General features: G+C 65.8%; 109 protein-coding genes and 1 pseudogene (1 of these 110 running past the window's edge). 55 read left to right on the top strand and 55 right to left on the bottom strand.

Annotated elements, in window-relative coordinates:
- A protein-coding gene (locus tag AB4Y36_RS06035) for an acyl-CoA dehydrogenase family protein (RefSeq protein ID WP_368616663.1) crosses the window boundary here: on the bottom strand, positions 1-832 show its 5' portion. 302 nt of this gene lie to the left of the window's left edge; the window shows 832 of its 1,134 coding nt (coding positions 1-832); its start codon is at positions 830-832; the stop codon falls past the left edge of the window.
- 178 nt (positions 833-1,010) lie between these two features.
- Between AB4Y36_RS06035 and AB4Y36_RS06030 the strand changes: the two genes are divergently transcribed.
- From AB4Y36_RS06030 to AB4Y36_RS06020, 3 genes are all read left to right on the top strand, one after another.
- A complete protein-coding gene (locus AB4Y36_RS06030; RefSeq protein ID WP_368682534.1) occupies positions 1,011-2,069 on the top strand; it encodes an AraC family transcriptional regulator in 1,059 nt (352 codons plus the stop codon).
- 74 nt (positions 2,070-2,143) lie between these two features.
- A complete protein-coding gene (locus AB4Y36_RS06025; RefSeq protein WP_069261736.1) occupies positions 2,144-2,419 on the top strand; it encodes a DUF4148 domain-containing protein in 276 nt (91 codons plus the stop codon).
- A gap of 335 nt (positions 2,420-2,754) precedes the next feature.
- A complete protein-coding gene (locus tag AB4Y36_RS06020) occupies positions 2,755-4,056 on the top strand; it encodes an NCS2 family permease (protein WP_069261735.1) in 1,302 nt (433 codons plus the stop codon).
- A 314-nt stretch (positions 4,057-4,370) separates the two neighbouring features.
- Here the strand turns inward: AB4Y36_RS06020 and AB4Y36_RS06015 are convergent, their stop codons facing one another.
- Together AB4Y36_RS06015 and AB4Y36_RS06010 are read right to left on the bottom strand one after the other, a co-directional pair.
- A complete protein-coding gene (locus AB4Y36_RS06015; RefSeq protein ID WP_069261734.1) occupies positions 4,371-4,661 on the bottom strand; it encodes a DUF1488 domain-containing protein in 291 nt (96 codons plus the stop codon).
- Between the two features lie 343 nt (positions 4,662-5,004).
- A complete protein-coding gene (locus tag AB4Y36_RS06010) occupies positions 5,005-5,226 on the bottom strand; it encodes a DUF2964 family protein (RefSeq protein ID WP_069261733.1) in 222 nt (73 codons plus the stop codon).
- 245 nt (positions 5,227-5,471) lie between these two features.
- Here AB4Y36_RS06010 and AB4Y36_RS06005 point away from each other — a divergent pair, with 245 nt between their 5' ends.
- From AB4Y36_RS06005 to AB4Y36_RS05995, 3 genes are all read left to right on the top strand, one after another.
- Positions 5,472-7,442, top strand: coding sequence for a sigma-54-dependent Fis family transcriptional regulator (locus tag AB4Y36_RS06005; protein ID WP_368682533.1), 1,971 nt, complete (start codon positions 5,472-5,474; stop codon positions 7,440-7,442).
- A 100-nt stretch (positions 7,443-7,542) separates the two neighbouring features.
- On the top strand, positions 7,543-8,673 hold the full coding sequence (locus AB4Y36_RS06000; protein ID WP_069261731.1) for a VIT1/CCC1 transporter family protein: 1,131 nt from the start codon (positions 7,543-7,545) through the stop codon (positions 8,671-8,673).
- Complete coding sequence (locus AB4Y36_RS05995; protein ID WP_069261730.1) at positions 8,670-8,996, top strand: 2Fe-2S iron-sulfur cluster-binding protein; 327 nt, start codon at positions 8,670-8,672, stop codon at positions 8,994-8,996. Before AB4Y36_RS06000 ends, AB4Y36_RS05995 begins: the two co-directional genes overlap by 4 nt.
- Before the next feature lie 84 nt (positions 8,997-9,080).
- On the opposite strand, the gene AB4Y36_RS05990 is transcribed toward AB4Y36_RS05995, so the two are convergent.
- Entirely contained in the window at positions 9,081-9,371 is a 291-nt protein-coding gene (locus tag AB4Y36_RS05990) for a DUF4148 domain-containing protein (protein ID WP_069261729.1), read from the bottom strand.
- A 389-nt stretch (positions 9,372-9,760) separates the two neighbouring features.
- Here AB4Y36_RS05990 and AB4Y36_RS05985 point away from each other — a divergent pair, with 389 nt between their 5' ends.
- The gene (locus AB4Y36_RS05985) at positions 9,761-10,024 is read left to right on the top strand and encodes a DUF4148 domain-containing protein (protein ID WP_069261728.1); all 264 of its coding nucleotides are present in this window, start codon (positions 9,761-9,763) and stop codon (positions 10,022-10,024) included.
- A gap of 113 nt (positions 10,025-10,137) precedes the next feature.
- On the opposite strand, the gene AB4Y36_RS05980 is transcribed toward AB4Y36_RS05985, so the two are convergent.
- From AB4Y36_RS05980 to AB4Y36_RS05965, 4 genes are all read right to left on the bottom strand, one after another.
- A complete protein-coding gene (locus AB4Y36_RS05980; RefSeq protein WP_368682532.1) occupies positions 10,138-10,521 on the bottom strand; it encodes a hypothetical protein in 384 nt (127 codons plus the stop codon).
- 127 nt (positions 10,522-10,648) lie between these two features.
- Positions 10,649-10,843 (bottom strand): YqaE/Pmp3 family membrane protein, encoded by a 195-nt coding sequence (locus AB4Y36_RS05975; RefSeq protein WP_069261726.1) that lies wholly within the window; start codon positions 10,841-10,843, stop codon positions 10,649-10,651.
- A gap of 45 nt (positions 10,844-10,888) precedes the next feature.
- Entirely contained in the window at positions 10,889-11,083 is a 195-nt protein-coding gene (locus AB4Y36_RS05970; protein WP_069261725.1) for a DUF1653 domain-containing protein, read from the bottom strand.
- 111 nt (positions 11,084-11,194) lie between these two features.
- Positions 11,195-11,863, bottom strand: coding sequence for a TetR/AcrR family transcriptional regulator (locus AB4Y36_RS05965; protein ID WP_342946725.1), 669 nt, complete (start codon positions 11,861-11,863; stop codon positions 11,195-11,197).
- Positions 11,864-11,942: 79 nt separating this feature from the next.
- Here AB4Y36_RS05965 and AB4Y36_RS05960 point away from each other — a divergent pair, with 79 nt between their 5' ends.
- Together AB4Y36_RS05960 and AB4Y36_RS05955 are read left to right on the top strand one after the other, a co-directional pair.
- The gene (locus AB4Y36_RS05960) at positions 11,943-12,566 is read left to right on the top strand and encodes a glutathione binding-like protein (RefSeq protein WP_368682531.1); all 624 of its coding nucleotides are present in this window, start codon (positions 11,943-11,945) and stop codon (positions 12,564-12,566) included.
- Between the two features lie 91 nt (positions 12,567-12,657).
- Complete coding sequence (locus AB4Y36_RS05955; protein WP_069261722.1) at positions 12,658-12,870, top strand: hypothetical protein; 213 nt, start codon at positions 12,658-12,660, stop codon at positions 12,868-12,870.
- A 16-nt stretch (positions 12,871-12,886) separates the two neighbouring features.
- Here AB4Y36_RS05955 and AB4Y36_RS05950 read toward each other — a convergent pair whose 3' ends face one another.
- A complete protein-coding gene (locus tag AB4Y36_RS05950; protein ID WP_342946727.1) occupies positions 12,887-13,612 on the bottom strand; it encodes a GntR family transcriptional regulator in 726 nt (241 codons plus the stop codon).
- A gap of 217 nt (positions 13,613-13,829) precedes the next feature.
- Between AB4Y36_RS05950 and AB4Y36_RS05945 the strand changes: the two genes are divergently transcribed.
- The 10 genes from AB4Y36_RS05945 to AB4Y36_RS05900 all read left to right on the top strand — a co-directional run bounded on the left by AB4Y36_RS05945 (position 13,830) and on the right by AB4Y36_RS05900 (position 23,300).
- Positions 13,830-15,101: a cyanate transporter gene (locus AB4Y36_RS05945; RefSeq protein WP_368682530.1), complete on the top strand. Its 1,272-nt coding sequence runs from the start codon at positions 13,830-13,832 to the stop codon at positions 15,099-15,101.
- Positions 15,102-15,336: 235 nt separating this feature from the next.
- The gene (locus AB4Y36_RS05940) at positions 15,337-15,669 is read left to right on the top strand and encodes a hypothetical protein (protein WP_141710545.1); all 333 of its coding nucleotides are present in this window, start codon (positions 15,337-15,339) and stop codon (positions 15,667-15,669) included.
- A 411-nt stretch (positions 15,670-16,080) separates the two neighbouring features.
- Positions 16,081-16,767: an NAD(P)H-dependent oxidoreductase gene (locus tag AB4Y36_RS05935; RefSeq protein ID WP_342946729.1), complete on the top strand. Its 687-nt coding sequence runs from the start codon at positions 16,081-16,083 to the stop codon at positions 16,765-16,767.
- A 357-nt stretch (positions 16,768-17,124) separates the two neighbouring features.
- Entirely contained in the window at positions 17,125-17,340 is a 216-nt protein-coding gene (locus AB4Y36_RS05930; RefSeq protein WP_069261717.1) for a transcriptional regulator, read from the top strand.
- A gap of 63 nt (positions 17,341-17,403) precedes the next feature.
- Positions 17,404-18,354, top strand: coding sequence for a ferritin-like domain-containing protein (locus tag AB4Y36_RS05925; RefSeq protein ID WP_368682529.1), 951 nt, complete (start codon positions 17,404-17,406; stop codon positions 18,352-18,354).
- 33 nt (positions 18,355-18,387) lie between these two features.
- Positions 18,388-19,842, top strand: coding sequence for an indoleacetamide hydrolase (gene iaaH / locus AB4Y36_RS05920; protein ID WP_368682528.1), 1,455 nt, complete (start codon positions 18,388-18,390; stop codon positions 19,840-19,842).
- A 140-nt stretch (positions 19,843-19,982) separates the two neighbouring features.
- On the top strand, positions 19,983-20,234 hold the full coding sequence (locus tag AB4Y36_RS05915) for a FeoA family protein (RefSeq protein WP_342946732.1): 252 nt from the start codon (positions 19,983-19,985) through the stop codon (positions 20,232-20,234).
- Positions 20,231-22,078 (top strand): ferrous iron transporter B, encoded by a 1,848-nt coding sequence (locus AB4Y36_RS05910; RefSeq protein ID WP_368682527.1) that lies wholly within the window; start codon positions 20,231-20,233, stop codon positions 22,076-22,078. Before AB4Y36_RS05915 ends, AB4Y36_RS05910 begins: the two co-directional genes overlap by 4 nt.
- Positions 22,075-22,377 (top strand): DUF6587 family protein, encoded by a 303-nt coding sequence (locus AB4Y36_RS05905; RefSeq protein WP_368682526.1) that lies wholly within the window; start codon positions 22,075-22,077, stop codon positions 22,375-22,377. Before AB4Y36_RS05910 ends, AB4Y36_RS05905 begins: the two co-directional genes overlap by 4 nt.
- A 128-nt stretch (positions 22,378-22,505) precedes the next feature.
- On the top strand, positions 22,506-23,300 hold the full coding sequence (locus tag AB4Y36_RS05900; RefSeq protein WP_368616733.1) for a CDP-diacylglycerol diphosphatase: 795 nt from the start codon (positions 22,506-22,508) through the stop codon (positions 23,298-23,300).
- Between the two features lie 23 nt (positions 23,301-23,323).
- On the opposite strand, the gene AB4Y36_RS05895 is transcribed toward AB4Y36_RS05900, so the two are convergent.
- A complete protein-coding gene (locus AB4Y36_RS05895; protein WP_368682525.1) occupies positions 23,324-23,830 on the bottom strand; it encodes a MarR family winged helix-turn-helix transcriptional regulator in 507 nt (168 codons plus the stop codon).
- Between the two features lie 66 nt (positions 23,831-23,896).
- Between AB4Y36_RS05895 and AB4Y36_RS05890 the strand changes: the two genes are divergently transcribed.
- Complete coding sequence (locus tag AB4Y36_RS05890; protein WP_368605485.1) at positions 23,897-24,373, top strand: carboxymuconolactone decarboxylase family protein; 477 nt, start codon at positions 23,897-23,899, stop codon at positions 24,371-24,373.
- 220 nt (positions 24,374-24,593) lie between these two features.
- Here the strand turns inward: AB4Y36_RS05890 and AB4Y36_RS05885 are convergent, their stop codons facing one another.
- Both AB4Y36_RS05885 and AB4Y36_RS05880 read right to left on the bottom strand, forming a co-directional pair.
- A complete protein-coding gene (locus AB4Y36_RS05885) occupies positions 24,594-24,821 on the bottom strand; it encodes a hypothetical protein (protein WP_368616650.1) in 228 nt (75 codons plus the stop codon).
- A gap of 51 nt (positions 24,822-24,872) precedes the next feature.
- Positions 24,873-25,019: a hypothetical protein gene (locus AB4Y36_RS05880; RefSeq protein WP_342946738.1), complete on the bottom strand. Its 147-nt coding sequence runs from the start codon at positions 25,017-25,019 to the stop codon at positions 24,873-24,875.
- 19 nt (positions 25,020-25,038) lie between these two features.
- Between AB4Y36_RS05880 and AB4Y36_RS05875 the strand changes: the two genes are divergently transcribed.
- The gene (locus AB4Y36_RS05875) at positions 25,039-25,377 is read left to right on the top strand and encodes a hypothetical protein (RefSeq protein WP_368605483.1); all 339 of its coding nucleotides are present in this window, start codon (positions 25,039-25,041) and stop codon (positions 25,375-25,377) included.
- Between the two features lie 90 nt (positions 25,378-25,467).
- Here the strand turns inward: AB4Y36_RS05875 and AB4Y36_RS05870 are convergent, their stop codons facing one another.
- From AB4Y36_RS05870 to galU, 3 genes are all read right to left on the bottom strand, one after another.
- Positions 25,468-26,796: an ATP-binding protein gene (locus tag AB4Y36_RS05870; RefSeq protein ID WP_368682524.1), complete on the bottom strand. Its 1,329-nt coding sequence runs from the start codon at positions 26,794-26,796 to the stop codon at positions 25,468-25,470.
- Complete coding sequence (locus tag AB4Y36_RS05865; RefSeq protein ID WP_028202613.1) at positions 26,793-27,530, bottom strand: response regulator; 738 nt, start codon at positions 27,528-27,530, stop codon at positions 26,793-26,795. Before AB4Y36_RS05865 ends, AB4Y36_RS05870 begins: the two co-directional genes overlap by 4 nt.
- A 178-nt stretch (positions 27,531-27,708) precedes the next feature.
- Complete coding sequence (gene galU / locus AB4Y36_RS05860; protein ID WP_368605481.1) at positions 27,709-28,653, bottom strand: UTP--glucose-1-phosphate uridylyltransferase GalU; 945 nt, start codon at positions 28,651-28,653, stop codon at positions 27,709-27,711.
- Positions 28,654-28,968: 315 nt separating this feature from the next.
- Here galU and AB4Y36_RS05855 point away from each other — a divergent pair, with 315 nt between their 5' ends.
- Positions 28,969-29,814, top strand: coding sequence for a helix-turn-helix domain-containing protein (locus tag AB4Y36_RS05855; protein ID WP_368682596.1), 846 nt, complete (start codon positions 28,969-28,971; stop codon positions 29,812-29,814).
- A 154-nt stretch (positions 29,815-29,968) separates the two neighbouring features.
- On the opposite strand, the gene AB4Y36_RS05850 is transcribed toward AB4Y36_RS05855, so the two are convergent.
- The 4 genes from AB4Y36_RS05850 to AB4Y36_RS05835 are packed head-to-tail and all read right to left on the bottom strand — an operon-like array spanning position 29,969 to position 35,643.
- On the bottom strand, positions 29,969-31,978 hold the full coding sequence (locus AB4Y36_RS05850) for an acetyl-CoA carboxylase biotin carboxylase subunit (RefSeq protein WP_368682523.1): 2,010 nt from the start codon (positions 31,976-31,978) through the stop codon (positions 29,969-29,971).
- Between the two features lie 33 nt (positions 31,979-32,011).
- Positions 32,012-32,800 carry an enoyl-CoA hydratase/isomerase family protein gene (locus AB4Y36_RS05845; protein WP_368682522.1) on the bottom strand — a complete coding sequence of 263 codons (789 nt, stop codon included), beginning with the start codon at positions 32,798-32,800 and terminating at the stop codon, positions 32,012-32,014.
- 18 nt (positions 32,801-32,818) lie between these two features.
- Positions 32,819-34,426 carry a carboxyl transferase domain-containing protein gene (locus tag AB4Y36_RS05840; RefSeq protein WP_368682521.1) on the bottom strand — a complete coding sequence of 536 codons (1,608 nt, stop codon included), beginning with the start codon at positions 34,424-34,426 and terminating at the stop codon, positions 32,819-32,821.
- A 35-nt stretch (positions 34,427-34,461) separates the two neighbouring features.
- Complete coding sequence (locus AB4Y36_RS05835) at positions 34,462-35,643, bottom strand: isovaleryl-CoA dehydrogenase (RefSeq protein ID WP_342946745.1); 1,182 nt, start codon at positions 35,641-35,643, stop codon at positions 34,462-34,464.
- A 194-nt stretch (positions 35,644-35,837) separates the two neighbouring features.
- Here AB4Y36_RS05835 and AB4Y36_RS05830 point away from each other — a divergent pair, with 194 nt between their 5' ends.
- The 3 genes from AB4Y36_RS05830 to AB4Y36_RS05820 all read left to right on the top strand — a co-directional run bounded on the left by AB4Y36_RS05830 (position 35,838) and on the right by AB4Y36_RS05820 (position 38,035).
- On the top strand, positions 35,838-36,563 hold the full coding sequence (locus tag AB4Y36_RS05830; protein ID WP_368682520.1) for a TetR/AcrR family transcriptional regulator: 726 nt from the start codon (positions 35,838-35,840) through the stop codon (positions 36,561-36,563).
- Between the two features lie 508 nt (positions 36,564-37,071).
- A complete protein-coding gene (locus AB4Y36_RS05825; protein WP_069261701.1) occupies positions 37,072-37,461 on the top strand; it encodes a hypothetical protein in 390 nt (129 codons plus the stop codon).
- A gap of 25 nt (positions 37,462-37,486) precedes the next feature.
- Positions 37,487-38,035, top strand: coding sequence for a glycine zipper family protein (locus tag AB4Y36_RS05820; protein WP_069261700.1), 549 nt, complete (start codon positions 37,487-37,489; stop codon positions 38,033-38,035).
- 87 nt (positions 38,036-38,122) lie between these two features.
- Here the strand turns inward: AB4Y36_RS05820 and AB4Y36_RS05815 are convergent, their stop codons facing one another.
- A complete protein-coding gene (locus tag AB4Y36_RS05815) occupies positions 38,123-41,296 on the bottom strand; it encodes a transglycosylase domain-containing protein (protein WP_368605477.1) in 3,174 nt (1,057 codons plus the stop codon).
- Between the two features lie 225 nt (positions 41,297-41,521).
- Between AB4Y36_RS05815 and AB4Y36_RS05810 the strand changes: the two genes are divergently transcribed.
- Positions 41,522-41,854 carry a hypothetical protein gene (locus AB4Y36_RS05810; protein WP_069261699.1) on the top strand — a complete coding sequence of 111 codons (333 nt, stop codon included), beginning with the start codon at positions 41,522-41,524 and terminating at the stop codon, positions 41,852-41,854.
- 218 nt (positions 41,855-42,072) lie between these two features.
- A complete protein-coding gene (locus tag AB4Y36_RS05805) occupies positions 42,073-42,342 on the top strand; it encodes a hypothetical protein (RefSeq protein ID WP_069261885.1) in 270 nt (89 codons plus the stop codon).
- Between the two features lie 107 nt (positions 42,343-42,449).
- Here the strand turns inward: AB4Y36_RS05805 and AB4Y36_RS05800 are convergent, their stop codons facing one another.
- The gene (locus AB4Y36_RS05800; protein WP_368682519.1) at positions 42,450-43,184 is read right to left on the bottom strand and encodes a response regulator transcription factor; all 735 of its coding nucleotides are present in this window, start codon (positions 43,182-43,184) and stop codon (positions 42,450-42,452) included.
- A gap of 373 nt (positions 43,185-43,557) precedes the next feature.
- Between AB4Y36_RS05800 and AB4Y36_RS05795 the strand changes: the two genes are divergently transcribed.
- Together AB4Y36_RS05795 and AB4Y36_RS05790 are read left to right on the top strand one after the other, a co-directional pair.
- Positions 43,558-44,859 carry an MFS transporter gene (locus AB4Y36_RS05795; protein ID WP_368682518.1) on the top strand — a complete coding sequence of 434 codons (1,302 nt, stop codon included), beginning with the start codon at positions 43,558-43,560 and terminating at the stop codon, positions 44,857-44,859.
- Positions 44,860-44,985: 126 nt separating this feature from the next.
- Entirely contained in the window at positions 44,986-46,455 is a 1,470-nt protein-coding gene (locus AB4Y36_RS05790) for an MFS transporter (protein WP_368682517.1), read from the top strand.
- A 25-nt stretch (positions 46,456-46,480) separates the two neighbouring features.
- On the opposite strand, the gene AB4Y36_RS05785 is transcribed toward AB4Y36_RS05790, so the two are convergent.
- The 3 genes from AB4Y36_RS05785 to AB4Y36_RS05775 form a co-directional block, all read right to left on the bottom strand.
- Entirely contained in the window at positions 46,481-46,750 is a 270-nt protein-coding gene (locus AB4Y36_RS05785) for a hypothetical protein (RefSeq protein ID WP_069261695.1), read from the bottom strand.
- Positions 46,751-46,820: 70 nt separating this feature from the next.
- Positions 46,821-47,255 carry a DoxX family protein gene (locus tag AB4Y36_RS05780; protein WP_342946751.1) on the bottom strand — a complete coding sequence of 145 codons (435 nt, stop codon included), beginning with the start codon at positions 47,253-47,255 and terminating at the stop codon, positions 46,821-46,823.
- Between the two features lie 246 nt (positions 47,256-47,501).
- Positions 47,502-47,663, bottom strand: a complete 162-nt coding sequence (locus AB4Y36_RS05775) for a hypothetical protein (protein WP_368682516.1) — start codon at positions 47,661-47,663, stop codon at positions 47,502-47,504.
- A gap of 188 nt (positions 47,664-47,851) precedes the next feature.
- On the opposite strand from AB4Y36_RS05775, the gene AB4Y36_RS05770 reads away from it, so the two are divergent.
- On the top strand, positions 47,852-48,682 hold the full coding sequence (locus tag AB4Y36_RS05770; RefSeq protein WP_342946752.1) for a helix-turn-helix transcriptional regulator: 831 nt from the start codon (positions 47,852-47,854) through the stop codon (positions 48,680-48,682).
- Between the two features lie 72 nt (positions 48,683-48,754).
- Here AB4Y36_RS05770 and AB4Y36_RS05765 read toward each other — a convergent pair whose 3' ends face one another.
- A complete protein-coding gene (locus AB4Y36_RS05765; protein WP_368605472.1) occupies positions 48,755-49,216 on the bottom strand; it encodes a universal stress protein in 462 nt (153 codons plus the stop codon).
- A gap of 912 nt (positions 49,217-50,128) precedes the next feature.
- Here AB4Y36_RS05765 and flhD point away from each other — a divergent pair.
- Entirely contained in the window at positions 50,129-50,449 is a 321-nt protein-coding gene (gene flhD, locus AB4Y36_RS05760) for a flagellar transcriptional regulator FlhD (protein ID WP_028202636.1), read from the top strand.
- A gap of 11 nt (positions 50,450-50,460) precedes the next feature.
- Complete coding sequence (flhC, locus tag AB4Y36_RS05755) at positions 50,461-51,063, top strand: flagellar transcriptional regulator FlhC (protein WP_069261691.1); 603 nt, start codon at positions 50,461-50,463, stop codon at positions 51,061-51,063.
- Between the two features lie 162 nt (positions 51,064-51,225).
- Here flhC and AB4Y36_RS05750 read toward each other — a convergent pair whose 3' ends face one another.
- The 9 genes from AB4Y36_RS05750 to AB4Y36_RS05710 form a co-directional block, all read right to left on the bottom strand.
- The gene (locus tag AB4Y36_RS05750) at positions 51,226-52,551 is read right to left on the bottom strand and encodes an Nramp family divalent metal transporter (protein ID WP_342946753.1); all 1,326 of its coding nucleotides are present in this window, start codon (positions 52,549-52,551) and stop codon (positions 51,226-51,228) included.
- Between the two features lie 52 nt (positions 52,552-52,603).
- Positions 52,604-53,794 carry an acyl-CoA dehydrogenase family protein gene (locus AB4Y36_RS05745; RefSeq protein ID WP_368682515.1) on the bottom strand — a complete coding sequence of 397 codons (1,191 nt, stop codon included), beginning with the start codon at positions 53,792-53,794 and terminating at the stop codon, positions 52,604-52,606.
- An 84-nt stretch (positions 53,795-53,878) separates the two neighbouring features.
- Positions 53,879-54,535 (bottom strand): methionine ABC transporter permease, encoded by a 657-nt coding sequence (locus AB4Y36_RS05740; RefSeq protein ID WP_368682514.1) that lies wholly within the window; start codon positions 54,533-54,535, stop codon positions 53,879-53,881.
- Positions 54,528-55,643, bottom strand: coding sequence for a methionine ABC transporter ATP-binding protein (locus AB4Y36_RS05735; protein ID WP_368682513.1), 1,116 nt, complete (start codon positions 55,641-55,643; stop codon positions 54,528-54,530). Before AB4Y36_RS05735 ends, AB4Y36_RS05740 begins: the two co-directional genes overlap by 8 nt.
- 33 nt (positions 55,644-55,676) lie before the next feature.
- On the bottom strand, positions 55,677-56,513 hold the full coding sequence (locus AB4Y36_RS05730) for a MetQ/NlpA family ABC transporter substrate-binding protein (protein WP_368682512.1): 837 nt from the start codon (positions 56,511-56,513) through the stop codon (positions 55,677-55,679).
- A 202-nt stretch (positions 56,514-56,715) separates the two neighbouring features.
- Positions 56,716-58,290 carry an efflux transporter outer membrane subunit gene (locus tag AB4Y36_RS05725; protein ID WP_368682511.1) on the bottom strand — a complete coding sequence of 525 codons (1,575 nt, stop codon included), beginning with the start codon at positions 58,288-58,290 and terminating at the stop codon, positions 56,716-56,718.
- A 23-nt stretch (positions 58,291-58,313) separates the two neighbouring features.
- Entirely contained in the window at positions 58,314-61,499 is a 3,186-nt protein-coding gene (locus AB4Y36_RS05720; RefSeq protein ID WP_342946757.1) for an efflux RND transporter permease subunit, read from the bottom strand.
- A gap of 103 nt (positions 61,500-61,602) precedes the next feature.
- Positions 61,603-62,820, bottom strand: coding sequence for an efflux RND transporter periplasmic adaptor subunit (locus AB4Y36_RS05715; protein WP_069261684.1), 1,218 nt, complete (start codon positions 62,818-62,820; stop codon positions 61,603-61,605).
- Between the two features lie 69 nt (positions 62,821-62,889).
- Positions 62,890-63,783, bottom strand: coding sequence for an alpha/beta hydrolase (locus tag AB4Y36_RS05710; RefSeq protein WP_083245001.1), 894 nt, complete (start codon positions 63,781-63,783; stop codon positions 62,890-62,892).
- Positions 63,784-63,971: 188 nt separating this feature from the next.
- Here AB4Y36_RS05710 and AB4Y36_RS05705 point away from each other — a divergent pair, with 188 nt between their 5' ends.
- Positions 63,972-64,976, top strand: coding sequence for a LysR family transcriptional regulator (locus AB4Y36_RS05705; RefSeq protein ID WP_069261683.1), 1,005 nt, complete (start codon positions 63,972-63,974; stop codon positions 64,974-64,976).
- A gap of 198 nt (positions 64,977-65,174) precedes the next feature.
- Positions 65,175-65,447 carry a DUF4148 domain-containing protein gene (locus tag AB4Y36_RS05700; RefSeq protein ID WP_083245000.1) on the top strand — a complete coding sequence of 91 codons (273 nt, stop codon included), beginning with the start codon at positions 65,175-65,177 and terminating at the stop codon, positions 65,445-65,447.
- A 202-nt stretch (positions 65,448-65,649) separates the two neighbouring features.
- Here the strand turns inward: AB4Y36_RS05700 and AB4Y36_RS05695 are convergent, their stop codons facing one another.
- From AB4Y36_RS05695 to AB4Y36_RS05680, 4 genes are all read right to left on the bottom strand, one after another.
- Positions 65,650-66,555, bottom strand: coding sequence for a cation diffusion facilitator family transporter (locus AB4Y36_RS05695; RefSeq protein ID WP_368682510.1), 906 nt, complete (start codon positions 66,553-66,555; stop codon positions 65,650-65,652).
- Positions 66,556-66,562: 7 nt separating this feature from the next.
- The gene (gene selD / locus AB4Y36_RS05690; protein ID WP_368682509.1) at positions 66,563-67,630 is read right to left on the bottom strand and encodes a selenide, water dikinase SelD; all 1,068 of its coding nucleotides are present in this window, start codon (positions 67,628-67,630) and stop codon (positions 66,563-66,565) included.
- Between the two features lie 97 nt (positions 67,631-67,727).
- A complete protein-coding gene (locus AB4Y36_RS05685; RefSeq protein WP_368682508.1) occupies positions 67,728-68,510 on the bottom strand; it encodes an alpha/beta fold hydrolase in 783 nt (260 codons plus the stop codon).
- Positions 68,507-69,541: a M14 family zinc carboxypeptidase gene (locus tag AB4Y36_RS05680; RefSeq protein WP_069261679.1), complete on the bottom strand. Its 1,035-nt coding sequence runs from the start codon at positions 69,539-69,541 to the stop codon at positions 68,507-68,509. Before AB4Y36_RS05680 ends, AB4Y36_RS05685 begins: the two co-directional genes overlap by 4 nt.
- 415 nt (positions 69,542-69,956) lie before the next feature.
- Between AB4Y36_RS05680 and phnC the strand changes: the two genes are divergently transcribed.
- The 4 genes and pseudogenes from phnC to AB4Y36_RS05660 form a co-directional block, all read left to right on the top strand.
- Complete coding sequence (phnC, locus tag AB4Y36_RS05675; RefSeq protein WP_069261678.1) at positions 69,957-70,784, top strand: phosphonate ABC transporter ATP-binding protein; 828 nt, start codon at positions 69,957-69,959, stop codon at positions 70,782-70,784.
- A gap of 58 nt (positions 70,785-70,842) precedes the next feature.
- The gene (phnD, locus tag AB4Y36_RS05670; protein ID WP_368605461.1) at positions 70,843-71,829 is read left to right on the top strand and encodes a phosphonate ABC transporter substrate-binding protein; all 987 of its coding nucleotides are present in this window, start codon (positions 70,843-70,845) and stop codon (positions 71,827-71,829) included.
- A gap of 113 nt (positions 71,830-71,942) precedes the next feature.
- Complete coding sequence (gene phnE, locus AB4Y36_RS05665; protein WP_368616730.1) at positions 71,943-72,719, top strand: phosphonate ABC transporter, permease protein PhnE; 777 nt, start codon at positions 71,943-71,945, stop codon at positions 72,717-72,719.
- A 128-nt stretch (positions 72,720-72,847) separates the two neighbouring features.
- Positions 72,848-72,952, top strand: a pseudogene (locus AB4Y36_RS05660) (EamA family transporter); the annotation flags it as partial.
- 28 nt (positions 72,953-72,980) lie between these two features.
- Here the strand turns inward: AB4Y36_RS05660 and AB4Y36_RS05655 are convergent.
- Positions 72,981-74,618, bottom strand: coding sequence for a PLP-dependent aminotransferase family protein (locus AB4Y36_RS05655; RefSeq protein ID WP_368682507.1), 1,638 nt, complete (start codon positions 74,616-74,618; stop codon positions 72,981-72,983).
- 127 nt (positions 74,619-74,745) lie between these two features.
- Between AB4Y36_RS05655 and gabT the strand changes: the two genes are divergently transcribed.
- Together gabT and gabD are read left to right on the top strand one after the other, a co-directional pair.
- Positions 74,746-76,038 carry a 4-aminobutyrate--2-oxoglutarate transaminase gene (gabT, locus tag AB4Y36_RS05650; protein ID WP_069261675.1) on the top strand — a complete coding sequence of 431 codons (1,293 nt, stop codon included), beginning with the start codon at positions 74,746-74,748 and terminating at the stop codon, positions 76,036-76,038.
- Positions 76,039-76,153: 115 nt separating this feature from the next.
- Positions 76,154-77,605: an NADP-dependent succinate-semialdehyde dehydrogenase gene (gabD, locus tag AB4Y36_RS05645; protein ID WP_368682506.1), complete on the top strand. Its 1,452-nt coding sequence runs from the start codon at positions 76,154-76,156 to the stop codon at positions 77,603-77,605.
- Between the two features lie 87 nt (positions 77,606-77,692).
- Here the strand turns inward: gabD and AB4Y36_RS05640 are convergent, their stop codons facing one another.
- From AB4Y36_RS05640 to cyoA, 6 genes are all read right to left on the bottom strand, one after another.
- A complete protein-coding gene (locus AB4Y36_RS05640; RefSeq protein ID WP_141710543.1) occupies positions 77,693-78,310 on the bottom strand; it encodes a hypothetical protein in 618 nt (205 codons plus the stop codon).
- A 294-nt stretch (positions 78,311-78,604) separates the two neighbouring features.
- Complete coding sequence (gene pcaF, locus AB4Y36_RS05635) at positions 78,605-79,807, bottom strand: 3-oxoadipyl-CoA thiolase (RefSeq protein ID WP_069261673.1); 1,203 nt, start codon at positions 79,805-79,807, stop codon at positions 78,605-78,607.
- A gap of 296 nt (positions 79,808-80,103) precedes the next feature.
- A complete protein-coding gene (cyoD, locus tag AB4Y36_RS05630; RefSeq protein WP_069261672.1) occupies positions 80,104-80,424 on the bottom strand; it encodes a cytochrome o ubiquinol oxidase subunit IV in 321 nt (106 codons plus the stop codon).
- A complete protein-coding gene (gene cyoC / locus AB4Y36_RS05625) occupies positions 80,425-81,036 on the bottom strand; it encodes a cytochrome o ubiquinol oxidase subunit III (protein WP_069261671.1) in 612 nt (203 codons plus the stop codon). It lies immediately after the preceding gene.
- Positions 81,036-83,045: a cytochrome o ubiquinol oxidase subunit I gene (gene cyoB, locus AB4Y36_RS05620; RefSeq protein ID WP_368682505.1), complete on the bottom strand. Its 2,010-nt coding sequence runs from the start codon at positions 83,043-83,045 to the stop codon at positions 81,036-81,038. The genes cyoC and cyoB overlap by 1 nt, the downstream gene beginning before the upstream one ends.
- A gap of 5 nt (positions 83,046-83,050) precedes the next feature.
- The gene (gene cyoA / locus AB4Y36_RS05615; protein WP_069261669.1) at positions 83,051-83,944 is read right to left on the bottom strand and encodes a ubiquinol oxidase subunit II; all 894 of its coding nucleotides are present in this window, start codon (positions 83,942-83,944) and stop codon (positions 83,051-83,053) included.
- A 644-nt stretch (positions 83,945-84,588) separates the two neighbouring features.
- On the opposite strand from cyoA, the gene AB4Y36_RS05610 reads away from it, so the two are divergent.
- Positions 84,589-85,413: an IclR family transcriptional regulator gene (locus AB4Y36_RS05610; protein ID WP_368605454.1), complete on the top strand. Its 825-nt coding sequence runs from the start codon at positions 84,589-84,591 to the stop codon at positions 85,411-85,413.
- Positions 85,414-85,473: 60 nt separating this feature from the next.
- Here AB4Y36_RS05610 and AB4Y36_RS05605 read toward each other — a convergent pair whose 3' ends face one another.
- The 4 genes from AB4Y36_RS05605 to phnF form a co-directional block, all read right to left on the bottom strand.
- Positions 85,474-86,394 carry a LysR substrate-binding domain-containing protein gene (locus AB4Y36_RS05605; protein ID WP_368682504.1) on the bottom strand — a complete coding sequence of 307 codons (921 nt, stop codon included), beginning with the start codon at positions 86,392-86,394 and terminating at the stop codon, positions 85,474-85,476.
- 125 nt (positions 86,395-86,519) lie between these two features.
- Positions 86,520-87,071: a phosphonate metabolism protein/1,5-bisphosphokinase (PRPP-forming) PhnN gene (gene phnN / locus AB4Y36_RS05600; protein WP_069261879.1), complete on the bottom strand. Its 552-nt coding sequence runs from the start codon at positions 87,069-87,071 to the stop codon at positions 86,520-86,522.
- The gene (locus AB4Y36_RS05595; RefSeq protein ID WP_368682503.1) at positions 87,068-87,796 is read right to left on the bottom strand and encodes a DUF1045 domain-containing protein; all 729 of its coding nucleotides are present in this window, start codon (positions 87,794-87,796) and stop codon (positions 87,068-87,070) included. Before AB4Y36_RS05595 ends, phnN begins: the two co-directional genes overlap by 4 nt.
- The gene (gene phnF, locus AB4Y36_RS05590) at positions 87,793-88,548 is read right to left on the bottom strand and encodes a phosphonate metabolism transcriptional regulator PhnF (protein WP_368682502.1); all 756 of its coding nucleotides are present in this window, start codon (positions 88,546-88,548) and stop codon (positions 87,793-87,795) included. The genes AB4Y36_RS05595 and phnF overlap by 4 nt, the downstream gene beginning before the upstream one ends.
- Before the next feature lie 220 nt (positions 88,549-88,768).
- Here phnF and phnG point away from each other — a divergent pair, with 220 nt between their 5' ends.
- The 10 genes from phnG (at position 88,769) to AB4Y36_RS05540 (ending at position 98,987) form a co-directional block, all read left to right on the top strand.
- The gene (gene phnG / locus AB4Y36_RS05585; RefSeq protein WP_368682501.1) at positions 88,769-89,287 is read left to right on the top strand and encodes a phosphonate C-P lyase system protein PhnG; all 519 of its coding nucleotides are present in this window, start codon (positions 88,769-88,771) and stop codon (positions 89,285-89,287) included.
- Positions 89,284-89,925 carry a phosphonate C-P lyase system protein PhnH gene (phnH, locus tag AB4Y36_RS05580; RefSeq protein ID WP_069261663.1) on the top strand — a complete coding sequence of 214 codons (642 nt, stop codon included), beginning with the start codon at positions 89,284-89,286 and terminating at the stop codon, positions 89,923-89,925. Before phnG ends, phnH begins: the two co-directional genes overlap by 4 nt.
- The gene (locus AB4Y36_RS05575; RefSeq protein WP_342946774.1) at positions 89,925-91,049 is read left to right on the top strand and encodes a carbon-phosphorus lyase complex subunit PhnI; all 1,125 of its coding nucleotides are present in this window, start codon (positions 89,925-89,927) and stop codon (positions 91,047-91,049) included. Before phnH ends, AB4Y36_RS05575 begins: the two co-directional genes overlap by 1 nt.
- Positions 91,046-91,975 (top strand): alpha-D-ribose 1-methylphosphonate 5-phosphate C-P-lyase PhnJ, encoded by a 930-nt coding sequence (locus AB4Y36_RS05570; protein ID WP_302057694.1) that lies wholly within the window; start codon positions 91,046-91,048, stop codon positions 91,973-91,975. The genes AB4Y36_RS05575 and AB4Y36_RS05570 overlap by 4 nt, the downstream gene beginning before the upstream one ends.
- On the top strand, positions 91,972-92,742 hold the full coding sequence (gene phnK, locus AB4Y36_RS05565) for a phosphonate C-P lyase system protein PhnK (RefSeq protein ID WP_069261660.1): 771 nt from the start codon (positions 91,972-91,974) through the stop codon (positions 92,740-92,742). The genes AB4Y36_RS05570 and phnK overlap by 4 nt, the downstream gene beginning before the upstream one ends.
- 10 nt (positions 92,743-92,752) lie before the next feature.
- Positions 92,753-93,523, top strand: a complete 771-nt coding sequence (phnL, locus tag AB4Y36_RS05560; protein WP_368682500.1) for a phosphonate C-P lyase system protein PhnL — start codon at positions 92,753-92,755, stop codon at positions 93,521-93,523.
- Between the two features lie 46 nt (positions 93,524-93,569).
- Positions 93,570-94,703 (top strand): alpha-D-ribose 1-methylphosphonate 5-triphosphate diphosphatase, encoded by a 1,134-nt coding sequence (locus AB4Y36_RS05555; RefSeq protein ID WP_069261658.1) that lies wholly within the window; start codon positions 93,570-93,572, stop codon positions 94,701-94,703.
- Between the two features lie 477 nt (positions 94,704-95,180).
- Positions 95,181-95,948, top strand: coding sequence for an ABC transporter substrate-binding protein (locus AB4Y36_RS05550; protein ID WP_069261657.1), 768 nt, complete (start codon positions 95,181-95,183; stop codon positions 95,946-95,948).
- A gap of 244 nt (positions 95,949-96,192) precedes the next feature.
- A complete protein-coding gene (locus tag AB4Y36_RS05545) occupies positions 96,193-97,308 on the top strand; it encodes a succinylglutamate desuccinylase/aspartoacylase family protein (protein ID WP_368682499.1) in 1,116 nt (371 codons plus the stop codon).
- A 503-nt stretch (positions 97,309-97,811) separates the two neighbouring features.
- On the top strand, positions 97,812-98,987 hold the full coding sequence (locus AB4Y36_RS05540) for a porin (RefSeq protein WP_069261655.1): 1,176 nt from the start codon (positions 97,812-97,814) through the stop codon (positions 98,985-98,987).
- 164 nt (positions 98,988-99,151) lie between these two features.
- Here AB4Y36_RS05540 and AB4Y36_RS05535 read toward each other — a convergent pair whose 3' ends face one another.
- Positions 99,152-99,493, bottom strand: a complete 342-nt coding sequence (locus tag AB4Y36_RS05535) for a zinc ribbon domain-containing protein YjdM (protein WP_069261654.1) — start codon at positions 99,491-99,493, stop codon at positions 99,152-99,154.
- A gap of 167 nt (positions 99,494-99,660) precedes the next feature.
- On the opposite strand from AB4Y36_RS05535, the gene AB4Y36_RS05530 reads away from it, so the two are divergent.
- Positions 99,661-100,077, top strand: coding sequence for a DUF6232 family protein (locus tag AB4Y36_RS05530; protein ID WP_069261653.1), 417 nt, complete (start codon positions 99,661-99,663; stop codon positions 100,075-100,077).
- A 55-nt stretch (positions 100,078-100,132) separates the two neighbouring features.
- Here AB4Y36_RS05530 and AB4Y36_RS05525 read toward each other — a convergent pair whose 3' ends face one another.
- Positions 100,133-102,586 carry a glycogen/starch/alpha-glucan phosphorylase gene (locus tag AB4Y36_RS05525; protein ID WP_368616620.1) on the bottom strand — a complete coding sequence of 818 codons (2,454 nt, stop codon included), beginning with the start codon at positions 102,584-102,586 and terminating at the stop codon, positions 100,133-100,135.
- Positions 102,587-103,189: 603 nt separating this feature from the next.
- On the opposite strand from AB4Y36_RS05525, the gene AB4Y36_RS05520 reads away from it, so the two are divergent.
- Positions 103,190-104,542 (top strand): MFS transporter, encoded by a 1,353-nt coding sequence (locus tag AB4Y36_RS05520; protein WP_083245022.1) that lies wholly within the window; start codon positions 103,190-103,192, stop codon positions 104,540-104,542.
- Positions 104,543-104,628: 86 nt separating this feature from the next.
- Here AB4Y36_RS05520 and ltaE read toward each other — a convergent pair whose 3' ends face one another.
- Positions 104,629-105,633 (bottom strand): low-specificity L-threonine aldolase, encoded by a 1,005-nt coding sequence (gene ltaE, locus AB4Y36_RS05515; protein WP_069261650.1) that lies wholly within the window; start codon positions 105,631-105,633, stop codon positions 104,629-104,631.
- Between the two features lie 153 nt (positions 105,634-105,786).
- Positions 105,787-106,509, bottom strand: coding sequence for a peptidoglycan DD-metalloendopeptidase family protein (locus AB4Y36_RS05510; protein WP_342946779.1), 723 nt, complete (start codon positions 106,507-106,509; stop codon positions 105,787-105,789).
- A gap of 290 nt (positions 106,510-106,799) precedes the next feature.
- Here AB4Y36_RS05510 and AB4Y36_RS05505 point away from each other — a divergent pair, with 290 nt between their 5' ends.
- Together AB4Y36_RS05505 and AB4Y36_RS05500 are read left to right on the top strand one after the other, a co-directional pair.
- Entirely contained in the window at positions 106,800-107,120 is a 321-nt protein-coding gene (locus tag AB4Y36_RS05505) for a hypothetical protein (RefSeq protein ID WP_069261648.1), read from the top strand.
- A 130-nt stretch (positions 107,121-107,250) separates the two neighbouring features.
- Positions 107,251-108,063: a DUF2968 domain-containing protein gene (locus AB4Y36_RS05500; RefSeq protein ID WP_069261647.1), complete on the top strand. Its 813-nt coding sequence runs from the start codon at positions 107,251-107,253 to the stop codon at positions 108,061-108,063.
- Here the strand turns inward: AB4Y36_RS05500 and AB4Y36_RS05495 are convergent, their stop codons facing one another.
- On the bottom strand, positions 108,064-108,987 hold the full coding sequence (locus AB4Y36_RS05495; protein WP_368682498.1) for a dihydrodipicolinate synthase family protein: 924 nt from the start codon (positions 108,985-108,987) through the stop codon (positions 108,064-108,066).
- 17 nt (positions 108,988-109,004) lie between these two features.
- Complete coding sequence (locus tag AB4Y36_RS05490; protein ID WP_069261646.1) at positions 109,005-110,732, bottom strand: IlvD/Edd family dehydratase; 1,728 nt, start codon at positions 110,730-110,732, stop codon at positions 109,005-109,007.
- Positions 110,733-110,791: the final 59 nt, after the last annotated feature.

The following is a 110,791-nucleotide window of genomic DNA, read 5'->3' as shown; positions in this document are numbered from 1 at the left end:
GCTTGATGATGGGCTCGCCGAACTGCACGCGTTCGTGCGCATAGGCACGCGCCGCATCGAAGGCCGCGCGCGCGATCCCCAGCGCCTGCGCCGCAATGCCAATGCGTCCGCCTTCGAGGTTCGCAAGCGCGATCTTCAGCCCTTCGCCGCGCTGGCCAAGCAGGTTCGCTTCGGGAATCGCACAGTCGACGAGCGAGATCGGGCAGGTGTCCGACGCGCGGATGCCCATCTTCTTCTCATGGGGCCCGACGTTGAAGCCCGGCGTTTCGGTCGGCACGATGAACGCGGAAATGCCGCGCTTGCCGGCGTCGGGATCGGTCACGGCGAACACGATGGCAATGTTCGCGCGCGAGCCGTTGGTCACGAACTGCTTGTTGCCGTTGAGCACCCACTTGCCGTCGCGCAGCTCGGCGCGCGTGCGCAGGTTGCTCGCCTCGGAGCCCGCCTGCGGCTCTGTGAGGCAAAACGCGCCGATCAGCTCGCCGCTCGCGAGCTTGCCGAGCCAGCGGTCCTTCTGCGCGTCGGTGCCGAACTGCAGGATCGGCCCGCAGCCCACCGAGTTGTGCACGCTCACGAGCGTCGCGCACGAGGCGCAGCCGGCCGCGATCTCTTCCATGGCGAGCGCGTAGGCCACGTAATCGGTGTACGAGCCGCCCTGCTCCTGCGGCACGATCATGCCGAGAAAGCCCAGTTCACCCAGTTGCTTGACGACCTCGTCGGGCAGCTTGCCGTCGCGATCCCATTGCGCCGCATTCGGCGCCAGTTGCCCGCTCGCAAAGTCGCGCGCGGCGTCGCGAATCATGCGCTGATCGTCGGTATAGAACTCGTCCATGTGTGTCCCCTTCCTGTGTCTCTTGCGCTTGCCTTCCACTTTGGCGCGATGCGGCCCCGGCGGCAAGGCTTACGAAAAGTGTAGGCACGCGAGCGGCCGTATTCGATGCCCGCCACGCTCAAACTCGCTGATCGGATTTACCATGTCGGCTGCGATCAACCCCTTGGGAGGCGGTTCTATGCAACCGGCGAGAACCCAAACACTGAGCGAAAAAGGCACGATCTCGATGAGCCTCGTGAACGAGACGCTGGCGCTGGCGCGCGCGGGCGGCCTCGAAACCGCGCCACTCACGGATGCCGCCGGCATCGCGCCGGCCGTGCTGCTCGCGCCCGGCGCGCGCGTGAGTGCGGCGCAATACGGCCAGTTGTGGTCGGGCATCGCGCGCGCGCTCGACGACGAATTCTTCGGCCAGGATTCGCACGCGATGAAAAGCGGCAGCTTCATCGCCATGACGCACTCGGCGCTCGGCGCCAGCACGGGCCGCCAGGCGCTGCAGCGCGCCGTGCACTTCATGCGGCTCGTGCTCGACGATCTCTCGGGCGAGATCGACATCGACGCCACGCGCGTGCGCGTCACGCTCTCGCACCGCGCGGGCAAACCCACGCCCACCCTGTTCGCGTACGCGACCTGGTTCATCCTCGTCTACGGGCTCGTGTGCTGGCTCGTGGGGCGGCGCATTCCGCTTCTCGCGGCGCGCTTTCGCTGCCCGCAGCCCGCCGCCGCGCACGAATACCAGCTCATGCTCTGCGACGACATGGCATTCGATCAGCCGGCCACATGGTTCGAATTCGCGCCCGGTTTTCTCGAACTGCCCGTGATCCAGACCGCCAGCTCGGCGCGGGCGTTTCTGCGCAACGCGCCCGGCAACTTCGTCGTGAAGTATCGAAATCCGGGCTCGTTCGCGGCGCGCGTGCGACGCGCGCTGCGCGCCCTGCCCGTCGCCGCGTGGCCCGATGCCGACGCCATCGCGCAGCAGCTGAACGTGGCGCCCGCCACGCTGCGCCGGCGGCTGAGCCAGGAAGGCCACAGCTGCCAGTCGATCAAGGACGAATTGCGCCGCGACCTGGCGATCGCGGCGCTGCAGGAGCCGGGCCGCCCGGTCGCCGATGTCGCCGCCGCTGTGGGGTTCGCGGAGCCGAGCGCGTTCCATCGGGCGTTCCGCAAATGGACCGGACAGCGCCCGACCGACTACCGCACGGCAAGCAACCGCCAAGACGCTTCGAAGCACCGCGGGTAGCCCTCGATCCCCCTTTGAGTTAATGAGATAGCGCCTATACTTTTAGGGTTATCCCTAATACGAAAGGCCTTGCCATGAACTCCCTTCCGCGTGTGACGCTCGGCGTCCTCGCCGCAGCGTGCTGCTTCGCGTCGGCTGCGGCGGTGGCCCAACCGTACGATCCCTCGCAACCGCTGACTCGCGCCCAGGTCCGGGCGGATCTGATCGAATGGCGGCAGGCGGGCTACGATCCGCTCGACTGGATCGACTACCCGGAAAACGCGCAACGCGCGGGCGCGATCGTCGCGCAACGGCGCGCGGCGCGCGGCGGCGCCGGATATGGCGCTCCCGCCGGTCAAATGCAGCAGTAATCGCTTGATTGCAGGACAGGCCGCAGTCACCCGGCACCAGGCGAAGCAACGCCCGGCGCCTGCGAGCGGTCGTGTCCATTTCCTCCCGCCACGGGCGCGATTCGCCGCGCCTTCTCACGCTTGCTACAGCAACGCGCGCTGTTGTACCCGTTCCACGCTCACGACGGCTTTTCTGCGCTCGACGGACAATTGTTTACAATCGCGCCCGTAGCCGCGCGCTGCGGCATGCGCGCGTGTGCATGGGCACGTCAAGGACCTGCCTGCGCCGACTACGCGCAAGACACCACACCAACAAGCAGCGAACAACCCGCTCGACTCTCAAGGGCCCGATCTTCATGGACGCCATCAAACGCTATTTCGGTTTCGAAGAAGCAGGCACCAACCTGCGCACCGAAGTGCTCGCCGGTATCACGACTTTCCTCACGATGGCTTACATCATCTTCGTGAATCCGGCCATTCTCGGCGACGCCGGCATGCCGAAGGAAAGCGTATTCGTCGCGACCTGCCTCGTCGCGGCGCTCGCCTCGCTCGTCATGGGCCTCTACGCGAACTACCCGATCGCGCTCGCGCCCGGCATGGGCCTGAACGCGTATTTCGCCTATACGGTCGTGAAGGGCATGGGCTTCACGTGGCAGGCCGCGCTCGGCGCGGTGTTCATCTCCGGGTGCCTGTTCTTCATCGTCACGCTGCTGCGCGTACGCGAGGCCATCGTCAATGGCATTCCACATTCGATCCGCGTGTCGATCACGGCGGGTATCGGTCTGTTCCTCGCGATCATCTCGCTGAAGACCTCGGGCGTGGTGGTCGGCAGCCCGGCCACACTCGTCGAGCTCGGCAACCTGCACGATCCGCACACGATCCTCGCGATCATCGGCTTCTTCGCGATCGTCACGCTCGACGTGCTGAAGGTGCGCGGTGCGATCCTGATCGGCATCGTGGGCGTCACGATTCTTTCGTTCTTCTTCGGCGGCAACCAGTTCCACGGCATCTTCTCGCCGCCGCCGTCGATCATGCCGACTTTCGCACAGCTCGACATCAAGGCGGCGCTCTCCACGGGCGTGCTCAACGTGGTGCTCGTGTTCTTCCTCGTCGAGCTGTTCGATGCGACCGGCACGCTGATGGGCGTGGCCAACCGCGCCGGCCTGCTCGTGCACGGCAAGATGCACCGCCTGAACCGCGCGCTGCTCGCGGATAGCACCGCGATTCTCGCGGGCTCGGTTCTCGGCACCTCGTCGACCACGGCGTATATCGAAAGCGCGTCGGGCGTGCAGGCGGGTGGCCGCACCGGCATGACCGCACTCACCGTGGCCGTGCTGTTCCTCGCGTGCCTGTTCGTCGCGCCGCTCGCGGGCGTCGTGCCGGGCTACGCCACGGCGCCGGCGCTGCTCTACGTCTCGTGCCTGATGCTGCGCGAACTCGCCGATCTGCCCTGGGACGACGCCACCGAAGTCGTGCCCGCCGCTCTTACGGCGCTTGCCATGCCGTTCACCTACTCGATCGCCAACGGTGTGGCGTTCGGCTTCATCTCGTATGCGGGCCTGAAACTCCTCACGGGCCGCGTGCGCGACGTGAAGCTGATCGTGTGGATCATCGCCGCCGTGTTCCTGTTCCGGTTCTTCTATCTCGGCAACGCGTAAAAGCAAAAGGGTGGCTTCGCGCCACCCTTTTTGTTTTGATACGCCGCTGCCGCCCCCTCAGCATCAAACTTCCCAGCCGCATCACTGCCCCGCACGGCACGTGCTTCTTATGATAGGGAACTATCGTCAGATTCCCTGCACACAGGAGCCGCCACGTGGCAACGGACTCCGCCGCATCCGAACGCTACACGAAACCCGCCATCTTCTAGCGGCAACGCGGCAACCGCGTAAACGAACGCCGCGCCCCAACGGGCGCGGCAAGCAAACTCAGCTGGACGGAAAGCGCCCGCGTCCTGCGGGCGCTTTTTTGTCGACTACGCGTTGGCGTGCGCCTGCACGAAACGCACGTAGCCGCTGCGCAGCACGAGACACTGCGCACGTGTTTCGGAGAGCAAACGGCGCGCGCAGGCCTCGATGCGGTCGCGATGATGGTCGAACGCGCTGAGCATGTCTTCGGCGCGCGGCGAAGCCGCCCCGAAGTGATCTTCCAGCGCCGCCGCCGTGATCAGACACTCCACCCGCTCGCCATCGATCATCGCCGGAAACGCCAAGGTCAGGTCTGGGCCCGAGTACTCGGGCACCTCTTTCGGAAACATGATCTGCATGGGGGTCGCCTTTGGTGGAGGGTGAAAAGGCCGCGTTCAACCGCCTTCGGGCTGCCCCAACCTGGTGCCTGAGAACACCCGATCCGGCTCGCGCGGATCAACACCAACCCTTGCAAACTACACGTTCGCGCAGGTTGATTTGATTCACTTTAGACGACTTCCTGCCGCCCGCAAGGTCGACGTTGTCACATGCCTGAAATAGCCGGCGGCGGCGTCGTCCGAGCCCTGTTTCGCGGGTGCAGCAAGCGCGTGCGCCGTTGCGCGCAAAGATACTCTCCTCCCGGCCCTGCGCCAACGCGCTGCGCCGGTTGCCGCATCGCACCATGCGCGCCACCCGGGCGCGTCAGGATTCGCGATGCCGGTGCTGTTCGAGAGATTCGAGGTCTTTCGGGTGCAGGGTGAGCATCACCACGAACGCGACGACCCCAAGAGCCACGGTCACCATTCCGGAGAGCACGACGTTGTCTTCGTCGAAGATCAATCCGTCAATCGCATACCCGAGGCCAAAGAGCGCAACGAACGTGGCGAGCACCGCCACCACGATCCTCAATTCGCCGTGCACCATGACGAACTCCGCTATTCAGCGGGGGCGCGACGCAAATGCGCCCTCACCTTCATCATGGCACTCGCGCCAGTAAACTCAAGACGCAGTTGATGCGGCGCCCGCGCGGCTGAAACCGCTGCCTTCAACCCGGCTTCAACCCGAATTGGCAGCCGCCGCGTTTCCTGTACCATGAACTGCCCCAGAGGCCCCGCTCGCGCACCCATGTTGCGTCGCAGCGTAGCGCCCGAAAACGACTGGAGACACGAGTGACCCGACGCCCCGTCACGCCGCACGACGCGGCCCGCGCGGACGCCATCGCGCAGGCTCACGCGCGCTCGCGCGCACTCGGACTGCGCGCCACTGAAGCGCCCGACTTCGACGCGCTCGCCGCCGCCGACCTGCGCGAACTGATCGACACGAACCGCACGCTCTATCACCAGGCGCGTCCCGTCATGGACGCCTTACACGCGCAGATCGTCGATACGCAGAGCATGGTGCTGCTTACCGATCGCAACGGCGTGATCCTGCATAGCTGCGCCGACAGCGACTTCGTCGAGAAAGCACAGCGCGTCGCGCTGCGCCCGGGCGTTTCGTGGGCCGAGCAGCATCGCGGCACGAATGCCATCGGCACGGCGCTCGTCGAAGGCCAACCGACCACGGTGCATGCGGGCGAGCACTTTCTGCGCGCCAATCACATCCTCACCTGCTCGTGTGCGCCGATCGCGGATCCGTATGGGCGCACGCTTGGCGCGCTCGACGTGAGCGGCGAGTCGCGCGGTTTTCACAAGCACACGCTCGCGCTCGTGCGCATGTCGGCGCAGATGATCGAGAACCATCTGTTCAACACCGAATTCGCCGATGCCATCCGGCTCCAGTTTCATGCGCGCGCCGAATTCATTGGTACGCTCTACGAAGGATTGGCCGCATTCTCGGCCGACGGCACGCTGCTCTGCGCGAACCGCAGCGCCCTGTTCCAGTTCGGCGCACCGCTCGCCGAACTGCAGCAGCGCGAGTTCGCGGCGCTCTTCGGTCAGCCGTTCGCGGCGTTCATGCAGCAGATCATGCGCGCGAGCGGCGAGCCGCTCGCGTTCGCACTGCCAAGCGGCGTACGCGTGATCGCGCGCGCCACGCCCGGCGCGGCCATGTCGGGCGTCCCTACGTTCGCGCGCAGCGCCGTAGCCGACACGTCCCGCTCGCCCTTCACGCCCGCGCCCTCCCAGGCGAAAGCGCCCAACGCCGCCGACACCGCGCCGCAGCCCACGCTCGCCGACCTCGACACCGGCGACGCGCGGCTCGCCGCCGCCCTGCAGCGCGTGGCGCGCGTGCGCGGCCGCGACATTCCGGTGCTCGTGCTCGGCCGCACGGGCACCGGCAAGGAATGGCTCGCGCGGGCGCTGCATCGCGATTCGCCGCGCCGCGACGGGCCGTTCGTCGCGCTCAACTGCGCCGCCCTGCCCGACACGCTGATCGAAGCGGAGCTGTTCGGCTACGAGGACGGCGCGTTCACGGGAGCGAAGCGCCGCGGCAGCGCCGGCAAGATCGCGCAGGCGCATGGCGGCACCCTCTTTCTCGACGAGATCGGCGACATGCCGCTCGCGCAACAGGTGCGGCTCATGCGTGTGTTGCAGGAGCGCGCCGTCGTGCCGCTCGGCGGTACGCGCGCGGTGCCGGTGGATTTGCGCATCGTCTGCGCGACGCACCGCGACCTGCGCGCGATGATCGCCGAAGGCACGTTCCGCGAGGATCTCTACTACCGCATCAACGGCCTCGTCGTCACGCTGCCGGCGCTGGCCGAGCGCACCGACCTCGACCCGCTCGTCGCCCGCATGCTCGAGATTGTGCGGCGCGAGGTGCCGGGCGCGCCCGCGCGTCTGACACCGGCCGTTCGGGCGTGCTTCGCGCGCTGCCGCTGGCCGGGCAATCTGCGTCAGCTCGCGAGCGCGCTGCGCACGGCGGCGATCATGGCCGAAGGCGAAGACGCCATCGACATGGAGCATCTGCCCGAAGACCTCATGCACGATTGCGATCCCGCGAGTGACTGCGCGCAGCCGTGCGCCGATGCCTCGACGGAAGACCAGGCGAGCGACACGGAACGCGAGCCCGCGCGCCTCTCCGTCTGGCAGTCGCGGCTCATCGAGGAGACCCTCGCGCGCCACAGCGGCAATGTATCGGCGGCGGCTCGCGAACTCGGGCTCGCGCGCAACACGGTCTACCGGCATCTGCGTCAGCGCCGCTGAGCGTACCGGCCCGACAGGAGCAAGGCGGGCGTCGACGCGCGGCTTCTGGCCGTTGCCGCGCCAGGGTAAGCTTGGCAGATAACTTCCCGCACCGCGCGCCATGGCCTCCGCTCAGGAAATCAACCGCTTCCGGCGCAATCTCGCCGACGAACTCGACAGCGCCGCCGTCTACGACACGCTATCCGCGGTCGAGAAAGACGACGAGCGCCGCCGCATCTTCGCCGATCTCGCGGCCTCCGAGCGCGAGCACGCGAGCGTCTGGCGCGAGAAGCTCGCGGCCAACGGCGTCACGCCCCGGCCGCATCGGCGCAGCGCGAAAACCCGCCTGCTGCAAACGCTCACGCGCACGTTCGGCCCTTCACTCGTGCTGCCCACCGTCGCCGCTGCCGAGTACGCCGACCGCGACCGCTACGCGCACGAGCCCGGCGCCGAGAAGCTTTCGGCCCAGGAGCAGCAGCACGCGGCCATCGTGCAGGCGATTGCCGCGAAGAAGCGCGAGCCCGAACACGGCCACGGCGAAGCGATCGGCGCGGCCGAGTCGTGGCACAAGGGCGCGATGGCGGGCAACGACCTGCGTGCGGCGGTGCTGGGGGCGAACGACGGGCTCGTCTCGAACTTCTGCCTGATCATGGGCGTGGCGGGCGCGGGCAGCGTCAATCGCACGATTTTGCTCACGGGGCTGGCGGGCCTCGTGGCGGGCGCCTGCTCGATGGCGCTCGGCGAATGGCTCTCGGTGACCAACGCGCGCGAGCTTGCGCGCACGCAGCTTGCGAAGGAAGCCGACGAACTCGAACACACGCCGGACGCCGAGCGTCACGAGCTTGCGCTCATCTATCAGGCGAAGGGCGTCGATCCTGAAGAAGCGCGCCGCGTGGCCGCTCAGATCATGCGCAACAAGGACGAGGCGCTCAATACGCTGGCGCGTGAGGAGCTTGGCATCGATCCGAAGGAGTTGGGCGGCAATCCGTGGTCGGCCGCCGCCGTCTCGTTTTGCCTCTTCTCGCTCGGCGCGGCGTTTCCAACTGCCCCTTTCCTGTGGGCGCACGGCGTCACGGCCATCGCGCAGTCGGTGGCGCTGAGCGCGTGCGGGCTCGCCCTCGTCGGCGTGTTCACGTCGCTCTTCAACGGGCGCAGCGCGACGTTTTCGGCGTTCCGGCAGATCGTGATCGGACTCGCCGCGGCGGCGTTCACGGCCGGCGCGGGGCGGCTGCTCGGAGTGTCGCTTTCATGAGCGACGTGAACCGCGAAAGCTTGCAGGAGGGCCCGCCGCACGTGCCCGTGGTCCGCGTGGAGCCGCTCGGGCGCAGCTTCGAAGCGCCGCCCGAGCTGACCTTGCTGGAAGCGGCGGCGTTCGAAGGCATCCGTTTGCCGCGCATGTGCCGCAACGGCACCTGCCGCGCCTGCCTGTGTCGCGTAGTGAGCGGCGACGTGAGCTTCACGATCGAGTGGCCCGGATTGAGCCGCGAGGAAAAAGCCGAGGGCTATGTGCTGACCTGCGTGGCCGTCGCGCGCACGGATCTCGTGCTCGACGTGCCGGAGGCGGAAGCCATGTAGCGGCAACAAAACGCCGCGCCCAAATGCGAAACGGCCCGCGAAGCGAATTCGCGGGCCGTTTTTATCTGCTGACTGCCGAAAGACTTACTGGCCGCCGAAGTAGACCGATTGCGGACCGGTGCGAGCCGCTTCCGACACATAGCGAGCGCCGGCAACCGACGTCGAGTTGCTCACGCCGCCGAACGAGCCGTCGGTCTGGGCGACCGGCGCGGCCGCCTGCGGGGCGACTGCCGCCTGATTGCGGCTCGTTTGCTGGAATTCGACGAGTTGCTGGCGCACTTGCTCGCGGGTCAGACCTTGATCGGCCTGGGCAAAAGCGGCCAGCGGAGCAGCCATGGCAACGGTAAGGGCAACAGCCTTGAGAAGCGACTTCATGATGACAACCTCCGGAATTATTTAGCATCGATGCGCAACGACGGTGCATACCCTGTCGTGCTCGGCCGGCTCGCTGCGATTCGCCGCATCGGCTGGCTGTGAGTGGATTCTAGGCAAGCGCCACAGCCGGATACAGACCGTTTCGGGCGAATTGGAATTACGGATTTCGCAATAATCCGGCGAGATTTCAGGGCCGGATAATCCGCGGCCGTCCGGCCTTATTGCAAGCACGTCGCGCAACCCTTCAGGAGATTCCGAACCCGATTGTTGCCGCCAGAAGAACACTGAATTCGCTTTCCAGGTATTTACCCTGACCCTCCGACCACATACATTGACCAGATGGGCCCCGCCGATGCGATGGCTCCCCACAAAAACATCGGAGGTTAGTCATGAATTCGTTTCTGAAGGCAGCTGTGCTTGCCGCCATCGTCGCCGTGCCCGCCGCTGCGTTCGCGCAGGCACAACCCCAGCAACAACCCGTGACCCGCGCCGAAGTTCGCGCCGATCTCGCGCAACTGCGCGCCGCCGGCTACGATCCGAGCGACTGGATGCACTATCCGGAAAACATTCAGGCTGCCGAAGCCAAGGTCGCAGCGCAGCGCGCGACGGCTTACGGCCCGTCGACGAACGGAACGTCGCAGTCGAGCCAGTAAGTTTCGCGACAACCCCGGCTGTGACGCCGGGTTCTCGTGCAAAGCATCAGGCCCGCCCTCGTGAGAGTGGCGGGCCTGATTCGTTTTGAAGCGATTTTCCGACTCGGCGTGGATCAACGGCCGCCCGGTCCGCCGCCACCGTGACCGCCACCGCCGTGGCCTCCGCCACCATGACCGCCGCCGGGGCCGCCTCCATGACTACCGCCCGGCGGCCCCCAAGGTCCGCCGTGACCGCCACCGTGACCAACCGGGCCGCCCCCGTGCCAACCACCGCCGCCGCCGTGCCAGTCGCCGCCGTGATAATCGCGACCGCCGCCACCGTCCCAGACGCCGATATTCACGCTGCCATATGTGGGCGCATAGCCCGGCGCGTAGCCGCTGTAATAGCCGGTGGAGTACGGCTGGCCATAGCCGCCGTAACCATACTCGTAGCCCGGGGCCACCGCACACCCGGCGAGGAGCGCGATGGCGCCCACCGTGAGAACGAACTTGAACATAGCTGACTCTCCTTTCTATTTGTAAGAAAGAAAAATCAGCGTTAAGTTCTTATTGAATTGTGAGCACGCGTTAGCGTTGTAACGCGCAACGCGCCTCCGAACGGCGCGTAGACGCCCGCTCAGGGATTTAACCGCGGCGGCCGAGCGCGTCCTCTATTTTCCGGTCGGTCTTGAACTGGCTGAGTGAATACACGGCCCAGATCGCGGCCGGAATCCAGCCGATCAGCGTGACCTGCAGGATCAGGCAGACGATGCCCGCAATCGGACGCCCAATGGTGAAGAACAGGAGCCAGGGCAGAATCAGCGCAATCAGTAAACGCATTCGGCGAAACCCTCTAAAGCGTGGAAGAGACGAGTGTGAAAAGAATCAGTTGACGGGCGCGAAGCGCGGCACGAGTCCGCCTTCATACTCGACGAGTTCGAAGAACACGGTGGAGGGTCGCGTCCAGATCGTACCGTTCGCCGCGCGATACACGATCATCGTGACGGAAGGATCCGATTCGAGCGTCGCCTCGCAAACCAGTTCGTAAATGCCACCCTTGTAGTGCCTGTAGCGCACCATCGTGTTCCCCTCTTCGAGTGCGCAAGCCGTCCCTGCGCGACTGCGCCAGTGTAGCAAGGGAAAGCGGCGTGCGGACCCGTCTGGAGGACGCCGGCAACGTTCAGCGTGACATCACTTCGCGCGCCGCCGCGCCGCACGCGCATCGGCCGCCGTCGGCGCTTCGCCGCAGATCAGCGCGACGCCCGCCACCGCCATGGCGCGCAGCGAGGCCCGCGAATCGCCGGCCCGCGCGCGCAGCGCCATGCTATGCAAGAACGCCGAGGCGAGGCGCGCGAGCATCGGCGCGCTGGCGTCGGGCGGCAGTTCGCCTTGCGCGAGCGCCGCCCGCAGGCGCCGCTCGAAGGCCTTGTCGAATGTGCGCAATCCAGCGGCAAGACGCTCGCGCACCGCCTCGTCGTTGACGGCTTCCACCGCCGCCGTGCCGATCAGCAGGCAGCCGCGCGCCGCGTCGTGCGCAGGCAAATACCAGCCGAGCGCGCCGTCGAATACGCGCATCAGCGCCTCGCGCAGCGGCACTGCGCTGTCAAGCGCGGACTCCATCGCCGTGCGCCCCGCTTCCACGTAACGCTCCATAGTCTGCAGATAGAGCGCGTGCTTGTCGCCGAATGCGCCATAGAGGCTCGGCCGGTTCATGCCGGTCGCCTCGCTCAAGTCGTCGAGCGAAGTGCCTGCGTAGCCGTTGCGCCAGAACGTATCGCGCGCGCGGGCGAGCGCCTCGTGCGGATCGTAGGCGCGCGGCCGCCCGCGCGGGCGGCTATCTTTTTTTGTACTGGATTGCATAGAAATATTGGATCGGCGATTTTTGTTCACTATAGTACAAAAATTCAAAAAAGCCCGAAGCCCGCAAAGGAGGAAGACGATGGAACTGTATTTCGCCCCGCTGGCGTGCTCGCTCGCCACGCGCATCGCGCTCTACGAGGCAGGCGCGCAGGCCCGCTACATCCAGGTCGATACGCTCACGAAGCAGCTCGCCGAAGGCGGTGACTTCTTCGCCGTCAACGCACTCGGTCAGGTGCCGGTGCTGCGCGAGGACGACGGCTGGACGCTCACCGAAAACTCGGCGGTGCTGCCGTGGGTGGCCGACCGTTTTCCCGAAGCGCGGCTCGCACCGCCAGCGGGCACACGCGAGCGCGCGCGCCTGCAACAATGGCTAGGCTTCATCGGCACCGAACTGCACAAGGCCGTGTTCGTGCCGCTGCTCGGCAAGGACGTGGACGAGGCCGTCAAGGCATATGCGCGCGGCAAGATCCCGCGCCGTTTCGGCTTGCTCGCGCGTCATCTCGACTCGCGCACCTTCCTGCTCGACGAATTCAGCGTGGCGGACGCCTATCTCGTGACCGTGCTGAACTGGGCGCCGTACGTGGGCATCGATGTATCGCAATGGGAGGCCGTCGCGACCTACGCGCAGCGCGTGCGCGAGCGGCCCGCCGTTGCGAGAGCCTTCGCCGAAGAGTACGAGATATTCAAGCGCACGCGGCACTGAGGCGCGCTTTACCGGGCATTTTTTCTCGCCCGGCAAGCGTTTTTTTGTCGTGCGATAACGTTGCGGTCGCCACATTCGCCGGAGCCGCACCATGGCCACGCTCGAAGCCTTGCGCATCGTCCTCGACGACCCGCATACGCCCGAAATCATCCGCAACCACGTTATCGACTCGTTGCAGTACGCGCTGCGCAATCATGGCCAGGTATTCGCCGCGAAAGAGATTGAATGGCTCGCCACGTGGGACGATGCGCGCATTCCGCTCGCGGCTTCGAAGGAGTTGCGCCGACGCGTAGACCAGGGCTGACGTTTGCCCCTTGCTTTCAGCCGTTCGTGAGATCCGCGAACACCGTCTTGAGATCGCGTCCGGCGCGCGCACGTGCCTGCTGCACCACCCGCTCCTCCAACTCGCCCAGATGCGCACGCATCGTGGCGAGCGCGGCCGCGAGGTCCCCCGCCTCGAGCGCCTCGATGATCTGCGCGTGCTCGTCGGGTGCGCACATCGACGCCTTCGACGGATCGAACAAGGCCTTGTAAAGCTCCGTCTTCGCGACCAGTTGCGCCAGTGCCTCCACGAGCGCGGTGCCGCCCGCCTGCTCGGACAGCAGCAGATGGAACTGCCCCGCAAGGCGTACCGCTTCGTCCACGCGCGCCTCGCGCAACGCCTTCTTCTCGCTGCGCACGTGAGCCGCGAGCTTGCGCCGCATCGCGGCGTCGAGCGTGCCGCACAGACTCACCATCACGCCCGCTTCGGCCACCTGGCGCGCGCGGTACACCGCGCGGATGTCGTCCTCCGAGGGCGACGGCACGAACGCGCCGCGATTGGGTTCGAGCACGAGCTTGCCGTCGTAGCCGAGGCGCGCCAGCACTTTGCGCAACGCGCCGCGCGTGCAGCCGAACGCCGCCGCGAGTTCGCGCTCCACCAGTTGCTGGCCCGGCGCGAGCTTGCCTTCGAGCAACGCGGAAGAAATCGACGCATAGACACGCGCTTCGACATCGGACGGTTCGTCGGTATCGCGGGGCGGAACGTGGCGGGAGGATTGAGCCATGGGCAGGCGCGCTAGCTGGGTCGGGTCGATGGGTCAGGTCGCATTGTAGCGAGCGGCATGGCGAGGCGATATAGACCCGCGCCCATACTCGATCGCCCATGCCGGGCATAGCGGGTCGAGCCAGATTGTTGACAATTATTGCTTATAATGGTCAACCGTTAAGGTGCAAAAAAGGTTGACCGCATTGAACCCTCAAACCCGCTCCAATGATTCCCGGATGCCGTCCGGCGAGTCGGCCAGCGTGCTTGCGTGGTATGCCGCGATCGTCGCGATCGGCCTGAATCTGCGGCCGCTGCTCACCTCGATCAGCCCGCTCATGACGACCATTCGCAACGACACCGGCCTGAGCTTCTACGGCGCTTCGCTGCTCACGAGCCTGCCTGTCGTCGCGATGGGCCTCGGCGCGTTCGGCGCCGGCCTGCTCGCGCGCCGCCTCGGCGAGACGCGCGGCGTCGCGCTCGGGCTCGTGGCGATTGCGGCGGCATGCGCGGCCCGCGCGTTCGCCGCCAGCGGCGGCGCGCTCATGCTCACGGCGGCCGCGGCCGGCGCGGGCGTCGCGGCCATCCAGGCGCTGCTGCCCGCCGTCATGAAGCAACGCTTCGCCGCGCGGGTGCCGCTCGCAATGGGACTGTTCTCGGCGTCGATCATGGGCGGCGGCGGGCTGGGCGCGAGCCTGAGCCCGCTCGTCGCACGCCTCAGCGGTTCGTGGCATGTGGGACTTGCCGTCTGGGCATTGCCGGCGCTGGCCGCGCTCGCGATCTGGGGCGTGTTGAACGGCGGGTCGGGAGCAGGTCGGCACGCGCAGCACGCCGCCACCGCACCCTCGCAGGCGCATGCCGACACGGCAACGGCGCCAGTCTGGCGCAAGCGCCGGGCGTGGACGCTCGGGCTGCATTTCGGGCTCGTCAACGGGGGTTATACGAGTCTCGTCGCGTGGCTGCCCGCCTACTATCAGCAGCACGGCGCGAGCGTCGAAGCGAGCGGCTCGCTGCTCGCGGCGATGACGGTGTTCCAGGCCGCCAGCGCGCTGCTCCTGCCGCTCGCCGCGGCGGCGTTCACGGACAGGCGTCCGTGGCTCGTTCTGGGCCTGTGCGGCCAGCTCGTCGGTGTGATCGGCCTCGCCGCGTGGCCCGAGGCCGCGCCGCTGCTGTGGGTCGCGGCGGCGGGCGCGGGGCTCGGCGGCACGTTCTCGGTCACGCTCGTCACGGCGCTCGACCATTGCGCGGATCACCGCCTTGCCGCGCGCCTCGTCGCCTTCGTCCAGGGCTTGGGCTTCGTTATCGCCGCGCTCGCCCCCATCGTGGCCGGCCGCGTGCGCGACCTCACGGGCGGCTTTACGGGCGCGTGGATCATGCTCGCCGTATCGATCAGCGCGATGATCGTGCTCACGCTCGCGTTCTCGCCGCGCAGCTACGGGCGCTGGCTCGGCGCCCACGGCCTGGCCGCGGACGGAGCGATCGCACAAAACCGGGCGGCGCTCGACGCCTGAACCGCCCGCAAACGCCAGACTGAGCGCCGGCGCAAGCCCCGTAAGGCCGCGGCGCGCCCATGCAACACATCGCCCGCAGCACGTCGTGAAACGTTTGCATAAGCGCCTGTATGAATGTACAGTGCGTGGCAGCCGGCCGTTCGTGCCGCCCGGTCGCCGTACCGGGTTACGCCGCCCCATCGCGCCCCGGCGCATGGCGCGGCCCCGGCCTGTACATCGAAACGGAGAACACGACGTGCGATTCTTCATCACGGGGACCTTGCTGGGCGTCCTCGCGTCCACCGCGATCGCCGGGGAACACTACATCGAGATCTGGAATCCGCCGGAAGCGCGCACGCCCTCGGCGCATGCGAGCAATGCCGGCAAGAAGGCGCATCACGGCACGAAGCACAAGCTGGCCTCCACCGACAAACTCACCACTCGCAAGGTCGCCGAACCGGCCGTGCGCGCTCCCGCGCCCACGCTGCCGGCCACGCCGGGCACCCCCGCGCGCACCGCGCCGGGCAACGGCACCCTGCCGGAAATTCCGCCGCAAATCGGCCCCGACGGCAACGTCCTCACGGTTTGAGCTAGCGCGTAGCCGCAGTCAGCGGCGCAAAACACGACCTACAGTGCGGCACGCAGCTGCCGCGATCGTGGCCTCGAAGACCTCGAAGCGCCGCCCGTTCCCGTCTCCAGAAAAAAAACAGCCCCGTCACCGGAGAAGTGCGGGGCCGAATCCCATGTCAAGGAGATGTCATGGAGGAGACGGCTTCATCTTAGCCACGGCCCGCTGCGCGTCCAAACAATGGTTTCGCATATGCATTTCGGGCGCATGGCGCCGCGCAACGTAGCGCCGCCGGCATATGGATAGAACAAAAAGTCGTTTCGCGCCGCTCGGCGCGATCTCTAAGATGACCCTTTCCAGGCCTGCAGGCTTCGTGGCGGCGTCACCCGATCACCCACGAGCCAGGTCTCATCGCATTTCAGGGAGCGCCCCTTGAGCATTTCCGATTCGCAACGCCGCCCGCTCGTGGTGGGCATCGGCGGCACGACGCGCGCCGCCTCGTCGACCGAGCGCGCGCTCGCTTTCGCGCTGCGCGGCGCCGAAGACGCCGGCGCGCGCACGCAGTTGTTCGGCGGCACGTTCCTGCACACGCTGCCGCACTACGCGCCCGAAGACCCCGTGCGAACCGACGCCCAGCTCGAGCTGATCGAAGCCGTGCGCGCCGCCGACGCCGTCATCATCGCGACGCCCGGCTATCACGGCGGCGTATCGGGGCTCGTGAAGAACGCGCTCGACACGCTCGAAGAACTGCGTGCCGACAACCGCCCATACCTGGACGGCCGCGCAGTGGGCTGCATCGTCACGGCCTATGGCTGGCAGGCCGCGGGCTCGGTGCTGACCTCGCTGCGCTCGATCGTGCACGCGCTGCGCGGCTGGCCGACACCGTTCGGCGCGGGCATCAACACGCTGGAGACACGCTTCGAGAGCGCGCTGCAGTGCTCCGACGCCAAGGTCGCCGAACAGCTCGCAACGGTCGGCCGCCAGGCGGCGCAGTTCGCGCTCGCGTTCGGCGGCCAGGAACATCGTGCGGCGCCGCCGGCGAGCGCGTTGAACAGCGTCGGCGGCGCGCAGGCCGCCAACGCGCCGCGCACCGAAAAACGTCTGAGCCTCGCGGTCTGACACGCTGCCCGACCTCTGCCGCCTGGCCGCCCGCCCGCGCGTCGAACGTGCGGGGCGGGAAACGTTCCCTAACCCACATTGCCGGCGTCGCGCGGCGCAGATCACGTGCGCCATCCCACAGACGCTGCATTTCGTCCGGTCCACATTGAAGCCGGATTCACCCCTCGCCTCATCCGGATCATCCTGCTGACCGCTCCAGGCCACACGTGATTTGCTTGCGACGAATGATTGGTTCCATCGACATACGGCGGCTCATACGCTGGTCCGTGTCGGTACCGTGAGTGGACAGCAAAACACCCGCGCCACTGAAAACGAGAACCCGAGCAAATCAGCAGAAGATCAGCAGGAAGCGCGGCCATGAACACTTCATTACGCTACAAAGGCTACGTCGTCGCCCCCAGCGCGCGGCAGCTCCCGAACGGCCTTTTCGCCGCCAATCTCACCATTGGCACGCAGCCGGGCGCGCAGCATTCGTTCGACGAACTCGATTACTTCTTCGACGAAAGGCACGCGCTCGCCTACGCCTGCCGCTGGGCGCGCATGTGGATCGAGCAGCAGCGCCGCTGCGCGTGAGGGCGCATGCTTCCTTACGGTTGTGACAGAATAGGAGTCATACCCCCTTCCCGTTAGATGCTCATGTCCGAAACCCTGACGCATCCGGACGAAGGCGCAGCCTTCATCTCCGAGCAGGACGCCGCGCTGCGGCGCTGGACTCACGGCACGCCAGGGCCCATCAAGATCGGATCGGACGAACATCGCAAGATGTTCTGCCGGATGCTGCTCGACACCCACGATCCCTACCGCCCCGCCGTGCTCGACTGGCCGAAGCTCGAGCCCGATGCGCTCGGCCGCCTCACATCGCTGCCGATCTGGGACATGGCGGTGCAGACCGAAGGCCGCGCCTCGATCCGCGTGCTGACTTACGCGCAAACCCTCAGCGACCCGCTGCTGCGCGAAGCAATCGAAATGGACGCGGCCGAGGAAGCGCGCCACAAGGTCGTACTCTCGAATCTCGTGCAGGCCTACGGCATCGAATTTGCGCCTGAACCCGAATACCTGCCGCCCAAAAAGGCGGAATGGGCGTGGATGTTCACCGGCTATAGCGAGTGCATCGACAGCTTCTTCGCGTTCGGCCTGTTTCGCTCGGCGCAGCGCTCGGGCTTTTTCCCGCCAGACCTCGTCGAAACCTTCGAACCGGTGATCCAGGAAGAGGCGCGCCACATCCTCTTCTTCGTTAACTGGGTGGCGTGGTATCGCGAGACCATGCCCCGGTGGCGCAGGCCGTGGCACACCGTGCGCGTCGCCGCCATCTGGTTCATGCTGGTATGGGAGCGGCTCGCGATCGCACGAGGCATCGACGCCAGCGGCAATACGCGCGACTCGAATTTTCTGCCCGCGAACCGCGAGGTACTGGGCGACGCGCTCGAACCGCGCGAGATGATCGAACTCTGCCTCGAAGAAAACGACGCGCGCATGAGCGGCTACGACGCGCGCCTCTTGCGGCCGACGCTCGTGCCCACGCTCGCACGCTTCGCGCTGCGCCTCTTGAAGAAGTCGCGCCGCAACGTAAAACGCACGCGTTGTTAGCATGGCTGTATAGCCGCACGAGGAGAACGCTGCATGACCTGGACTGTCGACCAGCAACTGGAACTGAGCGCAACGCAAGCCGTCGAGGCCATCCAGGCCGGACAACTGAAGGCCGCCGACTACGTCGCCACGCTGCTGGCGCGCGCGCAGGCGCTCTCCAACCTCAACGCCCTAACCGTGCTCGACGTGGAAGGCGCGCTCGCCGCCGCGCAGCGCATCGACTCGCTCGGCGCCAGCGAGCGCGCGCGTCTGCCGCTCGCCGGGCTGCCCGTAGTCGTCAAGGACAACATCAATACGCGCGGCCTGCAGACCTCGGCGGGCACGCCCGCGCTCGAAGGCTTCGTGCCCGCGCGTCACGCGCCTTCGGTGCAGCGCCTCGTCGATGCCGGCGCGATCCTGCTCGGCAAGGCCAACATGCACGAGCTGGCGTTCGGCATCACCAGCACGAATCTCGCGCCGCATGCGGGGCCCGTGCGCAACCCCTGGGACCCCGAACGAATTCCCGGCGGCTCTTCCGGCGGCACGGCGGCCGCCATTGCGGCACGCATCGTGCCCGCCGGACTCGGCACCGACACCGGCGGCTCCACGCGCATACCGGCCGCGCTATGCGGCATTGTCGGCCTGCGCCCGAGCGTGGGCGACGGCGGCACGCAACGCCGCTATCACGACCCGCAGGCCGTCGTGCCGATCAGCCATACGCGCGATACGGTCGGGCCGATGGGGCGCACGGTTGCCGATGTCGCGCTGCTCGACGCCGTGATTACCGGGCACGGGCCGCTCTCGCCGGCCGCCGTGACGAATCTGCGCATTGGCCTGCCCGCTCCGCTGTGGGAAGGCCTCGAAGCCGCGCTCGAAGACGTGGCGCGCGCCGCGCTCGCGAAGCTCGAAGCCGCAGGCATCACGTTCGTACCGGTCGAAATGAGCGAGCTGCTCGCGCTGAACGACCGCGTGAGCTACGCGATCGCGCTGCACGAGCCCATCGACGATCTCACAGCATGGCTCGTTGCGAACCACGCACCGGCACAAACCGTGGCCGAAGTCGCCGTGCGCATTGCGAGTCCCGATGTGCGCGCGGCCTACGACGCCGTGCTCGCCGACGCGCGCGGCGGCGACTATCACAGCGCAATGACGGTGTGGCGGCCGCGTCTGCAGCAGCTCTATGCGCAGACTTTCGCGGCCAGCGGACTCGACGCGCTGCTCTTTCCTACGACGCGGCTCGCCGCCGTGCCGATCGACGAGCTGAATGGATCGTCTCGCGTGTCGATCGACGGCGCGGCGCCGATCGACGAGATGGTGGCGTATCTGCGCAACACCGATCCCGCGAGCAATGCCGGCATTCCAGGTCTCGCGCTGCCCGCGGGTCTTGTCGACGCGCGCTTGCCCGTCGGGCTCGAACTCGACGGACCGGTCGGCGGCGACCGCAGGCTGCTCGCGATCGGTCTTGCATTCGAAGCGATTCTCGGGACGCTGCCTGCGCCGGAAATTTGAGCGCACACGGCACCGCTACCCCGCCTCGGCCGCAGGTTCCCCGCCCGCATCGACGGAGCCGAGGCGCATTTAGCGCCACAATGCCGGCGCTGCGCTACAATGAGAACGGTTCTCATTCGTTATAAGCAGACCCCCCACCTATGCGTCTGACCGACCTGTCCAAAGGAGCGACCGCCCTCGTGGAGCGTGTCGAGGATATCCGTGCCCCCGACCCGATCGCGCAGCGTCTGCGCGACCTCGGCTTTGTTCCCGGCGAGCCCGTGCGCGTGGTTGCGCGCGCACCCTGGGGCGCGGACCCGCTGCTCGTGCAGATCGGCTCGACCCGCTTTGCATTGCGCCGCGCGGAAGCGCAGCGCGTGAGCGTGACGACGGACGGGGAGGCCGCGCAATGAGCCTGGCTCCGGTTGCGCCGCTGCGCGTGGCGCTCGTCGGCAATCCCAACTGCGGCAAGACCGCGCTCTTCAATCTGCTGACCGGCGCGCGCCAGAAGGTCGCCAATTACGCGGGCGTGACGGTCGAGCGCAAGGAAGGGCGCTTCGCCACGCCCTCGGGCCGCAAGGTGCAACTGCTCGATCTGCCGGGCGCTTACAGCCTCGACTCGACGAGCCCCGACGAGCGCGTGACGCACGACGTGCTGCTCGGCCGCTACCCGGGCGAGGCCGCGCCGGATCTCATCGTCTGCGTGGCCGATGCGACGAATCTGCGCCTGCATCTGCGCTTCGTGCTTGAAGTACAGCGCATGGGGCGCCCGATGGTGCTCGCGCTGAACATGATGGACGCCGCAAAGCGCCGCGGCGTCGAGGTAAATGTGGGCGAGCTTGCGCGCCAGCTCGGCATGCCCGTGGTCGAAACCGTGGCCGTGCGGCGCGGCGGCGCGCAAGCGCTCATCGAGCTGATCGACCACACGACGCCTGAAAAACCGCAGGCGCAAGCAGCAGCGGCGGCCGACGACCTGCACGGCACGGTGCGCGCCATCCTCGCGAGCGCCGTGACGATGCCGCGCGCCACCGACGCGCGCGACGACGCCATCGACCGCTTCGCACTGCACCCCGTGCTCGGCCCGCTGATCCTCTCGTTCGTGATGTTCCTCGTGTTCCAGGCCGTGTATTCGCTCGGCAAGCCGCTCACCGATGCCATCGGCGACGGCTTCACCTGGCTCGGCGCGGCCGCCGGTACGGCACTGCCCGACGGCCCGCTGCGCAGCCTCGTGACGGACGCGCTGTTCGGCGGCGTCGGCACCGTGCTCGGCTTTTTGCCCGAGATCCTGGTGCTGTTCTTCTTCATCCTCGTACTGGAGGAGTCGGGCTATCTGCCGCGCGCGGCCTTCCTGCTCGATCGCATGATGGTAGCGGTGGGGCTCACCGGGCGCTCGTTCATTCCGCTACTGTCGAGCTTCGCGTGCGCGATTCCCGGCGTGATGGGCACGCGCAGCATCTCCGACCCGCGCGACCGGCTCGCCACGATCCTCGTCGCGCCGCTCATGACGTGCTCGGCGCGCTTGCCAGTGTATGCGCTGCTGATCGGCGCCTTCATTCCGCACCGCATGATGTTCGGCGTATTCAACATGCAGGGCCTGGTGCTCTTCGCGCTTTACGCCGCCGGCATTGCCGGCGCGATGGCGGTGGGCTGGGTCATGAAGAAACTCCGCCGCGACCACCGTGAACACGCGCTGCTGATGGAGTTGCCCTCGTACCGGCTGCCGCGCCCACGCGACGTCGCCATCGGCCTGTGGGAGCGCGGCGCGATCTTCCTCAAGCGCCTGACGGGCATCATCCTCGCGCTCACGGTGCTGATGTGGTTCATCTCCACGTTCCCCTCGCCGCCCGCCGGCGCAACACTGCCCGCCATCGATTACTCCATCGCCGGCTATCTTGGCCGCGCGCTGCAATGGCCGTTCGCGCCGCTCGGCTTCAACTGGCAAATGAGCCTTTCGCTGATCCCCGCGTTCGCCGCGCGCGAAACGGCGGTGGCCGCGCTCGCCACCGTGTACTCCGTGGCGGGCGGCGACGCGGACACCGCCGCGCTCGGCCACACGCTCGCGCAGAACTTCTCGCTCGCCAGCGCCCTCTCGCTGATGGTGTGGTTCGCATTCGCGCCGCAATGCATGTCCACGCTCGCCGTGATTCGCCGCGAAACGCGCTCGTGGCGCGCCGTCGTGGTCTCGTTCGGCTACATGTTCGTCGTGGCCTATGCGGCCTCGTTCGTCACGTATCAGGTCGCGAGGCACTTCGTATGAGCGCCGGACTCGTCGCGCAATATGCGGTGATCGCGCTGCTCGTGACCGCGAGCTTCGTCCATACGCTGCGCAAGCTTGCACCGAAAACGGCCACGCGCGCGCAGGCCGCCGTGGCCGCCGCACTGTTGCGCCCGCAACGTAGTGCATTCGTGCAGCGCCTCGGGCGTTTCGTGCAGCCCAAAGGCGCAACCGGCGATTGCGGCGACGGCTGCGGCACCTGCGGCACGTGCGGACCGACGCCCGCGGCAACGGACGCCTCGAACGCGCAACCGGTCACGTTTCATCCGCGCCGCAAATAAATCGCGGCAACCGCGCACAAGCGACTGTCTCGGGCATTGCGCTACACTGCGCGCAGCGTTGCGCCGCAACGCGTGCAGACTTCGCAGCGCGGCGCGTTTGATCGACTCAACCCAGACACTTCGTGCCGATGCGATCCCTGCGCCTTGCCCCTTTCATGCGGATGTCCCGGCTTGCCGTCGCCACGGCGGCGGTCGTTGCGCTCGCCGCCACCGGCGCGTGCGTGCGCCTCTCCGCGGTCGACTCCAACGGTCTCTGGCAAGTCGTCGGCGGCCAGTGCGTGCCGAATATGCGCGACAAGGGCAAGCCCGGCCCCTGCACCACCGTCGACTTCCAGAAGCGCTATGCCGTGCTCAAGGACATCGCAGGGCGTGCGCAGTATCTCGTGATTCCCACCGACCGCGTGGCCGGCATCGAGAGCCCCGAAATTCTCTACGGCGGCGCGCCTGAGTACTGGGTCGGCGCATGGGGCGCGGGACGTTTCGTGGAAGCGAAGCTCGGCATGCCGCTCGCCGGCAACCAGCTCGGCCTCGAGATCAACTCCTCGGAGCGCCGCACGCAGAATCAACTGCATATCCACGTCGATTGCATGCGCCCCGACATCACCAAAGCACTCGCGCCGTATGCCGACATCGCGCCGGGCACGTGGCGCTGGACCACGCTCGACGGATCGCGCTACCGCGTCACGCGTGTGACGAGCCTCTCGGACAACAACAATCCTTTTCGCGTGGTCGAGCGCGATCTCGGCCCGCAACAGACCATGGCCGTGCAGACGATACTCGTGACGGGCGCCGGCCCCGATGCAAAGCACGACGGCTGGCTCGTCGTGAACAGCGGGCTCGATGTCGATGGCGGGACCGGCACGGCGGAAGGCCTGCTCGACCATTCGTGCAGCCTCGCGCAAGCGAAGAGTGCTTCGCAGTAACGCGCGGTGGAGCGCGGCTGCATTCAGCCCACGTCATCCTCGCGCGCGACGCTCACCAGCCAGCGGCGTATCACCTGCTCTTCTTCGGCCGTGAAGCCCGCGGCCATGCGCGCCTCCAGCTTCTTCACGCGCGTGCGGCACTCCCTGAGCAGCGCTTCGCCCTCATCGGTCACGTCGATCTGCTGAATGCGCCCATGCACAGCGTGCGGGCGACGCACGATCGCGCCACCGCGCTCCAGATTCGCGACGATCACGCTCACCGTTTGCGGCGTGAGCGCCGCGAGCCTCGCGAGATCGGCGCCCGAAATGCCGGGGTAGGCGGCCAGAATGGTCAGCACGACGAATTGCGGCGGCGTAATGCCCAGATCGTCGAGTGCGCGTTCCATGCGCAAACGGTGCGCCGCGCCCGCCTGGCGCAGCAGGTAGCCGAAATAGCCCGCCTCGCCGCGCTTGCCCTCGCCGACCGCCGGAATAGCGCTCGTGGGTTCGCCCCTTTCCGAAACCGGGTCTTTTTTCACTGTCTTGCGCATGATGTCAGAGTTCGAATATGATGTTCGTGCTCTGATATTAACGCCCAGACTTCGCGAGGTCCAGTCATGTCCAGCACGTCTACCCGCATTGCTTACGAAACCTTCGCGCGCGATGCCGCCCCGGTGGCCGCCGCGCTCTCCGCCATGAGCAAGGCGGTCGATGCCTCGGGGCTCGAAAAGCCGCTCACCGAGCTGCTGAAAATCCGCGCCTCGCAAATCAACGGCTGTGCGTTCTGCATTCAGTACCACCTCAACATTGCGCGCGAGAAAGCCGTGCCGCGCGTCAAGCTCGATCTCGTGGCCGCATGGCACGAGGCGCCGGAATACTTCAGTGAGCGTGAACGCGCCGCGCTGGCTTACACGGAAGCGCTGACCGCGAAGCTCCATGACGGTGTGAGCGACGTGCTCTACGAGGACGTGGCGCGCCAGTTTCCCGGCGAGCAGATGGCATTCTTGACCGCCGCCGTGGCGAATATCAATGCGTGGAACCGCATTGCGGTAGCGCTGCGCTTCGCGCCGCCGGTGCGCGACGCAGCAGCCTGAGGAAAGGAAAAGTAAGGATGGCACTAATTCCTTACCTGAACTCTTTCCTCGAATTACAAAGCCGCCCCCCGCGGCGAAAGACGACATACGATTGCGCCGACTGAGTGGCCTGACCAGCCGTCTCGGTCGGGCATCGACCATATCGCACATTCACCGGGGGGTTAAACATGTCGATAAGCGCGTTATCCAGCTCAAACTCACTGTATTCGACCCGGGCTGCTTACCAGGCAGAAGGGCAATCCACGAGCACCAGCCAGATGTCGGGCATGCCCATGGCTTCGGACGCCTCGTCGGACTCGAACAACGTCAATCCGCTTGCCGCCGCCATCGCCTCGGCGCTCTCGTCGCTCGGCTTCACCACGGACAGCACGGCCACCGCGTCCGCGAGCACCACCGGTTCTGATTCCTCGTCGAGTTCCACCGGTTCGACGTCGAGCACGTCGTCCACGTCGCCCGATGCGCTTGCCGCCGCGCTCCAGCAATTCCTCGGCGCGCTGTTTCAGGTCGCCGCGCAACAGAGCGGCGTCACCACGACGGCCACGGGCGATAGCAGCGACAGCAGCAGCGCGGTTTCGTCGGCAAGCGCGACGTCTGCGACTACGGCTTCCAGCTCCAGCACGTCGTCCACATCGAGCGATTCGAGCACGACGACCACTGCCGCAGCGATGATGCCCCCGCCGCCGCCTCCGCCGCCCTCGTCGGCAGGCGGTTACGGCAGCGATCTCGCTTCGGCGATCTCGAACCTCGCGCAGTCGCTCTCGTCGGCTTCGAGCAGCACGTCCTCCGATTCGAGCACGGCAAGCAGTTCGTCGAGCAGCAGCAGTTCGGACAGCGAATTGACGTCTGACTTCCAGAACCTTTTGACGGCAATGGGCGCCTCATCGAGCAGTTCGTCGAGCGGCACGACGTCCGAGCTTCAGCAATTCCTCACGACGCTCGCGAGCAACCTGCAGCAGCAGGGCTCGGGCGCCGCGAGCGGCCTGTTCGTCAGCACGACGGCCTGACCACGACGTCCACGAGCGCCCGCTCTTTCAAGCGTCGGCACGTTTGCGCGCCGGTCCGCGAGGGCTCGGCGCGTTTTTTGGTGTGGCGTATCAGCCGTGAGCGACAGGAAAGCTGAGCTGCACGAGCAGACCGCCATCGGAATGGTTTTTGACGTCGCATTGGCCGCCGCTATCGCGCACGAGCCGCGCGACGATGGCCAGCCCGAGGCCGCAGTGGCCTTCGCCGCCGCGCGCCGCATTCAGGCGTACGAACGGCCTCATCGCGGCGGGAATGCGCTCGGGCTCGATGCCGGCGCCGTGATCGCGTACGCGTATCAGGAACGATCCGTCTTCGATCGCCGTCGAGATTTCGATTGGCGGCGCGCCATACTCGAGTGCGTTATCGACGAGATTCGTGACGAGCCGGTCCAGCGAGACCTGGGGCAGCTTGAACCGCGAACCGGCACGCGGATCGAGCACGAACAGCGGCCCGTTGCCGCCCTCGATTTCGTCAGGATTGCCAAACTGGCTTTGCAGAAAGCCGTCGACACTCAATAGCCTGCCCGCGTCGGGCGACTGCTGCGCGAACTCCAGAAACTGCTGGACGATGTGGGTGAGCGAATCGACGTCGCGCAGCATGCCGTTGCGCTCCGCCTCCTCTGCCATCAGGGTCGCGCGCAGCTTGAGCCGCGTGAGCGGCGTCTTCAGATCGTGCGCGATGCCGCTCAGCATCACCACGCGATCGTCTTCCGCCTCGTTCACGCAGCGCATCATGTCGTTGAACGACGCGCTCACGTCGCGCAGTTCGCGCGGCCCCTTGCCTTCGAGCGGCGCAATGCGCTCGCCGGTGCCGAACCGGCGCGCCGCCTGGGCGAGGCTCGCGAGCGGCTTCTGGATCTGCCAGGCAGCGAGGAACGACAGCGTGAGCGCCGCCAGCAGCATCGAAATCCCTTCGATGACAAAGCGCGGCGGCGGCGGAATATCGACCGGCACAACGACCCAGGACGTGCTGCCCGGAAAGCGCACCCACAGCTGCGGCGGGCGCCCGTCATCCACGGCGAACTGCGTGCCGGGCGGCAATTGTTCGCGCAGATGGCGCGTCAAGTCGACCAGCGGCCTGCGCGTCGGTTCGTGCAAGTGAACGTCCTTGGGCACGTTCCACACCGGCACGCGGTGCACGCGCAACACGTCGCTCAGATCGTGGTCCTTCGGCGGCTCGAGCGAACTGCCGAGATGCACCGGGGGCGGCACCGTGCCGCCCCCGACGTGCTCTTCGCTCGCCACGCGTAGCGCGAGCAGGACGCCACGCGCAAAGCCATCGACTTCATGGCGCGGCGGCTGGCGGGCAAGCAGCAAAAACCAGCCCAGCTGCATGGAAAGCAAAACCGCGGCCGAGAGCAATGCCATGCGCCCGAACAGCGTATTCAACGGACTTCTCACTGAATTGCTGCGCCGTGCGCCTCCGAATAATTCGCCGGATCCGGCACGAATACATAGCCCTTTCCGCGCACTGTCTGGATATGACGCGGATTCGACGGATCGGCCTCGATCACGCGGCGCAGGCGCCAGATCGGTACGTCGAGGCTGCGTTCGTGGAATTCGCGCTCGTCGCGATGCACGATATCGTGGATCAGCGTGCGCGAAAGCACTTTGTAGGGATGTGTGGCGAATACCTTCAGCAACGCGAATTCGCTCTCCCTCAGCGGGATTTGCGTGTCGCCGCAGGAGAGCGTGCGCATCGTGAAGTCGAGCTCGAAGTCGCCGAACCGGTAGCGCCGGCGCGCCTCAGGCGCGCTCGCGGTGGACGGACCGCGCCGCCGCAGGATATTCTGGATGCGCACGAGCAGTTCGTGCGGATCGAAGGGCTTCGGCAAATAGTCGTCCGCCCCCAGCGAGAGCCCGCGAATGCGATCGCTCACGGCGCCGCGCGCAGTGACGAAAATGACGGGAATGTCGTCGCCGGCCGCGCGCAAGGCGGCAATGGCTTCGAGGCCGTCGGTCTCCGGCATCATGATGTCCAGCACCACAATGGACGGTCGTTCGCGCTCGAGGCGGCGCTGGAGGTGGACGCCGTCGTGCAGCACGGCGGTATCGAAGTTATGCGAGCGCAAGAAGCGGCTCAGCAGATCGCGCACGACGGGATCGTCGTCGACAATGAGGACGCTGGGGTTCATGCCGCGATTTTAAAGCAGTGCGACGGGCGGAACCTTGCACGGTTTCTTACCAATCCTTTCCTTGCATCGCCTTGAAAAGGGTGGCATCGTTAGATCCCGCCCGGTCAAAGCGATGTCATGCTATCGAGGCTGCCCGTTCACGGGTAACGTTCAACTCTCCTACGCAAACGGCATGGCTTCAATGTGCGAGCCCGGGCGCGACCGGCGCCGGTTGGCTCAGCATCGAACCCGCTGCCCACGCGTCCAGTTGCGCCGCGCCCATGCGCTCGCGCAGCCACGCATCGAAGGTTTCCTGCAATTCCGCATGCCGCAGGGCGAAGTCCACCGTCGCCTGCACATAGCCGAGCTTGGTGCCGCAGTCGTAGCGCTTGCCAACGAACTCATAGGCCAGCACCTGCTCCTCTTCACGCATCGAGTGAATGGCGGGCGTGAGCTCGATCTCGCCGTTGGCATCGGGTTTCAGCGCGCGCAAATGGTGGAAGATGCTCGGCATGAGCACGTAACGTCCGGCCACGCCGAAGCTCGACGGCGCCAGTTCGGGCGTCGGCTTTTCAATGATGCGGCTCACGCTGATCACGCGCTCGTCCCAATGCCGGCCGTCGATCACGCCATGACTCGTCGACTCCCACGACTCGAATTCTTCCACCGCAAGAACCGAGGAATCGTAATGGCTGAAGATATGGACCATTTGCGCGAGAACCGGAGGCTTGCCGTCGAGCAGATCGTCGGCGAGCACGACCGCAAACGGTTCGTCGCCAATCAGCTTTTCCGCGCAAAGCACGGCGTGCCCGAGACCGAGCGGTTCGGCTTGCCGGACATAGACGCACTCCACATTGGCCGGCTTGATGCTCTGCACGAGTTCGACGAGATTCTGCCGGCCGCGCGCCCTAAGCACGTGTTCGACCTCGTAGGACCTGTCGAAGTGATCTTCGATGACGCGCTTTCCGCGGCCCGTCACAAAGATAAGCTCGGTAATGCCTGCACCGATGGCCTCTTCAACGGCATATTGAATGAGCGGTTTGTCGATGACCGGCAGCATTTCCTTCGGGCTCGCCTTCGTTGCCGGCAGAAAGCTCGTATCGATTCCGGCCACCGGGAACACAGCTTTACGAACACCAAGCATGATGACCTCACCTGTCTGGTAGAGGGGCGGTACGGCCATGGTGAAGGGAGCGGGATTTGCCTTCCGACCCCGGATCCCACCATGTAGCGAATCCGCTCCGCGACGCGTTCCCAGGGTTCGGCCTGAAAGGTCGGCCGAAGAGATAACCTAATCATCGCACTGTTTTTGCGCGAAGTGCGCGCGAGTGAAGGCGGCCGAACGCGGCGCGTGCACTGCCTGCGCAACTCGGCGATTACATCGCATGTAATTGGTGAGTCGCGCATGAGCGCCTATCCTCCACTGATGATCGAGTCCGCATCCAACCTGGGAGAACCGATGAACCCCACGCGCCCCGACCTGAACGCACCGCAAAGCGAACTCGGCACCCTGCTGCGCTATTGGCGGGATGCGCGCGGCATGAGCCAACTCGATTTGTCGCTGGACGCGGGGATCTCCCAGCGGCAAATCAGTTTCATTGAAAGCGGACGCAGCGTACCGGGCCGCGACACGCTGCTGACCCTTGCGCAGACGCTCGACGTGCCTTTGCGCGAACGCAACGCCTTGTTGCTCGCCGCCGGCTACGCGCCCGTCTATTCGGATGCGCCGTGGAATGCGCAGGAAATGCAGCATGTCGTGCGGGCGCTCGAGCGGGTCATTCGCCAGCACGATCCGTTTCCGGCCATCGTCATGGACCGGCACTGGAACGTGCTGATGTCCAACGACGCCGCACCGCGCTTCTTCGGCCACTTCTTCGATATGGCCGCGCACCCAGCCCCACGCAACTTGCTGCGTTTGATGTTCGATCCTCAGGGCATGCGCCCATTCCTCGCGGATTGGGAGAACGTTTCGCGAAGCCTTCTGCAACGCGTGTATCGCGAAGCGGTCGGCCGCGTGATCGACGACGAAACACGCACGCTGCTCGACGAATTGCTCGCGTTCCCCGGCGTGCCGGGCGACTGGAAAGCGCATCATGGATCGGGCGGCACGCCCACCATGCCGGTCATTCCGCTCAGTTTCATCGACGACGGCAGTGTGCTGCGCTATTTCTCGATGGTGACGAGCGTGGGCACGCCGCAAAACATCGCCGCCCAGGAATTGCGCCTCGAATGCATGTTCCCCGCCGACGACGCCACCGAAGCGCGACATCGAGAGCTGCTCGCCGCGCATGCGAAGGGACACTGAGCGGTTCTCGTCCGCGAAGCGCGAAAAAAAAGGCGCTCCGCTTTAGCAGAGCGCCCCAGGGCAAAACTCTCACATCGTTCTCCGGCTACAGGGGAGGCCGGAAGGAACTGCCCGGCCCTGCAAGTCAAACCGCTTCAAGCGGGTTAAAGCGGCATCAAGCAGCCTCGAGCACGAGCAATTGCGCGCCGTCGGCCACCTGGTCGCCTACGCCATACAAGACTTCGGTGACCTTACCAGCCGCAGGGGCGCCGATGGTGTGTTCCATCTTCATCGCCTCCATGACGATGAGCGGTGTGCCCTTCTCGACGACGGCGCCCGGTTCCACCAGCACGGCGATCACCTTGCCCGGCATGGGTGCGGTCAGACGGCCCTCGCCGTGCTCCGCGTCGGCCGCATGCGCGAGCAGGTTCTGCCACTCGAACGCCATCGCCGTGCCGAGACAGAACACATGAAACACATCGCCGTCGATGAATACGCGACCCATCACGCGCTTGTCGCCGATGGTCGCGCCGTATTCGTCCACGCCCTCGCCGCGCCACCACGTGTAGCGCGCCGCGTGCCCCGCATAGGCGAGGGTTTCCTCGCCACCGTCATGCGTATGGGCCACCGTGATTGCGGTATCGCTTTCGACGTCGCGCCAGGAGAGCGATTGCGCGAAACCGCTATTCAGGCGCCAGTGCGAAAGCGCGTGCCACGGCGACGCGCCATGCGCCGCGCCGCCCTCACGGCCCAGCAGCGCCGCACACGCGAGCGCGAGCGCTTCCCGAACCGGCTTCTGCTGCGGCGAGAACAACGCGTCATGGTTACGCTCGATCAGGCCTGTGTCGAGATCGGCGCTTGCGAATGGCTCACAGGTCACGAGCCGCTGCAGAAACTCGACGTTCGTATGCGGCCCCACCACCTCGCACGCTTCGAGCGCACGCTTCATACGCGCAAGCGCGTCCTCGCGAGTGGCGCCGTGCACGATCAGCTTCGCGATCATCGGATCGTAGAACGGCGTGATGGTGTCGCCTTCGCGCACGCCGCTGTCCATGCGCACGCTCGCGCGCTGGCCCGCGTCGCCGAGCCGGAACTCGACGCCCTCCGGCATGCGCAGATGCTTGAGCGTGCCCGTGGAAGGCAGGAAGCCGCGCGCCGGATTTTCCGCGTAAATGCGCGCTTCGAGTGCGTGGCCCGTGATCGAAAGCTCCGACTGCCCGAGCGGCAGCGGCTCGCCCGCCGCCACGCGCAACTGCCATTCGACGAGATCGAGGCCCGTGATCATCTCCGTTACGGGGTGCTCGACCTGCAGGCGCGTGTTCATCTCCATGAAGTAGAAGTCGGCGCCCGTCATGATGAATTCGACGGTGCCGGCGCCTTCGTAATGCACGGCGCGCGCAGCGGCCACGGCCGCCTCGCCCATGGCGCGGCGCACGCCGTCTTCGAGGCCCGGCGCGGGCGCTTCTTCGAGCACTTTCTGGTGACGGCGCTGCACCGAGCAGTCGCGATCGAACAGGTAAACCGCGCCGCCGTGCTTGTCGGCGAACACCTGGACTTCGACGTGACGCGGCCGCGTGAGGTACTTCTCGATCAGCACGCGGTCGTTGCCGAAGCTGCTGGCCGCCTCGCGCTTGCACGAAGCGAGCGCCGCCGCGAAGTCTTCGCTGCGCTCGACCACGCGCATGCCCTTGCCGCCGCCGCCCGCGCTCGCCTTGAGCAGCACGGGGTAACCCATTGCATCGGCTTCGCGCTGCAGGAGTGCGGGGGCCTGGTCGTCGCCGTGGTAGCCCGGCACGAGCGGCACGGCCGCCGCATGCATCAGCGCCTTCGCGGCCGCCTTCGAGCCCATGGCGGCGATCGCCTCGACCGGCGGCCCGATGAAGACGATGCCGGCCGCCTCGCACGCGCGGGCAAAGTCTTCGTTCTCCGAAAGAAAACCGTAGCCGGGGTGAATGGCCTGTGCACCCGTGGCGCGCGCCGCTTCGATGATGCGCTCATAGCGCAAATAGCTTTGCGCCGCGGCCGCTTCGCCGATATGCACGGCTTCGTCGCAGGCCGCGACGTGCTTGGCGTTCGCGTCGGCGTCCGAGTACACGGCCACGCTCTTCACGCCGAGCCGCCTGCAAGTTGCCGCGACCCGGCATGCAATTTCGCCGCGGTTGGCGATCAGGATTTTGTTGAACATGTGCTGTCCTCGCTTCGTTTCCTGCTTCTTGCCTTATTGATCGCGCCAGCGCGGCGTGCGCTTTTCAAGGAACGCCGACACGCCGTCGCGCCCCTCCTCGCTCGCGCGAATACGCGCGATGCGAACGGCGGTGTCTTCGATCAGGGCCTCGTCGATCGTCTGGCCGGCGATGTCCTGCACGAGCTGCTTGCACTCGCGCACGGCATTCGGGCTGTTCGCACAGAGCGTTTCGGTCATGCGTTGCACGGTGGCGTCGAGGTCTTCGGCGCTCACCGCTTCGCTCACGAGGCCGAGCCGCTGCGCGGTGGCGCAGTCGAACGCCTCAGCCGTGACGAAGTAGCGGCGCGAAGCTTGCTCGCCCAGCGCGCGGATCACGTAAGGCGCGATCGTGGCGGGCATGAGACCGAGGCGCGCTTCGGAAAGGCAGAAGTGCGCGCTTTCCACGGCAACCACGATGTCCGCCGCACACACGAGACCCATGCCGCCCGCGTAGGCGTCGCCGTGCACGCGTGCGACGACCGGCTTCGGGCAGCGATAGACCGCCGAAAGCATTTGCGCGAGACGCATGGCGTCCGCGCGATTCTCCGCGTCGGAGTAGCCGGCCATCCTGCGCATCCAGTTCAGGTCCGCGCCTGCGCAAAAGGCCTTGCCGTTGCCGGCGAGCACGATCGCACGCACGTCGTCGCGCGCGCCGAGCGCGGTGAACGCGGCCGTGACGTCCGCGATCATCGCTTCGTTGAACGCGTTGCGGACTTCAGGGCGATTGAGCGTAACAGTGGCCACGTGTCCGGCAACTTCTACGATGAGCGTTTCGTATTGCATTGTCTGGTCCTCAATGCATCACATGCGGAACACGCCGAAGCGCGTCTCTTCGATCGGCGCGTTCATCGTGGCGGCAAGACCGAGGCCGAGTACGTCGCGCGTTTGCGCCGGGTCGATCACGCCGTCGTCCCACAGGCGTGCGCTCGCGTAATACGGATGGCCCTGCAGCTCGTATTGATCGCGAATCGGCTGCTTGAACGCATTTTCTTCTTCGGCGCTCCACGTGCCGCCCTTCGTTTCGATGCCGTCGCGGCGCACTGTGGCAAGCACGGATGCGGCCTGCTCGCCGCCCATCACCGAGATACGCGCGTTCGGCCACATCCACAGGAAGCGCGGCGAATACGCGCGGCCGCACATGCCGTAGTTGCCCGCGCCGAACGAACCGCCAATGATCACCGTGAACTTCGGCACCTTTGCCGTGGCCACGGCCGTCACCATCTTCGCGCCATTGCGCGCAATGCCCTCGTTCTCGTACTTGCGGCCGACCATGAAGCCCGTGATGTTCTGCAGGAACACCAGTGGAATCTTGCGCTGGCAGCACAGCTCGATGAAATGCGTGCCCTTCAACGCCGATTCGGAAAACAGAATGCCGTTGTTCGCGATGATGCCGACCGGGTGGCCCCAGATGTGCGCAAAACCGGTCACGAGCGTGGTGCCGTAGCGCGCCTTGAATTCGTCGAACGCCGAGTCGTCCACGATGCGGGCGATCACCTCGCGCACGTCGAAGGGCTTGCGCGTATCCATTGGAATCACGCCGTACAGGCTTTTCGCGTCGAAGCGCGGCGGCAGCGGCTCGCGCAGCACCACGGGCGGCGTTTTCGTGCGGTTCAGATTGCCGACGATCGAACGCGCAATGGCCAACGCGTGTGCGTCGTTCTGCGCGAGATGGTCGACCACGCCGGACAGGCGCGTATGGACATCGCCGCCGCCCAGGTCTTCGGCGCTGACTTCCTCGCCCGTCGCCGCCTTCACGAGCGGCGGGCCGCCAAGGAAAATCGTGCCCTGGTTCTTCACGATGATCGACTCGTCGCTCATGGCCGGCACATACGCGCCGCCCGCCGTGCATGAGCCCATCACCACCGCGATCTGCGGAATACCCTGCGCAGAGAGATTCGCCTGGTTGTAAAAGATGCGGCCGAAGTGATCGCGGTCCGGAAACACCTCGTCCTGATTCGGCAGGTTCGCGCCGCCCGAATCGACGAGATACACGCAGGGCAGGTTGTTTTCCTGGGCGATTTCCTGCGCGCGCACGTGCTTCTTCACCGTGACCGGATAGTACGTGCCGCCCTTCACCGTGGCGTCGTTGCAGACGATCACGCATTCCTGCCCCGCAATGCGCCCGATGCCCGTGATGATGCCCGCGCCCGGCGCGTCGTCGTTGTACATGCCGTAGGCCGCGAGCTGCGAGAACTCCAGAAACGGCGTGCCCGGATCGACCAGTTGCGCAATGCGATCGCGCGGCAGCAGCTTGCCGCGCGAGAGGTGCTTTTCGCGCGCGGCCTCGCCGCCGCCCAGCGCTAGCTTCTGGATCTTCTCGCGCAGGTCCGCGACGAGCGCTTCGAGTGCCGCGGTATTGGCCTTGAAGTCGTCCGAACGCGGATTGAGCTTCGATTCGATGACCGGCATCCCGTTCTCCCTTCGTTACCGTGAGTTGCTTAGGATTACATGGTTTCCGCGAACAGCTCGCGGCCGATCAACATGCGGCGAATCTCGCTCGTGCCCGCGCCGATTTCGTAGAGCTTCGCGTCGCGCCAGAGACGCCCGACCGGATACTCGTTGATATAGCCATTGCCGCCCAGAATCTGGATCGCTTCGCCGGCCATCCACGTTGCCTTTTCCGCGGTGTAGAGAATCACGCCCGCGCAGTCCTTGCGCACCTGGCGCACGTGGTCCCGGCCAAGCGTGTCGAGCTGGCGGCCCACCGCGTAGAGATAGGCGCGGCACGCCTGGTAGGTCGTATAGAGGTCCGCGACCTTGCCCTGGATGAGCTGGAATTCGCCGATGGCCTGACCGAACTGCTTGCGATCGTGGATGTACGGCACGACCGCGTCCATGACCGCGGCCATGATGCCGGTGGGGCCGCCCGCCAGCACGGCGCGCTCGTAGTCGAGGCCGCTCATCAGCACTTTCACGCCGCCGTTGAGCTGGCCGAGGATGTTCTCTTCGGGCACTTCCACGTCCTGGAACACCAGTTCGCCAGTGTGCGAACCGCGCATGCCGAGCTTGTCGAGCTTCTGCGCAACCGAAAAGCCCTTCATGCCCTTCTCGACGATGAACGCCGTAATGCCGCGCGAACCCGCTTCAGGATCGGTTTTCGCGTAGACGACCAGCGTGTCGCAATCCGGGCCGTTGGTGATCCACATCTTCGTGCCGTTGAGCACGTAGCGGTCGCCCTTCTTTTCGGCGCGCAGCTTCATGCTCACGACGTCCGAGCCGGCGTTGGGCTCGCTCATGGCGAGTGCGCCGACGTGCTCGCCGGAAACGAGCTTCGGCAGATATTTGCGCTTTTGCGCCTCGGTGCCGTTGCGGTGGATCTGGTTCACGCACAGGTTCGAATGCGCGCCGTACGAAAGGCCGACCGATGCGGACGCGCGCGAGATTTCCTCCATCGCGACCATGTGCGCCGTGTAGCCCATATTCGCGCCGCCGTATTCCTCGGAAACCGTCATGCCGAGCACGCCCAGGTCGCCGAACTTGCGCCAGAGGTCCATCGGGAACTGGTCGGTGCGGTCGATTTCGCCCGCGCGCGGCGCGATTTCCTTCGCCGCGAAGCCAGCGATGCTGTCGCGCAGCATTTCGACTTCCTCGCCAAGCGGGAACTGCAAACCGGGTACGTTGCTCATGTGTGTCTCCAGGGAATCTCGAACCGGGCGTAGCTTCGCCCCATGGACGCACATTTCACGCCAGATTTACGTTAACGTCAATAGGTATTTCTGAGTGACGCTCAAGTTTTCATGGAGACGAAATTTCCCTGTCTGGCGACGTTTTTTTCACGGATAATCAATTCCATCCTGACGTAAATTGAATCAAGCTCAATATGGAAGCCGTTGCCCGGAAAGCCGTCCTGCCCGCGTCGCGCCGCCAACCGGCGGGCCGCAAGTCGCAGCAGCGTGTGCGCGAGATCCTGCAGTCGGGGCGCGAGGTGTTCTCGGAAAAAGGGTACGCACGCGCCACCACGGCCGAGATCGCCCAGCGCCTTGGTGTGTCCGAGGCGACGGTGTTCAGCTACTTCCGGGGCAAACGGGAGCTGTGCGCGCGCGTGATCGGCGACTGGTATGACGAATCGATCGCCGCGATCGAAGGCGGCCTGCCGCGCGACGGCACCGTGCGCCAGCAGTTTGCATTCATCGTGCGCATGCATCTGCAGTTGATGCTGGAGAGCGGCACCGGTATCTGCGAACTGGTGCTCTCGGAAGGCCGCACGCGGCACCACGATCTGAGCGAAGCGCTCGTGGAAATGCAGCGCCGCTACACGGCGCCGCTCATGCGCGTGCTGGCGCGCGGCCAGGAAAGCGGACAGATCCGCAACGACCTGCCGCTGCGGCTACTGCGTTCGCTGGTATTCGGGCCCATGGAGCATGTGCTGTGGGACGCGACGCTCGCCAACCGCCGCACGGACATCGACGCTACGGCAGAACGCCTCGTAGACGCACTCTGGTCCGCACTGCAGCCGCCCAACCTCGAACTCGCCGCGCTCGCGCAGTTCAGCCAGGACGTGGGCGAAGCCGTGCGCCGGCTCGAGCGCGAACGCGCCGCGCGCTAGGCGGCGCGCCCTGGCGGTCGATCAGACGGCCGCCTCCTCGGCCACGCGCGCGCAGAGCGAAGCGGGGTCGAGGAGCATCAGCGTGCCCTTGCCCGGCGGTCATAGCCGCCAGCGTCAGGTCGCGGCCCACGACATGAGCAGCGAAGTCGCGACAAGACCAGCAAAACATCTATTCATGTCGGATTCCTTATTAATTGCGAGACCAGGGCGGCGTGCGATAAGGGCGAAGTGCGAAGAGTCGATATCGATCTATCCAATTATTACAGCCCGTCGACGCGCGCTCGCGCCTCATTGCACGCTTTTCTGTGAAATATGGAGCGCGATGCGAGCCGTTGCGCGCCGTACGCACTACGGCCACCCTTCGCGCCCCATCAGCCCCGAGCCTTCTGTAACAACTCGAAAAATCGGTGCAACTCGCGTAATTGCATTGGTTCCCGCAATGTCTTAGCGTTCGATAATCGGCTGGCGCGCGCCGTTGCTCCGGCCTGCCCGTTTCTGGAGATCGTGTGTGAGAAGGTCGAAACTGTTTCTCGGGGCCGCTGCGGCCGCGCTTCTCAGCGTGTGCGGCGTAGCACAGGCGGCGCGTGTCGGCGTGTATTTCGGCGCCGGCGTGCCGTATTACTACCCGGTCGCGCCCGCGCCCTACTATTACGCGCCGGCGCCCGTCATCGTCGCGCCGCCGCCGCAGGCGCCCGACTACATCGAGCAGGGGCAGGCCCCCGCGATGGACCCGCAGCAAGGCCCCGTCAACGCAGCGCCTGGCGATGCAGCGGGCGACCAGCAGGCGAACGCCGACACCTGGTATTACTGCGACGAGTCGAAAACCTACTATCCGTATGTGAAGCAATGTTCGTCGGGCTGGCGCGCGGTTCCCGCCCAGCCGGCGCCGTCGAACTAGAAACCTTGAAAATATCGAGCCGCACATGAAATACACGTATCTCGCGCTACTCGCCACAGCGGGGCTGCTGAGCGCATGCGCCGTGACGCCCACGGGGCCGAGCGTGATGGCCCTACCTGGCACGGGCAAGACTTTCGATCAGTTCCGTGCCGACGACGCGAACTGCCGCCAGTTCGCTTTCCAGCAGGTAGGCGGCGTCACATCGAACCAGGCGGCAACCGGTGCCGGCGTGGGCAGCGCCGTGGTCGGTACGGCGCTCGGCGCTGCCGCGGGCGCCGCATTTGGCGGCGGCCACGGCGCGGCCATCGGCGCGGGCGCGGGCCTGCTGGCGGGCAGCGCGGTGGGCATGGGCAACGCACAGGGTTCCGCATGGGACGTGCAGCGCCGCTACGACTACGCTTATCTGCAATGCATGTACGCCACCGGCAACCGCATCCCGGCGCCCGGCAACATGACGATGTCGCAGCCTCAGCAGTTCCAGGCGCCTCAGCAGCAGTTCCAGACAGCGCCGCAACCGCGTTATTTGCCGCCGCCCCCGCCGGGGTCGCCGCCTCCGCCGCCGAGCGGATACTGAAGCGGATATAGACCGCATTAGGAAGAACGCGAGGCTGACGCAATTGCGTCAGCCTCGCGTTTTGCTTTGGATTCCGAATAAGCTGAATCAGTGCGCGTCGTCGAATTCGAGCGCGTTGCCGTTCCACACCACACGGCGCATTTCGCCCGACTGCGGGTCGATGAGCGTCATCTGCTGCGCGGCGTGGACGGGATCGGGCTTCTCACGGCGGTCCGTCGCCGAGCTGGATTCGAGCAGCGGCTGCAACACCGGCGCGAGCGACTTCAGCAGTTGCACGGACAGCGCACTCGTGAACGTATAGCGCGCCGCGTACGGCTCATGCACCCATGCCGTAAGCGTGCCGTAGAAGCGGTTGCCGATCACGAACACGAAGGTCGCGCTCCGGTTCACCTTGCGCGATTCGATGAGCCGCGCGCCCGGCGCGTACACGTTGAAGCGCTGGTCGCCGGTTCCCGTCTTGCCGTAGACCGGCAGCGTCTTGCCGTCGGGGAGCGTCATACCGTCGGCGAGGCGCTTGGCCGTGCCGCCCTCCACCACGGACGTCAGCAACTCGCGCACCACTTGAGAAATTTCCGGTGAGATCAGCGCTTGCGGCTGCGCGGACGCATGAACGAAGTGCGTCTCGTAAGGCGTGCCGCGCGCGAAGTCGAGCGATTCGAAGCTATGCGTCGGCAGCTTTTCGCCATTGCTCGAAATCAGGCCGATAAGCTGCGCGAGCGCTGCGGGGCGGTCGCCCGAAGCACCGATTGCCGCGCCATAAGAAGGCGTAATGTTGTCGAACGGATAACCGACCGCGCGCCAGGACTTGCCGATCGCGTCATACGCGCGCAGCTCGATCATGTGGCGAATGCGCCGGTTCTGGGTCACGTGATACTTCGTCTTGAAGAGCCAGCTGTAGGTGTAAAGGCGCGTGTCGCGGCTCTCCTGCTGGACCTGCGCAAGCGTTGCATCCGGGTGCAGGCGCATGTAATTCAGCAGCCACAATTCGAGCGGATGAATGCCCGCGATATAGCCGCGGTCGTTGAGGTTGAATTTGTCGACGGCGTACTTGTCGTAGTAGCGCGCAAGGTCTTCGTCATCGAGCCATTGGAACTTCGTGTTCTTGAGTTGCGCGCGCATCTGTGCATCGAACCACGGCAGTTTGCCGTCGGGTTTCACGCTGCGCAGCACGGTCGCAATGCGCGCCGGGCCCTTGCGCGTGTGCTGCAGCAGGATCGCGAGCGCTTCGTCGTTGCTCTTGCCCGCGTAGCGCGTGTAGAAGCGCTTCATGTAGACCTGGCTCTCACCATCGGCAAACTGCGTGAGAAAACGCGTGCGCACGACAGGATCGTCGAGCCATTGCGCGGGCGGCCCCGAAGTCTGGATCATCTCGTAGTGAACGATGTCGCGCATGAGCCGCACGAACACCAGATTCACGGAATGCTGGAACGCGCGATGCACAGTCAGAATCTGCGCGTTGTCGCTCGACTCGAAATTGTTGAAGCTCTGCGCGCCGCCGCCGGTGTAGAACGTCTCGCCGGGACTGGCCGAGTACTTGCGCTCAACGGCCGCTTCCAGCATGGAATGCAGCGAGCGGTCGGAGGTCTTCGAGAGATAGTCGATCGCCCAGCGCGTGAGCGCGTCGCTCGGATCGACTTGCGGCAGCATCGCGCGCAACGACTTTGTGTCGTCGGCCGCGTAGCGCGCGTGCAGCGCGCTCACGATCTGCAGATACGTCACGAGCGTGCGCAGCTTCGCCGTCGACCCCAGATTCAGGCGCGCGCCCGAATTGATGTCGAACGGCTGGTTCACGCTGTCCGTTTGCACGCGCACGAGGTTCTCACCGCTGCTGCGCTCGAACAGCGTGAAGCTATAGGCGATCTTCGAAGGATCGTCGGACGGGCGCAGCATCTCGAAGCCGACCAGACCCGCCTGGCGCGCGCCGTCCTTCGTCGCGGCGTCGGCGAGGCGGTCGCTCACGGCCTGCTGCACGCTGTCGACGAGCGTGGCCGTGGCGGTCAGATCGAGGCGGTCGAGGTCGTAAAGCGTCTTCAGCCCCAGCGCCTGCATGAGCTGGGTGCGCAGCGTCAGCACCGCCTTGCGCTCCACGAAGGAAACCGGCACACGCTGCGACGGCTTCGAGCGGTCGAGCGTAAGCTGCGTGCCGAGCGCGGCGTCGCGCAGCGCCGGCGTAATCACGCCGCCGGCGCCGAGCAGGCGGATATAGCTGTCGGTCAGCTTCGCGAGCGCCTCGTTGTTCTTTTGCAGGAAGTACGAAGGCGCGCGCTGGGCGATCAGCAGCGAGAGCACCTGGCGGAACGCCAGCGCCTGCGCGTCGAGCGTCTCAGGCGTCAGCGGCGCGCGCAGGATGCGATTGACTTCGCGGAAGTCGCGGCCATACCAGGCGGCGAGGCCGTCGCCGAGACCGTTGACTTCGCCCACGCCCGGCTTGGCGGAGAGCGGCACCGAATTCAGGTAGCGCACGAGAATCTGCTGGCGCGCGGGCATCGTCTGCGGGCCGTCCAGATACGCGCGCAGCGACGCGGACGCGATCTGGCGCAGCTTCTCCGGCGGCGTGGAGGTGCGACCGCCCGTCGAGTGCCGGAACTTCTCGATCTGCGTGGCGAGCGTGCTGCCGCCCGGCGTCTGCTGATGCTGGTTCACGAGGCGCGCACCCTGGTCGACGAGCGCCCGGCTAAAGCGCCCCCAGTCGATGGCCGGGTTGCGGTTCGGCTGGTCCTGGGCGAGCAGATATTTGTCTTCGATGAAAAGCAGCGAGTCGCGCACCACGGCCGGCACCGCGTCGAAATTCTCGTACGCGCGCTGCGGATAACGCGTATGGAAAAGCGTCGCACCGGAAGCGTCGCGCAGCACGATGCCGGCCTGGTCCTTTTCTTCGAATGGCAGGAAAAGCCCCTGGTCGGCGACGGCGATCATGCGATCTGAATCGCGCGCCTGCGCGGCGATCGCGAAACCGCGTTCCGCAAGCCGGTTCTCGAAGGTGGGCAGCTGCGCATAACCGAGCCGCACGTCGTACGGCCCGTTCGTGGTGGGAAAGCGGATGTTGTGGCTCGGCCCGTTCTCGACCGTAAAGCCGATGTCGCGCGTGAGTTCGGAGAGATAGCGCGCCTGCAGGCGCGACGTGTCGATTTCGATCTGAACGATGCGCGCGATGATGACGAGGGCGGCCAGAAACGCGACGACGAATCCCCACTTGACCCACCTGAAGAGTGAGCCAGCGCCAGCGGCGCGAACAGGAAAGCGTACCGATGGGCGGTTCATGCGTATTCTCCTGACGTCACGTCAGATTTCCAGACGGCACCCCTTAAATAGTCTATCTCGCTCCGTACGTTCTTGCGCGCCAGTATGTAGGGCTTCGCACGCACGTCGCACTGCCGCAACACGGATGCCCGGCGCGTGACAGTTTTGCGGCATGTTGCGCCCACGCCGTGGCACGGGACATGCTCCCGATATAATGATTGGCTACTTCGTTGGATACCGGGAAATATGAAGAAGCTTGCCGTGCCCCTTGCCCTTTCGCTCGCGCTCGGCGCGTGCGCGTGGTTTCAGAGCAACCCGGACGCCGGTCAGCCGGTCATCGATTCCACAACCAACCGGTCGGTCCAGGACGTCATCTCGTGCCTGACCGTCGAAGCCTCGCGTCACGGCGCCAGCTTCACCACCTCGCCGCTGCCGCAAGGCCAGATGCTCGAGTTCGGCGACTCGAACGTCATCAAGGTTCGCACCGATAACGGCGCGACGACCTACCGTTATTACGCCGGCAAACGCCACGCCTCGAACCTGTGGATCGAAGGCGCGAGTAAAACCTGCGCGCCTTGAACATTTGACGGGCCGTTTTTGCCGGGTCGCTTTGCGCGGCGCTTCGCCGCGCCTTCGCGCCCTTTCAATTACAGCCTTTTACATCGATACGCGCCGTGTAGCGCGATGACACATTTTCGCCGGGCGTTTTAAGAATTGCTTAAGTCTTCGTCCGCATCATCGCTTCACCAAAAGAAACGAGCGCTGCAGGAGGTTCCGTGAAACAGCAAGACCCGCAAATCCAGGCGACAAACCAGGTCGACAGCGAGGCCGCGCCCGGCGCGAAGCCCGCTCGCCGCACCTTGTTGCGCCGGTTGCTGAGCCACCACGAGCTTGCGACCCTCCTGTTGCTGCTGCATGCGCCGATCGACGCGCACGCCAAACCGGAGATTCCGATGCTCAAGGAAGCCGGCCTCGTCGAGCAGGTCCAGGACGACGCCGGGGACCCGCGCATCCGCCTGACGAAGGAAGGCAACGCCGTGCTGCAAGGACTCGGCCTCGCACGCTGAGGTTGCCGCGCGCGGCGCGTAACGCACCAGCCAAAAAAGACGGCGGCACGCCATGCGTGCCGCCGTCTTTTTTTATCGAACGACAGAATGATTCGCCGCGCTACCCCTCAAGCCGACTCGAGCCCCGCGCCTTCGGCGGCGAGCGCCTCACTTTCATCCTGCAGGCACAACAGCCGGTAGCCGCTCTTGTACACCGGCTGCAGCCGAAACCCGTTCGGCGTGTCGATCTCCAGCACCAGACGCAACCGCGACACGTGGCTGTCGATCGTGCGGGTCAAGGTCTGCAACTCGCGCCCCCACACCATCGCGTAAATGTGATCGCGCGAGAGCATGCGCCCGATATTCGAGAAGAACAGCGCAGCCAGCCGGTATTGCGTGGTCGAGAGCAGCACAGGCTTGCCGTGCACGCTGACCGCCTGATGCCGCAAGTCGAAGCGATAGGGGCCGGCGTCGATCGTCAGGTTCTCGAACCGGTCGGGAAACGCGCGGCGCAGGAGCGCGTTCACGCGAGCGCGCAGCACCGAAGGGCAAACCGGCAGGCACACGTAGTCGTCGGCGCCGATAGAAAACGCTCGCACCACGTTCGCGTCGGAGGCGTCCTCCGAGACGAACAGCACCGGAAGCTGGCTGCCGTTCACGGCCCGCAAGGTTCTCAGCAGCTCGGCGCCGGCGATCTGCGAGCCCTGCCAGTCGAGCAGGAGCATATCGACCGTCGATGCGGCCAAGGTTCTGGCAAGCAGGAGTGCGTCGCTGGACGCAACGCAGGCGTGACCGCATTGCGTCAGCACGCGCTCGAGCTGCTGGCGATGGTCAGCGTCGCGCTGGAGGATCGCGATACGCATGGTGGGGGCCCCTGATGGATCGATGATGAAAGCGGGCAATTTTGTGGATATGTGCAAAATCTGCCCATCGGACGAGTCCGAATTCCAGAGCGCTTCGCCGTTTTCCCACAGCGGCGCGGGAGCGTCCTGACGGGCCGCGCATCGGGCAGCTCCCAGGCTTCCTGTAGAATCGCGCACTGGCCTGAAGTCGTCGCACGTCCGCCCACCCTCGCGGACGCGCTGTTGCCGTGCCCCACCCCTGCGCCCGCCTATCCGACGACCGCCGCCCCCGCGCCACGCGCGCACCAGGCAAATTCTGGCCATCCCGGACGTCCACGCGTTCCGCACGCGCTACATACAACGTCGTACATAACAACACCCTGGTTTTTCGGAAATGCAAGCAACAGAAATTGGCGTGCGCACGCCTGCCGCTGCGCGCGCGCTCACCCGCAGCGACTACAAGACGCTCGGGCTCGCCGCACTCGGCGGCGCCCTCGAGTTCTACGACTTCATCATCTTCGTATTCTTCGCGCCGGCTATCGGCCAGTTGTTCTTCCCCGCAACGATTCCCGACTGGCTGCGCCAGTTGCAGACTTTCGGCATCTTCGCGGCGGGCTACCTCGCGCGGCCGCTCGGCGGCATCGTCATGGCGCACTTCGGCGACCTGCTCGGCCGCAAGCGCATGTTCACGCTCTCCGTGCTGCTGATGGCGCTGCCCACGCTCGCCATGGGCTGCCTGCCCACCTACGCGACGATCGGCGTGCTCGCTCCCGTGCTGCTGCTCGCGCTGCGCGTGCTGCAAGGCGCGGCCGTGGGCGGCGAGGTGCCGGGCGCGTGGGTGTTCGTCTCCGAGCACGTGCCGCGCCGCCATATCGGCTATGCATGCGGCACGCTCACGGCGGGCCTCACGTTCGGCATCCTGCTCGGCTCGCTGATCGCCGCGGCGGTCAATCATCACTACGCCCCGGGCGACATCGCCGCGTATGCCTGGCGCATTCCGTTCCTGATTGGCGGGCTGTTCGGCATGTTCTCGGTGTATCTGCGCCAGTGGCTGCACGAAACGCCGGTGTTCGCGGAGATGAAGGCGCGCAAGTCGCTCGCCGACGAAATCCCGCTCAAGGCCGTGCTGCGCGACCACGGCCGCGCCGTGATCGTCTCGATGCTGCTCACGTGGATGCTTTCGGCCGCCATCGTCGTCGTGATCCTGATGACGCCGCCGCTCCTGCAGAAGCAGTTCCATCTCGACGCCACCACGTCGCTGCTCGCGAACTGCCTGGCGACGCTCTTCCTCACGGTGGGCTGCGTGAGCGCGGGCGCGCTCGCGGACCGCTTCGGCGCGCGCCGCGTGCTGGCCATAGGCGGCATCGCTCTCGCGATCGCCTACTACACGATGTTCCGCCAGATCGCCGTGGACAGTTCGATGCTCATGCCGCTCTATGCGCTTTGCGGGCTGCTGGTCGGCACGATCGGCGCGGTGCCCTATGTGATGGTGAATGCGTTTCCGCCCGTGGTGCGCTTCTCGGGCATCTCGTTCTCGTACAACGTGGCGTACGCCGTGTTCGGCGGCCTCACGCCGATCGTCGTCGCGCTGCTGATGAAGTCCGCGCCGCTCGCGCCCACCTACTACGTGGCCGCGATCTGCGTCCTCGGTGCGATCACGACGCTGTTCTTCAAGGACGCGCATCGGGAGCAGTAAGTGCGCCCCAGTGTGCACTTACTGCGCACTGGGCGGCCGTTACTGGTCGGACACCATTTTTCGCCGGCTTCGACGATTCACCTCGCGCTGAAACGTCGAAGCCTGCGAGCGCCCTACCATGGGCGCATGAATACCTCACACCCCACCCCAGTCCACTTCACGCCCGCGCTCACGCGTATCGTCGCGACCGTCAGCGTCGGGTTCGTCGTCACGCAGCTCGACGTGACCATCGTCAATATTGCGCTCGCGCGCATCGCAACCGATCTCCATGCGAACGTCGCGGGCCTGCAATGGATCGTCGACGCCTATACGCTCGCCTTCGCCGTGCTGATGCTCTCGGGCGGCGTGCTGGGCGACCGCTACGGCGCACGCCGCCTCTACGCCATCGGGCTCGTGGTGTTCGCCCTCGCCTCGCTGGCCTGCGGGCTCGCGGCCAATCCGGTCATGCTGATTGCCGCCCGCGCGCTGCAGGGCGCGGGCGCGGCGGCCATGCTGCCCAATTCGCTCGCGCTGCTCAACGAAGCGTGCCGCCACGACCGGGCGCTCAGGGCGCGTGCAGTGGGTTTCTGGACCGCCGCCGGCGCCATCTCGATCGCCGCCGGGCCGGTGGCGGGCGGCCTGCTGATCGCGGCGTTCGGCTGGCGCAGCATTTTCCTCGTGAACCTGCCGCTGTGCGCGGCCGGCCTCTGGGCCACGTTCGCCTGGATTCCCGCGCCGCGCCGTCATACGCACGATGCCAGCGCTGCCGGCGCGCCCGCCGTGCGCAGCCTCGACGTGCGCGGCCAGCTGCTCGCCATCGTGGCGCTCACGGCCTTTACCGGCGCCGTGATCGAATGGCGGCCGCTCGGCTTCACGCACTGGGCCGTGGCGGGCGGCTTTGCGCTCGCGCTCGTGGCGGGTCTAGCGTTCGTCTCGCTCGAAGCGCGCGCACACGACCCCATGGTGCCGCTCGCCATGCTGCGCAACCGCACGTTCAGCGCGGCGGTGCTGTTCGGTATCTGCGTGAATCTCACCTATTACGGCACCGTGTTCGTGCTCGCGCTCTATCTGCAGCATGCGCGGGGCGAGACGCCGTTGCAGGCGGGACTCGCGTTCATTCCGCTCACCGCCGGCTTCCTGCTCTCGAACATCGTGAGCGGCCATGTGGTAGCGCATTACGGCACGCGCCGGCCGATGATCATCGGCGCGCTGATTGCGGGTGCCGGCTACGCATTGCTGGTCAGCGTGGATGCCGCGACGCCGCTCGCCTTCGTGCTGCTCGCCTTCCTGCTGATTCCTTCCGGCATGGGCCTCGCCGTGCCGGCGATGACCACGGCCGTGCTCTCCTCGGTGGAGCCGGCGCGTGCGGGGACGGCCTCGGCGCTGCTCAATACGGCGCGTCAGGCGGGCGGTGCAGTGGGGGTGGCGGCGTTCGGCGCGCTTGCGGGCGGGGCGGGCGCGGCGCAGGTGGTGGCCGGCCTGCATGCGGAAACCGCGGTCTCGACGGCGCTCCTGCTCACGGCGGCCGGGTTGGCCTGGTTCGTGAGAACCGAACCGGCGCATGCGGACGTGCGCCGCATCGCGCCGGCGCGAGTGAACGAACCGGAATCTCGCTGATTCGACAGCGAACTGGCGTGCCGAACTACAGCGACGCCTCCTGGATCGCACCGGAGTCGATCGCGCGGGCGATCAAACCATCGTTCTGCGCCTTGCGGATGGCGTGAGCGATCAGCTGGTCGGGCTCCTCGAGCTCAGCCTTGAGCGCGCCGATGAGGCCGGTGGCGTCGAGAATCACCAGCGTCTTCGCGGTATCCGCCTCACTGATGAACACGCGCCGCGTGCCGTCTTCCGCAAGGCTCGCGCAGAACTGCCCGGTCTTGCCTGCCACGTTGAAGTCGAAGTTCTGTATCAAGGCCTGCTCCCTCTACACCCGGTTGCCCGGTGGTTGCAATTCGACACTCGCGCTTCGCCACGCGAGGGCGTCAGCCTCGCAGGCCGCCGCCGCGCGGCGCGCGCAGACCATCAATGGAAGCACGTCCCGCGCCCGTCACGGCCAGCAGCAGGAAACCGCCCGCGATCGCCACGTTCTTCCAGAAATGAATGACCGCGTCCTGTTGCGCCGCGGCCTGGGTCATGTTCCAGAAGTCGTGGCCGAGTATCGCCGTCACGATAGCGTACACGGCCAGCAGGAACGCAACCGCGCGCGTGCGCACGCCCAGCACGATCGCAATGCCGCCGAGCAGCTCGACGGCGGTTGCCGCGATCGCGCCATACGAGGCATACGGCACGCCCTTCGAATGCAGGTAGCCGACAAACCCCGCGTATCCCAGCAGCTTCATGGCACCGCCCCAGAGAAACAGAATGGCGAGCGCGATGCGGGCGATGAAGATGATGAAGGAATCGGCGGGACGGGTCATGGAGGGCTCCGGTATGCAGTATCGGAATGACCGCGGAGCGCACGCTCAGTTCCCTCGACATGAGGCGGCAATGGCAGACGAGCCGGCACGCGCAAAGGCCGCACTGCGTGCCGGAGCGAAACGAACTAACTCGGGAGTTGATTCGGAATGCTATGGAATTTGCCTGCCGCGCCTTGTCGTGATCCGTTCGCGATGTTCTCGGGCAAACGCCGGGCAAACGCGCAAACCGACGCGGCGCTGGCACGCTCAATGCTTCTGATGCATGCCGTGCGGCCGATGCGCGTCGAGCCAGCGAGTCAGGCGCGCTTCGAGCGTGCCTCTGCTGCGGCGCGACACGGCCCACATAGCCGCACATACCAGCAACATGACGCCTGGTCCGAGCAGATAAGCAGCTACGGTTTCCCTCATGGCAGTCTCCTCTGCGCGACGCCACAGTCCGTGAGAATTTTTATTCTAGGCGATAGCGCGGCGCACGGTAAACGTCGTCCACGAATGCAGCAGGGGCGTAAACCCGAGGTTTTCATATATCCGTTGCCGGCCGCTTCTTTACCTCAGACGTAATCGCCTTGTTCTCGCGTTTGGCTAGAATCGGCAGCATGAACACACTCGCTTCCCTCCTCCCCGCCGCGCCGTCCGGCGCCGGGCGCCCCAGCGTCGGCGAGATGCTGCGCGACTGGCGCACGCGCCGGCGCATGAGCCAGTTGCTGCTCGCGACCGAAGCCGAGATTTCGACGCGCCATCTGAGCTTCGTCGAATCGGGCCGCGCGCTGCCGAGCCGCGAGATGGTCATGCATCTGGCCGAGCAGCTCGATGTGCCGCTGCGCGAGCGCAATGCGCTGCTCGTGGCGGCGGGCTATGCGCCGCTCTATCGCGAGCGCGCGCTCGACGACCCGCAACTCGCCGCCGCGCGCGAGGCAGTCGATCTGGTGCTGCGCGGTCACGAACCGTATCCCGCCGTGGCCGTGGACCGCCACTGGAATATCGTCGCGACGAACGGCGCGCTCGCGCCGCTCATCGGCGACGCTTCGCCTGCGCTGCTCGCTGCGCCCATCAACGCGCTGCGTCTATCGCTGCATCCCGAGGGCATGGCGCCGCGCATCGTCAACTGGCACGCGTGGCGAACGCATCTGCTCACGCGCCTGCAACGTCAGATCGACGCGAGCGGCGACCCCGCGCTCGCCGCGCTGCACGAGGAACTCGCGGCGTATCCGCCGCCGCCGGGCGTCGCGAACGTGAGCGCCGAGCCGATCGCGCATCACATTGCCGTGCCGCTGCGCGTGCGCACCGTGCTTGGGGAACTGGCGTTCTATAGCACGACCACCGTGTTCGGCACACCGGTCGACATCACGCTATCGGAGCTAGCGATCGAAGCGTTCTTTCCCGCCGATCCGCAGACCGCTCAGGCGTTGCGCGACCGGGCGCCGTGACGCGCGCGGTCGGCGGCTGCGCCGGGTGCCCCCGATAGCATTTCCGGCGCGGGAGGGCGTGGCGGCGGCGGCTCAGGCCGCCGCTTTCGCGGGCTCCGGGTCCGCCGCGGTAACGACCAGCACGCTGCACGACACGCGGTCGAGCAGCAGGCGGTCGTCGCGACCATCCCACCAGCGCTTGAGCGGCCCGCGCCGGTGGTGCGCCACCACGATGAGATCGGGCTGGAGTTCCTCGCAGTAGCTTGCGATCACGTCGATCGGCCGGCCCACCACGAAGTGCCCCGTCGCCACGAGCCCCTTGTCCTGCAGGCACGCCACCCCGTCACGCAGAATCTCGCGCGCCGCTTCTTCCGCGGCTTCGAACGGCACGGCGGACGCGATGTCCGTCCCCCATTGCAGGGGCGCCTGGTCGAGCACGGCCAGCAAATGCGTTTGCGCGTGGCATTCGCGTGCAAGGTCGGCACCCTCACGCAAAGCCCGGCGGCCTTCGCGCGTTGCGTCGTAACACAGCAGAATCCTGTTGAACGAGGCCATGATCCCTCCCCCGATGATTCCCGGTGCCGGGCGGGCGAACGCGCCGTACCCGCAATGCCGCTTTATTTATTTTTAGTTATATCACGTTATGATATAACCAGCACATCGACAGTCGTTGTATACGGTATAGGAGGCGCGATGGTTATCGACAACGACTTTGAAATCGGCGGGCCGCTCGTCGCCCGCGTATCGTCGGCGCGCGGGTCGGTCGGGTCGGTCTGTTACTGCCCGGCGCCCTCAACGAAGCAGGGCCCTGGCTGACCTGAAGCGGCAAAAGAACCGCCCCACCCGGATTGCGCGTCGATCGTCGATCGCAAACGTTTCACAAGTGCGATCTTCGCGCAATATCCAGTCCGCATATATTCCGGAAACCAACGGTGCATCCCACCGTCTGCACTCGTAACATCCTGGTTACACATTGCCCTGTTACAGGTCGCCGGGGTCGAAACATCTGTTACAAACTCAATAGTCATAGGTATTAATCGAAAGAGCCGTATTTTTTACCTGTCAACCCAACTCCTTTCTAAACGTTTATTCCACCGGGCGGGCGATTTTTGTCCTTCGATGATTCGTTGCGCACGCAGCGGCGCGTTGGCGAAAACCCTGATAAACCAAGGTGCTACGGCCAGTTTTGGCACCCCGATCAGTGTCACGACGGCTTGTCGCCACCCGGCTTTCAAATTGCAGCAAAACTTACCGAAAATAATTTACAACAGTACGATTATTTTTGATCCGAGGGATTGATTTCTGAGATAAGCCCTCATACAATTCCCTCCAAGGTTGTTACGAGATGTAACAACCTGTATCAAAGAGTCAGATCGAGCCAACGAGCGAAGATCGACCACAAGATCAGAAAAGATACAACGGCGAAAAAGCCGGGGGGTTAAATTCGGGGCTTCGGAAACTAGAGAAATGGACCGTAGCAGCGAGACGCTGGAATCTATCCGCGAAATTAATTTGTCGTATCTGATGCTCGCACAGCGCATGCTGCGCGAGGACAAGCCAGTCGGCATGTTCCGACTGGGACTGTCGTCGGAACTGGCCGATCTGCTTGGCGCTCTGTCGCTCGCGCAGATCGTCAGGTTGGCCTCTTCCGACCAACTTCTCTGTTTTTTCCGCTTCGACGATCATGCAATGTTGTCCGCGCTCACGCAGACTTCGAAGCATGCCGACGTGGCGGCTACCCATGCGGCCATCCTGCTTGCGGGACAGCCGGCTGGTCAATTCGCCTGAGGGTGACGTCCATGACTACGCGGCGCAGCCTCACCGAAGACGCTCAGGAAGTATTCCGCGCGATCGCACTGATCGAGCTGGGCGCGCGCATGCAGGTGCTCGAAAGCGAACTCACGCTCTCGCGCGACCGCATGATCCGCCTGTATCGCGAGATCCGTGGCGTATCGCCGCCCAAAGGTATGCTGCCGTTCTCGGCGGACTGGTACATGACGTGGCTGGCCAACATCCACGCCTCGCTGTTCTATAACACGTACCTGTTCCTCAAGAACGAAGCGCGTTGCTCGCATCTCGACGCGCTCACCAAGGGGTTCCGGCTGTATCTGGAACACTGCCGCCACAGCGGGGCCGAGCCGGCGCTCGACCTCACGCGTGCGTGGACCCTGGTGCGATTTTTCGATGCCGATATTCTGCAGTTGACGCCTTGCTGCCGTTGCGGCGGTAAGTTCGTCGCGCATCGCCACGACCTTCAGCACAACGTCGTGTGCGGCGCATGCCAGCCTCCTTCGCGAGCCGGCAAGACGAAAAAGGCGGCTGCAGCGCGACGGGGCGCCGAGCAGACCGAGAGCGACCTTCCGGCAGTGGTAACGTCGGATGGCATTGCCGAGGCTGCGTAAGCGTAGGAGAGCAGATCCGGACTAACCGGACGCGAGACCAAGACGCGAACCCGTCCGGTGCCTGAGCGCACCGGACGGCGAAGCGCTTTCCGATTGCCGCTTTTGCTTGCCGCCTCTGCGTGCCACCTCTATGGCGCGCGCCTGTTACACCTTTCCCCTTCTTTAGTTTCCGCTGAACGTCTGCCAGACGAGCCACAGGTTCGCCGCCGAGATCACGACGAACAGGAACCATGCCAGCAACCGCGTGGGGAGCCGGTTCACGAACTCGCCCATCAGCGCACGATCGTTCGTCATGCGAATGAGCGGCCAGAGTGCGAATGGCAGTTGCAGACTCAGCACCACCTGGCTTGCGACCAGCAGCTTGCCCACCGCGCCGTTGCCGAGCAGCGCGACGCCCGCGAAGGCGGGGATCAACGCGAGCACGCGCGTAATGAGCCGCCGCTGGTAGCACGGAATTTTCATTCGCAGGAAGCCTTCCATGATGACCTGGCCCGCCACGGTGCCCGTGAACGTCGAGCTTTGCCCGGAGGCAAGCAGCGTAATCGCGAACAGCACCGCCGCCGCGCCCGTACCGACGATCGGTGCGAGCAGCTTGTAGGCCTGTTCGATATCGGTGACCTGGGTGTGCCCGTTGGCGTGAAAGGCTGCCGCGGCCAGAATCAGGATAGCCGCGTTGATGAGTAGCGCGATCAGCAGCGAGACGATCGTGTCGAGGCGCGACAGGCCGATGGCCTGAGCGAGGCTCGCACGGTCGCGCTTGACGGCGCGCGTCTGCACGATCGACGAATGCAGGTAGAGGTTGTGCGGCATGATGGTCGCGCCGAGAATGCCGATCGCCAGATACAGCGGCTCCGCCGAGGAAATCGCGTGCCACGACGGCACCGCGCCCGCGAATACCGACGGCCAGTGCGGCTTCACGAGCGCGAGCTGGATCACGTAGCCCAAGCCTATCGTGGCGATGAGCCCGGCCATGATCGCCTCGAGCGAGCGGAAGTTCTTGCCCTTCAAGCCCAGCACGATGAGCGTGTCGAACGCCGTGAGCACCACGCCCACCATCAGCGAGCAGCCCAGCAGCAGGTGGAACGCGAGCGCGCCGCCCAGCACCTCGGCAAGATCGCAGGCGATGATCGAAAGCTCGGCGAGCACCCACTGGCCGAGCGCCACGGGCCTTGAATAGCGCTCGCGCGAAAGCTCCGCGAGATCGCGTTGCGTGACGATGCCAAGACGCATGGAAAGGCATTGCAGCGCGATCGCCGCGAGGCTCGAGAGGACGACCACGAACAACAGGCTGTAACCGAAGCGCGAGCCCGCCTCGATGTCGGTGGCCCAGTTGCCCGGGTCCATGTAGCCGATCGACACCAGCAGGCCAGGACCAGCGAATTGCCAGAACTTCTTCCAGAACGGCGCACGCGGCGAAACCTCGATGCTGCCCTGCACTTCGGAAGGGCAAAACGGCGCCGTTGCCGTGGTCGGTAGTCGGAACTCCAACGGTTCGATCCTCAAGGGTTGACGCGTCGCGGCACGTGCCGCGATCGAGCCCTCAAGTGTACAGCGTCGGCTGCGGCACTTCTCTCAAGAGCGTATAGCGACCCACGTCGCGCAGACGGTAGTCGAGCGGATCGTGCAGTGTATGCACGCGCGCATTGCGCCAGAAACGGTCGAGCGCGAGCGCCGCGCCCGTGGCGCGTGCGCCGCACGCCTCGAAAAGCTGCTCGCCGCCCTGGAGCGCGGCGCGGTGCGCGACGATCTTCGCCTCCGAAATCGCCAGCGAGACGCCGGCGCGCGTGGCCGCGCTCAACGCCTCGCCTTCGTCCCACGCGGCGTCGAGCAGCGCGCCCGCACGATCGGCCAGCACCGCCGCCGCGAGCGACTGCACGCGCATTTCGCCGAAGCGCTGCTGCAGGAACGGGTCGTCGGACACGTGCTGCACGCCCGAATTGACCCACGGGCGGCCGTTCGCGAGCACGTAGGCGCGCGCCTCTTCGAGCGCGCCTTCCGCGAGCCCCACGAAGAGATTCGTCAGCACGCCTTGCGAGACCAGTGTGCGCAGCGTGGCGCGCGGTGTGTCGGGGCGCTGCAATACTTCGGCGGCGCGGACCTCCACGTTCTCGAAAGACACGGTGCCGCTATCGGTCTGACGCTGGCCGATCGGGTCCCAGTCGTCGTGCACCGTGATCCCGGCGCGCGTGGTGGGCACGACCGCGAACACCGGACTGCCCGTGGCGGGATCGTGCGCGCTCACGGTCATCATCTGCGAACCGTAGGTGCCCGAGCAGAATCCTTTCCTGCCATGCAGACGCCAGCCGCCTTCCCTGTCCGGTTGCGCGACGAGCCGTGTGTCGATGGGATTCACGGCATTGCCCCACCACCAGCGATGCTCGACGGTGCCTTGCAGCCAGTTCGTGCGCTGCGCGGCGCTGCCCCACAATGCGACGCTCGCTATTTGCAAACACTGGAACCCGAGCAGATGCGCAAGCGCGCTGTCGACGCGCGCGAGCGCGCGGATCGTCGCGTAGATGTCGCTCCAGCGCACGCCGTCCTGGCCGAACTGCCCGCCGAATTCGCGCGGCACAGCGAGCGTGAGCAGCCCGGCGTCGGCAATGCGCTGCTTTTCGGCGGCTGCGTGACCGCCTGCGAGATCGCGTTGCGCGGCGTTCGCGCGCAGCGCTTCGAGCAGCGCGGCGAAACGCGCGTCCTGTTCCTGCCCGCGTGGGCGCTGTGCCTCGTTCATACCCATAGTTCCCGAATGTGATGCCCGAAAAACGAAGCGCGCAGCAAGGGCGCTGCGCGCGTCATGTCGAACGGCTTGCGCCGCTCAGGTTCGCCGCAAAAGACGCCGCACCAGCATGTCGCCCGTGAACTGCACCGCCGCGACGATCGCGATCAGCAGCACGATCACGGTGACCATGACCGTCGTGTCGAAGCGCTGATAGCCGTAGCGTATCGCGAGATCGCCGAGACCACCCGCGCCGACGGCGCCCGCCATCGCCGAGGAGCCGATCATGGCCACCACGGTGATCGTGAAGCCGCCGAGCATGCCGGGCAGCGCCTCGGGCAGCAGCACATGCCATACGATGTGGCGGCGCTGTGCGCCCATGGCCTGGGCCGCCTCGATCAAACCGCGATCGACTTCGCGCAAGCTCACCTCGGCCACGCGCGCGAAGAACGGAATGGCGGCGATGGAAAGCGGCACCACGGCGGCCCACACGCCGATGGTCGTACCGACGAGCAAGCGCGTGAGCGGCAGCAGCGCGACCAGCAGGATGATGAAAGGCGTGGAGCGGAACGCATTGACGAGCGCGCCCAGCGTGGTGTTGAGCGCGGGTCGCTCCAGAATGCCGCCGCGCGCGGTCGTGACGAGCAGCAGCGCGATCGGAATACCGATCAGGAGTGCGAATATCGCCGAAACGCCGACCATCAGCAACGTGTCGCGTATGCCTTCGAGGAGCTCGGTGATCCACACGTCAGACATAGCCCAGCACCTCCACGCGGCTCGCATGACCACGCGCCCGCTCGGCGAGCGACGCGGCCTCGGCGGCGTTCTGCACCGGCGCGGAAACGACTAGCCGCCCTTGCGCACGCCCCTGGATACGCTCGATACCGCCATGCACGAAGCGCACGCCCTGCGCGCCGAACGCCTGCGCGAGCGTGGCGAGGTCGGGCTCTTGCGCCTCGTCGCCGGTGAAGCGCACGTCGAACAGCGCGTGCGCGCCCACTTGCGGCGCAGCGTGGATACGCGCCGCCAGGTCGTCGGGCAACTCGTGGCCGGGCGTGTGCAGGAGCGCGCGCGTCGCTTCGTGCCGCGGATCGCCGAACACGCGCCACACGGGCCCCTGTTCCACCACCTCGCCGCGCTCGATCACCGCGACCGTGTCGCAAACGTCGCGGATCACCTCCATCTCGTGCGTAATGAGCACGATAGTGACGCCGAGCCGCCGGTTGATGTCACGCAGCAGCGCAAGAATGGCGCGCGTGGTTTCCGGGTCGAGCGCCGAAGTCGCCTCGTCGCAGAGCAGGATGTCGGGCTCGTGCACGAGCGCGCGTGCAATACCCACGCGCTGCTTCTGGCCGCCGGAAAGGCGCGCGGGCCACGCGTCGCGTCGTTCGCTCAAGCCGACGAGATCGAGCAGCACGTTCACGCGCGCCTCGATGTCGGCCTTCGGCACACCCGCAATTTTCAGCGGCAGTGCGATGTTGTCGTGCACGGTCTTGGCGGAAAGCAGATTGAAGTGCTGGAACACCATGCCGATGCGCCGCCGTAGCGCCACCAGGGCGCGCTCGTCGAGTCCGCCCACGTCGACGCCGTTCACTCGCACGCCGCCGCTCGTGGGCTTTTCGAGACCGTTCACGAGCCGCAGCAGCGTGGACTTGCCCGCGCCGCTGCGCCCGATGATGCCGAACACTTCGCCGCGCGCCACCTGCAAGTCGACGCCCGCGAGCGCCGCCGGCGCGCCTGGCGCGTAGGTCTTGCCCACGTTTTCGAACACCACCGCAGGCAGCGATGCATCGGCATTGCCCTGCGCCTCACCCGCCGCGGGCCCCGCCTCGATAAAGCGCGCCGCTCCGAACCATTTCATCATCGCTGCTCTCCTCGTGCGTAGATTGCGCGCGCTTTACCAGGCGACCGCGTAGAGGTTGCCGAAGGCTTTGTCGAGCTCCTTGCGCACGGCCGGCGAATGCTGGTAGATGTCGATGAACTTGCGAATGCGCGGATCGTTCACGCTCTCGGGCCGCACGACGAACTGGATCGCAAACGCCTTGTTCTCGACGCCGTCGAAGAGCAGCGCACTGTTCGGATCGGTAGTGCCCGCGAGCTTGATGAAGCTCGGGTAGCCCTGTGCGAGATCGACGTCGTCGAGCGAGCGCGCGAGTTGCGACGCTTCGAGTTGCACGATCTTGAGGTGTTTGGGATTCGAGACGATGTCGAGCGTCGTGGCGCGATAGTCCACGCCCGGCTTGAGCTTGATGAGGCCCGCGCGCTGCAGCAGCAGGAGGCCGCGGCCGCCGTTCACGGGATCGTTCGCGATCGCGACCGTCGCGCCATCCTTCAGGTCTTCGAAGCGTTTCACCTTCTTCGAATACAGGCCGATCTTCATGATCGTGCCCGGCGCGATGGCGACGAACTTGTAGCCGCCCTGCTGTTCGGCGTTTTCCAGAAACGGCTTGTGCTGGAAGTAGTTGGCGTCGATATCCTTGTTCGCCAGCGCGGCGTTGGGCGTGTTCCAGTCGGTGAATTCGATGATCTTCACATCCACGCCCTGCGCCTTCGCCTCGCGCGCCGCTTCCTGGAGCGCGGGCGTTTGTGGCGTGGTGGCAATGCCGATTTTGAGCGTAGCGGTGTCGGCGTGCGCGTCGAGCGCCGCCGCCGCAAACGACACGGCGATTGCCGTCAGCAGGCCGAAGCGCTGGAAAAAGGAAGGGCGCCCCACGGCGCGCACGGCACGGATCATCGCGTTCCTCGATGGAAGTTGGACTTCGTTCAGTGAGGAGCGACGCGATGAGGGCCCATCGCGTTGGCTCCAGATGGGTCCAGACGATGATAGGGGGGCGGCGGGGCCGGGTCTACGAAGCGATTGCGCAAAGGAAATCGCCGCCTGCGATATGCACAGGCGGCGAGCGTTGCGGCTAGTTATGCGGGCTGTAAGGCGCGGCTTAGCGCGCCGCGAGCGGCGCCGGCGGAGGCGGAGGCGGCGTAGCGTCGCCGGGCTTCGCGTCGCCCCAGCCGCCGCCGAGCGCGCGGATCAGGTTGACCGTCGCCACGGCCTGCGAGCCCTGCAGATGGCTGGCCTGCAACTGCGACACGAGCACCGTCCGTTCGCTGTCGATCACGTTCAGATAGCTGACCTCGCCTTCCTCGTACTGCGTGCGCGAAAGCTGCGCCGACTGCCGCGAAGCGCTCACCGCGTCGTTCTGCTCGCGGATCTGGTCGTCGAGCAGGCGCAGGTCGGAGAGATTGTCCTCGACCTCGCGGAAGGCCACGAGCACCTGCTGGCGGTATTGCGCAACATCTTCTTCATACTTGCCGCGCGACTGGGCGAGATTCGCCTTGCGCCGGCCGCCGTCGAACAGCGGCAGCGTGAGCGCCGTACCCGCGAGCGGCCCGAGCAGGAACGCGCGGCTCGACCACATGAACAGGTCGCCGAGCGTGGCCGACTCGAAGCCCGCTGCACCCGTGATGTTGAGCTGCGGGAAGAACGCCGACTTCGCGAGCCCCACGCGTGCGTTCGCGGCCGCCATGGCGCGCTCGGCGGCGGCCACGTCGGGGCGGCGCTCCAGCAGCGTGGAGGGCAAACCCGGCGGCACCTGCACGACGACCGGTGCGAGCGGCGTTTCGGGGAACGTGAAGTCCGCGGGCGCCTTGCCGAGCAGGATCGCGAGGCTGTGCTCCGAAGCCGCGCGCTGACGCGCGACGCCCACCGCGTCGGCGCGTGCGCTCGCGAGTTCGTTGCGCGCCTGAGCCACGTCCAGCGCGCTGATGTCGCCTTCCTTGAAGCGGCGATCGACGAGCTTGAGCGCGTCTTCGCGCAGCGCCACCGTGCGACGGTACAGATCGACGTCGGAGTCGAACTGGCGCAGCTGGAAGTAGTTCTGCGCGACATCGGCCTGCAAGGCGAGCTGCACCGAGAGGAACAGGGCTTCGCTTTGCTGGGCGTCCGCCTGCGCCGCGTGAACGTTCGAACTCACACGGCCGAACAAGTCGACTTCATAGCTTGCCGTAGCCTGTGCGCGCCACAGCGTTTGAGCGGGCACATTGTAATTTTGCGGGTAATACAGCGAAGCCGGCGAGGCGCGCTGATACGTCGGGCCGAAGCCCGCATCGATCGACGGGAACCACGAGGCGCGCGCAGCCTGTGTCACGGCGCGCGCCTGCTGCACGCGCGCGGCCGCCGCCTTGAGGTCCTGGTTCGCTTCCAGCGCCTGCTGCTCGAGCTTGTCGAGTGTCGGGTCGCCGAACACCGTCCACCATTCGCCGCGATGGGTGCCGTCGGCGGGCTGCGCCGGCGTCCACGTGCCCACATCGTGCGGATTCGTGCTCTGCGTTTGCTGCGGCGCTTCCTTGTAGGCCGCGGGCACGGCGGCGTCGGGCACCTTGTAGGTCGGCTCGACCGAGCATGCCGCGAGCCAGGCAAAGAGCGCGACGCTCGCCGCGATTCGTGTGATACGCGCGAGATGCCCGCCTCCCGGCGCGGCATTCGCGCGATAGCGCAAGATGGATTCGTTAGTCATGTTGTTCATTTTCCCTTGTCGCCTTACGCGTCGACCATCGATTGCGGCTTGCGCGCATTGTCCTTCTGCGCGACGTGAATCTTGCCGCCCGCGAGTGTGCGCAGCACCACGTAGAACACCGGCGTCAGCAACAGGCCGAATGCGGTCACGCCGAGCATGCCGAAGAACACGGCCACGCCCATCGCGTGACGCATTTCCGAACCCGCGCCGCTGGAGAGCACGAGCGGCACCACGCCCATGATGAACGCGATGGACGTCATCAGGATCGGGCGCAGACGCAAGCGGCTCGCCTCGATGGCAGCGGTAAGCGGCGTGTGTCCGTCATGCTCCAGTTCGCGCGCAAACTCGACGATCAGAATCGCGTTCTTCGAAGCGAGTCCCACCAGCACCATCAGGCCGATCTGCGTGAAGATGTTGTTGTCGCCCTGCGTGAGCCACACGCCCGTTAGTGCACACAGCACGCTCATCGGCACGATCAGGATCACCGCGAGCGGCAGTGTCAGGCTCTCATAGAGCGCCGCCAGCACGAGGAACACGAGCAGCACGCTGATCGGGAACACCCAGATGCCCGCATTGCCCGCCAGCACCTGCTGGTAGGTGAGGTCGGTCCATTCGAACTTCACGCCGCGCGGCAGCACTTCAGCCGCAATGCGTTCCGCCGCCGCCTGTGCCTGGCCCGACGAATAACCGGGCGCCGGGCCGCCGTTGATGTCGGCCGCGGTGTAGCCGTTGTAGCGCACCACCATCTCGGGGCCGTACGTGGGCGTCACCGTGACGAGCGACGAGAGCGGCACCATCTCGCCCGCGGCGTTGCGCGTCTTCAGTTGCAGAATATCGTCGGCGCGCTGGCGGAACGGCGCATCGGCCTGCACGCGCACCTGATACACGCGTCCGAAGCGGTTGAAGTCGTTCACGTAGAGCGAACCCAGATAGATCTGCATCGTGTCGAACACGTCGGTGACCGGCACGCCGAGCTGCTTCGCCTTCGTGCGGTCGAGATCGACGTTCAGCTGCGGTACGTTGATCTGATAGTTCGTGAACGTCGGACCCAGCTCCGGCGTTTGCGCCGCGCGCTTGACGAAGTCCTGGGTCGCGCGGTTGAGCGCCTCATAGCCGAGCGCACCATGGTCCTCCAGCTGCAACTTGAAGCCGCCCAGCGTACCGAGGCCGAGCACCGGCGGCGGCGGGAACACGGCGATGAACGAATCCTTGATGCTGGCGTACTGCTGGTTCAGCGCACCCGCAATCGCGCCGGCCGACAGCGCCTTGCCCTTGCGTTCCTTGAACGGCTTGAGCGTGACGAACACAATGCCCGCGCTCGAACTATTCGTGAAGCCATTCACCGACAGGCCGGGGAACGCCACGGCGCTTTCCACGCCGGGCTGTTTGAGCGCAATGGCGCTCATGTCGCGAATCACGTTCTCGGTGCGGTCGAGCGCGGCGCCGTTGGGCAATTGCGCGAACGCGATCAGATACTCCTTGTCCTGCGCGGGCACGAAGCCGCCCGGCACGATACGCGCCATCAGCACCGTGGCGGCGATCAGCACCACGTAGACCGCGAGCATCGCGCCCTTGTGGCGCAGCACGCCGTTCACGCCGCGCCCATAGCTTTCCGAGCCGCGATGAAACACCCGGTTGAAGCGGCGGAAAAAGCCGCCCAGCACGAGGTTCATGCCACGCGTGAGCCAGTCTTCCTTCTCGCCGTGACCACGCAGCAGCAGCGCCGAAAGCGCGGGCGAAAGGGTGAGCGAGTTGAACGCCGAGATCACCGTGGAAATCGCGATGGTCATCGCGAACTGCTTGTAGAACTGGCCCGTGAGACCACTCATGAACGCGAGCGGCACGAACACGGCCACGAGCGTGAGCGCAATGGCGATGATCGGCCCGCTCACCTCCTGCATGGCCTTGTAGGTTGCATCGCGCGCGGATAATCCGCTGGCGATATTGCGCTCCACGTTTTCGACGACCACGATAGCGTCGTCAACCACGATGCCGATGGCGAGCACCATCCCGAACAGCGATAGCGCGTTGATCGAGAACCCAAACGCAAGCAGCAAGGAGAACGTCCCAACGATCGAGACCGGCACTGCGATCAACGGAATGATCGAGGCACGCCACGTTTGCAGGAACACGATCACTACGATCACCACGAGCGCGATCGCTTCGAGCAGCGTATGTACGACGGCTTCGATACTGGAGCGCACGAACTGCGTGGGGTCGTAGACAATCTTGTAATCCACGCCCGCGGGCATGTCCTGCTTGAGCTCCTTCATCGCCGCGCGCACCTGGTCCGAAATCGCGAGCGAGTTCGCGCCCGGCGCCTGGTTGATGGCGAGCGCTACGGCCGGCTTGTTGTCGAGCAGCGAACGCAGGCCATATTCGGAGGCCGCCAGTTCGATACGCGCGATATCGCGCAGGTACGTCACGCCGCCATCGGGATTCGTCTTGACGATGATGTTGCCGAACTCGCTTTCCGTGCGCAGACGGCCCTGGGCATTCACGTTGAGCTGGAACGGCGTGCCAGGCACGCTAGGCGAGGCGCCGATCACGCCGGCCGCCACCTGCACGTTCTGCTCGCGAATCGCGTTGACCACGTCGTTCGCGGTGAGATTGCGCTGTGCCACCTTCTGCGGATCGAGCCAGATGCGCATGGCGTAGTCGCCCGAGCCCCACAGCTGCACCTCGCCCACGCCCTGGATGTTCGAGAGTCGGTCCTTCACGTTGAGCAGCGCGTAGTTGCGCAGGTACGTCATGTCGTACCGGTTGTCCGGAGAGATCAGGTGCACCACCATCGTGAGCGTGGGCGAGCTCTTGATGGTCGTGATGCCGAGGCGCTGCACGTCTTCCGGCAGGCGCGGCAGCGCCTGGTTCACGCGGTTCTGCACGAGCTGCGTGGCCTTGTCCGGGTCGGTGCCGAGGCGAAACGTGACCGTGAGCGTGAGATTGCCGTCGCTATTGGCCTGCGACTGCATGTACAGCATGTTCTCGACGCCGTTGATCTGCTCTTCGAGCGGCGCGGCGACGGCCTCGGCGATCACCTTCGGGTTCGCACCCGGATACTGCGCGTGGACCACCACCGAAGGCGGCACGACCTCGGGATACTCGGAGATCGGCAACTGGAACAGCGCGATCACGCCGGCCAGCAGGATCAGCACGGACAGCACGCCCGCGAAGATCGGCCGGTCGATGAAGAATTTCGATATGTTCATGGGTTGCTCTTGTTCATGACGCTCAATTTGACGCGAATCTTGCTGCTTAGTCATCCTGACGGAAGCACAGGCGCAGGCCGCGATCGCCTACGCCCGCCGCTCGTCAGGACGTTTTCGCTGCCTTGGCGCCGGGGTTCGCTGCCGTGCTGGACGAATCGGCGTCGGGGTCGCCATTCATCGGCACCATGTGCGAGCGCACGGCTTCACCGGGGCGCACGCGCTGCGTGCCGTTCACCACCACGTGGTCGCCCGCCTTCAGGCCGCCCAGAATTACGCGCAGGTTGCCCTGCTGGCCGCCCGTTTGCACCGTGCGGTAGGCGATCTTGCCGCTGTTATCGACGACGTAAACAAACTTCTTGTCCTGGTCGGTGCCGATGGCGGCGTCGTCCACGAGCAGCGCCGGGTGCGGGGCGCTGCCGCTCACCTTGATGCGTGCGTAAAGCCCCGGCACCAGCGCGCCGTCGGCGTTGTCGAAGCGCGCACGCACGCGGATGGTGCCCGACGTGGTGTCGAGACGGTTGTCCACCGACTCGATCGTGCCCGTGCGCGAATAGCCCGATTCGTTCGCCAGACCCAGTTCCACAGGCACCTTCGAGCCGTTCTTCATGTGGCTGATGTAGTCGAGATAGGTCTGCTCGTCGGCGTCGAATTCGGCGTAGATGGGCGAAACGGAAACGAGCGTCGTGAGCGGCGCGGCGCTTGCCCCTGCCGATACGACGTTGCCCACCGTGATCTCGGCGCGCGACACACGTCCGGCAACCGGCGCGACGATGCGCGTGTAACCCAGGTTGATCTGCGCGGCTTCGAGGGCGGCCTGCGCGGCCTTGAGATTCGCGTTCGCTTCGCGCGAGGCGTTCTGCTTCTCGTCGTAATCGCGCTTGGCGATGGCGTTATCGCCAATCAGACGCTGAGCGCGCTCCCAGTCGCTTTGCGCGTAGCCCGTGCGCGCCTGCGCGGCGGCAAGCTGCGCAGCGGCCTGATCGACGGCCGCCTGGTACGGGCGCGGGTCGATCACGAACAGGGTCTCGCCCTGCTTCACGAGCGCGCCGTCACGGAAGTTCACGGAGACGATCGTGCCGGAAACCTGCGGACGTATCTCCACTTTCTCGACGGCGGCCATGCGGCCCGAGTAGGTCTGCCAGTCGGTGATCGTGCGATTGAGCACGGGTGCGACGTCGACCTCGGGTGCGGGCGGCGCTTCAGCGGCAACGGCAGGGTGCGAGTCGAGGCGGATGGCCCCGAGGGTGCCGAGGCCCGCGACCACCAGCACGCCAATGACCGCTAGCGCGATACGGGTTCGGGATTGCGAAAAAAGTGACATGTCGGACTCCAGAAATAATGGTTGATTGTTCTTCACTGGTTCGGCAGCACCGCCGCAAGGGTGCTTCGTCTATGACGCCCCCGCGTCGAAGCAACATTGGAAAAACCGTACGGCTTCGCTGAGCGCGGCCGGATGCGCCGCGAGATTCGCGTGCGAGACGCTCGGGTAGCGCACCACCTGGGTGCGCACGCCCGCGTCGATCAGGCGGCTCGCGTACTTCTCCGCTTCGATGTGCAGCACGTCGTTCTGTGCGGTCACGATGAGCGTGGGCGGCAAGCCGCCAAGACGCAGCGATTCGAGCGGCGCCGCGTACGGATGCATGCGCTGCGTCGCATCGGGCAGATACGCGCGATAACACGCCGCGCATTCGCTTGCGGTGATATCGGAGCCCAGGCGCGCCTCGTCGCCAAGACGCGTGAGGCTCGGATCGAGCATCGGCGCAAACAATGCCTGCGCCGCGAGTTTCACGTCGCCGCGATCGCGGCCCATGAAGGCGAGCACGTTGGCGATCTGGCCGCCCGCGTCGTGGCCCGCCGCGATCACGCGCTTCGGGTTGCCGCCGAACGCGCGGGCCCGCGTAAGCGCCCACAGCGCCGCGCGATGCGCATCTTCGGGGGCGGCGGGAAACGGGTGCCTGGGCGCGAGCGAATACCCGACGCTCACCACGAGCGCTGGTAAGCGTTCTGCGAGAAACCGCCCCACCGCATCCGCTTCCTCGATGGACCCGCGCACAAAGCCGCCGCCGTGGAAATACAGCAACACCGGCAGACCATTCGCGGCTTCGGGACGGTACAGCCGCAGCGGAATCTGCTGGGCGTAGCCTTCGATTGCCACGTCGGTCGTGAGCACCGCGCGCACCTTGCCAGGCTTGGCGGACGCGGTAGCAGGCAAGGCCGCGGGCACTTCGGCCAGCGGCGCTTCCTCCGCGGAGGTCCAAGACGTTGGGCGTTTAAAGACATCCATGTCAAATCGGCGCAATGCGCGAGAGTAGATTCGAATGAAGCGAATTGTGGGTTCGGCAGACTTGCAAATAAATGCCTATAATCCGGCAACACAATTCGGCGCACCTGAACAATCTGTCTCCTCTTTCTGCGCGGGCGTTAGTTTCGAACGCCGCGCGCCGTGCGACCGAAGCTTTTTGGAGAGTGGCAATGGACCGCCTTCAGGCCATGCAGGTGTTCACCCGCGTCGTCGATACCAACAGCTTCACGCGTGCTGCCGAAACGCTCGACATGCCGCGCGCGTCGGTCACGACGATCATTCAGAATCTCGAAGCGTTTCTCGGCGTGCGCCTCATGCACCGCACCACGCGCCGTCTGTCGCTCACGCCCGATGGCGCCGCGTACTACGAGCGCTGCGTGCGCATTCTCGCGGACGTCGAGGAAACGGAAACCACATTCCAGGATCGCAACCGCAAACCGCACGGCAAGCTGCGCATCGACATGCCCGGCTCGATCGGGCGGCTCATCGTGATTCCGTCGCTGTGCGAATTCCACGGGCGCTATCCGGACATCGACCTGCAACTCGGGCTATCCGATCGCCCCGTGGACTTGCTGCAGGAAGGCGTGGACTGCGTGGTGCGCGTGGGTGCGCTGCAGGATTCGTCGCTGGTCGCGCGGCGCATCGGCATTTTCGAAGGCGTGTCGTGCGCGGCGCCGTCGTATCTGGAGCGCCACGGCATGCCGCAGACGCTCGAAGAACTGGCCGAACATCGCGCCGTGAATTACTTCTCGTCGCGTACGGGGCGCGTGATGGACTGGGCGTTTCTCGTCGACGGCAAGGAAGTGGAGGTCAAGCTCAAGAGCATGGTCTCGGTAAACGACGCGGACGCTTATGTAACCTGCGGCATCGAAGGCTTCGGCCTGATCCAGGGGCCGCGCTACATGGTGCTGCCGCACCTGAAGTCGGGTGCGCTCGTCGAGGTCCTGCCCGATTACAAGCCGCTGCCCATGCCGATTTCGGCCGTCTATCCGCACAGCCGCCATCTGTCACCCAAAGTGCGCGTGTTCGTGGACTGGATTGCCGAGGTGTTCGACCGCTGCCCACTGCTGAGCGGCCGCGCCTCGCTCGACAAGGCCTGCACGATGCGCACGCTCGAAGAGCGCGAAAACGCGCCAGCGCTCGAAACGCCTGTCATTTCGGAATGGGCCGCATAAGCTCAGCGGCGTAACGCCGTCGCGCTGCGCCAACCCTCGAAGCCGCGCCCGCAGAGGCTTTCGCGGGCGCGGCGCAGCGATTGTTCCGGATTTTCGACAATTGCTTTCGCGTTCCGGCCGTTTATCGCAAACGGCTGCGCAACTACATTTGCTCCTGTCGCCGCGACCCACGTGGCACCGGTACAAAAGGAGCAGATCATGAAACGCACTCTCGCAACTGCCATTGGCGCCACGCTCGTCCTCTCGCTCGCCGCAAGCGCCTCGGTCTTCGCCCAGGACAACAGCGCGCCGAAAACCCGCGCTGAAGTGAAGGCGGAAATTGCCGCCGCGTATCGCGACGGCACGCTGCCCTCGCTTAACAAGACGAGCTATCCCGAGCAAAGCCTGATCGGCCGCACGCAAGCGCAACGCATCGCGCTGCAGGAAAGCCGCGCGAACCGCGCCCAGCGCGTCGCGCAGGCGGGCGAATAAGCCCGCAAGACGCACCGGCATTTCGATTGCAAGACAAAAAACGTAGGAGTCCAATATGAATCCGACCGTACCTTCCGAACTCGAGCAGTGGGACAACACCACGCCCGTGTGGACGCCGTTTCGGCATTGAAATGTGAAGCGCGCGTGAAGATGTGACTCGTGTGCAAGGGCCCGGCGGTTTTGCAACCGCCGGGCCCTTGCATTACCGGTTCACGAAATCCGGCTCGAAAAACACCCAGCGCACAAGAGGAAAGCGCGCCTGCAGGTCGGCTTCGATCGCGTTGATCGCCTCGACCATGGTGCGGCTGTGGTCGTACTCGAGCATTTCGCACTGCACCGCCACCATCACCTCCTTGCCCCATTGCAGGGTAATGAGGCTGATGATGCTTTGAATTTCGGGCCGCGCGCGCAGGAACGATTCGATATCGCGCCGCATTTCCGGGCCGGCCGATTCGCCGACGATCATCGACTTCACTTCACGCGCGATGAACCACGCAATCAGCATGAGCAAAATGCCCACGCCGATCGAGCCGCACGCATCCCATACCGGATTGCCCGTGATGACCGTGAGCAGCACGGCGGCGAACGCAATGGCGAGACCCGCCAGCGCCGCGATGTCTTCACCCGCCACGACGAGCAGGTCGGAATCGCGCGTTTCGCGCGCCCAGCGCCACAGCGATTTCGTGGGCGCGCCCTTGCGAATTTCACGCATCGCGCCATAAAGCGAAAACGCTTCGAGCACCACGGAAATGCCGAGCACGACGAGCGCCACATAGACGAATCGCAACGGCTCGCGCGCGATCAGCCGATGCACGCCCTCGTAGACCGAGAACGCGCCGCCCACGAAAAACAGCAGCAGCGCCACGAGCAGCGAATAGAAGTTGATCGCGCGGCCCGTGCCCATGGGATGCAGCGGCGTGGGCGGCTCGCGCGACTGGCGCAGGCCGAACAGCAAAAGCAGTTGATTGCCGCAGTCGGCCGTGGAGTGAATCGCCTCCGCGAACATCGATCCCGAGCCCGTGAACGCCGCGGCAGCGTACTTGCAGACCGCTATGCCGAAGTTCGCAGCGAGCGCGTAGAAGATGGCTTTCGGCGATTCTCCGCTCATACGGTCCTCATGCGACGTCCACGCGCGCCGGGCCTTCGCTCAGTTCGCCGATCACACGAGCGTCGCCAAAGCCTTCCGCGCGGAAGATCGCCAGCACGTCGTCCACGCTTTCCGGCGCGCAGGCCACGAGCAGGCCGCCCGAGGTTTGCGGGTCGGTGAGCAGCGTGCGCGCGCTTTCGGGCAGGCTGGGCGCGAGCGTGACGGCGTCGCCGTACGAGGCCCAGTTGCGGCCCGAGGCGCCCGTGTACACGCCGTCGTCGACGAACTTCTGCACGCCCGGCAGCCACGGCAGCTCGGCGTAGTGCACGCGCGCGGTGAGATTCGCGCCGCGCGCGATTTCGAGCGTGTGGCCGAGCAGGCCGAAGCCCGTTACGTCGGTCATGGCGTGCACGCCCGGCAGTTCCGCGAGCGTTGCGCCCGGCTTGTTGAGCAGGGTCGCGGCGGCGACCATCGCCTTGTAGCCCGCGTCGCCGAGAATTTCCTTCTTGAGCGCGGCGGAAAGTACGCCCACGCCGAGCGGCTTGCCGAGCACGAGGACGTCGCCGGCTTTTGCCGATGCGTTGCGCTTCACGCGCGAGGGATGCACGACGCCGAGCGCCGCGAGGCCGTAAATGGGCTCCACGGAGTCGATCGAATGGCCGCCCGCCACGGGAATGCCCGCCGCCGCGCACACATCCTCGCCTCCGCGCAGCACCTGCGCGATCACATCGTGCGGCAGCACGTTGATCGGCATACCCACGAGTGCCAGCGCGAGGATCGGCTTGCCGCCCATGGCGTAGACGTCCGAAAGCGCATTGGTCGCGGCGATGCGGCCGAAGTCGTACGGATCGTCGACGATCGGCATGAAAAAGTCCGTCGTCGCGACGATGGCCTGCTCGTCGTTGAGCTTGTAGACGGCGGCGTCGTCGGCGGTCTCGGTGCCGACCAGCAGGTTCGGAAACGCGGTGGTGAGCGGGGTGCTGCGGGCGAGCAGCGCAGAAAGCACGCCCGGCGCGATCTTGCAGCCGCAGCCGCCGCCGTGCGAAAGGCTCGTGAGGCGCGGCACGGCGGCGCCAATGGCGGGTTTGTCGTTCATGTCTGGAAATCGTCCTGAAAGTGCCGGATGAGTTTTCGTATTATGGGGCAATCGCCGGACTGGCGATGCGGGCGGCGCGCACGCGCCGCGGCACCGCTCAGCCGCGCCCGGCGGCCTGGCCCGCCGCGTTCCCGGCGACGTCGCCCGCGTGGAGCGTATCGACGAGCCATTGCGGATCGTCGTGCGGCAGATCGTGCCCCGCCCAGGGATGCGCCACGTGCGGCGCGCCCCAGGCCCGCGCGAGCCGCGCGGAGCAAACGGGGTTCACGAGCCGGTCGCCGCGCGACGACACCACCAGCACCGCGCAGCGCGGCACCGCGCGCGCCTTGAAGCGCGCGGCGGCGGCCAGCTGGCGCAGCGCGTTCGCGCGGCTCACTTGGGCGCTCGCGCGGATCGCGCGCCACGTTTCGAGGTCGGCAGCGAGCGTGTCGCGGCGCGCGCAGGTGAGCCCGTAGATCAGCGTCTCGGCAATGCCGCCGGTGTCGCCGCCATCCCAATGCTGCGCCACGCGCACGAGTGCGGCCCACGCCGACGGCCGCAAGCGCTCGTCTACGCGGCTGAACGGCCGCATGCTCGTGTTCACGAGCACGAGCCGCCCAATTTCGTCGGGGTAGCGCAGCGCCCACGCCGTCGCCACCATGCCGCCCAGCGACATCGCCAGCACGCGGTATGGCGGGCGCGCCCCGTACCGCAGCGCCTGGGCGCGCAGCGTGTCCACGTAGTCGTCCACCGCGAGCGGTGAGCGTTCGTGCACCGCCGTGCCGTTGCCCGGCAGGTCGATGGGCAGCACGCCGTCACGGGCCGCAAGCAGCGTGGCGAACGCGCCCCAGTGGCGCGATTCGCGCGTGAGGCCGCGCAGCAGGATCCACGGTTCGCTCATGTGCCCGGCTTGCGATACCAGTGCCCGATCGCGCTTTTCAGCACCTCATCGCGGATCACACCCTCGGGCAGCCAGCGCTGCGAGGAATACGCGGCGCGCGTGAGGAACTCGAACAGATTCGCGTGGCGCCGCAACACACGCGCGGTGCGATGCTGCAAGAGCGGATTGAACATGCCCTGGCGCGAAAAGATCTGACGCGGGTTCTTCTTGATCCACAACCACGAGCCCAATTCGAGCGTGAGCGGCAGGAAGATGTTGCTGTCGGGCGCCCGATCGTATGCGCAATCCCACAAGTCGCCGTGCAGCAAATACTGGTGACTCTGCGGCTCGAAGGTGTAGCCGTGATGCGGATGCGCGCGCTCGAACATCGTCTTGAGTACGTACATTTCGGGCAGATGGCGGATGAGACGGCGCGTACGTGCGTACGGAAACCAGATGCTGTCGGTCCAGCCGTAACCGGAATGGCAGTCGAGCGCGAAGGAAAGCGGGCGCCGCGTGAGTTCTTCGTCGACGATCTTCAGGAGCGCCTGCGCCTCGATCTCCATGGCCGCGCCGCGCCGCCCCCGATACCACGGCAGCCACGAGCCGACGCGCTGGCCGCCCGCGAGAAAAGGCACGCGCTCGTCGGCGTCCTGCGGCGCGTTGCGCATGAGGTCGACGCCGTTCGGATTTGCACGCGTGGCGAGCCACATGCCGCCGGGATTGAGAATCGGCGCGAAGACGATGCGCACGGACTCGAGTTGACGCAGGAGCAGTTCGTCCCAGGCAAGACGCCCCACGAGCGCGCGCATGTAGTCGAGCACGAGCTGCGAGCCAATGCGCTCGAGCCCATGGATGCCCCCGAAAAAACCAATGCCGGGTGCGGCCGGGTCGCGCGAGCCGATGGCCGCCACGTAGAGAGGAAACGTGCGGCCGCGCACCTCGACTTCGCCCTCGCTGCGAATGTCGAGCCAGCGTGCGCCGGCATCGAGGATCATCTTGAGATCCTCGTATTCCTCGAAGCTATCGGGTAGGAAGCTCAGTGCCTGCATATGGCGCCGGGTTTCGTCGCTTGTTTGGATGGGGCCGCCTAGGTGGGGCCGCCTAGGTGGGGCCGCCTAGGTGGGGCCGCCTAGGTGGGGCCGCCCAGGTAGGGCCGCCCAGGTCGCGCCGCCGCGTGCGGCCGCTTTGTCTACAACTGCCTTCCGAGTGCCACCTCTGTCGACAATGAGTCAGCAATAAGTCAGGAAAACCAGGGACAGCACGTACGTTGCCCACCAATATAGCCGCTTCCCATGATATTGAGCATGACAGATGTTTGGCGTCATGTGGCTGTCACATCTCTCGCGATTTTTTCGCGGCCAGAAGGCCGCAAGACATGTAGTCGTCTAGACGTCGCGACACCTTCACTCAACCGTCACAGTCCCTTCCTAGAATGAGCCCTCGACTACACAGCGACGGATTGTTATGGACGCCATACGCATCGAACGCCTCTCGAAAAGCTTCGACAGCGGCCGCAAGGCACTCGACGAAATCAACCTGCGCGTAGGCGTTGGCGAAATGGTCGCGCTGATCGGCGCATCGGGCTCGGGCAAATCGACCCTGCTCCGCCATATTGCGGGCTTCACGGCTTCCGACCCGCAGCCTTCGCGCATCGAGATTCTTGGTCGTCCTATTCAGCAGGACGGCCGCATCGTGCGCGAAGTGCGCCGCATTCGCCGCGACATCGGCTTCGTGTTTCAGCAGTTCAATCTCGTGCATCGCCTCACGGTCGAAACGAATGTGCTGATCGGCGCGCTGTCGCGGCTGCCGTTGTGGCGACGCCTCACGGGCCGCTTTCCGCGCGCCGAACGCGAGCTGATGCTGGCCGCGCTCGGCGAGGTTGGCATCGCGCACAAGGCCGCCGAGCGCGCTTCGAACCTCTCGGGCGGCCAGCAGCAGCGCGCGGCGCTCGCCCGCGCACTCGTGCAGCGCGCGCGCCTGATTCTCGCCGACGAACCCATCGCCTCGCTCGACCCCGCATCGTCGCGCCGCGTGATGGACATGATGCGCATGCTCAATCGCGATCACGGCTTGACGGTGGTCGTCTCGCTGCATCAGGTGGATATCGCCATGGAGTACTGCCCGCGCACCATCGCGCTGCGCGACGGGCGCGTGGTGTACGACGGCGCATCGTCGGCGCTCACGCCCGCGCTGCTGCAACAGCTTTATGGCAACGCCGCGCGCGAGTTGCTCGAACCCGATGCTGCGCCGTCCGCGGCAACGTGCTTCGGCGCGCAGCCTCGCGCGGCCTGATCACGCAACTCAACCTTTTTCCAACCCGCAACGTTTTTACTCACCACGGACCGCCCCAATGAACCTGTTCCGCTCCATGCTCTCCTGGTGCGCCGCCGGCGCCGTCGCGTTTGCCTCGCTCGGCAGCGCGGCCGCTCACGCGGAAGATCTCAGCTTCGGCATCATCTCGACCGACTCGTCGGCGGTGCTCAAGCAACGCTGGCAACCGTTCATCGACGACCTGAACAAGCAGACCGGCCTGCACGTGAATGCGTTCTTTGCTACGGACTACTCGGGCATCATCGAAGCCATGCGCTTCAACAAGGTGCAGATCGGCTACTTCGGCAACGCTTCGGCCATGGAAGCCGTGGACCGCTCGAATGGCGAGATCTTCGCGAAGGTGCTCTACGCGAACGGCGATGCCGGCTACAAGTCGGTGCTCATCACCAACGTGAACAGCCGTGTGAAGTCGATCGACGATGTGTTCAAGAATACCAAGGATCTGACGCTCGGCTGGGGCGACCCCAATTCGACTTCGGGCACGCTGATTCCGGGCTATTACCTCTTCGCGAAGCACGGCGTTTCGGTGAACGCGACGAACTTCAAGACCGTGCTGCCTTCGAGCCACGAAGCGAACCTGCTCGCCGTGGTGAACAACAAGGTGGACATCGCCACCAACAACACCATCGAGCTTTCCACGCTGCAACAGAAACACCCGGACCGCTTTGCCCAGGTGCGCGTGCTGTGGACCTCGCCGCTCATTCCGTCCGATCCGCTCGTGTATCGCAAGGATCTGCCTGAGGCCACCAAGCAGAAGCTGCGCGACTTCTTCTACCACTACGCCAAGACCGATCCGCGCGAGCAGAAGATCATGGCCGATATCACCGGCTACGCAGGCTTCGCGCCCGCCACCGACGCGCAGCTCCTGCCGATCCGCCAGGTCGCGCTGTTCCAGCAGAAAGAGAAGATCGCCGCCGACACGCATCTCTCCGACGACGACCGCAAGAGCCAGATCGCGGCCATCGACGCGAAGATCGGCGCGCTCGCCGCACCTGCGAAGCAGTAATGGGCGCGATGGATTTCGACAGCTCACGCGCCGTGCCGCAGGCAGAAGTCGCAAGGCCCGCTGCCGGGCCGGCGGCGACGCCGAACGTCGCCGCCGCGCCGCAAGCGGCCGCCCTGGCGGCGCGCGGCCTCACAGGCAAGCGCAGCTGGTCCTCGCTCGCGCTTTGGGCCATCGTGTTCGTGCTCCTCGGCGTGGCGTGGCGCGGCGCCGACATGCGCCCGCTCGACCTCTTCTCCGACTCAGCGAATATGAGCACGTTCGCGCGCGGCTTCTTCCCGCCGGACTTTACGGAATGGCGCACGTATGCCCAGGAGATGTGGGTCACGATCGCGGTGGCGCTGTGGGGCACGGCACTCGCCATCGTCTGCGCAGTGCCGTTCGGGCTCATGTCGGCGCACAATCTCGCGCCCGCATGGGTGCTGCATCCCGTGCGCCGTTTGATGGACGCGTGCCGCGCCATCAACGAGATGGTGTTCGCGATGCTCTTCATCGTAGCCGTGGGCCTCGGGCCGTTCGCCGGTGTGCTCGCCTTGTGGGTGCACACGACAGGCGTGCTCGCGAAGCTCTTTGCGGAAGCGGTGGAAGCCATCGACCCACGCCCCGTGGAAGGCGTGCGCGCGACGGGCGCCTCGCCGCTCGACGAGATCGTCTACGGCGTGCTGCCCCAGGTCATGCCGCTGTGGATCTCGTATGCGCTCTACCGCTTCGAGTCGAATGTGCGCTCGGCGATGGTGGTGGGCATGGTGGGCGCGGGCGGCATCGGCGTCGTGCTGTATGAGGAAATCCGCTCGTTCGATTATCAGCAGACCAGCGCCGTGCTCATCATGGTGATCGTCGTGGTCACGGCCATCGATCTGATCTCCGCAAGACTGCGTGCGCGCGTGACCTGACGCGCTCCCTCGAAAGCCGCGCGAGCCGAATAGAAACACAACGACGGCTCGTGCGGCTTTTCCCTATTTCTGGCGGCCATACGCGTACGCTGGAATAATCACACGATTGCGGCCGCAACGACCCGCGCTTCGCCGTGCTGATCGGCTGGCTCTTCATGAACGAGAAGCTCACGGCGCGCCGCATGGTGGCTTGCGCGCCCGTGACTTGCGGGGCGGTGCTGATCCGGCTGTGATTGGCCTGCGCCGCAGCGACCGCTTCGCTCATACGAGCGCGGGCAACGTCGTATCGATCGCCTCGGCGAGCGTGTCGAACGCCGGTGCAATCTCCTCGTCGGGCACGCAGGCGTAGCCGATCAGCAAGCCCGGATTCGCACGCTCGCGCGACGAGTAATACCCCGAAAGCGGCCGCACCACGATATTGCGCGCGAGCGCGGCTTCGGCCACGGCGCGGTCGTCGCTGCCTTCGGGCAACTGCATCACGACGTGCAGGCCCGCGTCGCCGCCCATCGCGGGCAACGCGTCGCCGTAGCGGCGCGCAACGGCGTCCAGCAGCACCTGGCGGCGCTGGCCGTAAAGCGCGCGCATCTTGCGGATGTGCGAGGTGAAATGGCCTTCGGCGATGAACTCTGCGAGCACAGCCTGCTGCAGCAATTGCCCCTCGCGATACAGCTCGGCGCTCGCGGTCGCGAAGCTTTCCGCCAGCGCTTCCGGCGCAACGAGATAACCCACGCGCAGGCCCGGAAACAGCGTCTTGCCGAAGCTGCCCACGTAGATCACCTGCCCCGCCGTATCGAGCCCCTGCAACGACGCAAGCGGGCGGCTGCCGTAACGGAACTCGCTGTCGTAGTCATCCTCGATGATCCAGCACTGATGCTGGCGCGCGTACTCGAGCAACATGCGCCGGCGTGCGAGGCTCATCACCATGCCGAGCGGGTACTGGTGCGAAGGCGTGACGAGCATGAGCCGCGGCGGCGGCGCGGCGAAGTCGCCCGCCGACGGGTTGAGCCCTTCGCTGTCCACGGCGATCGGCCGCGTGTTGAGGCCCGAGACATGCAGCACGCTGCGTACGCCCCAGTAGCACGGGTCTTCGGTCCAGATGGTGTCGCCGGGATCGGAGAGCAGACGCACGGCCAGGTCGATGGACTGATGAATACCCGTCGTGATGATGATCTGCTCCGGCGAGCAGCGCACCGAGCGCGAAGTGCGCAGGTAGTCGGCCAGTACGTGGCGCAGCAGCGCGAGGCCGCCGCCGGGTGCGTAGGTCAGCAGGTCCGGGCGCAGACTGCGCCAGTACTTGTTGTGCAGACGTGTCCATACGCGCGCCGGGAAGCGGGAGACATCGGGCACGCCGGGCATGAACGCGCCGCCCTGGCGCTTCGAGACGCCCGCGCTGGTAATCAGGCGCGTGCCGCGTGCCGAGAGGGCGCGCGCCGTGGACCGTTGCGTCTGAGTGGCGGCTTCCATTCCGCTTGTCGACGCGGCTCCGGGCGCCGCCGCGGCAAGCGCGTCCGCGCCCTTTGCGCTCTGGCTGTTAGTTGCGACTTTCCCCGCAGGTAGCGCGGCTCCTGAAGCGCCTCCATTTGTCCGCGTCTGCATGGAGCCAATTTCAGTCGCCCCCACTATTTCGTCGGGTGACGTGTCCGCCACGAAGGTGCCGCGCCCAGTCGCCGATGTGACATAGCCTTCGAGCACCAATTGTTCGTAGACCTGCGTCACGGTATTGCGTGCAATTCCCAGCTCGGCCGCCAGCAGCCGCGACGACGGCACCCGCGCCCCGGGCGGCAGTTCGCGCGAGAGGATCGCCTGCTGCAGCAGCTTGTGCAGTTGCCGGTACACCGGCTGGGCGCTTCCGCGGTCGAGCCGTTGCGCCAGCCAATCGGACAGAACACTCGCACGCATCGAAATTGGCTCCTAAAGATTGCACTGAATGGCTCTGAAATTTAGAGCCAAACGTGAGTATAGTCGCGACATGGACTGCTTGCCGGTCCGCCAACCAACTTCAGAACTGACACCGATTCCACAGGAGATGAACGTGAGCAAGAACGCCGATCTGCAAAGCCGCAAGAACGCCATTACCCCGCGCGGCGTGGGCGTGATGTGCGACTTCTACGCCGAGCGCGCCGAAAACGCCGAGCTGTGGGACGTGGAAGGCCGCCGCTTCATCGACTTTGCCGCCGGTATCGCCGTGTGCAACACGGGCCACCGCCATCCGAAGATCGTCGCCGCCATCAAGGCGCAGCTCGACCAGTTCACGCACACGGCTTACCAGATCGTGCCGTACGAGTCGTACGTCTCGCTGGCCGAAAAGGTCGCCCAGCGCGCGCCGGGCAGCTTCGCCAAGAAGGCCGCCTTCTTCACGACGGGCGCCGAAGCCGTCGAAAACGCCGTCAAGATCGCACGTGCCCATACGGGCCGTCCGGGCGTGATCGCCTTCGCGGGCGGCTTCCACGGCCGCACGATGATGGGCATGGCGCTCACGGGCAAGGTCGCCCCTTACAAGCTCGCGTTCGGCCCGTTCCCGGCCGACGTGTACCACGCCCCCTACCCGAACTCGGTCCACGGCATCAGCACGGCCGACTCGCTCAAGCACATCGAGATGCTGTTCAAGGCCGACATCGATCCGAAGCGCGTCGCCGCGATCATCTTCGAACCGGTGCAGGGCGAAGGCGGTTTCTACCAGGCACCGGCTGATTTCGTGCGCGGGCTGCGCAAGATCTGCGACACGCACGGCATCCTGCTGATCGCCGACGAAGTGCAAACGGGCTTCGCGCGCACCGGCAAGCTGTTCGCGATGGAACACTACGACGTCACGCCGGACCTCATGACGATCGCCAAGAGCCTGGCAGGCGGCATGCCCCTCTCGGGCGTGGTGGGCCGCGCGGAAGTGATGGACGCGGCGGCGCCGGGCGGCCTCGGCGGCACGTACGCGGGCAACCCGCTGGCTGTGGCATCGGCGCACGCGGTGATCGAGATCATCGAAGAGGAAAAGCTCTGCGAGCGCGCCACGAAGCTCGGCGACAAGCTCAAGGCCAGACTCAACGCGATGAAGGCCGACGTGCCGCAGATCGCCGACGTGCGCGGCCCCGGCGCGATGAACGCGGTTGAGTTCTGCAAACCGGGCACGAGCGAAGCCGACGCCGACTTCACGAAGCGCGTGCAAACGGCAGCCCTGAATCGCGGTCTGCTGCTGCTCGTTTGCGGTGTGTATTCGAACGTCGTGCGTTTCCTGTTCCCGCTGACGATCCAGGACGCCGTGTTCGACGAAGCGCTCGCGATCCTCGAAGAGTCGGTCAAGGAAGCCGTGGGCGTGCCGGCGTAAGCCTCCACCACATGCTGGCCCGCGAGCAGCGGGCCATCCGCGAAACGGCACACCGGCGCTTGCCGCTGTGCCGTTCGTCGTTCTAAATGAATCGAAGTCAGTCCGGAGTGCAAGCATGAATCTGAAAGACGCATCGCTGCTGCAAACCAGCGCCTTTATCAACGGCGAATGGCAAGGCGCCGAAGACGGCGCCACGTTCGAAGTCAAGAACCCCGCCACCGGCGCGGTGATCGGCACGGTGCCGCGCATGGGCGCCGCCGAAACGCGTCGCGCGATTTCCGCCGCGAACGCCGCATGGCCCGCATGGCGCTCGAAGACCGCGAAGGAGCGCAGTGTCATTCTGCGCAAGTGGCACGACCTGATGATGGAAAACGCCGACGACCTCGCGCTCATCCTCACCACGGAACAAGGCAAGCCGCTCGCCGAGGCGAAGGGCGAGATCGGCTATGCCGCGTCGTTCCTCGAATGGTTCGCGGAGGAAGGCAAGCGTATTTATGGCGACACGATCCCCACGCCCGCCAACGACAAGCGCATCGTCGTGACGAAGGAACCCGTGGGCGTGTGCGCCGCGATCACGCCGTGGAATTTCCCCGCCGCGATGATCACCCGCAAGGTCGGCCCCGCGCTCGCGGCAGGCTGCCCGATCGTGCTCAAGCCCGCCGAAGCCACGCCGTTCTCGGCACTCGCGCTCGCTGTGCTGGCCGAGCGTGCGGGCGTCCCGCGCGGCGTGTTCAGCGTCGTGACGGGCGACCCGAAGGCGATCGGCGGCGAGCTCACGAGCAACCCGACCGTGCGCAAGCTCTCCTTCACGGGCTCGACGCCGGTTGGCCGCCTGCTCATGAGCCAGTGCGCCTCGACGGTCAAGAAGGTCTCGCTGGAACTGGGCGGCAACGCGCCGTTCATCGTGTTCGAAGACGCCGATCTCGATGCGGCCGTCGCCGGCGCCATCGCCTCGAAGTATCGCAACAGCGGCCAGACCTGCGTATGCACGAACCGCTTCTACGTGCACGACGCCGTGTACGACGCGTTCGCGGCCAAGCTGCGCGACTCGGTGGAAAAGCTCAAGGTCGGCCTCGGCACGGAGGCCGGCGTGACGCAAGGCCCGCTCATCAACGAAGCGGCCGTGCTGAAGGTGGAATCGCATATCGAAGATGCGCTCGCGAAAGGCGCTCAGGTGACCGCGGGCGGCAAGCGCCACGCACTCGGCCACGGCTTTTTCGAGCCGACCATCCTCACCGGCGTCACGCCCGCGATGAAGGTCGCGCGCGACGAAACCTTCGGGCCGCTCGCACCGCTGTTCCGCTTCTCGTCCGATGACGAAGTGATCAGGATGGCGAACGATACCGAATTCGGTCTCGCCGCTTACTTCTACAGCCGCGACATCGGCCGCGTGTGGCGCGTGGCCGAAGCGCTCGAATACGGCATGGTGGGCATCAACACCGGCCTGATCTCGAATGAAGTCGCGCCGTTTGGCGGCGTGAAGCAGTCAGGCCTCGGCCGCGAAGGCTCGCACTACGGCGTGGACGACTACGTGGTGATCAAGTACATGTGCATGGCAGGCATGTAACGACCAGCGAAAACGGGCGCCTTCCGAGGCGCCCGTTCGGATCGCAAAAGGAAGCCGGCGCCGCAATGCGCCGGCTTTTTTACATGCTTACTGCGTGGCGGCAACCGGCGTCACCTGCGTCGCATAAGCGGAAACGAACACGGCGTGAACCGTGTCGCCGACCTTCAGGGTCTTGAGGTCGATATCGGGGGTGGCTTGCAGCGTGACGGTCTGATAAGCGCCGCGCAGCGTCACTTCGCGCTTCTTCGCGTTGATGTGCTGCACCGTGGCCTGAACTTCGACCTGGCGCGCGGCGTCGTAGCCCGACGACGCGGGCAGATAGACATTCGTATCCACACGCTTGCGAATATCCTTGTCCTTTCCCGTTACTTTGTCGGCCGTCATGAGGAGCGCGTTCTTGTAGAGCGCGTCGACAGTGTCGCCCACGTGTAGCTGGTCGAAGTTGCTGACCTGCGGGCTAAGCGCGATATCGACGTCATTGCCGCGCGGCCCGCGCAACGTGACGACGCGCGCAGCGCGATCGATGCCGACGATCTTCGCGTGGATATGCACCGGCTCCGCGTTGGCAATCGCTTGCTGCGCCGCGCTGGCGAGCGCGCTTTGCCCCTGCGGCGCCGAAGCCGCCGCGTCGTTTTGCGCAAACGCCCCCTGCGAGAGGCCAACGCCCACCACCCATGCCGCCGCCAGAATCGCTGCCTTCGTCATTCACATTCTCCTCGTCAAACGGGTTTGAAATGATTGCCGTATTCGCATCGGCGTGTGGTGCCGAAGTGCGGCCGATTCTACGCGCGGCTTTTAGAACGCGGACGTTACCTGCCCGGAAGCGGGTCAACTTACCGCAACCCAATACGGCTAATTGCCGAGGGGTTTGCTGAGGCTCAAATTCCCCTGCGATTACGTGGTGAAATGGATCGCGCAATTGTTGCGTAGCGCGAAATTTCTAACGAAAAAGCCGCGAATCAAATCGACCCGCGGCTTTCAATTCAGGGCGACGTAAAATCAGACGCGCTCGATAGCGATCGCAATCCCCTGCCCCACGCCGATACACATCGTGCAAAGCGCAAAGCGCCCTTGCGTGCGATGGAGCTGATACGTGGCGGTCGTCACGAGACGTGCGCCGCTCATCCCGAGCGGGTGCCCAAGCGCGATCGCGCCGCCGTTCGGGTTGACGCGAGGATCATCATCGGCGACGCCGAGCATGCGCAGCACGGCGAGGCCTTGCGAAGCAAACGCTTCGTTCAACTCGATCACATCGAACTGGTCGATGGTCATGTTCAGACGCGCGAGGAGCTTCTGCGTAGCCGGTGCGGGACCGATACCCATCACGCGCGGCGCGACGCCAGCCGTTGCGATACCGAGCACGCGCGCACGCGGCACGAGCCCGAAACGCTTCGCGTTTTCCTCGTTGGCGAGGAGCAGCGCGCAAGCGCCGTCATTCACGCCCGAAGCATTGCCTGCCGTCACCGAGCCATCCGGGCGCACGACGCCCTTGAGCTTGGCCAGCGCTTCGAGGCTCGTTTCACGCGGATGCTCGTCGCGCGAGAAAACAATCGGATCACCCTTCTTCTGGGCAATCGTCACCGCGACGATCTCCTGCGCAAGCGTGCCATCCGCCTGTGCGCGAGCCGCCTTCTGCTGGCTGCGAACCGCGAACGCATCCTGATCGGCGCGGCTCACGTTGTAGTCGACGGCGACGTTTTCGCCCGTTTCCGGCATCGAATCCACACCGTACTGCTGCTTCATCAGCGGATTGACGAAGCGCCAGCCAATCGTCGTGTCGTAAATCGCGGCGTCGCGAGCGAAGGCACTCGTCGACTTGCCCATGACGAACGGCGCGCGGCTCATGCTTTCCACACCGCCCGCAATCATCAGCCCCGTTTCGCCCGACTTGAGCGCGCGCGCGGCAATGCCCACGGCGTCCATGCCGGAGCCGCACAGGCGGTTCACCGTCGAGCCCGGCACGGCCTGCGGCAAGCCCGCCAGCAGCGAGGACATGCGCGCGACGTTACGGTTGTCCTCGCCGGCCTGGTTCGCGCAGCCGTAGATGACGTCATCGATCGCCGTCCAGTCCACGTCCTTGTTGCGCTCCATCAGCGCCTTGAGCGGCACGGCGCCGAGGTCGTCGGCGCGAACCTGGGCAAGGGCGCCCGCGTAGCGGCCGATAGGTGTGCGAACCGCGTCGCAGATGAATGCTTCCGTCATGTGAGTCTCCTTTCGATCGCACGCACTTGATGCGATCCCATGCAAAGATGATTGAGATTGACGGACTGCGCGGGCGAAAATGGGAGATCGAGCGCGCACGTCCTCGTGCGATTTGTTCGAGTGCCGAACCGATGATCGTTAATCGAACAATTTGACGGCCATAATAGGCGCGTCCTGGGACGAGTGTCAAGCACGCGGACCTGGCTCCAAAAACGAAAAAGCCGCACAGGACGGTTGGCCCGTGCGGCTTTTGCGAGTTCAGGCGGGCGCGAGGCGCCAGCCAGTGAGGCGAACGCTTAACGCGACATCATGAGCGCGCCGACATTGTGCATGACCCAGATCGTGCCGAAGATCAGGAACGCGGCGGCCAGCACCGTGTACGCCAGCGACAGGACGTTCCAGCCCTGCCCCGGCGACGTGTTCAGATGCAGGAAGAACACGAGGTGCACGACCACCTGCACGAAGGCGAGCACCGCGATCACGATCAAGGCCGCGGAGGCATCGAGCGTGCCGTGCAGGACAACGCCGAATGCGCCCGCGGTAAGCAGCACCGAAAGAATGAAGCCCGCCACATAGCTGCCGAGGCTGCCGTGCGACTCTGCATGAGATTGAGCCATTTAGAGCACGCTCCCGAGATAGACAAAAGTAAACACGCAGATCCACACCACGTCGAGAAAGTGCCAGAAGAGGCTCAGGCACGTGAGGCGGCGGATTTCCTGCTCGCCCAACTCCCGTGCGCGAACCACCTGGATCATCATCACGAGCATCCACAGCAGGCCGAAGAACACGTGCAGGCCGTGCGTGGCGACCAGCGTGAAGAACGACGACAGGAACGCGCTGCGCTGCGGGCCGGCGCCTTCTGCGATCAGGTGCGAAAACTCGCGCAGTTCGAGCACGAGGAACGACGCACCCAGAATGAAGGTGACGGCGAGCCAGCCGAGCACCACGCCGTTCTTGCGCTGATGCGCGCCGAGCATCGCGAAACCGTACGTGATGCTCGAAAACAGCAGCACGGCCGTTTCGAGCGCCACGCCCTGAATATCGAACAGGTCCTTGCCCGTGGGGCCGCCCGCGAACTGCTGGCTCAACACGCCGAACGTGGCGAACAGCGCCGCGAACAGCAGGCAGTCGGTCATCAGGTAGACCCAGAAGCCGAATACCGAGTGCGACTGCGGGTGATCGTGCTGATCGAGTTCGGCAAGGGTTGCCGCATTGGTTTTCTGTAACATCAGACTGCCTCCTCGGCGACCAGGTCGCGCTTGGCCACGGCGGCGCCGGTGCCAAAGCGGCTTTCTTCGATCTCGCGGACCTTCGCGGCCGGAATGTAGTAACCGTCGTTGTTGCCGAAGCTCTTGAGGATGACCGTCAGCACGACGCCGATGAACCCGAGCACCGCAAGCCACGTGATGTGCCACACGGCCGCGAAACCCAGCACGAGGCTGAACATGCCGATGAAGAGGCCCGCCGACGTGTTCGACGGCATGTGGATGTCGCTGTATTTCGCGGCGAGGCCCGGAGCGCGGCCCGCTTCCTTCATGTGCGCGAAAGCGTCGATGTCGTCCACGTGCGGAATGACCGCGAAGCTATAGACCGCCGGCGGCGACGACGTTGCCCATTCGAGCGTGCGGCCGTCCCACGGATCGCCGGTCACGTCCTTGCATTCGGCCTTGTTGCGGTTCACGAAGGCCATGACCCACAGCAGGACCTGGAACACGACGCCGACCGCGATGATCGCAGAGCCAATCGCGGCGACCACGAAGTACGGATGCCATTCGGGCACATCGTAGTGGTTGGTACGACGCGTTGCGCCCATGAAGCCGAGCACGTAGAGCGGCACGAAGGCCACGTAGAAGCCGACGAACCAGCACCAGAACGACGCCTTGCCGAGCTTTTCGCTGGGCTTCAGGCCGAACACCTTCGGGAACCAGTACTGCAGGCCCGCGAGGTAGCCGAACACCACGCCGCCGATAATCGCGTTGTGGAAGTGAGCGACCAGGAAGAGCGAGTTGTGGAGCACGAAGTCCGCGCCCGGAATCGCGAGCATCACGCCGGTCATGCCGGCGATCGAGAACGTCACCATGAAGCCGACGGTCCAGAGCACGGGCGCGGTGAAGTGCACACGGCCGCGATACATCGTGAACAGCCAGTTGAAGATCTTCACGCCGGTGGGAATGGCGATGATCATCGTCGCAATACCGAAGAACGCGTTGACGTCGGCGCCCGCACCCATCGTGAAGAAGTGGTGCGCCCACACGAGGAACGCCAGCACCATGATCGCGCACGAGGCGTAGACCATCGTCTTGTAGCCAAACAGCGGCTTCTTGCAGAACGTGGCCATCACTTCCGAATAGATGCCGAACGCAGGCAGCACGAGGATGTACACCTCGGGGTGGCCCCACGCCCAGATCAGGTTCAGATACAGCATGGCGTTGCCGCCCAGCTCGTTCGTGAAGAAGTGCGTGCCGACGTAGCGGTCGAGGCCGAGCAGCGCCACCGCGATCGTGAGGATCGGGAACGTGGCCATGATGAGCACGTTCGAGCACAGCGCGGTCCACGTGAACACGGGCATCTTCATGAGCGTCATGCCGGGCGCGCGCATCTTGACGATCGTGACGAAGAAGTTCACGGCCGTGATCAGCGTGCCGACACCGGAAAGCTGCACTGCCCAGATGTAGTAGTCCACCCCCACGTCTGGACTGAACTGGAGCTCAGAGAGCGGCGGATACGCGAGCCAGCCCACCTTCGCGAACTCGCCGACCACGAGCGAAATGTTGACGAGGATCGCGCTGATCGCCGTCATCCAGAACGAGAGCGAGTTCAGGAACGGGAACGCCACGTCGCGCGCGCCGATCTGCAGGGGCACGACGAGGTTGAAGAAGCCGACCATGAGCGCCATCGCCATGAAGAAGATCATGATGACGCCGTGCGCCGTGAAGATCTGGTCAAAGTGATGCGGCGGGAGATAGCCGGGCGAGTCGAACGCCATGGCCTGCTGGATACGCATCATGACCGCGTCGGCGAAGCCGCGCACGAGCATGAGCACCGCCACGATCATGTACATCACGCCGATGCGTTTGTGGTCCACGCTCGTGAGCCACTCGGTCCAGATGTACTTCCACTTGCCGGTCACGGTGACGAGACCGAGCACGCCGACGACGATCAGCGCCATGAACGCCGCCGCGCCCATGATGATGGGCTGATCGAACGGGATCGCCTCTAATGTGAGTTTTCCGAACATGCTGCTTACCCCTTGGTCACGCAGGACGGGTCGAAATTCGTGACGTGCCCGTTGTTGTACTTCGCGATGATGTTATTGAAGAGCTTCGGGTCGACGGTCGAGAAGTACTGCACCGGCGCCTTCTCCCGCGGCTTCGCGACCGTTGCGTACTCGTCCATCGAAAGCTGGGTGGACGACGTCTTCACCTTCTGCACCCACGCGTCGAAGTCCTGCTGGCTCGTGGCGAGCGTGCGGAACTTCATGTCCGAGAAACCCTTGCCGCTGTAGTTGGACGAGAGCCCGTCGAAATCGCCAGCTTCGTCGGCGATCAGGTGCAGACGCGTTTGCATGCCCGCCATCGCGTAAACCTGGGTGCCCAGTTGCGGGATGAAGAACGAGTTCATCACAGCGTCCGACGTGATGCGGAAGTTGACCGGCGTCCCCACCGGCACGGCGAGCTGGTTCACCGAAGCAATGCCGAGGTCGGGGTAGATGAAGAGCCACTTCCAGTCGAGCGCGACGACTTCGACGTTGATGGGCTTCACGCTCGACTCCAGCGGCTTGTACGGGTCGAGTTCGTGCGAGGTGCGCCACGTGAGGATGGCGAGGAACAGGATGATGGCGGCCGGAATGGCCCAGACCACCACTTCGATTGCCGTGGAGTGGGCCCACTTCGGCGCGTAGGTCGCGTTGCGGTTCGAGGCGCGGTAGCGCCACGCGAACAGGAGCGTCAGGATGATGACGGGCACCACGACCAGCAGCATGGCCCATGTGGCCGTGAGGATGAGCGACTTCTCGGCCGCGCCCACGCTGCCCTTCGGGTCCAGCACGGCAAAATTGCCGCTGCACCCCGCAAGAGAAACGAGCAGCCCGCTGCCGAGGGGGATTAACCACCTTTTAAAGGCTTTTCTGTCTTTCATGTTTGCCTGTTCTTCCGTTGTCCACCAAAACGCGTAACACCAACACATTTGCATCGCAAATTCGCCACGCAAAATGCACCCGTATCGTATTCAGCGCGATTCTACGGAAACCCCAATCTCAAAATTTGATCTTTGCTAAGGATTGGCCAGCGGGACAAAGCACGCCCAGGCAAGCGCGACGGAAAGCCGCAAATATCTTTCCAATAGCTTTCATCTCACAAACGCCCGCCGCACAGTGGTTTCAGCGTGATTCCCCAGTGCGCGGGCAAGCGAGGATGGGCACCGGCGACACGCGCGGCGCGGTCGAAGAATCGTCAGAAAGTGTGCCGATTCATTCGAATTTCGACATGACTCTTATCTCGTTTTAATTTCAGGAATTGCCGATATTCAGACATAAACAATCGACTCACGAATCAATCATTTTTCGACAAAATCCAATTGACTTAAATCAAATAACTGACTGCCAAATGATCTGATGTGCGCATTTGACGCATGCCACGCGACGCCGCACTATCGATGTTGACGCAGGCGCCATGCCCCGACAGTGAGCGGCCGCCCGACCTCGCCGCTTGTTGGCGAAACCGATCCCTTGGGTTATCTTGATAGGTTCTCCAAGCGCCGCAGCAAGACCGAACGCCACGCCCATGAATTCCGCTTCCAGTGCCTCGCCAGACCGCTCCGCCGACCAGCACGAGATTCCCGAAAAACCGGGCGACTCCTATGTGCAGTCGTTCGCGCGCGGGCTTTCGGTGATCCGCGCATTCAACGCGGAGCATCCCGAGCAGACCCTCACCGACGTCGCCGCCGCCACGGGCCTCACGCGCGCCGGGGCGCGCCGCATTCTGCTCACGCTGCAGACGCTCGGCTACGTCGAAGCCGAAGGGCGGCTCTTTCGCCTCACCCCGCGCATTCTCGACCTGGGCTTCGCGTACCTCACGTCGATGCCGTTCTGGAACCTCGCCGAGCCGGTGATGGAAGAGCTGTCGCAGGAAGTGCACGAGAGCTGCTCGGCGGCCGTGCTCGACCGCACCGAGATCGTCTATGTGCTGCGCGTGCCCACGCACAAGATCATGACGATCAACCTCTCGATCGGCAGCCGTCTGCCCGCGTACTGCACCTCCATGGGGCGCGTGCTGCTGGCCTCGCTCGACGAAGCCGCGCTCGACGAAACGCTCGGCTCCTCACCGCTCTATGCGCATACGGGGCGCACGGTCACCGACGTCGGCGAACTCAAGAAGATCATCGCCCAGGTGCGCCAGCAGGGCTGGGCCATCGTCGATCAGGAACTGGAAGGCGGACTCATCTCGATCTCCGCGCCTATCCGCAACCGGCAGGGCCGCGTGATCGCCGCGATGAACATCAGTGGCAACGCACAGCGCACGTCCGCCAGGCAGATGGTCAAGACCTTCCTCGAACCGCTTCAGCAAGCCGCGGCGCGTGTGTCCGGCATGGTCGCGCGGCGCACGTAAAAACAACGGATCGCAAGCGGGCGCGCCTGGGCAAGCTGCCCCGGCTGCGCTCGAGCCATTTCAGGCAACTTCGGCGAACACCTGCGCGAGCCAGTCGGCGAAAGCGCGCACGCGCAGCGACAACTGGCGGTTCTGCGGGTAAAGCACCGAGACCGGCAAGGGCGGCGGCGGATGCGCGGGCAGCACGACGCACAGCTCGCCGTTGGCGAGCAGGTCGCGCACGCGGTAGCGCGGCACCTGCACGATGCCGAGCCCCGCCAGCGCGCCCGCCGTATAGAGTTCCGCGCCGTTCACGGCCACCGGGCCCGGCAGCGTCACGCGGGCGATACCGTCGGCGGTCGTGAATTCGAGCGGAAGCGCGCGGCCCGTGGCCGGCGACACATAGTTCACGGCCCGATGGCCGGGCCGGCCAGGATTGTCCATATGCGTGCCGGCGAGCGCCTCGATCGACTCCGGGTCGCCGTGCCGTTCCAGATACGCGGGGCTCGCGCAGGTCACCTGCTCGAGCAGCGCCACGCGCCGCGCGATCATCGAAGAGTCGGCCAGCTCGCCCGCGCGCAGCACGCAGTCCACGCCCTCGCGCACGAGATCGACGAAGTGATCGCCCGAGCCGATGAAGAGCTCGACGCGCGGATAGCGCGCGAGAAAGTCGGGCAGGCGCGGCATCACGAAATACTGCGTGAGCGTGCCCTGCATGTTCACCCGCAAACGCCCCTGCGGATCGGTGTCGCGAAACGCCTCCTCGGTTTCCTCGAGGTCGGCGAGCAGGCGCATGCAGCGCTGGTAGTAGGCGTCGCCATCGAGCGTCGGCTTGACCTGGCGCGTGGTGCGTTCGAGCAGACGCACGCCGAGGCGCGCTTCGAGACGCTTGATCGAGTTGGTGACCGTCGCGCGCGGCAGGTTCAGGTCCTCGGCCGCCTGCGTGAAGCTGCGGCGGTCGACGATGCGCGTGAAAATTTGCATCTCCTGGAAACGGTCCAAGGGCATTCTCGTTGAGTTCTCGGGTCGCCTGCATCTTCTCACGGCAACCACGCCCAACCAAAAATCCCCCCGCCCATTCGAGCCCTTAAGCGACTGTTAAGCGGCGCTCGAGGACGGCGCGGAAACTATCCGGCCGCCACCTGCAGCACGAGCTTGACGAACGCCCCGCCCGCCTCCTCCAGGTGCCCGGAGTTGTCGATGCGCGCAAACGCGGCGCCCGACGGCACCTCGAACGGCGCGCGCCGCGCAAGACGCAACGCGACCTGCTCGGGCGTTTCGCGCGCCCGGGAAGCGAGGCGCGCAGCGAGTACGTGCTGCGCGGCTTCGATGTGCACGAGCGTCATGCGCGGGTAGCGCTCGAACGCCTCGCCCGCGTAGGCGCGCGAACCGTTCACCACGACGGTGCAGCCGAGCGCCATCCATTGGTCGATCTCCACGCCCACGCCGTAGCGCAGGGCGTGGCTGCGCCATTGCAACGCGAAGAGGCCGCGCTGCGAACGCGCCTCGAATTCGGCCTCGGTGAGCGCGATGTGGTTCTCGCCGCCGCTGTCTTCGCGCGTGATGTAGCGATGCGCGAAGACGACGTCTTCACCGGAGAGGCGCTCGCGCGCGTAACGCAGCAACGTGTCCTTGCCCGCACCCGAAGGCCCCATTACGTAGATCAGGCCGCCCTTCATGCGCGGGCCCCCGCGAACGGCAAGCGGCGCCACAACGCGAAAGGCGCGCCCGGCTCGGGCTCGACGAAGAGCGCCGCGCCCTCCACCGGCAACGGGTTGGCACCCTGCATCTGCGTGTTCCAGGCATCGACGAGTTGCGCGCACGTTTGCGCGTCGTTCAGCGAATCGGATAGCGTCATGTGAAAGCGGAATTCTTCGAACACGTACGGATAGCCCCACGCTTCGACGTAAGCGCGCTGACGCTGCGTGAGCGGCGCGTCGAGGCGCTTCGCGAGTTCGGCGGGCGTTTGCGGGGCGCGCAGCGAACCGAGCGCGCGCAGTGCGTCGGCAGCCAGTTCGCGCAGGGCGGTTTCGCCGGCATCGTCGGCGGGGCGCAGCGCCACGAAGCGGCCGAGCAGCGCCGCCTCGACATTGGCTTCGAAGCGCGCCTGCCCCTGCGCCCACTGCTGCGCGGCGGCGAGGAGCGCCGCGGGCGTCATGCCCGGCGCGAGACGAAACGGCGGCACGAGGGTGCCGTGCCAGCCATAGCGACGTGGCGCGACCGTGAGCGTTTCCAGCGGCTGCGGCAGGCCTGCGAGCCGCGGCGGCGGCGCGAGCGTGTCGCCCGTCTCCGGATCGCGGCCAAGCCACGCGCAGCCCGCCTGCCACCACGCCGACTCGCGCGGCGGCGCATAGTAAAGCGCGAAGCGCGTGGCTTCGCTCCAGTCTTCGTGCAGCACGCTCATATGTCGTGCTCCACTATCAGCTGCACGCGGTCGGCGGCGAAGTGCGTGATACCGTACTTGATCGGCACACCATCAAGGTCGACGTCGACGTTTTCCACCCACAGCACCGGCTGCTGCCGGTTGATGTTCAGGCGCCGCGCCACCTCGGCCTCGGGCAGCACGCTGCCGATACGGCTCCACTTGCGCAGATAGTCGGCCACGCCGTATTCGGCCAGGGCCTTCGAGGTGCTGTCGACGCGCTCCATGACCACGGGCAGATCGGCGAAGCGCGCGGCGGGATACCAGCTGCGCGCGTAAGTGAGCGGCACGCCGTCCGACTCGTGCAGCGTTTCGAGCCGGTAGACGAGCGCGCCCGCGCGCAGCCCCAGGGCCTTGGCGACCGTGGGGTCCGCCTTGCCACGCGACGACGACAGCAGCTTGCCCGCCGCCGAATGCTGATGGCGCTTCAGGTTCTCGGTAAAGCGCGTGCGCTTGCCGATGGTGTAGTCGATCGCGCCGGGCTGCACGAAAGTGCCGCGCCCCTGTTCCACGCTCACGAGCCCCAGCGCCGCAAGGCCCAGCATCGCGCGCCGCACCGTGTGGCGGTTTACGTCGAAGCGGCGCGCAAGCTCGCCTTCGCTAGGCAGCCGGCCGTCTTCGCCGAAACCCTTCGCGGCGATCTCGGCCGCGAGGATCTGCTCGATCTGCCGCCACACCGCCACACCCGCGCCGCGCTCAAGCAGGCTGGACGGCGCCTCGTCGTTCGATGTCATGGTGCTGTCATTCCTCTCGGTTCCAATAGCGTTTTGTGCATTGTAGTGCGCAGGGCGTGATGGAAATATGAAAACCTTCATTGCGTCAGCCTTGGACGACTGTACCACTAAACGTCTAGACGTTTAGATGAATAGATGGTTCAATCGAGGTCCAGGCAAGGCTGTTCGAAAAGCGCAGTTGCCATGTCCGTTCTCCCCCGTTCACGACACAGGAACTCCGATGAACGCTTCCTCCACCCCATCCTCCGCGTCGGCGACCCGGCGCGCATGGATGGCCGTTCTCGCGCATACCCCGCGCGCCGAGCTTGAAGCGGCGCTGAGCGCCGCGCTCGCCGGTGCGCCCGAGCCCGCTTTCGACTGGCTGCGTCCGCCACAAACCGGACTGGCCATGGTACGTGGGCGCATTGGCGGCACCGGCGACGCCTTCAATCTGGGCGAAGCCACCGTCACGCGCGCCACGCTGCGCCTGCGCGCCTCGGGCACTGAGCGCACCGCAGGCGGCGATGCCGGCCAGTCCGGCCCGGTCGGCGTGGCCTGCCATCTGGGCCGCGACAAGCGCCGCGCCGAGCTGGCCGCCCTCGCCGACGCGTTGCTGCAACTCCCCGCGCGCCACGACCAGTTGCACGCCCGGTTGATCGAGCCGCTCGCCGCGCGTCTCGCCGCACAACGCGACGCGCGCCGCGCCGACGCCGCCAGCACGCGGGTCGAGTTCTTCACGATGGTTCGAGGTGACGCATGAGCGACCAACGCAATGCCATGACGCCCGATCTGCTCGCGGCGCTCGCGCCCGGCTTCGGCGATCCGGTTCACGACACGCAGACGGTGTTCCGCACGCTGCTCGACGCGCTCGCGCGACCCGGCACGATCGGCGTGATCGAAACGCCGCTGCCGGCGCCCACGGCGGCGGATGCGTCCCCCGCGCGCGCCGGCCTCGCTGCCTTCGCCTCGCTGCTCGCACTCGCAGACTACGCCACGCCGGTGTGGCTCGCCCAGCCCGACGCCGCACTCGCGGCCGCGCTGCGCTTTCATGCAGGCGCGCCGCTTGCACAGCAGGCGCGCGAAGCCGCGTTCGCCTATGTGCACGACGCCGCCGCCCTGCCGCCGCTCGACGACTTCGCGAGCGGCACGCCCGAGTCGCCGGAGCAGTCGGCCACGGTGTTCGCGCGTGTCGATTCCCTCACCGGCGGCGCACCGCTCACGCTGCGCGGCCCCGGCATCGAAACGACCTGCAGCATCGCGCCCGTCGGTCTGCCCGAGCGCTTCTGGCGCGAACGCGCCGCCCTCGCGCCGCACTTCCCGTGCGGCATCGACTTCTATCTCGTGTGCGGCGACCGCCTCATGGGCCTGCCGCGCACCACTCTCGTGGAGATGCACTGATGTACGTCGCCGTCAAAGGAGGAGAGCGCGCGATCGAAGCGTCGTGGCGTCTGCTCGACGAGGCTCGCCGCGGCGATACGCGCGTGCCCGAGCTGAGCGTCGCGCAGATCCGCGAACAGATGCGTCTGGCCGTGGCGCGTGTGATGGCCGAAGGTTCGGTCTACGACGAAGAACTTGCCGCGCTCGCCATCAAGCAGGCCGCTGGCGATCTCGTCGAAGCAATCTTTTTGCTGCGCGCCTATCGCACCACGCTGCCGCGTTTTGGTTACACACAACCGGTCGAAACGGAAAACATGGTGGTGGAGCGCCGCATTTCCGCGACCTTCAAGGACGTGCCCGGCGGCCAGGTGCTTGGCGCGACCTACGATTACACGCAGCGCCTGCTCGACTTCGCGCTGCTCGCCGAAGGCGACGATGCCGCGAGCGCCACGCCTCGCGCGCCGCGAGCCACCCCGCCCGAAGAAGCGATGCCGCGCGTGGTCTCCCTGCTCGACAAGGAAGGCCTGATCGAGCAGGAAACGCGCTCGACGCAAGCACGCGAGCCCGGCGACCTCTCGCGTGAGCCGCTTGCGTTCCCTGCCGATCGCACCGTGCGCCTGCAAAATCTCGCACGCGGCGACGAAGGCTTCCTGCTCGCGATGGGCTATGCCACGCAGCGCGGCTACGCGCATTCGCACCCGTTCGCGGGCGAGATCCGTTTTGGTTCGGTCTGCGTAGAAATGATGCTGGACGAACTCGATGAAGCCGTGGAAATCGGCGAGATCGACTTGACCGAGTGCCAGATGATCAACCAGTTCGCGGGCGCGAAAGACGTGCCGCCGCAATTCACGCAAGGCTACGGTCTCGCGTTCGGCCACGCGGAACGTAAGGCCATGGCGATGGCGCTGGTGGATCGTGCGCTGCGCGCCGAGGAGCTGGGCGAGACGATCGCCTCGCCGACTCAGGACATCGAATTCATGCTCTCGCACAGCGATAACGTGGAAGCCTCGGGCTTCGTTCAACACCTGAAGCTGCCGCACTACGTGGACTTCCAGGCTGAACTGGAACTCGTGCGCAAGCTGCGCGCGCAGCATGAAAGCGACAGCGACGCGAATGCCGACGCGCACAACAAGGAGGCTGCATGAACGCGCCCGATACCTTGCAATCCACCGCAGCCGAAGTCGCCTCGCACGAAACTCAGGCCGTCTCGGGTTACAACTTCGCGTACCTCGACGAGCAGACCAAGCGGATGCTGCGCCGCGCCCTCCTCAAGGCCGTGGCCGTGCCGGGCTACCAGGTGCCGTTCGCCTCACGCGAAATGCCGCTGCCGTATGGCTGGGGCACGGGCGGCATCCAGGTGACGGCGGCGATCATCGGCGCGAAGGACACGCTCAAGGTGATCGACCAGGGCTCGGACGACACCACGAACGCCGTGAACATCCGTCGCTTTTTCGCGCGCACCACGGGGGTGGCCACCACGCGCCGCACGAGCGAGGCGTCGATCGTGCAGACGCGGCACCGTATTCCAGAAACGCCGCTCACGGACAAGCAGATTCTCGTGTATCAGGTGCCGATGCCCGAGCCGCTGTTCCGGCTCGAGCCGCGCGTGGCCGAATGCAAGAAGCTCCATGCACTGGCCGACTACGGCCTGATCAGCGTGAAGCTTTATGAGGACATCGTGCAGCACGGCAGCATCGCCACGACGTACGACTACCCGGTGACCGTGAACGGCCGTTATCTCACGTCGCCCTCGCCGATTCCGAAGTTCGACAACCCCAAGCTGCATATGAACGCCGCGCTGCAGTTGTTCGGCGCCGGTCGCGAGCGCCGCATCTACGCGATTCCGCCGTACACGCCGGTGAAGAGCCTCGACTTCGACGACCATCCGTTCGAAGTGCAGCGCTGGGAGCACGCGTGCGCCTTGTGCGGCTCGCGCGAGAGTTTCCTCGACGAAATGATCGTCGACGACTCGGGCAAACGCATGTTCGTCTGCTCGGACAGCGACTACTGCCACGACCGCCGCGAGCAGATCGATGCGCACGCAACGAATGAAGCAGGAGAGAAAGCATGACGCCGCTGTTAAGCGCAAGATCGCTCACGAAGCAGTACGGCGGCCGCAACGGCTGCCGCGACGTGAGCTTCGACCTGTATCCCGGCGAGGTGTTGTGCATCGTCGGCGAATCGGGCTCGGGCAAGACCACGCTGCTCAACACGCTCGCACTGCGCACCGAATCCGACTCGGGCGCGCTGCACTACACGAGCGCGAACGGCGAAACGCTCGACCTGCGCACGCTTTCCGAGCCGCGCCGGCGCCTGCTTGCGCGCACCGAATGGGGCTTCGTGCAGCAGAATCCGCGTGACGGGCTGCGCGCGGGCGTCTCGGCCGGGGCCAATATCGGCGAGCCGCTGATGGCCGTCGGCGCACGTCACTACGGGCAAATCCGCAACACGGCGCAGCAGTGGATGCAGCGCGTGGAGCTGGACGCGCAGCGCATCGACGAATTGCCGTCGGCGTTTTCGGGCGGCATGCAGCAGCGCCTGCAAATCGCGCGCAATCTCGTCACGGGGCCACGCCTCGTCTTCATGGACGAACCCACAGCGGGTCTCGACGTGTCCGTGCAGGCGCGCCTGCTCGACCTCCTGCGCACGCTCACGACCAACCTGCATCTTTCGGTGTTGATCGTCACGCACGACATCGGCGTGGCGCGGCTGCTCGCGCACCGCTTGATGGTGATGCAAGGCGGCACGGTGGTCGAATCGGGCCTGACCGACCAGGTGCTGGACGACCCGCAACATCCCTATACGCAGACGCTGGTGGCATCCGTGCTGCCGGTCTAGGATGAAAGACATGACTCTGAACTCATCACCGGGCACGCGCGCGTTCCTCGAAAGACCGGCGCTCATGCTGCGCGCCGAAGACGTGCGCAAGACTTTCACGCTGCACGGCCAGGGCGGCATCGGCATCGAAGCGCTCGCGGGCGTGTCGCTCGACGTGGAGCGCGGCGAATGCATCGTGCTGGTCGGCCCCTCGGGCGCGGGCAAGAGCACTTTCCTGCGCTGCCTGTACGGCAACTACCTCGCCAGCGGCGGCTTGATTGCGATCCGGGACGAGGGCGCGCCGCTCGAGCATCTGGAGATCACGGGCGCAGCGCCCCACGACATCCTGCGCCTGCGCCGCAACGTCGTGGGCTACGTGAGCCAGTTTCTGCGCGTGATTCCGCGCGTGAGCGCGCTCGACATCGTGGCCGCGCCGCTCGTTTCGCGCGGCGTGGAGGAAGACGAAGCACGCGAGCGCGCGCAAACGCTGCTGGCACGCCTGAACGTGCCGCAGCGCCTCTGGCCGCTCGCGCCCGCCACGTTTTCGGGCGGCGAGCAGCAGCGCGTGAACATCGCCCGGGGCCTGATCGCGCAGCACCGCGTGCTGTTGCTGGACGAACCCACGGCCTCGCTCGACGCAGAAAACCGCGAAGTCGTCGCGAGCCTGATTGGCGAAGCGCGCGAGCGCGGCGCGGCGATTGTCGGCGTATTCCACGACGAGGACACGCGCCAGCGCGTCGCCACCCGCGTACTCGAACTCAGCGCGCCGCGCGCGCAAGCGCCGCTCAGCGCCGCAGCCTGAAACCCGCCTGAACGGCGCAAACCGATATCTGAAACGGAGCCTGACGATGTTGATCAAGAACGCTCGCATCGTGACGCGAGACGAAGTTTTCACCGGCACGCTAAGCGTGGCAGACGGCAAGATCCGCGACATCTCGCGCGGCTCGACCGCCGCGCCCGAAGCCGAAGACTGGGAAGGCGACTTCCTGCTGCCCGGTCTCGTCGAACTGCACACCGACAACCTGGAAAAGCACCTCGCGCCGCGCCCCGGCGTGCACTGGAACACCGACGCTGCATTCGTGATTCACGACGCGCAGATCGCAGCCGCCGGCATCACCACGGTATTCGACGCGCTGGCCATCGGCACGCGCCTCGCCGTGGGCGTGCGTGGCCGCGACGTGCAGCTCGCGAGCGCCAAGGCGCTCACGCGCTTTTCCGAGCGCAACCTGCTGCGCGCCGAGCACTTCCTGCACTTGCGCTGCGAAATCGCCACCGAAGACGTGATCGAGCTGTTCGACATGCTGAGCGACCACCCGCTGCTGCGCCTCGCCTCGGTAATGGACCACACGCCGGGCCAGCGCCAGTGGCACGACCGCGAGCAATGGCGCAAATTTCAGGAGCGCCACGGCAAGTGGACCGACGAGCAGACCAACACTATGCTCACCGAAATGGCCACGGAGCAGGAACGCTACGCCGACGCGCACCGCCTCGAAATCGTGCAGCGTTGCCGCACGCGCAACATCCCGCTTGCGAGCCACGACGACACGCTCGTGGAGCACGTCGAGCAGGCCGCGGCCGAAGGCATCGTGCTCGCCGAATTCCCGACCACGCGCGTGGCCGCCGAGGAAGCGAAAAAGCGCGGCATTGCGACGATCATGGGTGCGCCGAACGTGGTGCGCGGCGGCTCGCACTCGGGCAACGTCTCGGCGCTGGAGCTGGCGCAGGCCGGTTTGCTCGACATCCTCTCGTCCGACTACGTGCCGTCGAGCCTCCTGACCGCCGCGTTCGACCTCGTGACCAAGGCCGACTGGACGCTGCCGCGCGCGCTCGCTACGGTCTCGTGGGAACCCGCCAGCAAGTCGGGCCTGCACGATCGCGGCGCGATCGAGCCGGGCCTGCGCGCGGACTTCGTGCGGGTGACGATGCTCGATTCGCTGCCCGTGCCGCGCGCGACGTGGCGCGCGGGCGTGCGCATAGTCTGACGTCGTCCACGCGGTGCAGCCGATTCGTTGCTGCACCGCGACAAAAAACGGCGCGTTGTCTGGCCCTATTCGGGCCGAAAACCAACGGCGCGCCGTCGAATCGATTTCAATTTCCATTCAGACTGCTGACGATGCCGCGACCGCGCGGCATCGCATTCTTCCGACTGTTGCGGCAGAGCATCGCGCAGCCCCTCCCAAGCCCCCGCATTGGCCTGTCCCCATTGGCCCGTTCGCCTTGCCCGACAAGGCTTTGCGTTAAATCGTACAAGCGCACGGGCGTACACTTACCGGCACCCTTTCCCGCTATCCGGTATTACACTAGCGACGCAGCAATTTTGACCTGGTAAGCTTGCGCGCGCTTCGCTGGCCGCAGGCTGGCAGGTCCAACAATAATCCGGCGCGAGCCGCGCCGGGAAATGCGCCATGGCGGCACAACCGCACGCGGCGCGCCCTGAACCATCTCGAGGAGTACCCATAGTGAAGAAACTGCTTGCCACCCTCACGGTTGCCGTGCTCGCCGTCTCGGCCGGCGTCGCCCATGCGAAGGACTGGTCCACCGTGCGTTTCGGCGTTGACGCCAGCTACGCACCGTTCGAATCCAAAGCACCCGATGGCAAGCTGGTCGGCTTCGACATCGACCTCGGCAACGAAATCTGCAAGCGCCTGAACGCCAAGTGCGTGTGGGTCGAGCAAGATTTCGACGGCATGATCCCGGGCCTGAAGGCCAAGAAGTTCGACGGCGTGCTCTCGTCGATGACGATCACCCCGCAGCGCGAGCAGCAGATCGCCTTCTCGGCGAAGCTGTTCAACACGCCGACGCGCCTCGTCGCGAAGAAGGGCTCGAGCCTCGCCCCGACGGCCGACTCGCTCAAGGGCAAGTCGGTTGGCGTCGAGCAAGGCACGATCCAGGAAACCTACGCGAAGGAAAACTGGGCACCGAAGGGCGTGAACGTCGTTCCTTACCAGAACCAGGACCAGGTCTACGCCGACCTGATCTCGGGCCGTCTGGACGCTGCGCTGCAGGATGAAGTGCAGGCGGATCTGGGCTTCCTGAAGACGCCGCGCGGCGCTGGCTTCCAGTTCGCCGGCAAGGAAATCCCGACGGGCGCTGCCGCCATCGGCCTGCGCAAGGAAGACGCCGACCTGAAGGGCAAGATCGACAAGGCCATCGCCGACATGATCAAGGACGGTACCTATAAAAAGATCGAATCCAGGTACTTCGACTTCGACGTGTACGGCGGCTAAGCACCGCATCGCGCCGGCGCTGCATCACGGCGCACGAAGCCCGGGCTTTGTGTCCGGGCTTTTTCATTTCCGGATTTTTATTTCGGATTCCGTATTTTCAGACGATGCCGCAGGCGCGTGAGCGCGCGCCGGTTCCGGCGGCGCGTCGAATCGGCTAAGATCGGTATACGGCCCCCTGCATGTGCTTACGGGGCCATCGTTCACTCCAACACCTTTGCGGGCCGCCGCGCCTCGCGCATCCATCATGCAAACCCGAAACCACCCGTTGATCGCGCCCGCCCTCGGTACCGCGCGGGAACTTGCCAGTTTCCACTACGGCAAGGCCGGCGGTCCCAAGGTCTACATCCAGTCCTCGCTCCACGCCGACGAACTGCCGGGCATGCTCGTCTCGTGGGCGCTGCGCCGCAAGCTCGCGGAGCTGGAAGCTGCGGGCCGCCTTCGCGGCGAGATCGTGATCGTGCCGGTGCCGAACCCCGTGGGCCTGAATCAGCACTGGCTCGGGCATATGATCGGCCGCTTCGAATCGAACACGGCGCAGAACTTCAACCGCAATTTCCACGAGCTCACCGCGCTCGTGCTGCCCAGCATCGAGGCGCGTCTCGGGCCCGACGAAGCCGCGAACCGCACGGCCATCCGTGCGGCCATGGGCGAAGCGCTGGCCGCTCAGAAGCCGAAAACCGAACTCGATTCGATGCGCCTCGCGCTCCAGCGCCTTTCGTACGACGCCGACATCGTGCTCGATCTGCATTGCGACTGGGAAGCCGCCATGCACATCTACACGAACCCCGAGCTGTGGTCCGACGTCGAGCCGCTCGCGCGCTATCTCGATGCCAAGGCCTCGCTGCTCGCGCTCAACTCGATCGGCAACCCGTTCGACGAGATTCACAGCTTCTGCTGGTCGGAGCTGCGCGAGCAATTCGGCACGCGCTTCCCCATCCCGTACGGCTCGATTTCGGTAACGGTCGAGCTGCGCGGCCAGCGCGACGTCTCGCACGAGCTCGCAGAGCACGACGCCCAGGCCATCGTCGACTATCTGATCGGGCGCGGCGTCATCGAAGGCACGGCCGCGCCGCTGCCGCCACTCGCCCATGCAGCCACGCCGCTCGCGGGCACGGAGCCGATCGTGGCGCCTGCCAGCGGCGTGCTCGTGTTTCGCGTGGATTGCGGCACGTGGGTGGAACGCGGCGCGGCCATTGCCGATGTCATCGACCCGCTCGCCGACACCGTGACGACGCTGCACGCGGGCGTGAGCGGCGTGATGTATGCACGCCATAGCGCGCGCTTCGCCACGGCCGGCATGGAAGTCGCACGCATTGCCGGCGAAAAGCCCATTCGCAGCGGCTCGCTTCTTTCGCTGTAACCTGCAACGCCTTGTCGTAAAAGGGCTCGCGCCATAGGTGCGAGCCTTTTTTATAGGCGTTTCCCGGTTATTTCAATTATTTCGGATAACTAATTTCCACTTCAATGAATCGATGGCAAGCAGACGTGTAAAGCGCGCATTGATCGGGCCGTTAATGCGCCCTTGAGATGAATCAAACTCAGCTTGAAGTCAGGTTCAAAAGATGGCTTAACCCGGCAAATAGAAGAAAGCTTAGGAAAAATTCTTATAAGGCCGATTGCCGCAGTCCAGTCTTTCAAATTGACAGGAAAAATTGCCCGCGAAGCCAATAACGACGGGCTTCGGGCGCCGCTCTCCGCGGGTGCAACCCGTGTGTCGCTTCCACACAACAGAATGGCGACATTTTGCCTACAAAGTCTTACTGTCACATTCCTTTCGTTATCGACCCTTAAATTGCAGCCCGTCGCATTGACCGGCCCATAAGAGGCCGGAGTAGTCATCTCGTCCTTTACCCGGAGAAACAGTTGAATAAGAAAATTCTGACCACCGCTATTCTGGCCTCGATCGCAGGCGTTGCCCACGCACAAAGCAGCGTAACGCTGTACGGCGTGATCGACGCGGGTGTGAATTACATCAGCAACGTGAAGAACTCGAACGGTACGAACGGCAGTTCGCATCAGTTCTCGTACGGTGACGGCGTGGCGCAGGGCAGCCGTTGGGGCCTGCGCGGCACGGAAGACCTGGGCGGCGGCCTGAAGGCGATCTTCGTGCTCGAAAACGGCTTCAACAGCGGTAACGGCACGGCAGGCCAGGGCGGCGCGATGTTCGGCCGTCAAGCTTTCGTCGGTCTGACGCAGTCGAACATCGGTTCGCTGACGTTCGGCCGTCAATACTCGCTCAACACGGACATTCTCGGCGCGCAGTACTCGACCGGTGGCAACACGGTTTCGGGTAACTGGGCGTACCACTTCAACGACATCGACCAGCTGACGTCGAGCCGCATCAACAACGCGGTCAAGTTCCAGAGCGTGAACTTCTCGGGCTTCACGTTCGGCGCGTTGTACGGCTTCTCGAACTCGACCTCGTTCGCCGGCGCACCGGCAACGGGTCCGGCGGCCAGCCCGATCGCCGGCTCGTCGCGCGCGTACAGCTTCGGCGCGAACTACGGCTACGGCCCGTTCAGCATCGGCGCTGCCTACTTCAACCAGACGTACCCGGGCCAGACCACGCCGTCGACGACGACCACGATCGCCAACGTTGCACAGGGCACGCTGCGCGACACGCGCTCGTTCGGTGTCGGTGGCCGTTACATCGTCGGCCCGGCAACGCTGTGGGCCCTGTGGACCAACACGCTGCTTTCGCCGATCGCCGGTTCCTCGACGCTCTACAACGCGTACGAAGCAGGCGGCAAGTACGCCTTCACGCCGGCTCTCGCGGCTGGCCTTGGCTACACGTACTCGCGCACCTCGGGCAGCCAGACGGCTCACTGGAACCAGGTCAACGCATCGCTCGACTACGCGCTCAGCAAGCGCACGGACGTCTACGGCCTCGTGTCGTACCAGGACGCATCGGGCACGCTCGCGAACGGCCAGAAGGTACAGGCGCAGATCGGCGACTCGAGCTCGAGCATCTACCAGCCGTCGGGCACGGGTTCGCAGGATCAAGTCGCGGTTCGCGTCGGTATCCGCCACAAGTTCTAAGCAGCGTGACTCGCGCAACAGCGGCGGCCGGCGACTCATAGCGCCGGCTCTGCTCGGCGCGCCGCAGCTCGCGCTGCACGCCGCGCCTTACCGGACGGGGCATCCCTTGGGATGCCCCGCTTTTTTTTTGGTTCATCGCAGTCGATGCACGACGACGCCCTTCGTCACGCCTTCCTGACGAATTCCGATTTGAGGCTCATGGCGCCGAAGCCGTCGATCTTGCAATCGATATCGTGGTCGCTGTCCACCAGCCGGATATTCTTTACTTTGGTGCCCATCTTGATCACGCCACCCGAACCCTTGAGTTTCAGGTCCTTGATGACCGTGACGGTATCCCCGTCCTGGAGGACATTGCCGGCCGAATCGCGATACACCTTGCCCGCTGTTTCAGCCGGCGCGGTGGCTAGCGCCGACCATTCATGTGCACACTCCGGGCAGATGTAGACGTCACCGTCTTCGTAGGTGAACTCGGAATTGCATTTCGGACAGCGTGGCAGTGCGCTCATGGAGAATCCCTGGTGCCGACGGGGGCATTAAAAGCGCGCAAGTATAGCGGCTCCGGCAGACGGCCCACCCCGCCATGCGTGCGGCCTGCGACGTTATGTCCGCCGCGACCCCGCCCTGGCCCCGCTTCTGGTACGCTGCGCTCTCTCACCTCGCAGCGATCGAACCGATGGAACTCCCTTTCAACGAAGCCGCCGTCTCGGTGACGCGCAACGCGCTTTCCGCAGCCGGCCAGGTCTTCCCCATGCGCGACATCGAGGACGTGCGTATCGTCATCGGGCGGCGCAGCCGCGTGGTGCCGATCGCGATCAGCCTGGTCGGCGCCGCCGGCGCTGTCGTGGGTGGTGTGCTCGGCTCGGCGTCCGGTCTCGCGTGCGGCGTGATGGTGATCGTGGTGGGCTGGCTCGCGTGGCTCTGGCAGGAAGCCGTGCACCGGCTCTATGTCGTGACGGGCGGAGAATCGCGCGAGGCGGTCACGAGCCTCGACCCGGCATTCCTCGAACGTGTGCAGGAAGCGGTGCGCATCGCCAAGGCCGCGCAAGCGGCGCAGGCCGAAGGCGGCACGACGCGGCCCTCAGCGCCCTGATACCGCCGGAAGTACTAACGGAAGTACTGCCGGAAGCACCGCGGGCGCTCGCCCCTCACTCCATCTCGATCGACTTCACGTGCCAGATATCTCGGGCGTATTCCGCGATCGCACGGTCCGACGAGAATTTCCCCATCCCCGCCACGTTTTCGATCGCGCTCGCGGTCCACGCGGGGACGTCCATGAAACGCTGGTCGGCGGCGTCCTGGGCCTCGATGAAGGCCGAGTAGTCGGCCAGCACGAGGTAGTGGTCGCCCCAGTCCACGAGCGTGTGGAAGATGTCCGTGTAGCGTGCCGAATCGTGCGGTGAAAAGAAGCCCATACGGATCTGGTCGAGCGCGCGGCGCAGCTCGGCGTTTTCCTCGTAGACCTGGCGCGGCCGGTAGCCCGCGCAACGCAGCTGATCGACCTGGTCGGACGTGTGGCCGAAGATGAAAATGTTGTCCTGCCCCACGGCCTCGCCGATCTCGATGTTCGCGCCGTCGAGCGTGCCCATGGTGAGCGCGCCGTTGAGCGCGAGCTTCATGTTGCCGGTGCCCGACGCTTCGGTGCCCGCGGTCGAGATCTGCTCGGACAGGTCCGCTGCGGGAATCAGCGCCTCGGCCACGCTCACGCCGTAATTCGGCACGAACACCACCTTGAGCCGATCGCCCACTACGGGATCGTTGTTGATCTTCGTGGCCACGTCGTTGATGAGGTGGATGATCATCTTCGCCATGCGGTACGCCGACGCGGCCTTGCCCGCGAACAGCACGACGCGTGGCACCCAGTCACGCTCCGGCGCTTCGAGAATGCGGTTGTAGCGCGTGATCACGTGCAGCACGTTGAGCAACTGGCGCTTGTACTCGTGAATGCGCTTGACCTGCATGTCGAACAGCGCGTCGGGATTGAAGACGATGCCCGTGCGCTGCAGGGCGCGATGTGCGAGGCGCACCTTGTTGCTGCGCTTGGCCGCACGGAAGGCGGCTTCGAACGACGCGTCGCCGCGCAGTTTGCGCAGCGCGCCCAGCTCGAAGAGATCGCTGCGCCAGCGCGGCCCGATCGCTTCGTCCACGAGGCGCGCGAGCGGCGCGCTCGCCTGCGCGAGCCAGCGGCGCGGCGTGATGCCGTTGGTCACGTTCGTGAAGCGGTCGGGAAAGAGACGCGCGAAGTCGGCGAAGATATCGCGCGTCATCAGTTGCGAGTGCAACTTAGAGACACCGTTCACCTTGTGGCTCGCCACGATCGCGAGATAGGCCATACGCACGCGGCGCTGACCGTATTCGTCCACGAGCGAGATGCGGCGGATCAGGTCGAGGTCGTGCGCGCCGCGGTCGCTCGCTTCGCGCAGGAACGCGGCGTTGATGTCGAAGATGATTTCGAGGTGGCGCGGCAAGAGGCGCGCCAATAGTTCGACGTCCCAGGTTTCCAGCGCTTCGGGCATCAGCGTGTGGTTGGTGTACGAGAACACACGGCGCACGTGGCCCATCGCCTCGTCCCACGGCAGATGATGCACGTCCACGAGCAGGCGGATCAGCTCGGGAATGGCCAGCACCGGGTGCGTGTCGTTCAGGTGCACCGCGACCTTTTCGGAGAAGCGCCCGAACGTGCTGTGCGTGCGCAGGTAGCGGCGAATCAGGTCCTGCATCGTCGCGGAGACGAAGAAGTACTCCTGGCGCAGACGCAGTTCGCGCCCGGCCATCGTCGAGTCGTCGGGATAGAGCAGCCGCGAGACGTTCTCGGAGATGTTGCGCGCTTCCACCGCGCGCTGATAGTCGCCCTGGTTGAACGCCGAGAGATCGAGTTCTTCGTCCGCGCGCGCGGACCACAGCCGCAGCGTGTTGGTCGCGCTAGTGGCGTAGCCGGGAATGACCGTGTCGTAGGCCATGGCGTTCACGTGCTGCGTGTCGACCCATTCCACGTGGCCGTTGCGCTGCATGGTGCGCCCGCCGAAGCGAACGGGATACTGGACCTCGGGCCGCGGAAACTCCCACGGATTGCCATAGCGCAGCCAGTAGTCGGGCGCTTCGACCTGTTCGCCGTTCACGACCTGCTGGCGAAACATGCCGTAGTCATAGCGAATGCCATAGCCGAAACCCGGAATGCCGAGCGTCGCCATCGAATCGAGAAAGCACGCCGCGAGCCGGCCGAGACCGCCGTTGCCGAGCGCCGCGTCGGGCTCGTAGTCGAGCACCGTGTCCATGTCGACGCCCACGCTCGCCAGCGCCTCTTTCATCTGGTCGTGGATGCCGAGCGCGATCAGCGCGTTCGAGAATGTGCGGCCGATGAGAAATTCCATCGACAGGTAATAGACGCGTTTGACGTCCTGGTCGTACTGGCGGCGCGTGGTGATCATCCAGCGCTCGACGAGCCGGTCGCGCACGGCGAGCGCCGCAGCATGCAGCCAGTCCTGCGGACGGGCTGTCACGGCGTCCTTGCCGACACCGTACATCAGGCGATTGGAGAGGGAACGACGCAGCGCTTCGACGCTGCTTTGCAACTGATCGAACTCGAGACCGATGGCTGTCATCTACTGACTCCTGTCGACCGCACCTGGCAACGAGCGCCTGGTGCGGTCCCATGCAATGCGCCGGAAATGGCGGCGCGCCCATAAAAGGTGCAGGGCGCGCGGTTGTTCTGGGCCTGCGCCGCACGTGACGGAACGGGACAATGACGCGTCGGCGCCGCGGCGCAAAAGGCCGGCACCGCTCGCCAGCGAGCGCAGATCAATTTGCAGAGTAGTGCATTTTCAAATGGCGTGCGGCGGCGCGCCAGCCGGGCACGGAGCGCGGCCGCCAGCCACGCGGAACCCGCCGTCCGCCTCGATCCCTTGCCATGCGGTGGGTTGCGCGCGCGCAGCGCGGCGTCACGTCTGCGCGTGACGGGCTTGGCGGTTAGTTGCGATTGCTGAGCCGTGATGAACGATCGAGTGCTACCCAAGGCCTTACAGTCACCCCACGCCCTGAGGCTTCCCCTGCAGAACCGGGCGGGCTCTGTAACAATCGCAAAATTCGTCCGCGCGGCCCGCGCCGCAGCCTTCATCGTCCATCCGCCCGAGACTGTCTTGTCCGAAACCTTTTCCGCGGCGCGCGAAACCCGCAACACCAGCGATATCGATCCCCCCGACGCGCCCATGTCCGCGAAGAACCGCCGCGCCATGGGCGCGGTGATGCTCGCCGTTGCGCTCGCCACGCTCGACACCGCCATCGCCAACACCGCGCTGCCGGCCATCGCCACCGACCTGCACGCGGCCCCCGCCGCCTCGGTGTGGATCATCAACGCATACCAGCTCGCGATGGTCGCCACGCTGCTGCCGCTCGCCGCGCTCGGCGACATCATCGGCCACCGGCGTATCTATATCAGCGGCCTCGCGATCTTCACGGTCGCTTCGCTCGCCTGCGCGCTCGCACCCACGCTGACCGCGCTCGCCGGGGCGCGCGTGCTGCAGGGGCTCGGCGCGAGCGCCATCATGAGCGTGAACACGGCGCTGATCCGCTTTCTCTACCCGCCGCACCGGCTCGGGCGCGGGCTCGGCATGAACGCGCTGATCGTGGGCGTTTCGTTCGCCGTGGGTCCGACCATGGCCTCGCTGATCCTCTCCGCGGGCACCTGGCCGTGGCTCTTCGCGATCAACGTGCCGCTCGGCGTGCTCGCGCTCGTGTTCGCGCTGCCCGCGCTGCCGCAGACGGCGCGCGGCAAGCACGCCTTCGATCCCGTCGCGGCGGTGCTCAATGTGATTACGTTCGCGGCGCTGATCTTCGCGCTCGGCGAGGCCGCGCAGCGCGCGCCCGGCATCGAAGTGGGCATTGCGGCCGTCGTGGCGCTGGTGTTCGGCGCGCTGCTGATCCGGCGCGAAGCCGGCCATCCCGCGCCCATGCTGCCCGTGGATCTGTTCCGCCGGCCGGTTTTCGCGCTTTCGTCGGTCACCGCGATCTGCTCATTCGCGGCGCAGGGCCTCGCGTTCGTCTCCCTGCCGTTCTATTTCGAAACCGTGCTGATGCGCAGCCAGGTGGAGACCGGCTTCCTGATGACGCCTTGGCCCGTGGTCGTGGCCGCCGCCGCGCCCATTGCGGGGCGCCTCTCCGACCGCTATCCGCCGGGCCTGCTCGGTGCGATCGGGCTCGCCATTCTCTCGGCCGGCATGGCGTCGCTGGCGCTGCTGCCCGCGCACCCCACGGTGACTGACATTGTCGTGCGGATGGCGATCTGCGGCGCGGGCTTCGGCTTTTTTCAGTCGCCGAACCTGCGGGCGATCATGGCGAGCGCGCCGCCCGAGCGCAGCGGTGGCGCGAGCGGCACCGTCGCGGTCTCGCGTCTGCTCGGGCAGACTACGGGCGCTGCGTTGGTGGCGCTGTGCTTCCAGATCGTGGGCCGGCACGGCCCGACGCTCGCCTTAAGCCTTGGCTGCGCCTTTGCGGGCGCGGCGGCCATTGCGAGCGGGCTGCGGCTTTTCGCGCCGTCGCACCGGGCGGTGCAGCGCGGGTGATGCGATTGATGCGGTCCGTGCGGACGGCTGAAGTCTGACGCAAAGGCACGCGGGAAAAGCGCGCCTTCGCCAGCCCGTCTACCGGCTTATCGCGCGAAGTAGCCCTTCACCGCCGCCACGAACGTGTCGATATCGGCGGCCGTCACGTCGAGGTGCGTGACGAAGCGCGACGCGTACAGCATCTGCGTGAGGATGCCGCGCTCCTTGAGATATGCCTCCAGCGGCGCGCAGTGCTCCTGCGGGAACTGCACGAACACCATGTTCGTCGCCTGCGACATCACCTTCACCTGATCGATCTGCGCGAGACCGGCGGCGAGACGCGCGGCGTTCGCATGGTCGTCGGCGAGACGCGCGACGTTGTGATCGAGCGCGTAAAGGCACGCGGCCGCGAGCACGCCCGACTGGCGCATACCGCCGCCCAGCACCTTGCGCCAGCGATGCGCAGCGTCGATGAGCGCGCGGCTGCCGACCAGCACCGATCCCACCGGCGTGCCCAACCCCTTCGAAAAACAGATCGACACCGAGTCGAAGCCCGCCGTGAGCGCCTCGAGCGGCTGGCCCGAGGCGACCGTCGCGTTGTACACGCGCGCACCGTCGAGGTGCGTGGCGAGGCCGCGCTCATGCGCAAGCTGCGTGGCCTTCGCGACGTAATCCGCCGGCAGGACCTTGCCGCCGATGGTGTTTTCGAGCGCGAGCAGACGCGTGCGCGCGAAATGGTCGTCGAACGGCTTGATCGCTGCAGCGATGCGCTCGAGCGGGATCGAGCCGTCTTCGGCGTTGTCGAGCGGCTGCGGCTGGATGCTGCCCAGCACGGCCGCGCCACCGCCTTCGTACTTATAGGTGTGGGCCGCCTGGCCGACGATGTACTCGTCGCCGCGCGCGCAATGCGCCATCAGCGCGGCGAGGTTGCTCTGCGTGCCGCTCGGGAAGAAGAGTCCCGCCTCCTTGCCCGCCTCTTGCGCCACGCGCGCCTGCAGGCGCAGCACGGTCGGGTCGTCGCCCCATACGTCGTCGCCGGTTTCGGCGCGGGTCATGGCGGCGAGCATGGCTTCGCTCGGACGGGTGACGGTGTCGCTGCGCAGGTCGATCATTGCGATGAAATCCTCGTGGTTGAAGCACGCGCGGGACGCACGGGCGCGCGCCTGGTCGGGCGCGCGCCCGTGCGGCGTGGAACCATCGAGTGTATTTTCAAACGGCGGCCCAGCGCAATGCCGGGCCGGGCACGGAGCGCGCTTTCGCCGTGGCTAGTGCGCGAGCAGCGGCAGCGGATCGACGGGCTTGCCGTCGCTACGGACTTCGAACTGAACGCCGCCGGTGCCCATTTCCGCGATCGGCTGGCCTTGCGACACGGCGTCGTCTTCCTTCACGAGCAGCTTGCCGTTGCGGCCATAGGCCGTCACGACCTGGTCGTTGTGCTTGATGATCACCAGCGGCCCATAGGCCTCGATACCCGTACCCGCGTAGACCACGCGGCCGGCGGCGGCGGCCTTGACCTCCTCGCCGGGCGAGCCGCCGATCACGATGCCAGTGGACTTGCCCGGCACGAAGCGCTGCAGGATCGGCCCGCGCGCAGGCCACGCGAGCGCGATGCCCGGCGCAACGGGTGCGGGCATGGCTACGCCAGCGGCGGCCGGTGCGCCGCCAGGCATCTGCGCCTGCGGCGCAGCCGTTGCGTAGTTGGGCGGGGGCGCGACGCGCAGCACCTGGCCTGGCAGGATCTGGGCGTTGGCGGAAGGCAGCTGGTTCCAGCTCGCGATGTCCTGGGGACGCTGGCCGAAGGCCCCGGCGACGCGCGAGAGCGTGTCGCCCGGATTGACGCGGTAGTAGCCCGCGGGCACGCCGCTCGTGGACATTGGGGGGGCGCTTTGGGATTCCCATGGCGCGAAGGTACTGCTACAGGCGCTGCAGACGAGCGTGAGGGCGGCCAGCGCCGCATACGCGCCCGGGTTTCGCCGTTGTCGATTCATCTTGCTGTTCCTCGCTTGGTCCTCGCGTATGACGCAAAAATACGCATGTGGAGTGCGCGGCGGGCCGCAGGCGTTCGCTTGCGCGCCACCTTCCGCGCGAATGAAGACGGAATAAGCCGGAAATGGCGAACGTCCCCCATTATATCGTTCATGCTCCAGCCGCCTTTTTTCGCCGGCATGCTCGCCCGGCCTGCGTTTGCGCGGGTCTACGCCTATACTGGTTCACGCGTCACCCGATAATCAGATGAAAGGCCTCTCGCTGCAGTCCCATGGCCCTGAGGGATCCGAGAATGAACAAAGCCACCTTTCTTTCGCTGCAGCTCAACGTCGAAGATGTCACGTCGTCGCCGGGCCTCGTCGAATTGTTGAACAACCATCTCGTCTTTGCGGCCGACGTGGCCGAAGCCGCCGACGAACTGGTCCAGCACGCCAGCATCGCACGGCTTTCCGGCGCCACCGAGGCGTCCGTGGAAATTCCCGCCGTAGTCATCGAGCGCTTGCGCGACGCGCTCGATACGCTGAGCGGCTATGACGAAACCTGGCTTTTCGCGCTCGAGCCCGGCCGTGCGCTCTTCGACGACATCGCACGCCGGCCTCGCCTGCTTCACTAGTACGCGAACCCGGAGCGGACGGCGCCCTACCCGCATCGCCCGCCCCATTTGCCTGCGCGCCGGCGCCTGTGTGCCACGCTGCCGCGCGCGGAGCGCCTTGTTTTTGGCGCGCCAAACTGGGGGAACCGCCGTGAAATCCATTCTGAACCGCCGTAACACCGCGCTCTCTGGCGCGCCATCACGAATCCTGGCCGTCGCCCATGATGCCGCCACGCAGCGCGCCGTCGCAAGCGAAGCCGCGAGCCGCGTCTCGCAATCCGCGCCCGAGCCCACCGTTACGCCGCCCGAGGCTCCCGTCGAGGTCGAGTCGCGCGGGGAGCCTTCCGCAGGCGCAGCCGTGCAGCCCGAAGGCGCCGGCGGGCCTCGGCCAGTGTCCACACTCCATCCGGTGCCGGTCATGCCCGCGCACCTCAATGGCCGCCCCGTGCAGATCGCCGACGGCGCCGCATTCGAAGCGCTCCACGCTGCCGACGAGCTCCTGACCTTCCGCGTCTATCGCTGCTTCGCCTATACGGTCAGCCTCTTCTTCCACCCGCCCACGCTCGGCTACTTCGTCGCGCTCCATCAAGAAAGCGTACTGTGGCGCGCGCTGAAAGCCAACGACCTCGACGCGGCCGGCTCGGCATTTCACCTGATGCAGGAGCAAGCCACGCGCCTCGCCGACGGCGAAACGCGCCGCGTGCAACTCGTCGCGCAAAATGCGGAGCTCACGCGGCAGATCGAGGAGTCGGAAGCCCAGGCCGAACGCCTGCGCGTGGATCTGCAGCGCCATGCGGAACAAGAGCAGACGGTGACGGGCCGCCAGCACCAGATACGAAAGGACGTCGCTCAGCTGGAGGCGCAGCGCATTGCCGCGCAGGCCCAGTTGAACAAGGCGCACCGGGCGCTGCATCAGCTCAAGGTCGCGACGAGCGAGGGCGTGCCCCATCTGCATGCGCGCTGATCACGCGAGCGGGCCGAGCTGCCGCGCGAATCGCCGGGCGGCTTCGAGGCCGAAACTACTCGGCGCCAGCTTCACGTCGCGCTCATAGTCGACGTCGATGCCCATGCGCCACGCCGCAATGCGCTTGCCGTAGCAAATCAGCGTATCGAGCGACTGCATGACGAAGACGATGGCGGGCAGCACCTGCTGGTACAGGGCTTGTGCGCGCTCGAGATCGCCTGCGCAATACGCGGCGTAGACCTGCTGCTGCCAGTCGAAGCAGTCCGGTGCGACGATCATCCCCGCACAGCCGGCGCGCAGGTTGTCGAGCAATTCCAGGCCGCCGCGGCCGTTGAGCACGGGCATCAGGTCGCCGATCTGCGCGATCGTTTCGGCGATCGTCACCGCCGGGCCTTCGCCCTTGAGCACGCGGAAGTTCGGGCATTGCGCAGCAAGCGCGCGCAAACTGCCCGGCGAGAGCCCGACGCCCAGATACCCTGGCGCGTTCTGTATGCCGACCGTCACGTCGAGCCCTGCCATCACGTCAGCGAAGAAGTCGAAATAGAACGATTCGGATTGCGCAGGCTCGCCTTGAGCGCGCACGGGAGGCTGGAGGATTAGCCATGCCGCGCCGCGTTCGATCGCGTGTTGCGCGAATTCGCGCTGCGCCTGAACCGTGGGACCGCTCACCGTGACGGCGAGCGGCAGCGCGCCGCCGCTGTCCTCCTGCGCCCAGCCGATCACCTGCTCGCGTTCGGCGCGCGAAAGCTTGTTGACCTCGGTCGCGAGCCCGAGCACCGCAATGCCCGGCGCGCCGCCGCGCACGGCCGCTTCGACCTGGCGTCGCATGGCGGCGCGGTCGAGGCGGTTATCGCGATCGAAGTACGCATAGAGGATCGGGTAGATGCCGGCGATCGCACCGACGGATTTGGCTGGCGCGCTCATCGTGTGCTCCTGCGCGATCAGTGGGAGTCGCGCGGCACGGCCGCGCCGCTCGCACCGACCAGAAAGTCCAGATCCGCGCCCTTGTCGGCCTGCAGCACGTGCTCGACGTAAAGCCGGTAATAGCCGCGCTCGGGCAGCTCGGGCGCCGTCCACTCGGTCTTGCGGCGCGCGAGTTCTGCGTCGGAGACTTCCAGATGCAGGCGCCGCGCCGCGACGTCCAGCTCGATCATGTCGCCCGTGCGCACGAGCGCGAGCGGGCCGCCCGCAGCCGCTTCGGGCGACACGTGCAGCACGACCGCACCATACGCCGTGCCGCTCATGCGGCCGTCCGAAATGCGCACCATGTCGGTAATGCCCTTTTGCAGCACCTTCTTCGGCAGCGGCATGTTGCCGACCTCGGCGAAGCCCGGATAGCCCTTGGGTCCGGCGCCTTTGAGGACCATGACGCAGTGCTCGTCGATATCGAGCGATGCGTCGTCGACCTTCGCGTGCAGTTCCTCGACGTTCTCGAACACCACCGCGCGGCCGCGATGCCGCAACAGCGCCGGCGTGGCGGCCGAAGGCTTGATGACCGCGCCGTCGGGCGCGAGGTTGCCCTTGAGCACGGCGATGCCGGCTTTGGGCTTGAACGGCTGCGCAAACGAGGTGATGACTTCGGGGTTGTAGTTCGGCGCGTCGGCCACGTTTTCCCAGAGGGTTTTACCGTTGACCGTCAACGCGTCCCGATGCAGCAGCCCTTGCTCGCCCAGTTGCCGCAGCACCGCGGGCAGACCGCCCGCGTAATAAAAGTCCTCCATCAGATGATGGCCGGAAGGCTGCAGATTCACGAGGCACGGAACATCGGAGCCGAGTTCCCAGTCATCGAGCGAAAGCGGCACGCCAATGCGCCGCGCGAGCGCGATCAGATGCACGACGGCGTTGGTCGAGCCGCCGATGGCCGCGTTGGTGCGGATCGCGTTTTCGAACGCCGCGCGGGTGAGGATCTTCGACATCGTGAGGTCCTCGCGCACCATCTCGACGATGCGCCGCCCGGCGAGTTGCGCGAGCACCTGGCGGCGCGCATCGACAGCGGGAATGGCCGCATTGTGGGGCAGCCCCATGCCCAGCGATTCGACCATCGAGGCCATCGTGGACGCCGTGCCCATGGTCATGCAGTGGCCGCGCGAGCGGTTCATGCACGACTCCGCTTCGACGAATTCGGCCTGCGACATTGTCCCCGCGCGCACTTCCTCCGACATTTGCCACACCCCCGTGCCCGAGCCGATCTCATGGCCCCGGAAACGCCCGTTGAGCATTGGGCCGCCGGAGACGGCGAGCGCGGGCAAGTTGCACGACGCTGCGCCCATCAGCAAGGCCGGCGTGGTCTTGTCGCAGCCGACGAGCAAAATCGTGCCGTCGATCGGATTCCCGCGAATCGACTCCTCGACGTCCATGGAGGCGAGGTTGCGAAACAGCATCGCGGTGGGCCGCAAGTTCGATTCGCCGAGCGACATCACGGGAAACTCGAGTGGCAGACCGCCGGCTTCGTACACGCCTTTTTTCACGTACTCCGCGAGTTCGCGAAAATGCGCGTTGCACGGCGTGAGTTCCGACCACGTATTGCAAATGCCGATGACGGGGCGGCCGTCGAACGCGTCGTGTGGGATGCCCTGATTCTTCATCCACGAGCGGTGGATGAAGCCGTCCTTGTCGGCTTTGCCGAACCAGGCCTGACTGCGCAAGGGCTTGCGGGGGGAGCGGGTCATGGCGGGGCGTCTCCTGTAGCGGGGCAACTTCAGGGAAACTGCCGCCCGATCATAGGAGT

It is taken from the genome of Paraburkholderia sp. BR10936 (assembly GCF_040965735.1).
Classification (GTDB): Bacteria; Pseudomonadota; Gammaproteobacteria; order Burkholderiales; family Burkholderiaceae; genus Paraburkholderia; species Paraburkholderia nodosa_A.
Note: the sequence above shows the minus strand (reverse complement) of the source record. Positions and strands in the feature narration are given on the sequence as shown.

What these genes read in the sequence shown, in the direction of transcription:
- AB4Y36_RS05855 (WP_368682596.1), top strand. Translation starts at nt 28,969, where the DNA reads ATGAACCCCACGCGCCCCGACCTGAACGCACCGCAAAGCGAACTCGGC.
- AB4Y36_RS05735 (WP_368682513.1), bottom strand. Translation starts at nt 55,643, where the DNA reads ATGATGAAATGGTTCGGAGCGGCGCGCTTTATCGAGGCGGGGCCCGCG.
- AB4Y36_RS05695 (WP_368682510.1), bottom strand. Translation starts at nt 66,555, where the DNA reads ATGAGCGGAGAATCGCCGAAAGCCATCTTCTACGCGCTCGCTGCGAAC.
- phnL (WP_368682500.1), top strand. Translation starts at nt 92,753, where the DNA reads ATGACTCTGAACTCATCACCGGGCACGCGCGCGTTCCTCGAAAGACCG.
- AB4Y36_RS05865 (WP_028202613.1), bottom strand. Translation starts at nt 27,530, where the DNA reads ATGAACCCCAGCGTCCTCATTGTCGACGACGATCCCGTCGTGCGCGAT.
- AB4Y36_RS05875 (WP_368605483.1), top strand. Translation starts at nt 25,039, where the DNA reads ATGATGCCCCCGCCGCCGCCTCCGCCGCCCTCGTCGGCAGGCGGTTAC.
- AB4Y36_RS05740 (WP_368682514.1), bottom strand. Translation starts at nt 54,535, where the DNA reads ATGTCTGACGTGTGGATCACCGAGCTCCTCGAAGGCATACGCGACACG.
- AB4Y36_RS05820 (WP_069261700.1), top strand. Translation starts at nt 37,487, where the DNA reads ATGAAATACACGTATCTCGCGCTACTCGCCACAGCGGGGCTGCTGAGC.
- galU (WP_368605481.1), bottom strand. Translation starts at nt 28,653, where the DNA reads ATGCTTGGTGTTCGTAAAGCTGTGTTCCCGGTGGCCGGAATCGATACG.
- phnD (WP_368605461.1), top strand. Translation starts at nt 70,843, where the DNA reads ATGAACCTGTTCCGCTCCATGCTCTCCTGGTGCGCCGCCGGCGCCGTC.
- AB4Y36_RS05905 (WP_368682526.1), top strand. Translation starts at nt 22,075, where the DNA reads ATGAGCGCCGGACTCGTCGCGCAATATGCGGTGATCGCGCTGCTCGTG.
- AB4Y36_RS05960 (WP_368682531.1), top strand. Translation starts at nt 11,943, where the DNA reads ATGGAACTGTATTTCGCCCCGCTGGCGTGCTCGCTCGCCACGCGCATC.
- pcaF (WP_069261673.1), bottom strand. Translation starts at nt 79,807, where the DNA reads ATGACGGAAGCATTCATCTGCGACGCGGTTCGCACACCTATCGGCCGC.
- AB4Y36_RS05490 (WP_069261646.1), bottom strand. Translation starts at nt 110,732, where the DNA reads ATGACCCGCTCCCCCCGCAAGCCCTTGCGCAGTCAGGCCTGGTTCGGC.
- AB4Y36_RS05790 (WP_368682517.1), top strand. Translation starts at nt 44,986, where the DNA reads ATGAATACCTCACACCCCACCCCAGTCCACTTCACGCCCGCGCTCACG.
- AB4Y36_RS05795 (WP_368682518.1), top strand. Translation starts at nt 43,558, where the DNA reads ATGCAAGCAACAGAAATTGGCGTGCGCACGCCTGCCGCTGCGCGCGCG.
- AB4Y36_RS05835 (WP_342946745.1), bottom strand. Translation starts at nt 35,643, where the DNA reads ATGAGCAACGTACCCGGTTTGCAGTTCCCGCTTGGCGAGGAAGTCGAA.
- AB4Y36_RS05815 (WP_368605477.1), bottom strand. Translation starts at nt 41,296, where the DNA reads ATGAACCGCCCATCGGTACGCTTTCCTGTTCGCGCCGCTGGCGCTGGC.
- AB4Y36_RS05800 (WP_368682519.1), bottom strand. Translation starts at nt 43,184, where the DNA reads ATGCGTATCGCGATCCTCCAGCGCGACGCTGACCATCGCCAGCAGCTC.
- AB4Y36_RS05950 (WP_342946727.1), bottom strand. Translation starts at nt 13,612, where the DNA reads ATGGCTCAATCCTCCCGCCACGTTCCGCCCCGCGATACCGACGAACCG.
- AB4Y36_RS06030 (WP_368682534.1), top strand. Translation starts at nt 1,011, where the DNA reads ATGCAACCGGCGAGAACCCAAACACTGAGCGAAAAAGGCACGATCTCG.
- AB4Y36_RS06000 (WP_069261731.1), top strand. Translation starts at nt 7,543, where the DNA reads ATGGCCTCCGCTCAGGAAATCAACCGCTTCCGGCGCAATCTCGCCGAC.
- AB4Y36_RS05725 (WP_368682511.1), bottom strand. Translation starts at nt 58,290, where the DNA reads ATGACTAACGAATCCATCTTGCGCTATCGCGCGAATGCCGCGCCGGGA.
- AB4Y36_RS05990 (WP_069261729.1), bottom strand. Translation starts at nt 9,371, where the DNA reads ATGAAGTCGCTTCTCAAGGCTGTTGCCCTTACCGTTGCCATGGCTGCT.
- AB4Y36_RS05775 (WP_368682516.1), bottom strand. Translation starts at nt 47,663, where the DNA reads ATGAGGGAAACCGTAGCTGCTTATCTGCTCGGACCAGGCGTCATGTTG.
- AB4Y36_RS05965 (WP_342946725.1), bottom strand. Translation starts at nt 11,863, where the DNA reads ATGCAATCCAGTACAAAAAAAGATAGCCGCCCGCGCGGGCGGCCGCGC.
- AB4Y36_RS05945 (WP_368682530.1), top strand. Translation starts at nt 13,830, where the DNA reads ATGCCGTCCGGCGAGTCGGCCAGCGTGCTTGCGTGGTATGCCGCGATC.
- flhC (WP_069261691.1), top strand. Translation starts at nt 50,461, where the DNA reads ATGACTACGCGGCGCAGCCTCACCGAAGACGCTCAGGAAGTATTCCGC.
- AB4Y36_RS06015 (WP_069261734.1), bottom strand. Translation starts at nt 4,661, where the DNA reads ATGCAGATCATGTTTCCGAAAGAGGTGCCCGAGTACTCGGGCCCAGAC.
- AB4Y36_RS05955 (WP_069261722.1), top strand. Translation starts at nt 12,658, where the DNA reads ATGGCCACGCTCGAAGCCTTGCGCATCGTCCTCGACGACCCGCATACG.
- AB4Y36_RS05995 (WP_069261730.1), top strand. Translation starts at nt 8,670, where the DNA reads ATGAGCGACGTGAACCGCGAAAGCTTGCAGGAGGGCCCGCCGCACGTG.
- AB4Y36_RS05720 (WP_342946757.1), bottom strand. Translation starts at nt 61,499, where the DNA reads ATGAACATATCGAAATTCTTCATCGACCGGCCGATCTTCGCGGGCGTG.
- AB4Y36_RS05745 (WP_368682515.1), bottom strand. Translation starts at nt 53,794, where the DNA reads ATGAACGAGGCACAGCGCCCACGCGGGCAGGAACAGGACGCGCGTTTC.
- cyoB (WP_368682505.1), bottom strand. Translation starts at nt 83,045, where the DNA reads ATGTTCGGAAAACTCACATTAGAGGCGATCCCGTTCGATCAGCCCATC.
- AB4Y36_RS05770 (WP_342946752.1), top strand. Translation starts at nt 47,852, where the DNA reads ATGAACACACTCGCTTCCCTCCTCCCCGCCGCGCCGTCCGGCGCCGGG.
- phnG (WP_368682501.1), top strand. Translation starts at nt 88,769, where the DNA reads ATGAACGCTTCCTCCACCCCATCCTCCGCGTCGGCGACCCGGCGCGCA.
- AB4Y36_RS05525 (WP_368616620.1), bottom strand. Translation starts at nt 102,586, where the DNA reads ATGACAGCCATCGGTCTCGAGTTCGATCAGTTGCAAAGCAGCGTCGAA.
- AB4Y36_RS05975 (WP_069261726.1), bottom strand. Translation starts at nt 10,843, where the DNA reads ATGCGTTTACTGATTGCGCTGATTCTGCCCTGGCTCCTGTTCTTCACC.
- AB4Y36_RS05980 (WP_368682532.1), bottom strand. Translation starts at nt 10,521, where the DNA reads ATGTTCAAGTTCGTTCTCACGGTGGGCGCCATCGCGCTCCTCGCCGGG.
- AB4Y36_RS05680 (WP_069261679.1), bottom strand. Translation starts at nt 69,541, where the DNA reads ATGCAGGCACTGAGCTTCCTACCCGATAGCTTCGAGGAATACGAGGAT.
- AB4Y36_RS05830 (WP_368682520.1), top strand. Translation starts at nt 35,838, where the DNA reads ATGGAAGCCGTTGCCCGGAAAGCCGTCCTGCCCGCGTCGCGCCGCCAA.
- AB4Y36_RS05895 (WP_368682525.1), bottom strand. Translation starts at nt 23,830, where the DNA reads ATGCGCAAGACAGTGAAAAAAGACCCGGTTTCGGAAAGGGGCGAACCC.
- selD (WP_368682509.1), bottom strand. Translation starts at nt 67,630, where the DNA reads ATGAACGACAAACCCGCCATTGGCGCCGCCGTGCCGCGCCTCACGAGC.
- AB4Y36_RS06020 (WP_069261735.1), top strand. Translation starts at nt 2,755, where the DNA reads ATGGACGCCATCAAACGCTATTTCGGTTTCGAAGAAGCAGGCACCAAC.
- cyoA (WP_069261669.1), bottom strand. Translation starts at nt 83,944, where the DNA reads ATGAAAGACAGAAAAGCCTTTAAAAGGTGGTTAATCCCCCTCGGCAGC.
- AB4Y36_RS05970 (WP_069261725.1), bottom strand. Translation starts at nt 11,083, where the DNA reads ATGGTGCGCTACAGGCACTACAAGGGTGGCATTTACGAACTGGTTTGC.
- AB4Y36_RS05900 (WP_368616733.1), top strand. Translation starts at nt 22,506, where the DNA reads ATGCGATCCCTGCGCCTTGCCCCTTTCATGCGGATGTCCCGGCTTGCC.
- AB4Y36_RS05655 (WP_368682507.1), bottom strand. Translation starts at nt 74,618, where the DNA reads ATGCGTGCGAGTGTTCTGTCCGATTGGCTGGCGCAACGGCTCGACCGC.
- iaaH (WP_368682528.1), top strand. Translation starts at nt 18,388, where the DNA reads ATGACCTGGACTGTCGACCAGCAACTGGAACTGAGCGCAACGCAAGCC.
- phnK (WP_069261660.1), top strand. Translation starts at nt 91,972, where the DNA reads ATGACGCCGCTGTTAAGCGCAAGATCGCTCACGAAGCAGTACGGCGGC.
- flhD (WP_028202636.1), top strand. Translation starts at nt 50,129, where the DNA reads ATGGACCGTAGCAGCGAGACGCTGGAATCTATCCGCGAAATTAATTTG.
- AB4Y36_RS05705 (WP_069261683.1), top strand. Translation starts at nt 63,972, where the DNA reads ATGGACCGCCTTCAGGCCATGCAGGTGTTCACCCGCGTCGTCGATACC.
- phnN (WP_069261879.1), bottom strand. Translation starts at nt 87,071, where the DNA reads ATGAAGGGCGGCCTGATCTACGTAATGGGGCCTTCGGGTGCGGGCAAG.
- AB4Y36_RS05520 (WP_083245022.1), top strand. Translation starts at nt 103,190, where the DNA reads ATGTCCGCGAAGAACCGCCGCGCCATGGGCGCGGTGATGCTCGCCGTT.
- AB4Y36_RS05510 (WP_342946779.1), bottom strand. Translation starts at nt 106,509, where the DNA reads ATGAATCGACAACGGCGAAACCCGGGCGCGTATGCGGCGCTGGCCGCC.
- AB4Y36_RS05700 (WP_083245000.1), top strand. Translation starts at nt 65,175, where the DNA reads ATGAAACGCACTCTCGCAACTGCCATTGGCGCCACGCTCGTCCTCTCG.
- AB4Y36_RS05715 (WP_069261684.1), bottom strand. Translation starts at nt 62,820, where the DNA reads ATGTCACTTTTTTCGCAATCCCGAACCCGTATCGCGCTAGCGGTCATT.
- AB4Y36_RS05495 (WP_368682498.1), bottom strand. Translation starts at nt 108,987, where the DNA reads ATGAGCGCGCCAGCCAAATCCGTCGGTGCGATCGCCGGCATCTACCCG.
- AB4Y36_RS05840 (WP_368682521.1), bottom strand. Translation starts at nt 34,426, where the DNA reads ATGCCGGTCATCGAATCGAAGCTCAATCCGCGTTCGGACGACTTCAAG.
- AB4Y36_RS05850 (WP_368682523.1), bottom strand. Translation starts at nt 31,978, where the DNA reads ATGTTCAACAAAATCCTGATCGCCAACCGCGGCGAAATTGCATGCCGG.
- AB4Y36_RS05930 (WP_069261717.1), top strand. Translation starts at nt 17,125, where the DNA reads ATGAACACTTCATTACGCTACAAAGGCTACGTCGTCGCCCCCAGCGCG.
- AB4Y36_RS05545 (WP_368682499.1), top strand. Translation starts at nt 96,193, where the DNA reads ATGCAAACCCGAAACCACCCGTTGATCGCGCCCGCCCTCGGTACCGCG.
- AB4Y36_RS05765 (WP_368605472.1), bottom strand. Translation starts at nt 49,216, where the DNA reads ATGGCCTCGTTCAACAGGATTCTGCTGTGTTACGACGCAACGCGCGAA.
- AB4Y36_RS05910 (WP_368682527.1), top strand. Translation starts at nt 20,231, where the DNA reads ATGAGCCTGGCTCCGGTTGCGCCGCTGCGCGTGGCGCTCGTCGGCAAT.
- AB4Y36_RS05555 (WP_069261658.1), top strand. Translation starts at nt 93,570, where the DNA reads ATGTTGATCAAGAACGCTCGCATCGTGACGCGAGACGAAGTTTTCACC.
- AB4Y36_RS05925 (WP_368682529.1), top strand. Translation starts at nt 17,404, where the DNA reads ATGTCCGAAACCCTGACGCATCCGGACGAAGGCGCAGCCTTCATCTCC.
- AB4Y36_RS05575 (WP_342946774.1), top strand. Translation starts at nt 89,925, where the DNA reads ATGTACGTCGCCGTCAAAGGAGGAGAGCGCGCGATCGAAGCGTCGTGG.
- AB4Y36_RS05710 (WP_083245001.1), bottom strand. Translation starts at nt 63,783, where the DNA reads ATGGATGTCTTTAAACGCCCAACGTCTTGGACCTCCGCGGAGGAAGCG.
- phnH (WP_069261663.1), top strand. Translation starts at nt 89,284, where the DNA reads ATGAGCGACCAACGCAATGCCATGACGCCCGATCTGCTCGCGGCGCTC.
- AB4Y36_RS05890 (WP_368605485.1), top strand. Translation starts at nt 23,897, where the DNA reads ATGTCCAGCACGTCTACCCGCATTGCTTACGAAACCTTCGCGCGCGAT.
- AB4Y36_RS06010 (WP_069261733.1), bottom strand. Translation starts at nt 5,226, where the DNA reads ATGGTGCACGGCGAATTGAGGATCGTGGTGGCGGTGCTCGCCACGTTC.
- AB4Y36_RS05610 (WP_368605454.1), top strand. Translation starts at nt 84,589, where the DNA reads ATGAATTCCGCTTCCAGTGCCTCGCCAGACCGCTCCGCCGACCAGCAC.
- AB4Y36_RS05640 (WP_141710543.1), bottom strand. Translation starts at nt 78,310, where the DNA reads ATGACGAAGGCAGCGATTCTGGCGGCGGCATGGGTGGTGGGCGTTGGC.
- AB4Y36_RS05685 (WP_368682508.1), bottom strand. Translation starts at nt 68,510, where the DNA reads ATGAGCGAACCGTGGATCCTGCTGCGCGGCCTCACGCGCGAATCGCGC.
- AB4Y36_RS05530 (WP_069261653.1), top strand. Translation starts at nt 99,661, where the DNA reads ATGGAACTCCCTTTCAACGAAGCCGCCGTCTCGGTGACGCGCAACGCG.
- AB4Y36_RS05535 (WP_069261654.1), bottom strand. Translation starts at nt 99,493, where the DNA reads ATGAGCGCACTGCCACGCTGTCCGAAATGCAATTCCGAGTTCACCTAC.
- cyoD (WP_069261672.1), bottom strand. Translation starts at nt 80,424, where the DNA reads ATGGCTCAATCTCATGCAGAGTCGCACGGCAGCCTCGGCAGCTATGTG.
- cyoC (WP_069261671.1), bottom strand. Translation starts at nt 81,036, where the DNA reads ATGTTACAGAAAACCAATGCGGCAACCCTTGCCGAACTCGATCAGCAC.
- gabT (WP_069261675.1), top strand. Translation starts at nt 74,746, where the DNA reads ATGAACGTGAGCAAGAACGCCGATCTGCAAAGCCGCAAGAACGCCATT.
- AB4Y36_RS05595 (WP_368682503.1), bottom strand. Translation starts at nt 87,796, where the DNA reads ATGAGCGTGCTGCACGAAGACTGGAGCGAAGCCACGCGCTTCGCGCTT.
- AB4Y36_RS05845 (WP_368682522.1), bottom strand. Translation starts at nt 32,800, where the DNA reads ATGCAATACGAAACGCTCATCGTAGAAGTTGCCGGACACGTGGCCACT.
- AB4Y36_RS05985 (WP_069261728.1), top strand. Translation starts at nt 9,761, where the DNA reads ATGAATTCGTTTCTGAAGGCAGCTGTGCTTGCCGCCATCGTCGCCGTG.
- AB4Y36_RS05915 (WP_342946732.1), top strand. Translation starts at nt 19,983, where the DNA reads ATGCGTCTGACCGACCTGTCCAAAGGAGCGACCGCCCTCGTGGAGCGT.
- AB4Y36_RS05730 (WP_368682512.1), bottom strand. Translation starts at nt 56,513, where the DNA reads ATGATCCGTGCCGTGCGCGCCGTGGGGCGCCCTTCCTTTTTCCAGCGC.
- AB4Y36_RS05505 (WP_069261648.1), top strand. Translation starts at nt 106,800, where the DNA reads ATGAACAAAGCCACCTTTCTTTCGCTGCAGCTCAACGTCGAAGATGTC.
- AB4Y36_RS05810 (WP_069261699.1), top strand. Translation starts at nt 41,522, where the DNA reads ATGAAGAAGCTTGCCGTGCCCCTTGCCCTTTCGCTCGCGCTCGGCGCG.
- ltaE (WP_069261650.1), bottom strand. Translation starts at nt 105,633, where the DNA reads ATGATCGACCTGCGCAGCGACACCGTCACCCGTCCGAGCGAAGCCATG.
- phnC (WP_069261678.1), top strand. Translation starts at nt 69,957, where the DNA reads ATGGACGCCATACGCATCGAACGCCTCTCGAAAAGCTTCGACAGCGGC.
- AB4Y36_RS06025 (WP_069261736.1), top strand. Translation starts at nt 2,144, where the DNA reads ATGAACTCCCTTCCGCGTGTGACGCTCGGCGTCCTCGCCGCAGCGTGC.
- gabD (WP_368682506.1), top strand. Translation starts at nt 76,154, where the DNA reads ATGAATCTGAAAGACGCATCGCTGCTGCAAACCAGCGCCTTTATCAAC.
- AB4Y36_RS05780 (WP_342946751.1), bottom strand. Translation starts at nt 47,255, where the DNA reads ATGACCCGTCCCGCCGATTCCTTCATCATCTTCATCGCCCGCATCGCG.
- phnF (WP_368682502.1), bottom strand. Translation starts at nt 88,548, where the DNA reads ATGACATCGAACGACGAGGCGCCGTCCAGCCTGCTTGAGCGCGGCGCG.
- AB4Y36_RS05570 (WP_302057694.1), top strand. Translation starts at nt 91,046, where the DNA reads ATGAACGCGCCCGATACCTTGCAATCCACCGCAGCCGAAGTCGCCTCG.